The 111071-nt window shown below is 74.1% G+C and carries 108 protein-coding genes, 2 tRNA genes, 1 rRNA gene, 1 other RNA gene and 1 pseudogene (1 of these 113 running past the window's edge); 36 read left to right on the top strand and 77 right to left on the bottom strand.

Going from position 1 to position 111071, the window contains the following annotated elements:
* The 3 genes in view from ASF47_RS08990 to ASF47_RS08980 are tightly spaced (each overlapping or abutting the next) and all read left to right on the top strand, a layout consistent with a single transcriptional unit that may run on beyond the window.
* Positions 1 to 752, top strand: the 3' portion of a protein-coding gene (locus ASF47_RS08990) for a CbtA family protein (RefSeq protein WP_235558694.1). It extends 49 nt beyond the left edge of the window; the window shows 752 of its 801 coding nt (coding positions 50-801); its start codon lies beyond the left edge, outside the window; the stop codon is at positions 750 to 752.
* Positions 749 to 1822 (top strand): nicotinate-nucleotide--dimethylbenzimidazole phosphoribosyltransferase, encoded by a 1074-nt coding sequence (cobT, locus tag ASF47_RS08985; RefSeq protein ID WP_082500175.1) that lies wholly within the window; start codon positions 749 to 751, stop codon positions 1820 to 1822. The genes ASF47_RS08990 and cobT overlap by 4 nt, the downstream gene beginning before the upstream one ends.
* The gene (locus ASF47_RS08980; RefSeq protein ID WP_156697836.1) at positions 1815 to 2570 is read left to right on the top strand and encodes an adenosylcobinamide-GDP ribazoletransferase; all 756 of its coding nucleotides are present in this window, start codon (positions 1815 to 1817) and stop codon (positions 2568 to 2570) included. The genes cobT and ASF47_RS08980 overlap by 8 nt, the downstream gene beginning before the upstream one ends.
* Positions 2571 to 2575: 5 nt before the next feature.
* Here ASF47_RS08980 and ASF47_RS08975 read toward each other — a convergent pair whose 3' ends face one another.
* Positions 2576 to 3100: a bifunctional adenosylcobinamide kinase/adenosylcobinamide-phosphate guanylyltransferase gene (locus ASF47_RS08975; RefSeq protein WP_056864539.1), complete on the bottom strand. Its 525-nt coding sequence runs from the start codon at positions 3098 to 3100 to the stop codon at positions 2576 to 2578.
* Between the two features lie 14 nt (positions 3101 to 3114).
* Between ASF47_RS08975 and ASF47_RS08970 the strand changes: the two genes are divergently transcribed.
* Positions 3115 to 4050 (top strand): cobalamin biosynthesis protein, encoded by a 936-nt coding sequence (locus ASF47_RS08970; RefSeq protein WP_056863699.1) that lies wholly within the window; start codon positions 3115 to 3117, stop codon positions 4048 to 4050.
* On the opposite strand, the gene ASF47_RS08965 is transcribed toward ASF47_RS08970, so the two are convergent.
* The 7 genes from ASF47_RS08965 to ASF47_RS08935 all read right to left on the bottom strand — a co-directional run bounded on the left by ASF47_RS08965 (position 4001) and on the right by ASF47_RS08935 (position 14575).
* The gene (locus tag ASF47_RS08965; RefSeq protein WP_056863698.1) at positions 4001 to 4726 is read right to left on the bottom strand and encodes a cobalt-precorrin-6A reductase; all 726 of its coding nucleotides are present in this window, start codon (positions 4724 to 4726) and stop codon (positions 4001 to 4003) included. The genes ASF47_RS08970 and ASF47_RS08965 overlap by 50 nt on opposite strands.
* On the bottom strand, positions 4723 to 6189 hold the full coding sequence (locus ASF47_RS08960; RefSeq protein ID WP_056863697.1) for a cobyric acid synthase: 1467 nt from the start codon (positions 6187 to 6189) through the stop codon (positions 4723 to 4725). The genes ASF47_RS08965 and ASF47_RS08960 overlap by 4 nt, the downstream gene beginning before the upstream one ends.
* On the bottom strand, positions 6186 to 6998 hold the full coding sequence (gene cobF / locus ASF47_RS08955) for a precorrin-6A synthase (deacetylating) (RefSeq protein WP_056863696.1): 813 nt from the start codon (positions 6996 to 6998) through the stop codon (positions 6186 to 6188). Before cobF ends, ASF47_RS08960 begins: the two co-directional genes overlap by 4 nt.
* Positions 6995 to 10618, bottom strand: coding sequence for a cobaltochelatase subunit CobN (gene cobN / locus ASF47_RS08950; protein ID WP_056863695.1), 3624 nt, complete (start codon positions 10616 to 10618; stop codon positions 6995 to 6997). The genes cobF and cobN overlap by 4 nt, the downstream gene beginning before the upstream one ends.
* A gap of 174 nt (positions 10619 to 10792) precedes the next feature.
* On the bottom strand, positions 10793 to 11515 hold the full coding sequence (locus ASF47_RS08945; RefSeq protein WP_235558693.1) for a (2Fe-2S) ferredoxin domain-containing protein: 723 nt from the start codon (positions 11513 to 11515) through the stop codon (positions 10793 to 10795).
* 36 nt (positions 11516 to 11551) lie between these two features.
* The gene (locus tag ASF47_RS08940; protein WP_056863694.1) at positions 11552 to 12499 is read right to left on the bottom strand and encodes a pirin family protein; all 948 of its coding nucleotides are present in this window, start codon (positions 12497 to 12499) and stop codon (positions 11552 to 11554) included.
* Positions 12500 to 12565: 66 nt separating this feature from the next.
* Positions 12566 to 14575 (bottom strand): ATP-binding protein, encoded by a 2010-nt coding sequence (locus ASF47_RS08935; RefSeq protein ID WP_156697835.1) that lies wholly within the window; start codon positions 14573 to 14575, stop codon positions 12566 to 12568.
* Between the two features lie 165 nt (positions 14576 to 14740).
* On the opposite strand from ASF47_RS08935, the gene ASF47_RS08930 reads away from it, so the two are divergent.
* The 4 genes from ASF47_RS08930 (at position 14741) to ASF47_RS08900 (ending at position 20824) form a co-directional block, all read left to right on the top strand.
* Positions 14741 to 16345 carry a phytoene desaturase family protein gene (locus tag ASF47_RS08930; RefSeq protein ID WP_056863692.1) on the top strand — a complete coding sequence of 535 codons (1605 nt, stop codon included), beginning with the start codon at positions 14741 to 14743 and terminating at the stop codon, positions 16343 to 16345.
* 66 nt (positions 16346 to 16411) lie between these two features.
* Positions 16412 to 16487, top strand: a tRNA-Lys gene (locus tag ASF47_RS08925).
* Between the two features lie 2535 nt (positions 16488 to 19022).
* A complete protein-coding gene (locus ASF47_RS08905) occupies positions 19023 to 20129 on the top strand; it encodes a C4-dicarboxylate ABC transporter (protein WP_156697834.1) in 1107 nt (368 codons plus the stop codon).
* Between the two features lie 140 nt (positions 20130 to 20269).
* Positions 20270 to 20824, top strand: coding sequence for a type 1 glutamine amidotransferase domain-containing protein (locus ASF47_RS08900; protein WP_056863687.1), 555 nt, complete (start codon positions 20270 to 20272; stop codon positions 20822 to 20824).
* A gap of 104 nt (positions 20825 to 20928) precedes the next feature.
* Here ASF47_RS08900 and ASF47_RS08895 read toward each other — a convergent pair whose 3' ends face one another.
* On the bottom strand, positions 20929 to 24828 hold the full coding sequence (locus tag ASF47_RS08895) for an Ig-like domain-containing protein (RefSeq protein ID WP_200919016.1): 3900 nt from the start codon (positions 24826 to 24828) through the stop codon (positions 20929 to 20931).
* Between the two features lie 482 nt (positions 24829 to 25310).
* On the opposite strand from ASF47_RS08895, the gene ASF47_RS08890 reads away from it, so the two are divergent.
* Positions 25311 to 26294 carry a LacI family DNA-binding transcriptional regulator gene (locus tag ASF47_RS08890; RefSeq protein ID WP_056863686.1) on the top strand — a complete coding sequence of 328 codons (984 nt, stop codon included), beginning with the start codon at positions 25311 to 25313 and terminating at the stop codon, positions 26292 to 26294.
* Positions 26295 to 26297: 3 nt separating this feature from the next.
* Here ASF47_RS08890 and ASF47_RS08885 read toward each other — a convergent pair whose 3' ends face one another.
* The 4 genes from ASF47_RS08885 to ASF47_RS08870 all read right to left on the bottom strand — a co-directional run bounded on the left by ASF47_RS08885 (position 26298) and on the right by ASF47_RS08870 (position 31794).
* A complete protein-coding gene (locus ASF47_RS08885; RefSeq protein ID WP_056863685.1) occupies positions 26298 to 28346 on the bottom strand; it encodes a beta-galactosidase in 2049 nt (682 codons plus the stop codon).
* Positions 28347 to 28461: 115 nt separating this feature from the next.
* The gene (locus ASF47_RS08880) at positions 28462 to 29805 is read right to left on the bottom strand and encodes an ABC transporter substrate-binding protein (RefSeq protein ID WP_056863684.1); all 1344 of its coding nucleotides are present in this window, start codon (positions 29803 to 29805) and stop codon (positions 28462 to 28464) included.
* A gap of 107 nt (positions 29806 to 29912) precedes the next feature.
* On the bottom strand, positions 29913 to 30890 hold the full coding sequence (locus ASF47_RS08875) for a carbohydrate ABC transporter permease (RefSeq protein ID WP_056863683.1): 978 nt from the start codon (positions 30888 to 30890) through the stop codon (positions 29913 to 29915).
* Between the two features lies 1 nt (position 30891).
* A complete protein-coding gene (locus tag ASF47_RS08870; RefSeq protein ID WP_056863682.1) occupies positions 30892 to 31794 on the bottom strand; it encodes a carbohydrate ABC transporter permease in 903 nt (300 codons plus the stop codon).
* Between the two features lie 154 nt (positions 31795 to 31948).
* Between ASF47_RS08870 and ASF47_RS08865 the strand changes: the two genes are divergently transcribed.
* Positions 31949 to 32371, top strand: coding sequence for a hypothetical protein (locus tag ASF47_RS08865; RefSeq protein WP_056863681.1), 423 nt, complete (start codon positions 31949 to 31951; stop codon positions 32369 to 32371).
* On the opposite strand, the gene kdpC is transcribed toward ASF47_RS08865, so the two are convergent.
* From kdpC to ASF47_RS08845, 4 genes are all read right to left on the bottom strand, one after another.
* On the bottom strand, positions 32347 to 33006 hold the full coding sequence (kdpC, locus tag ASF47_RS08860; protein ID WP_056863680.1) for a potassium-transporting ATPase subunit KdpC: 660 nt from the start codon (positions 33004 to 33006) through the stop codon (positions 32347 to 32349). The two genes, ASF47_RS08865 and kdpC, sit on opposite strands and share 25 nt — an antisense overlap.
* An 11-nt stretch (positions 33007 to 33017) precedes the next feature.
* Entirely contained in the window at positions 33018 to 35021 is a 2004-nt protein-coding gene (gene kdpB, locus ASF47_RS08855) for a potassium-transporting ATPase subunit KdpB (protein ID WP_056863679.1), read from the bottom strand.
* A complete protein-coding gene (gene kdpA, locus ASF47_RS08850) occupies positions 35018 to 36682 on the bottom strand; it encodes a potassium-transporting ATPase subunit KdpA (RefSeq protein ID WP_056863678.1) in 1665 nt (554 codons plus the stop codon). The genes kdpB and kdpA overlap by 4 nt, the downstream gene beginning before the upstream one ends.
* Before the next feature lie 238 nt (positions 36683 to 36920).
* Positions 36921 to 37181 carry a GlsB/YeaQ/YmgE family stress response membrane protein gene (locus ASF47_RS08845; protein WP_056863677.1) on the bottom strand — a complete coding sequence of 87 codons (261 nt, stop codon included), beginning with the start codon at positions 37179 to 37181 and terminating at the stop codon, positions 36921 to 36923.
* Between the two features lie 194 nt (positions 37182 to 37375).
* On the opposite strand from ASF47_RS08845, the gene ASF47_RS08840 reads away from it, so the two are divergent.
* A complete protein-coding gene (locus ASF47_RS08840; RefSeq protein WP_056863676.1) occupies positions 37376 to 38824 on the top strand; it encodes an MFS transporter in 1449 nt (482 codons plus the stop codon).
* 28 nt (positions 38825 to 38852) lie between these two features.
* Here the strand turns inward: ASF47_RS08840 and ASF47_RS08835 are convergent, their stop codons facing one another.
* The 6 genes from ASF47_RS08835 to ASF47_RS08810 are packed head-to-tail and all read right to left on the bottom strand — an operon-like array spanning position 38853 to position 42002.
* A complete protein-coding gene (locus ASF47_RS08835; protein WP_425572641.1) occupies positions 38853 to 39176 on the bottom strand; it encodes a GroES family chaperonin in 324 nt (107 codons plus the stop codon).
* Positions 39177 to 39202: 26 nt separating this feature from the next.
* Entirely contained in the window at positions 39203 to 39460 is a 258-nt protein-coding gene (locus ASF47_RS08830; RefSeq protein ID WP_056863675.1) for a DUF3618 domain-containing protein, read from the bottom strand.
* A 9-nt stretch (positions 39461 to 39469) separates the two neighbouring features.
* Positions 39470 to 40228: an energy-coupling factor ABC transporter ATP-binding protein gene (locus ASF47_RS08825; RefSeq protein ID WP_056863674.1), complete on the bottom strand. Its 759-nt coding sequence runs from the start codon at positions 40226 to 40228 to the stop codon at positions 39470 to 39472.
* Between the two features lie 28 nt (positions 40229 to 40256).
* Positions 40257 to 40925 carry a cobalt ECF transporter T component CbiQ gene (cbiQ, locus tag ASF47_RS08820; RefSeq protein ID WP_056863673.1) on the bottom strand — a complete coding sequence of 223 codons (669 nt, stop codon included), beginning with the start codon at positions 40923 to 40925 and terminating at the stop codon, positions 40257 to 40259.
* Between the two features lies 1 nt (position 40926).
* Positions 40927 to 41307, bottom strand: coding sequence for a PDGLE domain-containing protein (locus tag ASF47_RS08815; protein WP_082500173.1), 381 nt, complete (start codon positions 41305 to 41307; stop codon positions 40927 to 40929).
* Entirely contained in the window at positions 41304 to 42002 is a 699-nt protein-coding gene (locus ASF47_RS08810) for an energy-coupling factor ABC transporter permease (RefSeq protein WP_056863672.1), read from the bottom strand. The genes ASF47_RS08815 and ASF47_RS08810 overlap by 4 nt, the downstream gene beginning before the upstream one ends.
* A 151-nt stretch (positions 42003 to 42153) precedes the next feature.
* On the opposite strand from ASF47_RS08810, the gene bcp reads away from it, so the two are divergent.
* Entirely contained in the window at positions 42154 to 42642 is a 489-nt protein-coding gene (gene bcp, locus ASF47_RS08805; protein ID WP_056863671.1) for a thioredoxin-dependent thiol peroxidase, read from the top strand.
* Positions 42643 to 42673: 31 nt separating this feature from the next.
* A tRNA-Leu gene (locus tag ASF47_RS08800) sits at positions 42674 to 42746 on the top strand.
* A 24-nt stretch (positions 42747 to 42770) separates the two neighbouring features.
* Here the strand turns inward: ASF47_RS08800 and ASF47_RS08795 are convergent.
* Genes ASF47_RS08795 through ASF47_RS08775 form a run of 5 tightly spaced genes read right to left on the bottom strand, consistent with a single transcriptional unit; the run spans position 42771 to position 46445 of the window.
* Positions 42771 to 43346: a 1-acyl-sn-glycerol-3-phosphate acyltransferase gene (locus ASF47_RS08795; RefSeq protein ID WP_056863670.1), complete on the bottom strand. Its 576-nt coding sequence runs from the start codon at positions 43344 to 43346 to the stop codon at positions 42771 to 42773.
* Entirely contained in the window at positions 43343 to 43981 is a 639-nt protein-coding gene (locus tag ASF47_RS08790) for a non-canonical purine NTP pyrophosphatase (RefSeq protein WP_056863669.1), read from the bottom strand. The genes ASF47_RS08795 and ASF47_RS08790 overlap by 4 nt, the downstream gene beginning before the upstream one ends.
* A complete protein-coding gene (gene rph, locus ASF47_RS08785) occupies positions 43978 to 44700 on the bottom strand; it encodes a ribonuclease PH (protein ID WP_056863668.1) in 723 nt (240 codons plus the stop codon). Before rph ends, ASF47_RS08790 begins: the two co-directional genes overlap by 4 nt.
* Positions 44701 to 44721: 21 nt before the next feature.
* On the bottom strand, positions 44722 to 45522 hold the full coding sequence (locus tag ASF47_RS08780) for an ABC transporter permease (RefSeq protein ID WP_056863667.1): 801 nt from the start codon (positions 45520 to 45522) through the stop codon (positions 44722 to 44724).
* Entirely contained in the window at positions 45519 to 46445 is a 927-nt protein-coding gene (locus ASF47_RS08775; protein WP_056863666.1) for an ABC transporter ATP-binding protein, read from the bottom strand. The genes ASF47_RS08780 and ASF47_RS08775 overlap by 4 nt, the downstream gene beginning before the upstream one ends.
* A gap of 127 nt (positions 46446 to 46572) precedes the next feature.
* Between ASF47_RS08775 and ASF47_RS08770 the strand changes: the two genes are divergently transcribed.
* Together ASF47_RS08770 and ASF47_RS08765 are read left to right on the top strand one after the other, a co-directional pair.
* Positions 46573 to 47745 (top strand): sensor histidine kinase, encoded by a 1173-nt coding sequence (locus ASF47_RS08770; RefSeq protein ID WP_056863665.1) that lies wholly within the window; start codon positions 46573 to 46575, stop codon positions 47743 to 47745.
* Complete coding sequence (locus ASF47_RS08765; RefSeq protein WP_056863664.1) at positions 47733 to 48410, top strand: response regulator; 678 nt, start codon at positions 47733 to 47735, stop codon at positions 48408 to 48410. Before ASF47_RS08770 ends, ASF47_RS08765 begins: the two co-directional genes overlap by 13 nt.
* 18 nt (positions 48411 to 48428) lie before the next feature.
* Here ASF47_RS08765 and ASF47_RS08760 read toward each other — a convergent pair whose 3' ends face one another.
* The 9 genes from ASF47_RS08760 to clpS are packed head-to-tail and all read right to left on the bottom strand — an operon-like array spanning position 48429 to position 54496.
* Complete coding sequence (locus ASF47_RS08760; protein ID WP_056864536.1) at positions 48429 to 49196, bottom strand: MBL fold metallo-hydrolase; 768 nt, start codon at positions 49194 to 49196, stop codon at positions 48429 to 48431.
* Between the two features lie 5 nt (positions 49197 to 49201).
* A complete protein-coding gene (murI, locus tag ASF47_RS08755; RefSeq protein ID WP_156697833.1) occupies positions 49202 to 50020 on the bottom strand; it encodes a glutamate racemase in 819 nt (272 codons plus the stop codon).
* 49 nt (positions 50021 to 50069) lie between these two features.
* Complete coding sequence (locus ASF47_RS08750; protein WP_056863662.1) at positions 50070 to 51017, bottom strand: PLP-dependent cysteine synthase family protein; 948 nt, start codon at positions 51015 to 51017, stop codon at positions 50070 to 50072.
* Positions 51018 to 51039: 22 nt separating this feature from the next.
* A complete protein-coding gene (locus tag ASF47_RS08745; protein ID WP_056863661.1) occupies positions 51040 to 51594 on the bottom strand; it encodes an NYN domain-containing protein in 555 nt (184 codons plus the stop codon).
* A gap of 19 nt (positions 51595 to 51613) precedes the next feature.
* Positions 51614 to 51886 carry a MoaD/ThiS family protein gene (locus tag ASF47_RS08740; RefSeq protein ID WP_056863660.1) on the bottom strand — a complete coding sequence of 91 codons (273 nt, stop codon included), beginning with the start codon at positions 51884 to 51886 and terminating at the stop codon, positions 51614 to 51616.
* Between the two features lie 44 nt (positions 51887 to 51930).
* The gene (locus ASF47_RS08735; RefSeq protein WP_056863659.1) at positions 51931 to 52380 is read right to left on the bottom strand and encodes a Mov34/MPN/PAD-1 family protein; all 450 of its coding nucleotides are present in this window, start codon (positions 52378 to 52380) and stop codon (positions 51931 to 51933) included.
* A gap of 22 nt (positions 52381 to 52402) precedes the next feature.
* Positions 52403 to 53662, bottom strand: coding sequence for a hypothetical protein (locus ASF47_RS08730; protein WP_056863658.1), 1260 nt, complete (start codon positions 53660 to 53662; stop codon positions 52403 to 52405).
* Between the two features lie 7 nt (positions 53663 to 53669).
* Positions 53670 to 54254: a DUF2017 domain-containing protein gene (locus ASF47_RS08725; protein WP_056863657.1), complete on the bottom strand. Its 585-nt coding sequence runs from the start codon at positions 54252 to 54254 to the stop codon at positions 53670 to 53672.
* Positions 54251 to 54496: an ATP-dependent Clp protease adapter ClpS gene (gene clpS, locus ASF47_RS08720; RefSeq protein WP_056864535.1), complete on the bottom strand. Its 246-nt coding sequence runs from the start codon at positions 54494 to 54496 to the stop codon at positions 54251 to 54253. The genes ASF47_RS08725 and clpS overlap by 4 nt, the downstream gene beginning before the upstream one ends.
* 85 nt (positions 54497 to 54581) lie before the next feature.
* Here clpS and ASF47_RS08715 point away from each other — a divergent pair, with 85 nt between their 5' ends.
* The 3 genes from ASF47_RS08715 to ASF47_RS08705 are packed head-to-tail and all read left to right on the top strand — an operon-like array spanning position 54582 to position 57231.
* Positions 54582 to 55886 carry a nicotinate phosphoribosyltransferase gene (locus tag ASF47_RS08715; protein ID WP_267477166.1) on the top strand — a complete coding sequence of 435 codons (1305 nt, stop codon included), beginning with the start codon at positions 54582 to 54584 and terminating at the stop codon, positions 55884 to 55886.
* A 9-nt stretch (positions 55887 to 55895) separates the two neighbouring features.
* On the top strand, positions 55896 to 56450 hold the full coding sequence (locus tag ASF47_RS08710) for an isochorismatase family protein (protein WP_056863656.1): 555 nt from the start codon (positions 55896 to 55898) through the stop codon (positions 56448 to 56450).
* Positions 56443 to 57231, top strand: coding sequence for an enoyl-CoA hydratase-related protein (locus ASF47_RS08705; RefSeq protein ID WP_235558692.1), 789 nt, complete (start codon positions 56443 to 56445; stop codon positions 57229 to 57231). The genes ASF47_RS08710 and ASF47_RS08705 overlap by 8 nt, the downstream gene beginning before the upstream one ends.
* A 39-nt stretch (positions 57232 to 57270) precedes the next feature.
* On the opposite strand, the gene ASF47_RS08700 is transcribed toward ASF47_RS08705, so the two are convergent.
* Positions 57271 to 59130 (bottom strand): bifunctional metallophosphatase/5'-nucleotidase, encoded by a 1860-nt coding sequence (locus ASF47_RS08700; RefSeq protein WP_056863654.1) that lies wholly within the window; start codon positions 59128 to 59130, stop codon positions 57271 to 57273.
* Positions 59131 to 59259: 129 nt separating this feature from the next.
* The gene (locus ASF47_RS08695; protein WP_442937561.1) at positions 59260 to 59793 is read right to left on the bottom strand and encodes a DUF1697 domain-containing protein; all 534 of its coding nucleotides are present in this window, start codon (positions 59791 to 59793) and stop codon (positions 59260 to 59262) included.
* Positions 59794 to 59865: 72 nt separating this feature from the next.
* Between ASF47_RS08695 and ASF47_RS08690 the strand changes: the two genes are divergently transcribed.
* From ASF47_RS08690 to ASF47_RS08670, 5 genes are all read left to right on the top strand, one after another.
* Positions 59866 to 60669, top strand: a complete 804-nt coding sequence (locus tag ASF47_RS08690; protein WP_056863652.1) for a basic amino acid ABC transporter substrate-binding protein — start codon at positions 59866 to 59868, stop codon at positions 60667 to 60669.
* Between the two features lie 41 nt (positions 60670 to 60710).
* Positions 60711 to 61505, top strand: a complete 795-nt coding sequence (locus ASF47_RS08685; protein WP_056863651.1) for an amino acid ABC transporter permease — start codon at positions 60711 to 60713, stop codon at positions 61503 to 61505.
* On the top strand, positions 61505 to 62257 hold the full coding sequence (locus ASF47_RS08680) for an amino acid ABC transporter ATP-binding protein (RefSeq protein ID WP_056863650.1): 753 nt from the start codon (positions 61505 to 61507) through the stop codon (positions 62255 to 62257). Before ASF47_RS08685 ends, ASF47_RS08680 begins: the two co-directional genes overlap by 1 nt.
* A 134-nt stretch (positions 62258 to 62391) precedes the next feature.
* Positions 62392 to 62865: a MarR family winged helix-turn-helix transcriptional regulator gene (locus tag ASF47_RS08675; protein WP_056864533.1), complete on the top strand. Its 474-nt coding sequence runs from the start codon at positions 62392 to 62394 to the stop codon at positions 62863 to 62865.
* 38 nt (positions 62866 to 62903) lie between these two features.
* Positions 62904 to 64112 carry an MFS transporter gene (locus tag ASF47_RS08670; protein WP_082500172.1) on the top strand — a complete coding sequence of 403 codons (1209 nt, stop codon included), beginning with the start codon at positions 62904 to 62906 and terminating at the stop codon, positions 64110 to 64112.
* A 106-nt stretch (positions 64113 to 64218) separates the two neighbouring features.
* On the opposite strand, the gene ASF47_RS08665 is transcribed toward ASF47_RS08670, so the two are convergent.
* Together ASF47_RS08665 and hppD are read right to left on the bottom strand one after the other, a co-directional pair.
* Entirely contained in the window at positions 64219 to 64887 is a 669-nt protein-coding gene (locus tag ASF47_RS08665; protein ID WP_056863648.1) for a hypothetical protein, read from the bottom strand.
* 129 nt (positions 64888 to 65016) lie between these two features.
* Complete coding sequence (hppD, locus tag ASF47_RS08660) at positions 65017 to 66246, bottom strand: 4-hydroxyphenylpyruvate dioxygenase (protein ID WP_056863647.1); 1230 nt, start codon at positions 66244 to 66246, stop codon at positions 65017 to 65019.
* Between the two features lie 82 nt (positions 66247 to 66328).
* Here hppD and ASF47_RS08655 point away from each other — a divergent pair, with 82 nt between their 5' ends.
* Positions 66329 to 66817 (top strand): Lrp/AsnC family transcriptional regulator, encoded by a 489-nt coding sequence (locus ASF47_RS08655; RefSeq protein WP_228941074.1) that lies wholly within the window; start codon positions 66329 to 66331, stop codon positions 66815 to 66817.
* Here the strand turns inward: ASF47_RS08655 and ASF47_RS08650 are convergent.
* The 5 genes from ASF47_RS08650 to ASF47_RS08630 form a co-directional block, all read right to left on the bottom strand.
* The gene (locus ASF47_RS08650; protein WP_056863645.1) at positions 66814 to 67476 is read right to left on the bottom strand and encodes an IclR family transcriptional regulator; all 663 of its coding nucleotides are present in this window, start codon (positions 67474 to 67476) and stop codon (positions 66814 to 66816) included. The genes ASF47_RS08655 and ASF47_RS08650 overlap by 4 nt on opposite strands.
* Positions 67477 to 67513: 37 nt before the next feature.
* On the bottom strand, positions 67514 to 69211 hold the full coding sequence (locus ASF47_RS08645; RefSeq protein WP_235558752.1) for a DEAD/DEAH box helicase: 1698 nt from the start codon (positions 69209 to 69211) through the stop codon (positions 67514 to 67516).
* A 110-nt stretch (positions 69212 to 69321) separates the two neighbouring features.
* On the bottom strand, positions 69322 to 69591 hold the full coding sequence (locus ASF47_RS08640) for a DUF3039 domain-containing protein (protein ID WP_056863643.1): 270 nt from the start codon (positions 69589 to 69591) through the stop codon (positions 69322 to 69324).
* Between the two features lie 25 nt (positions 69592 to 69616).
* On the bottom strand, positions 69617 to 70171 hold the full coding sequence (locus tag ASF47_RS08635) for a YqgE/AlgH family protein (protein ID WP_056863642.1): 555 nt from the start codon (positions 70169 to 70171) through the stop codon (positions 69617 to 69619).
* A 33-nt stretch (positions 70172 to 70204) separates the two neighbouring features.
* Positions 70205 to 70741, bottom strand: a complete 537-nt coding sequence (locus tag ASF47_RS08630; RefSeq protein WP_056863641.1) for a hypothetical protein — start codon at positions 70739 to 70741, stop codon at positions 70205 to 70207.
* Between the two features lie 166 nt (positions 70742 to 70907).
* On the opposite strand from ASF47_RS08630, the gene ASF47_RS08625 reads away from it, so the two are divergent.
* Complete coding sequence (locus ASF47_RS08625) at positions 70908 to 71612, top strand: TetR/AcrR family transcriptional regulator (RefSeq protein WP_056863640.1); 705 nt, start codon at positions 70908 to 70910, stop codon at positions 71610 to 71612.
* Positions 71613 to 71642: 30 nt separating this feature from the next.
* Here ASF47_RS08625 and ASF47_RS08620 read toward each other — a convergent pair whose 3' ends face one another.
* The 6 genes from ASF47_RS08620 to ASF47_RS08595 form a co-directional block, all read right to left on the bottom strand.
* Positions 71643 to 72692: a DUF3048 domain-containing protein gene (locus ASF47_RS08620; protein ID WP_056863639.1), complete on the bottom strand. Its 1050-nt coding sequence runs from the start codon at positions 72690 to 72692 to the stop codon at positions 71643 to 71645.
* 164 nt (positions 72693 to 72856) lie between these two features.
* Positions 72857 to 73618 (bottom strand): SDR family NAD(P)-dependent oxidoreductase, encoded by a 762-nt coding sequence (locus tag ASF47_RS08615; RefSeq protein ID WP_056863638.1) that lies wholly within the window; start codon positions 73616 to 73618, stop codon positions 72857 to 72859.
* 90 nt (positions 73619 to 73708) lie between these two features.
* Entirely contained in the window at positions 73709 to 74125 is a 417-nt protein-coding gene (locus ASF47_RS08610) for an HIT family protein (RefSeq protein WP_056863637.1), read from the bottom strand.
* Positions 74122 to 75525: a M15 family metallopeptidase gene (locus ASF47_RS08605; RefSeq protein WP_056863636.1), complete on the bottom strand. Its 1404-nt coding sequence runs from the start codon at positions 75523 to 75525 to the stop codon at positions 74122 to 74124. Before ASF47_RS08605 ends, ASF47_RS08610 begins: the two co-directional genes overlap by 4 nt.
* Positions 75526 to 75613: 88 nt before the next feature.
* On the bottom strand, positions 75614 to 76804 hold the full coding sequence (locus tag ASF47_RS08600; RefSeq protein WP_056863635.1) for a glycerophosphodiester phosphodiesterase: 1191 nt from the start codon (positions 76802 to 76804) through the stop codon (positions 75614 to 75616).
* Positions 76805 to 76889: 85 nt separating this feature from the next.
* Positions 76890 to 77423, bottom strand: coding sequence for a hypothetical protein (locus tag ASF47_RS08595; RefSeq protein WP_056863634.1), 534 nt, complete (start codon positions 77421 to 77423; stop codon positions 76890 to 76892).
* Between the two features lie 166 nt (positions 77424 to 77589).
* On the opposite strand from ASF47_RS08595, the gene ASF47_RS08590 reads away from it, so the two are divergent.
* From ASF47_RS08590 to ASF47_RS08580, 3 genes are read left to right on the top strand one after another with little or no spacing between them, the layout of a single operon-like run.
* Complete coding sequence (locus ASF47_RS08590; protein ID WP_082500170.1) at positions 77590 to 78012, top strand: YbaB/EbfC family nucleoid-associated protein; 423 nt, start codon at positions 77590 to 77592, stop codon at positions 78010 to 78012.
* The gene (locus tag ASF47_RS08585; protein WP_056863632.1) at positions 78009 to 78314 is read left to right on the top strand and encodes a type VII secretion target; all 306 of its coding nucleotides are present in this window, start codon (positions 78009 to 78011) and stop codon (positions 78312 to 78314) included. The genes ASF47_RS08590 and ASF47_RS08585 overlap by 4 nt, the downstream gene beginning before the upstream one ends.
* Complete coding sequence (locus ASF47_RS08580; RefSeq protein WP_056863631.1) at positions 78314 to 79219, top strand: WXG100 family type VII secretion target; 906 nt, start codon at positions 78314 to 78316, stop codon at positions 79217 to 79219. The genes ASF47_RS08585 and ASF47_RS08580 overlap by 1 nt, the downstream gene beginning before the upstream one ends.
* Here the strand turns inward: ASF47_RS08580 and ASF47_RS08575 are convergent.
* From ASF47_RS08575 to ASF47_RS08560, 4 genes are read right to left on the bottom strand one after another with little or no spacing between them, the layout of a single operon-like run.
* Positions 79206 to 80930 carry an ABC transporter permease subunit gene (locus ASF47_RS08575; RefSeq protein ID WP_056863630.1) on the bottom strand — a complete coding sequence of 575 codons (1725 nt, stop codon included), beginning with the start codon at positions 80928 to 80930 and terminating at the stop codon, positions 79206 to 79208. The genes ASF47_RS08580 and ASF47_RS08575 overlap by 14 nt on opposite strands.
* Complete coding sequence (locus tag ASF47_RS08570) at positions 80927 to 82447, bottom strand: ABC transporter substrate-binding protein (RefSeq protein ID WP_056863629.1); 1521 nt, start codon at positions 82445 to 82447, stop codon at positions 80927 to 80929. Before ASF47_RS08570 ends, ASF47_RS08575 begins: the two co-directional genes overlap by 4 nt.
* On the bottom strand, positions 82444 to 83250 hold the full coding sequence (locus ASF47_RS08565; RefSeq protein ID WP_082500169.1) for an ABC transporter ATP-binding protein: 807 nt from the start codon (positions 83248 to 83250) through the stop codon (positions 82444 to 82446). The genes ASF47_RS08570 and ASF47_RS08565 overlap by 4 nt, the downstream gene beginning before the upstream one ends.
* Positions 83247 to 83927, bottom strand: coding sequence for an ATP-binding cassette domain-containing protein (locus ASF47_RS08560; protein WP_056863628.1), 681 nt, complete (start codon positions 83925 to 83927; stop codon positions 83247 to 83249). The genes ASF47_RS08565 and ASF47_RS08560 overlap by 4 nt, the downstream gene beginning before the upstream one ends.
* A gap of 163 nt (positions 83928 to 84090) precedes the next feature.
* On the opposite strand from ASF47_RS08560, the gene ASF47_RS08555 reads away from it, so the two are divergent.
* Positions 84091 to 85338 carry an acyl-CoA dehydrogenase family protein gene (locus ASF47_RS08555; protein WP_056863627.1) on the top strand — a complete coding sequence of 416 codons (1248 nt, stop codon included), beginning with the start codon at positions 84091 to 84093 and terminating at the stop codon, positions 85336 to 85338.
* 39 nt (positions 85339 to 85377) lie between these two features.
* Here ASF47_RS08555 and ASF47_RS08550 read toward each other — a convergent pair whose 3' ends face one another.
* Positions 85378 to 87024, bottom strand: coding sequence for an AMP-binding protein (locus ASF47_RS08550; RefSeq protein ID WP_056863626.1), 1647 nt, complete (start codon positions 87022 to 87024; stop codon positions 85378 to 85380).
* A 16-nt stretch (positions 87025 to 87040) separates the two neighbouring features.
* Positions 87041 to 88000 (bottom strand): cyclase family protein, encoded by a 960-nt coding sequence (locus ASF47_RS08545; protein WP_056863625.1) that lies wholly within the window; start codon positions 87998 to 88000, stop codon positions 87041 to 87043.
* Positions 88001 to 88145: 145 nt separating this feature from the next.
* Between ASF47_RS08545 and ASF47_RS08540 the strand changes: the two genes are divergently transcribed.
* Positions 88146 to 89099 carry a TetR family transcriptional regulator gene (locus ASF47_RS08540; RefSeq protein ID WP_082500166.1) on the top strand — a complete coding sequence of 318 codons (954 nt, stop codon included), beginning with the start codon at positions 88146 to 88148 and terminating at the stop codon, positions 89097 to 89099.
* On the opposite strand, the gene ASF47_RS08535 is transcribed toward ASF47_RS08540, so the two are convergent.
* A complete protein-coding gene (locus tag ASF47_RS08535; RefSeq protein ID WP_056863624.1) occupies positions 89090 to 90190 on the bottom strand; it encodes a DNA glycosylase AlkZ-like family protein in 1101 nt (366 codons plus the stop codon). The two genes, ASF47_RS08540 and ASF47_RS08535, sit on opposite strands and share 10 nt — an antisense overlap.
* A 63-nt stretch (positions 90191 to 90253) precedes the next feature.
* Between ASF47_RS08535 and ASF47_RS08530 the strand changes: the two are divergent.
* Positions 90254 to 91162, top strand: a pseudogene (locus ASF47_RS08530) (AraC family transcriptional regulator); the annotation flags it as partial.
* A gap of 129 nt (positions 91163 to 91291) precedes the next feature.
* Here the strand turns inward: ASF47_RS08530 and ssrA are convergent.
* Both ssrA and ASF47_RS08525 read right to left on the bottom strand, forming a co-directional pair.
* Positions 91292 to 91662, bottom strand: a transfer-messenger RNA (tmRNA) gene (gene ssrA, locus ASF47_RS20630).
* Positions 91663 to 91739: 77 nt separating this feature from the next.
* Complete coding sequence (locus tag ASF47_RS08525; RefSeq protein WP_056863623.1) at positions 91740 to 92288, bottom strand: hypothetical protein; 549 nt, start codon at positions 92286 to 92288, stop codon at positions 91740 to 91742.
* Between the two features lie 269 nt (positions 92289 to 92557).
* Here ASF47_RS08525 and ASF47_RS21055 point away from each other — a divergent pair, with 269 nt between their 5' ends.
* Entirely contained in the window at positions 92558 to 93238 is a 681-nt protein-coding gene (locus tag ASF47_RS21055) for a hypothetical protein (protein WP_156697829.1), read from the top strand.
* Positions 93239 to 94576: 1338 nt separating this feature from the next.
* Here ASF47_RS21055 and ASF47_RS08500 read toward each other — a convergent pair.
* The 5 genes from ASF47_RS08500 to ftsE all read right to left on the bottom strand — a co-directional run bounded on the left by ASF47_RS08500 (position 94577) and on the right by ftsE (position 98951).
* The gene (locus ASF47_RS08500; RefSeq protein WP_056863618.1) at positions 94577 to 95446 is read right to left on the bottom strand and encodes an amidohydrolase family protein; all 870 of its coding nucleotides are present in this window, start codon (positions 95444 to 95446) and stop codon (positions 94577 to 94579) included.
* Complete coding sequence (gene smpB / locus ASF47_RS08495) at positions 95439 to 95918, bottom strand: SsrA-binding protein SmpB (protein WP_056863617.1); 480 nt, start codon at positions 95916 to 95918, stop codon at positions 95439 to 95441. Before smpB ends, ASF47_RS08500 begins: the two co-directional genes overlap by 8 nt.
* Before the next feature lie 37 nt (positions 95919 to 95955).
* On the bottom strand, positions 95956 to 97212 hold the full coding sequence (locus ASF47_RS08490; RefSeq protein ID WP_056863616.1) for a M23 family metallopeptidase: 1257 nt from the start codon (positions 97210 to 97212) through the stop codon (positions 95956 to 95958).
* Between the two features lie 65 nt (positions 97213 to 97277).
* Positions 97278 to 98192, bottom strand: coding sequence for a permease-like cell division protein FtsX (gene ftsX, locus ASF47_RS08485; protein WP_056863615.1), 915 nt, complete (start codon positions 98190 to 98192; stop codon positions 97278 to 97280).
* A 69-nt stretch (positions 98193 to 98261) separates the two neighbouring features.
* A complete protein-coding gene (gene ftsE / locus ASF47_RS08480) occupies positions 98262 to 98951 on the bottom strand; it encodes a cell division ATP-binding protein FtsE (protein WP_056864531.1) in 690 nt (229 codons plus the stop codon).
* Positions 98952 to 99029: 78 nt separating this feature from the next.
* On the opposite strand from ftsE, the gene ASF47_RS08475 reads away from it, so the two are divergent.
* Both ASF47_RS08475 and ASF47_RS08470 read left to right on the top strand, forming a co-directional pair.
* A complete protein-coding gene (locus tag ASF47_RS08475) occupies positions 99030 to 99701 on the top strand; it encodes a hypothetical protein (protein WP_056863614.1) in 672 nt (223 codons plus the stop codon).
* Positions 99702 to 99819: 118 nt separating this feature from the next.
* On the top strand, positions 99820 to 101655 hold the full coding sequence (locus ASF47_RS08470) for a hypothetical protein (protein ID WP_056863613.1): 1836 nt from the start codon (positions 99820 to 99822) through the stop codon (positions 101653 to 101655).
* A 12-nt stretch (positions 101656 to 101667) separates the two neighbouring features.
* Here ASF47_RS08470 and prfB read toward each other — a convergent pair whose 3' ends face one another.
* Positions 101668 to 102786 (bottom strand): peptide chain release factor 2, encoded by a 1119-nt coding sequence (gene prfB / locus ASF47_RS08465; RefSeq protein WP_056863612.1) that lies wholly within the window; start codon positions 102784 to 102786, stop codon positions 101668 to 101670.
* Between the two features lie 32 nt (positions 102787 to 102818).
* A complete protein-coding gene (locus tag ASF47_RS08460; RefSeq protein ID WP_056863611.1) occupies positions 102819 to 103304 on the bottom strand; it encodes a CAP domain-containing protein in 486 nt (161 codons plus the stop codon).
* A 98-nt stretch (positions 103305 to 103402) separates the two neighbouring features.
* Between ASF47_RS08460 and ASF47_RS08455 the strand changes: the two genes are divergently transcribed.
* Positions 103403 to 104320, top strand: coding sequence for an alpha/beta hydrolase family protein (locus tag ASF47_RS08455; RefSeq protein ID WP_056863610.1), 918 nt, complete (start codon positions 103403 to 103405; stop codon positions 104318 to 104320).
* Between the two features lie 18 nt (positions 104321 to 104338).
* Entirely contained in the window at positions 104339 to 105187 is an 849-nt protein-coding gene (locus tag ASF47_RS08450) for a calcium-binding protein (protein WP_056863609.1), read from the top strand.
* 18 nt (positions 105188 to 105205) lie between these two features.
* Here ASF47_RS08450 and ASF47_RS08445 read toward each other — a convergent pair whose 3' ends face one another.
* From ASF47_RS08445 to rrf, 9 genes are all read right to left on the bottom strand, one after another.
* A complete protein-coding gene (locus tag ASF47_RS08445; RefSeq protein WP_056863608.1) occupies positions 105206 to 105652 on the bottom strand; it encodes a pilus assembly protein TadG-related protein in 447 nt (148 codons plus the stop codon).
* Positions 105649 to 106098: a hypothetical protein gene (locus ASF47_RS08440; protein ID WP_056863607.1), complete on the bottom strand. Its 450-nt coding sequence runs from the start codon at positions 106096 to 106098 to the stop codon at positions 105649 to 105651. Before ASF47_RS08440 ends, ASF47_RS08445 begins: the two co-directional genes overlap by 4 nt.
* Positions 106095 to 106490: a TadE/TadG family type IV pilus assembly protein gene (locus ASF47_RS08435; protein WP_056863606.1), complete on the bottom strand. Its 396-nt coding sequence runs from the start codon at positions 106488 to 106490 to the stop codon at positions 106095 to 106097. The genes ASF47_RS08440 and ASF47_RS08435 overlap by 4 nt, the downstream gene beginning before the upstream one ends.
* The gene (locus ASF47_RS08430) at positions 106490 to 106699 is read right to left on the bottom strand and encodes a hypothetical protein (protein WP_200919137.1); all 210 of its coding nucleotides are present in this window, start codon (positions 106697 to 106699) and stop codon (positions 106490 to 106492) included. The genes ASF47_RS08435 and ASF47_RS08430 overlap by 1 nt, the downstream gene beginning before the upstream one ends.
* A gap of 33 nt (positions 106700 to 106732) precedes the next feature.
* Positions 106733 to 107680, bottom strand: coding sequence for a type II secretion system F family protein (locus ASF47_RS08425; RefSeq protein ID WP_056863605.1), 948 nt, complete (start codon positions 107678 to 107680; stop codon positions 106733 to 106735).
* Complete coding sequence (locus ASF47_RS08420; RefSeq protein ID WP_056863604.1) at positions 107677 to 108531, bottom strand: type II secretion system F family protein; 855 nt, start codon at positions 108529 to 108531, stop codon at positions 107677 to 107679. The genes ASF47_RS08425 and ASF47_RS08420 overlap by 4 nt, the downstream gene beginning before the upstream one ends.
* The gene (locus tag ASF47_RS08415; RefSeq protein WP_056863603.1) at positions 108531 to 109802 is read right to left on the bottom strand and encodes a CpaF family protein; all 1272 of its coding nucleotides are present in this window, start codon (positions 109800 to 109802) and stop codon (positions 108531 to 108533) included. The genes ASF47_RS08420 and ASF47_RS08415 overlap by 1 nt, the downstream gene beginning before the upstream one ends.
* Positions 109803 to 109957: 155 nt before the next feature.
* On the bottom strand, positions 109958 to 110581 hold the full coding sequence (locus ASF47_RS08410) for a hypothetical protein (RefSeq protein WP_228943298.1): 624 nt from the start codon (positions 110579 to 110581) through the stop codon (positions 109958 to 109960).
* Positions 110582 to 110973: 392 nt separating this feature from the next.
* Positions 110974 to 111071, bottom strand: a 5S ribosomal RNA gene (rrf, locus tag ASF47_RS08405); the annotation flags it as partial.

The following is a 111071-nucleotide window of genomic DNA, read 5'->3' as shown; positions in this document are numbered from 1 at the left end:
TCCTGGTCAGCGGCCTGCTCGTCGGCCTGCTCGCGGGCTGCGCCGCCTTCCTCGTCGCCACCTGGGCCGGTGAGCCCGCGGTGGAGGCCGCCATCGCCCGCGAGGGCGGCCACGACCACGCCGCCGGCACGCCGGAGCACACCCACGACCCGGCCGAGGAGGAGGTCGTCTCGCGCAGCACCCAGCGCACCTGGGGCCTGCTCACCGGCTCGGTCGCCGTCGGCGTGGCCCTCGGCGGGCTGCTCGCCCTGGGCGCGGCCGCCGCGGTGGGCCGCCTCGGCCCGTTGCGACCGGGGCCGACCGCGGCGCTCGTGGCCGGCGTCGGCTTCGTGTCGGTGGCCCTCGTGCCGTTCCTGAAGTACCCCGCGCTCCCGCCCGGCGTGGGCAGCGCGGAGACCATCGGCTCGCGCACCGCGCTCTACTTCACCTTCGTCGCCGTCTCGGTGGCCGCCGCCGTGGTCGCCGTGCTGGTGGCCCGTCGCCTGCTCGCGACCCAGGGCGGGTACGCCGCCGTGCTCGTCGGCACCGCCCTCTACCTGCTGGTCGTCGTGGGCGTGGCCGTCCTGCTTCCGGGCCCGGCCTCCGCGGGCGACGTGCCGGCCGACCTGCTGTGGAGCTTCCGCCGCGGGTCGCTGCTCACGCTGCTCGCCCTGTGGGGCGTGCTCGTCCTCGGCCTGGCCGCTGCCGTCGACCGGCTGGGCCGCCAGGAGGGCGCCCTGCGGGCCCGCCGCGAGCTGGCGGCCAGCCTGTGACCGGCCCGACCGACCCGACCGGCCCGACCGGCCCCGCCGCGCCCTCGGCCGCCGCGCACGCGGCCGCGGCCGAGCGGCTGGCCGGCCTGGCCACGCCGGCGGGTGCGCTCGGGCGCCTGGGCGAGCTCGGCGTGTGGCTGGCCGCGGCGCAGGACAGCGTGCCGCCGCGGCCGCTCGAGCGGGTGCGGCTGGTCGTGCTGGCCGGCGACCACGGGGTCGCCGGCCACGGGGTGTCGGCGTACCCGCCCGCGATCACCGGGGCCATGGTCCGCACCTTCCTCGCCGGGCGCGCGGGGGTCTCGGCGCTGGCCGCCGCCCACGGCGTGCACGTGCGGGTGCTCGACCTCGGTGTCGACGACGACCTCGACGGCCTCGCGCCCGAGGTGCACGCCGCGCTCACCGCCCACAAGGTGCGCCGCGGCAGCGGGGCGCTCCACCTCGAGGACGCGCTCACCCCCGAGCAGACCCGCGCCGCCCTCGAGGCCGGGCGCGCCGTGGCCCGCGAGGAGGTCGCGGCCGGGGCCGACCTGCTGCTCACCGGCGACATGGGCATCGGCAACACCACCCCCGCCGCCTGCCTGGTCGCCGCCGGCCTCGGGCTGGGCGCCGACGAGGTCACCGGCCGTGGCACCGGCGTCGACAACGCCGGCCTGGCCCGCAAGCGCGAGGTCGTGGCCCAGGCGCTCGCCCGCGCCGGCGACCGCGTCGCCGACCCCGTCGAGACCCTCACCGCGCTCGGCAGCGCCGACCTCGCCGCCACCGTCGGCCTGCTCACCGAGGCCGCCCGCAGCGGCGTGCCGGTGCTGCTCGACGGGCTGATGTCGGTGGCGTGCGCGCTCACCGCGGAGCGGCTCGCGCCGGGGTCCGCCGCGTGGTTCGTCGCCGGTCACCGCTCCCCCGAGCCGGCCCAGTCGCTGGCGCTGGCCCACCTGGGTCTCGAGCCGCTGCTCGACCTCGGGCTGCGCCTGGGCGAGGGCAGCGGCGCGGTGGCGGCGGTGCCGGTGCTGCGCAGCGCGGTGGCCCTGCTGCGCGACGTCGCACTGCTGTCCGACCTGATGCCCCGTGCGTGACGCCTGGCGCCTGGCCCTCGGCACGCTGACCGCGGTCCCCGTCGCCCCGCCCGGGCACGTCGACCGCGCCACCGCCGCTCGCGCGATGCTGCTGGCGCCCCTGGCCTCGGCGCCGCTCGGGCTGCTGGTGGCCCTCGTCGGCTGGGCCGGTGCCGAGGCCGGTGTCGACCGCCTCGCGGTGGCCGCGGTCGCCGTGGGACTCCTCGCCGCGGGCAGCCGCGCCCTGCACTGGGACGGCCTGTCCGACACCGTCGACGGCCTCACCGCCTCCTACGACCGCGAGCGGTCGCTCGCGGTGATGCGCACGGGCACGTCGGGCCCCGCCGGCGTCGTGGCCACCGTCGTCGTGCTCCTCGCCCAGGTCGCCGGTCTCGCCTCGCTGCTGCGCCTCGACGGCGGCTGGTGGCTGGCCGGCCTCGCCGTCGCGGTCTCGCGCTGCGCCCTGGTGCTGACCTGCCTGCGCGGGGTGCCCGGCGCGCGGGGCGAAGGGCTCGGGTCGGGCTTCACCGGCACCGTGGCGCCGCTCGCCGCGGCGGTGTCGTGGCTCCTCGGCACGGCCGCGCTCGTCGCCGTCGCCGCCGCGGTCGGCCTCGAGGCGTGGCGCGCCCCGGTCGCGGCGCTCGCCGCCGTGGCCGTCGTCGTCCTGCTCGTGCGGCGCACCACCCGGCGCCTCGGCGGGGTCACCGGCGACGTCTTCGGCGCCGCCGTCGAGCTGGCGCTCGCCGCGCTGCTGGTGGCCCTGTCGTGAGCCGCTCAGAGCACGAGCACGCGCCCGGCCACCACCAGGTGCACGGCCTCGCACTCCGCGGCCAGGCGCTGGTTGGCCAGGCCGAGCAGGTCGCGGAAGACCCGGCCCGAGCGGTGCGCGGGCACCACGCCGAGACCGACCTCGTTGGTCACCAGCACCACGTCGCCCGCCGCCCCGGCCAGCGCCGCGGCCGCCTCGTCGAGCCGCGCCCCGACCAGCGCGTGCAGCACCTCGCTCGACTCCTCCCAGGCCTCGGCGTCGTCGAGCAGCCGGGTCAGCCAGGTGCCGAGGCAGTCCACGAGCACCGCGCCGTGCCCGGAGCCGGCCAGCGCCCCGGCGAGGTCGCCGGTCTCCAGCGTGCGCCAGGCCTCCGGCCGTCGCGCCCGGTGGGCGGCCACGCGGGCGGCCCAGTCGGCGTCGTCGAGCACCGGACCGGGCGCGACGTAGGTGACGTCCTCGCGCCCCGCGAGCAGGCCCTCCGCGTGGCGCGACTTGCCCGAGCGCACGCCCCCGGTCACCAGCACCCTCACCACCGGAGCCTCCCATGACGTGCAGCCGGGCGGTGGGGCTGGCCGTCGGCTTCGCCGCCGACCGGGCCCTGGGCGACCCCGCCCGGTGGCACCCGGTGGCCGGCTTCGGCTGCCTCGCGGGCGCCCTGGAGCGGCGGGCGTGGGCCGACGCGCGCCCCCGCGGCGCGGCGTACGTCGTGGTGCTGGTCGGCGCCACGACCGGCGCCGGCGTCGCGGTGGAGCGCGCGACCCGGGAGCGGCCGGTGGCCCACGCGCTGGCCACGGCCGCGGCGACCTGGGTGGTGCTGGGCGGCACGTCGCTGGGTCGCGAGGCCGGGGCGGTCGACGACCTGCTGCGCGCGGGTCGCCTCGACGACGCCCGGCAGCGGCTGACCCACCTCGTGGGCCGCGACACTCGCGTGCTCGACGCCGACGGGGTGGCCCGCGCGGCGGTCGAGTCGGTGGCCGAGAACACCTCCGACGCCGTCGTGGCCCCCCTCCTGCTCGGCGCCCTGGCCGGGGTGCCGGGGCTGCTGGGCTACCGCGCCGCCAACACCCTCGACGCGATGGTCGGTCACCGCACCCCGCGCCACGAGCGCTTCGGCTGGGCGGCGGCGCGCCTCGACGACCTGCTCAACCTGCCCGGCGCGCGGCTGTGCGCGCTGCTGGCGGTGGTGCTCGGCGACGACCCGCGCGCGGCGGTGCGGGCGTGGCGCCGCGACGCGCGCGCCCACCCCAGCCCCAACGCCGGCCCGGTGGAGGCGGCCTTCGCCGGCGCCCTCGGGCTGCGCCTGGGCGGCGAGACCGTCTACCCCACCCGGGTCGAGCAGCGCCCGCTGCTCGGCGACGGCCGCGCGCCCGGCGTTCACGACCTGCCCCGCGCCCGCGCGCTCGCCGCGCGGGTGGGCCTCGGCGCGCTCCTCACGCTCGCACCGCTCGCAGCCAGGCGCACGCGGCCGCGACGTCGCTGACCGTCGCGACCCCGGCCGGCTCCGCCGGGCGGCGTACGACGACCACCGCCAGGCCGCCCGCGGCGGCGGCCTCCAGCTTGGGCCAGGTGTGGACCCCTCCGGAGTCCTTGGTCACCAGGACGTCGGCGCGGTGCTCCTCGACCAGCGCCCGCTCGCCGGCGAGGGTGTAGGGCCCGCGGCTGCGCAGCAGCGTCCACGCCTCGGGCAGGGCGACCTCGGGCTCGTCGACGACCCGGGCGAGCACCGCGTGGGCCTGCAGCGGGCCGGTGAACCGGCCGAGCTCCTGGCGGCCCACGGTGAGGAACGGGCGCCGGCCCAGCCGCGCGGTCAGTGCGGCGGCCTCGTCGTGGCCCTCTACCCAGTGCCAGGCCCCGGCCCCCGGGGCGTCGGACCAGCCGGGCCGGGCCAGCCGCAGCAGCGGCACGTCGACGCCGGCGGCGCTGTGGGAGATCCGCGCGGCGAAGGGGTGCGTGGCGTCGACGACGGCGTCGTAGCCGCGGGCGTGCTCGCGCAGGCCCTCCGGCCCGCCGAAGCCGCCGACGCGCACCTCCCCCACCGGCAGCGCTGGACGGGCGACCCGCCCGGCCAGCGAGGAGACCACCTCGACGCCCTCGGTGACCAGCGCCGCCGCCAGGGCGCGCGCCTCCGCCGTGCCGCCGAGCACCAGCACCCTCACGCGTGGGTCCCCGCCGGCTCCGGCGCCCCGGGCGCCAGCACGGGCAGCCCCGCCGGGGCGCCGCGCGTCGCGAGGTCGAGCAGGGCGTCGACGTCGAGGTGCTCCTCGACGAGGTCGCCGAGCAGGTCGAGGCGCCGCTCGCGGGCGGCCGGGAAGGAGGCGGTGGAGGTGACGCCGAGGGCCTCGCGCAGGTAGGCCGCGCGGTGGGCGTCGTCCTCGAGCCGGCCGTGCACCATCGTGCCGGTCACGGCGCCGGCGACCCGCTCGCCGGTGGTGCGGCCGTGGTGGATCTCGTAGCCCGCCGGCTCGTGGGTGCGCAGCACCTTGTCGGGGCCGAAGACGGTCTCGAGGTCGAGCAGGCCGAGCCCCTCGACCTCGGCGCCGGGGTCCCCCTCCACGCCGTGCGGGTCGGCGATGCGCCGACCGAGCACCTGGCAGCCGCCGCAGATCCCGAGCACCGGGCGCCCGGCCGCGGCGTGGTCGAGCACGGCGCGGTCGAGGCCGCGCTCGCGCAGCCAGGCCAGGTCGGCCAGGGTCGCGCGGGTGCCGGGCAGCACGACCAGGTCGGCGTCGGCCAGGCCCTGCGGGGTGGTCACGAAGCGCACGTCGAGGCCCGGCTCGAGGTCGAGCGCGTCGGCGTCGGTGACGTTGCTTATCCGCGGGAAGCGCACGACCGCGACCACCGCCCGGTCGCCCCCGGAGCGCTCGGAGCGCCCGGAGCCCTCGGAGCGCTCGCGGCGCGCCTCGAGGTCGAGGGCGTCCTCGCCGTCGAGCCACAGGTCGGGGCTCCAGGGCAGCACGCCGAAGGTGCGCCGCCCGGTCGCGGCGGCCAGCTGGTCGAGGCCCGGCGCGAGGAGCGAGACGTCGCCGCGGAACTTGTTGACCACGAAGCCGGCCACCAGGGCCTGGTCGCCCGGCGGGAGCAGGGCGACCGTGCCGAGGAAGGCCGCGAAGACCCCGCCGCGGTCGATGTCGCCCACCACCACCGTGGGCAGGCCGGCGTGGCGCGCGAGGCCCATGTTGACGTAGTCGCCGGCGCGCAGGTTGATCTCCGCGGGGCTGCCCGCGCCCTCGGCGACGACCACGTCGACGCGGCCGGCCAGGTCGTCGTAGGCCGCGTGCGCGGCGGCGGCCAGGTGGCGCCGGCCGTCGACGAAGTCGCGCGCCGAGACCTCGCCGGCCGGGCGGCCCATCACGACCACGTGGCTGCGCCGCTCGGAGCCGGGCTTGAGCAGCACCGGGTTCATGGCCACCTCGGGCTCGGTGCGCGCGGCCAGGGCCTGCACCCACTGCGCCCGCCCCATCTCCAGACCGTCGCGGGTGACCATGGAGTTGTTGGACATGTTCTGCGCCTTGTAGGGCGCCACGCGCAGCCCGCGGCGGGCCAGTGCCCGGCACAGCCCGGTGGTCACCACGCTCTTGCCCGCGTCGGAGGTCGTCCCGGCGACGAGCAGGCCGCTCACGCCGCCGACTCCGGGGCGCGCAGCAGGTAGATGTCCATCACCCAGCCGGCCGCCTCCTTGCAGCGCGCGCGGGCCGCCTCCACCTCGGCCACGACGTCGCGCACCCGACCGGCCACGAGCTCCTCGCTCGGCGTGCCGAGGTTACCGCCCCACCAGATCGACCAGTCGCCCAGGTCGAGCCCGGGCCCGGTGAGGTCGACGACGCGGTTGAGCATGACCACGACGTTGTCCTGGCCCTGCCCGTGCGGCGGGGGCAGCACGGCCTCGGCCAGCCGGCGCCGTGTCGTGACGTGGAGGGCCTGGCCCACCTCGTGCAGCACGAGGCGGTGGCGCGCGGCCAGCAGCTGCACCGAGGAGATCCCCGGCACGACGCTGACCTCCAGCGGCAGCCGGCGGCCCACCCGCTCGAGCACGCGGATCGTGGAGTCGTAGAAGGCGGGGTCGCCCCAGACCAGGAAGCCCGCGTCGCCGTCGTGGCCGCGCAGGGCGTCCTCGTAGGCGCGGGCCCGCGCGTCGTGCCAGGCCTCGACGGCCGCGTCGTACTCCTCCTGCGTGCCGGTGCGCTCCGGGCGCCGCTCGCGCGAGGGGTCCTCGATGCGCACGACGACGGGGGCGGCGTCGAGGTGGCGGTCGAGCAGCCGCTCGCGCGCCACGACCAGCGGGTCGGGCATGCCGCCGCGCTCGGAGGTCAGCGCGGCGGACTTGTCGGAGACCACGAAGTACGCCGACTCCCGCATCGCCCGCACCGCCTCCAGCGTGACCTGGTCGGGGTCGCCCGGCCCCACCCCGATCACCCGGACCCGCTTCACGCCCGGTCCTCGGCCCGGTCCTCGGCCCGGTCCTCGAGGTCGCCCTCCAGGTCGAGGTAGACCTCCTGCATCGCGGCCAGCACCTCGGGGTCGGGCTCGGCCCACAGGCCGCGGTCGCGCGCCTCGTGGAGCTTCTCCACGATGCCGCGCAGCGCCCAGGGGTTGGAGCGGCGCATGAACTCCTGGTTGGTCTCGTCGAGCACGTACTCCTGGGCCAGGGTGTCGTACATCCAGTCGTGCACGACGCCGGTCGTGGCGTCGAAGCCGAAGAGGTAGTCGACGGTGGCGGCCAGCTCGAAGGCGCCCTTGTAGCCGTGGCGCTGCATCGCGGAGATCCAGCGCGGGTTGACCACGCGGGCGCGGAAGACCCGGTTGGTCTCCTCCTGCAGCGTGCGGGTGCGCACGGCGTCGGGCGTGGTGGAGTCGCCGACGTAGGCCTGCGGCGCGGCGCCGGTCAGCGCACGCACGGTGGCGACCATGCCGCCGTGGTACTGGTAGTAGTCGTCGCTGTCGGCGATGTCGTGCTCGCGGGTGTCGATGTTCTTCGCCGCCACCTTGATCCGGCGGTAGTTGGCCCGCATGTCGTCGGCGGCCGCGGCGCCGTCGAGGTCGCGGCCGTAGGCGAAGCCGCCCCAGGCGGTGTAGACCTCGGCCAGGTCGGCGTCGTCGCGCCAGGTGCCCGACTCCACCAGCTGCAGGATGCCGGCGCCGTAGGAGCCCGGCTTGGAGCCGAAGATCCGGGTGGTGGCCCGGCGCTCGTCGCCGTGCTCGGCGAGGTCGGCCTGGGCGTGGGCGCGCACGTAGTTGCTGGCGTGCGGCTCCTCGAGGCCGGCGACGAGGCGCACGGCGTCGTCGAGCATGGCCACGACGTGGGGGAAGGCGTCGCGGAAGAAGCCGGAGATCCGCACCGTGACGTCGATGCGCGGGCGGCCCAGCTCCTCCAGCGGCACGACCGTCAGGTCGTTGACGCGCCGCGAGGCCTCGTCCCACGACGGACGCACGCCGAGCAGGGCCAGGACCTCCGCGACGTCGTCGCCGGAGGTGCGCATCGCGCTGGTGCCCCACACCGAGAGCCCCACCGAGGCGGGGTAGTCGCCGGTGTCGTCGAGGTAGCGCTGCACCAGCGACTCGGCCATGGCCAGCCCGGTCTGCCAGGCCAGCCGCGAGGGCACCGCGCGGGGGTCGACGGTGTAGAAGTTGCGCCCCGTCGGGAGCACGTTGACCAGCCCGCGCAGCGGCGAGCCCGAGGGGCCGGCCGGCACGAAGCCGCCGTCGAGGGCGTGGAGCACCGCGTCGAGCTCGTCGGTGGTGCGGGCCAGGCGCGGCACGACCTGGGTCGCGGCGAAGGCCAGCACCCGCTGCACCTCGGGGTCGTCGTGCAGCCCCGCCGCGGCGGCGGGGTCCCAGCCGGCGGCCTCCATGCCCTGCACGAGCGCGCGGGCCCGCTCCTCGACGCCGTCGATGACCGTGGTCGCCTCCGCGCCCTCCTTGAGGCCCAGCGCCGCGCGCAGCCCCGGCACCGACGCGGTCTCGCCGCCCCAGACCTGGGAGGCGCGCAGGATGGCCAGCACCAGGTTGACCCGGGCCTCGCCGTCGGGCGCCTGGCCCAGCACGTGCAGCCCGTCGCGGATCTGGGCGTCCTTGATCTCGCACAGCCAGCCGTCGACGTGGAGCAGGAAGTCGTCGAACTCCTCGTCGTCGGGGCGCTCGTCGAGCCCGAGGTCGCGGTGCATCTCCGCGGCGTGCATGAGCTGCCAGATCTCCCCGCGCACGGCGGGCAGCTTGGCGGGGTCCATCGCCGCGATGTTGGCGTGCTCGTCGAGCAGCTGCTCGAGGCGGGCGATGTCGCCGTAGGTCTCCGCACGCGCCATCGGCGGGATGAGGTGGTCCACGATCGTGGCGTGGGCACGGCGCTTGGCCTGGGCGCCCTCGCCGGGGTCGTTGACCAGGAAGGGGTAGATCAGCGGCAGGTCGGCGATGGCCTGGTCGGTGGCGCAGCTCGCCGAGAGGGCGGCGTTCTTGCCCGGCAGCCACTCCATCGAGCCGTGCTTGCCCAGGTGCACCACCGCGTGGGCGCCGAAGCCACCGGTCTCCACGTCGCCACCGACCCAGCGGTAGGCCGCGAGGTAGTGGTGCGAGGGCGCCATGTCGGGGTCGTGGTAGATCGCGACGGGGTTCTCCCCGAAGCCGCGCGGGGGCTGGATGAGCAGCACGACGTTGCCGGCCTGGATGGTGGCCAGCACGATCTCGCCGGCGTCGTTGACGAAGAGCTCGCCGGGCGACTCCCCCCAGGTCCCCACGACGTCGTCGCGCAGCGCGGCGGGCAGGTCGGCGGTCCAGCCGTCGTACTGCTGCTTCGTGATCCGCACGTGGGCGTCGGTGAGCTGGGCGTGGGTCAGCCACTCCTCGTCCTGCCCGCCGGCGTCGATGAGGGCGTGGATCAGCGCGTCGCCCGCCTCGGTGTCGTCGTCGAGGTCGAGCCCCGGGACCGCGCCGGCCGGGCCGAGGTCGTAGCCCTCCTCGCGCATGCGCCGCAGCAGCCGCACGGTCGAGACCGGGGTGTCGAGGCCCACGGCGTTGCCGACCCGGCTGTGCTTGGTGGGGTACGCCGAGAGCATCAGCGCCACCCGCCGCTCGGCGGGCGGCACGCGCCGCAGCCGGGCGTGGCCGACCGCGATGCCGGCCACCCGCGCGCAGCGCTCGGCGTCGGCGACGTAGCGGGGCAGCCCGTCGGCGTCGATCTCCTTGAAGGAGAACGGCGCGGTGATGATGCGCCCGTCGAACTCGGGGATCGCGATCTGGGTCGCGGAGTCCATCGGGGTCACCCCGTCGTCGGAGGCCTCCCACTCCGCGCGGCTGCTGGTCAGGCACAGGCCCTGCAGGATCGGGATGTCGAGCGCGGCCATGCGGGCGACGTCCCACGCCTCGTCGTCGCCGCCGGCGCTGGCCGTGGCCGGGGTCGACCCGCCCGCGGCCAGCACGGTCACCACGAGGGCGTCGAGGGTGCCCAGCGCGGCGTAGAGCTCGTCGGGGGCCGAGCGCAGGCTGGAGGAGAAGATCGGCACGCCGACCGCGCGGCCGGTGGCGTCGACGGCGTCGGCCAGGGCGTGCACGAAGGCGGTGTTGCCGCTGGCCTGGTGGGCCCGGTAGTAGAGGATCCCCACCCGCGGCAGGTCGGCGGGCAGGTCGGCGGGCCGCTCGGCCAGGCCCCACTCCGGCAGGGCCGCCGGCGCCTCGAAGCCCTCGCCGGTGAGCAGCACGGTGTCGGAGAGGAAGGCGTGCAGCTGGGCCAGGTTGTCCGGGCCGCCCTCGGCGAGGTAGCGGTGGGCCTGCGCGGCCACCCCGATCGGCACCGACGACTGCTCCATCAGCTCCGCGCTGGGCTGCTGCTCCCCGCCGAGCACGACCACGGGCATGCCGGTGGCGCGGATGCGGGCGAAGCCCGAGCAGAGGTCCTGCGGGGAGCCGAGCACCCGGCCCACGACGAGGTCGCAGCCCTCGATGGTCTCGGCCATCGACTGGTGGCCGGGGCGGGCGGGGTTGGCCCAGACCCAGTCGGCGCCGCTGGCGCGGGCCGAGAGCAGGTCGGTGTCTGAGGTGGAGAGCAGCGCGATGCGCACGAGGGCCTCCTCGGGGTTCTCGCCCCGGTGGTAGTGGCGGAGTCCCGTGGCCAGTATCTGGCTGGGCCGTCGGGGGCGCAGGGCCTCGCGACGGCGTCACAGTGGCGGAACCGCCCCGGACTGGGCATCGCTGCCGCACCGGGTTCCTGGGTCCACGAGACGTGTAGCGGCAGCCTAGGCCATCCCGCGCGGCGCGGGGCGGGCCAGCCGCTGGGCGGCGACCGGGCGCCCGTCGACCAGGTGCTCGGCGACGATCCGGTCGACGGAGCCGGCACCGACGCGGGCGTACCAGACGTCGTCGGGCTGCACCGCGACCACCGGGGCGTGGTTGCACGGCAGCAGGCAGCCGGTCTGGGTCAGCAGCACGTCGTCGTCACCGAGCCCGTGGGCCATCAGGGCCAGCACCACCGCCTCGGCGGTGTCGTCGGAGCCGCGCGCGGTGCACCGCGGCCCGCGGCACACCAGCACCTGGTGGCGGTGGGCGGTGACCTCCTCCCACGCCGACGAGGTCAGCCCCGCCTCGGCGCCGGTCACCGGCGTGGCCGCGGCGACCAGCCGCGCGACCCGCTCCCCCGCGCCGGCGGCCGGGTCGAGGTCGGCCAGCAGCGCGCCGGCGACGCGCACCTGCGGTGCGTCGTCGCCCCGCTCGCGCCACCAGTGGGCGACCACGCGCCGCAGCCACGACGCCCCGGGGGCCAGCGGCCCGGTCGCGACGCCGACCACGACGACGCGGCGTACGCCGCAGCCGGCGAGGCGGGTCAGCTCGCGGGCCGGCGAGGGGTCGCCCTGCTGGAGGTGGGCGACGCTCGCGCCGACCTCGGCGGCGAGCGCGGCCAGCTCCGAGCCGGCGCGCACCTCGCGCACCGACATCGTCACCAGCACGACCTGCTCGTCCACGCGGGGGAACCTAGCAGCGCCCCCGCCGTCGCCCGCTCAGCTCGTCGGGTGCCCGAAGCTGCCGCGCTGGAAGGCCTGGTAGGCCTCCATCACCTCGGCCTTGGTGTTCATCACGAAGGGTCCGGCCCAGGCCAGCGGCTCACGGATCGGGCGGCCGCCGAGCACGACCACGTCGAGGCGCGGGGAGCGGCTCTCCTGGCGGCCCGCGGCCGAGACCGTGAGGTAGTCGCCGGCGCCGAGCACGGCGGCCTGGCCGGTGCGCAGCGGGCGGCCCTCCTCCCCCACGGTGCCGTCGCCGTTGAGCACGTAGACGAGCGCGTTGAAGTCGACGTCCCAGGGCAGGTCGAGGCGGGCGCCGGGCTCGAGCGAGGCGTGCACCAGCGCCATCGGCGTGTACGTCGACCCCGGCCCGGCGTGGCCGTCGACGGTGCCGGCGATGACCCGCACGAGCGCGCCGGCGTCGGCGGAGGTCAGCAGCTGCACCTCCCCGGAGCGGATGTCCTGGTACCTCGGGGTGCTCATCTTGGCGTCGCGGGGCAGGTTCACCCACAGCTGGAGGCCGTGGAAGAGCCCGCCGGACTGCACGAGCCACTCCGGCGGGGCCTCGATGTGCAGCAGCCCGGAGCCGGCGGTCATCCACTGGGTGTCGCCGTTGGTGATCGTGCCGCCGCCACCGTGGGAGTCGTGGTGGTCGAAGGTGCCGTCGATGATGTAGGTGACGGTCTCGAAGCCGCGGTGGGGGTGCCAGGCGGTGCCTTTCGGCTCGCCCGGCGCGTACTCCACCTCGCCCATCTGGTCCATCATGATGAACGGGTCGAGGCGGGCCAGGTCGATGCCGGCGAAGGCGCGGCGCACGGGGAAGCCCTCGCCCTCGTAGCCCTGGGGCGCCGTGGTCACCTGGAGCACCGGCCGCGGCTGGTCGCCCAGCCCGGGGCCGCGCACCCGGTCGAGGGTGGTCAGGTCGTCGACGGTGATCGCAGGCATGGTCCGATCCTAGCCATGCCTAGTTGAACATTCAACAGATTGTCTCGGACAGGCGGGTCGAGCGGGTCAGGTGACGGCCGGGAGGTGCACGGTGAAGGTCGCGCCCTCGCCGAGCGCCGAGTCGACCTCCATCCGGCCGCCGTGGCGGGCGACGACGGCGTGGGCGATCGAGAGCCCGAGCCCGCTGCCGGGGATGGCCTGCTTCTGGGCGTTGGAGGAGCGGAAGAAGCGGGTGAAGAGGTGCTCGAGCTCGGCGGCGGGGATGCCGATCCCGGTGTCGCTGACGGTGAGCACGTGACAGGTCTCGCCCGGTCCGGTGCCCGCCACGAGGCGCACGCCCACCCGGCCGCCGTCGGGGGTGAACTTCACCGCGTTGCCGACGAGGTTGATCACGACGCGCTCGAGCAGGTCGCGGTCGCCGACCACCGGCAGCGGCTCCTCGGGCAGGTCGACCTCGAGCACGGTCGAGCCGCGCTCCAGCCCGGGCGACACCACGGCGCAGCCGGCGCGCACCACCTCGCCCAGGTCGAGGACCTTCTCGGCCATCCCGAGGCCGTCGTGCTGCACGGTGGAGAGCGTGAGCAGGTCGTCGACGAGCCCGAGCAGGCGGTCGCTGTTGCCGATGACCCGGCGCACCGCGCGGAGCTGGGCGTCCCCCAGGGCGCCGAAGTCGCCCTCCTCGAGCATCTCGAGGTAGCCCACGATGCTCGTGATGGGGGTGCGCAGCTCGTGGCTGACGCTGGAGATGAAGGCGTCCTTGACCGCGTCGACCTCGCGGAGCCGCTCCAGGGCGTCCTGCACCGCCCGCTCGGCCTCGAGCCGCTCGGTGACGTCCTCGGAGATGCTCAGGTAGCCGACCGGGCGACCACGGTCGTCGAGGATCCGGTCGAGGGTCATCGAGTGGGTGCGCTCCGCGCCGTCCTTGCGCACGAAGCCGATGTAGGCGCCGGCCTGACCGGGCTCGAGCATCCTGCCCGCCACGGTGTCGAAGTCGTCGGCCACCCCGAGCTCGGCCGCCTTGCGCTGCACCCCGTGAGGACTGTGGAGCATGGCGGAGTCGCGGCCCATGACCTCGGCCGCGGTGTAGCCCAGCAGCTGCTCGGCGCCGGGGTTGAAGAGCGTGATGCGACGCTCGAGGTCGGCTCCGATGATGGCGTCGGAGGCGCTGTGCACGACCCGCTCCAGGGTGTCGCGCTCGGCCGCAGCGGTGCGGGCGGCGCGGATGTGCTCGCCCACGCGCAGCAGCAGCGGCACGACGATCAGCGCGCAGGTCGCGATGAAGGCCGAGAGCAGCACGCCGCGCAGGTCGGGGTCGAGGTCGAAGCGGCCCGGGGCGTCGGTGAAGGGGCCACGACCGGAGGCACTCATGAGCACCGCGAAGGCCAGCACAGCCACCAGCTGGGCGAGGGCCTCGGGGGCGCGCAGCCGCAGGGCGCTCCAGGCCAGCACCGGCACGACGAGGAAGACGATCGAGGGCAGGTCGGTCGGCACGAACACCGCGGGGGCGACGGTCAGCACGGCCGCCCACTGCAGCACGCGCTCGCCGCGACCGGCGATGGCCGCGTGGTCGGGCAGCCGCGACCACATCGGGGTCAGCACGAGCTGGGACCCGAGGTGCGAGACGGCGAGCGCCAGGGCCACCAGGGCCGGGTCACCGAAGCCGGTGACCGCCGAGGTGAGCGCACCCGTCGAGGCACCGACGGCCGCCCCCGCGAGGCACGCCACGACGTAGCGGCGCAGGTCGGCGTCGTGGCGCAGCCGCCAGCGGCCCTCCTCACCCTGCGACAGGATCGCCCACACCACGACGGCCTCCAGCGCGACGCCCGCGCCGTACCCGACCGCGACGTCGCCGGGGCGCCCGCCGAGCCAGATGGTCAGCACCGCGAGGGCGAGCACGAGCGCCGCGAGCACCGGCACGGCGCGACGACGGGCGAGCAGCAGCAGGCCGCTGGCCAGGCCGACGGGCCAGATGCCGATGGCGTGGCCGGCGTCGGGCGCGGCCCTCACGGCGGCCAGGCCCATCGCGCCCGTCAGCAGCGCGAGAGCCGCGACGGCGAGCATGCGACGAGGCGGCACGACTCCCCCTCCCGGTGTCGGTCCCGGCCTGAGTGAAGCACGCCCGCGGCGTCGGCGGCGCCGGTTCGCCAGGACTCGGGCGCCACCGCACGCTGAGAGACGTCTCAGCCGTGCTCGGGCGAGGCGCGTCGCCCGGCCCGCCGCCGCGACCACTACCGTGGCCCGATGAGCTCTTCGGGTGCGCCCACGCGGTCCTCCTACGACGTCGTCGTGGTCGGCGGCGGCCACAACGGCCTGGTCTCGGCGGCCTACCTCGCGCGCGCAGGTCTCTCGGTCCTGGTGCTCGAGCGCCTCGACCACACCGGCGGCGCCGCCGTCTCGGCCCCCGCCTTCCGCGGTCACGACGTGCGCCTCTCGCGCTACTCCTACCTCGTCTCGCTCATGCCCGAGGCGCTGATGCGCGACCTCGACCTCGAGGTGCGTCTGGAGTCGCGCACCACCGCCTCCTACACCCCGACGTCGCGCGACGGGAAGCCCGGCGGGCTGCTCGTGGAGCGCCCCGAGGGCCCCGCCACGGCGCGGTCCTTCGCCGACCTCACCGGGGGCGAGGAGGAGTACGCCGCCTGGCGCGAGTTCTACGCCGACGTCGCCGACCTCGCCCACGCCGTCGCCCCGACCCTCCTCGAGCCGCTGCCCGGCGAGCGGGCGCTGCGCGACCGGGTCGACCCCGACATCTGGCGCGACCTGGTCGAGCGCCCGCTGGGCGAGGCCGTCGAGCGGCGCTTCCGCGACGACACGGTGCGCGGCGTGGTGGCCACCGACGCCCTCATCGGCACCTTCGCCTCGCTGCACGACCCGTCGCGGGTGCAGAACCGCTGCTTCCTCTACCACCTGATCGGCAACGGCACCGGCGAGTGGCGGGTGCCCGTCGGGGGCATGGGCGCCATGACCGACGCGCTCGCCGCGGCGGCCGGGCGCGCGGGCGCCGAGCTGCTGACCGGAGCGGGCGTCTCGGCGATCCGTCCCACCGGCGAGGGCGCCGACTCCGGCGCCGAGGTGACCTTCCACGCCGGTGGCCGTGACCACGTCGTGAGCGGGCGCCACGTCCTGGCCAACGTCGCGCCGTGGGTGCTGGAGATCCTCCTCGGCGGCGTGGAGGACGCGGCGACGAAGCCCGAGGGCTCGCAGCTCAAGATCAACCTGCTCCTCGACCGGCTGCCCGCCCTGCGCTCCGGTGTCGACCCTGCCGTGGCCTTCGCCGGCACCCTCCACCTCGCCGAGGACTACAGCCAGCTGGAGCGGGCCTACGCCGACGCCGCCGGCGGGTCCGTGCCCACCGCCCTCCCCGGCGAGGTCTACTGCCACACCCTCACCGACCCCTCGATCCTCGGGTCGGCCGCCGGCTCGGGCACCCACACGATGACCTACTTCGGCCTCCACACGCCCGCCTCGCTCTTCGCCGACCCCGCTCGCCGCGAGGCCGCCAAGGCCGAGGCGGTCGCCCGGGCCATCGCCTCCCTCGACGAGCACCTCGCCGAGCCCCTCGCGTCGTGCGTGGCCCGCGACGCCGACGGTCAGCCGTGCATCGAGGCCAAGATCCCCCAGGACGTCGAGGCCGACCTGGCCATGCCCGGGGGCCACATCTTCCACGGCGACCTCGAGTGGCCGTGGGCCCCGGCCCGCGCGCGCCTCGACACCCCGGCACAGCAGTGGGGCGTGCAGACCGCCCACGACGCCGTCCTGCTCTGCGGCTCCGGCGCCCGTCGCGGCGGCGCCGTCTCCGGGATCGCCGGCCACAACGCCGCCCAGGCCGTCCTCGCCTCCCGCTGACCGGTCCCCGCTCCGTCGATTTCGCCGCCCAGTGGCCCGCTGGTAGTGTTCTTCTCGCTTCACCGCGCGGCATTAGCTCAATTGGCAGAGCAGCTGACTCTTAATCAGCGGGTTCGGGGTTCGAGTCCCTGATGCCGTACCACTCACGAGAGGCCCTCCCGGTCCGCCGGGAGGGTCTCTCGCCATTTCCCGACCTGCCCCCTTCCCCGCCGGGGGCGAGCCCGCACAGCCCACAGCCGTCGGGCGGGAGGCCCCAGCACCCCGCTGGTCGAGCAGGGAGCGCCAGCGCTCCGGTGGTCGAGGAGGGAGCGCCCGCGCCCCGGTGGTCGAGGAGGGAGCGCCATCCCCGCGGTGGTTGAGGAGGGAGCGCCAGCGACCGTCTCGAAACCACCCTCGCGCGACAACAGAACCCCTTCCACAGATCGATCCATACACCTAGTCATCGAATGTGTGTTCGAATAAACTAGGTCCATGCTCCTCGACCTCGACACCACCGGCGCCGTGGTCGACGTCGACTCCCTCGACGCCGACGACGTCCTGGAGTACGCCGCCGACACCGCCCGCTCCGTACGCGCAGCCGAGCGCCGCACCCTGCGCGTCATGGCCCGCTGGGGCGCGCTGAACCCCGACCGGGCCTACGCCTGGTCGGTGCCCGGCATGATCCGCCACGGCCTCGACGAGTTCGCCGCCGAACCCCTCGCCCTGGCCCTGGAGATGTCGCCGGTCAACGCCGGCTGCAACCTCGCCGAGGTCATGGAGCTGGTCCACCGGCTGCCCCGCATCTGGGCGATGGTCGAGGACCTCACCCTCCCCGGCTGGCGGGCGCGGCGGATCGCCTCCCAGACCCAGGTGTTGAACGACACCGGTGCTGCGTTCGTGGACCGCAAGGTCGCCGCCCTCGGGGCGAAGGTCCAAGGACTCGGGGCGCGGCGGATCGAGCTGTTCGTGGCTGAGGCGGCCGCCAGGCACGACCCCCACGCCCAGGCCGCGCTGGAGGAGCGGGCCCGCGGTGGGTGGAACGTGAGGGTGACCCACGACGTCGACCGCGGGTCCGCCTCGGGCACCTCGTGGTTGGAGGCGACCGGTGACACCCAGGACCTCACCCGCTTCCACGACCTGATCTGCGCCACCGCCGCCGAGCTCGGCCGCCGTCAGACCTCGATCGGAGCAGTGGTCGAGTCGCTGGAGGTCCGCAAGGCCCGCGCCATCGGCGTCATCACCGACCGCGCCCAAGGCCTCACCGCCCTCGACTCCGTCGAACCCACCACTGCCAAGGAACGGGTCGNCGAGGTCCGCAAGGCCCGCGCCATCGGCGTCATCACCGACCGCGCCCAAGGCCTCACCGCCCTCGACTCCGTCGAACCCACCACTGCCAAGGAACGGGTCGTCTACCTCCACCTGCGCCCCGAAGACCTCGCACGCGCCGAGACCCTCGCCGCCCACGACACAGCCCGTGCCCTCGCTGAGGACCAGGCCGCAACCAAGCCCCCGACCTGCGAGGGACCCCCGCCGCCCAGCGAGGCCCCCGCCGAGGAACCACTCCCCGACCCCCGCGACCTGTCCGCCCCCGAGGACACGGCCGATCCCGTTCCCGAGCCTGCGACAGGACCGCCCACGGCAACCGCGGCGACCGCGGCGACCGCGGCGACCACGGCGGCCACGGCGGCTGAGGAGCGAGCGCAGCGAGCGTCTCGAAGCCCCGCCGCGACCACCGACAACGATCTAGGGACCACTCTCGCTGGACAGGCCGCGACCCCGGTGGCTGAGGAGCGAGCGCAGCGAGCGTCTCGAAGCCCCGCCGCGACCACCGACAACGATCTAGGGACCACTCTCGCTGGACAGGCCACGGCCCCGGTGGCTGAGGAGCGAGCGCAGCGAGCGTCTCGAAGCCAAGCCCCGGCCACCAACGAACAGCGCGCGGACGAGCACCCTGCGAACGAGCAGCCTGCGGGGGACGCGTACCGCACCACCGGCCCCGACCTACGCCCCACGCCGGTCCACCGCCACCACGAGACCAGCCACCTGTCCCAGATCGACCGCACCGGCCCACCACCCGGCACCGCGGTCGTCGAGGGCCTCGGCGTCGTCTCCACCACCACCCTGCGCCGCTGGCTCCTTGGCACCAAGGTCTACGTGCGCCCCGTCATCGACCTCGACCCCACCACCGCCGNTCGAGGGCCTCGGCGTCGTCTCCACCACCACCCTGCGCCGCTGGCTCCTTGGCACCAAGGTCTACGTGCGCCCCGTCATCGACCTCGACCCCACCACCGCCGGCGCCGTCGACCGGCACGACCCACCACCCTGGATGCGCGAACACGTCACCCTGCGCGACCCACGCTGCGTGTTCTCCGGCTGCAGCGTGCCCTCACGACGCTGCGACCTCGACCACATCACCCCCTACCGACCCCTCGACCACGGCGGACGCCCCGGCCAAACCCACCCCTCCAACCTCGCCCCGCTGTGCCGCCACCACCACCGCCTCAAGACCACCGGCTCCGAGGGCAGCCCACCCTGGAGCTACCACCGCGCCCCCGACGGCACCTACACCTGGACCAACCCCCACGGCTGGACCACGCTCGTCCGCCCCGGCTGAGCGCACCGACCCACAGGCCGCGCCTGTGTCGACACAGTGCCGCGCCGCCTACCGCCGACCTCGACGCCCGCCCACCCTGGGACGGTGACGACGACCGCGATGTCCCCCACCGAGACGACCCCGAGTCGATCCGACCACGCTGCGACCACGGCCGCGGGCTCGGTCGGACCCAACTGGTTCGCGTCGGTCATGGGCACCGGCATCCTCGCGGTCGCGCTGACCGTCGTGCCCGTGGCCGTCCCGGGGCGCGACCTGCTGGCCCTCGCGGCCTGGCTGGTGGCGGCGGTGCTGCTCGTCGTGCTCACGGCGGCGAGCGTCGCCCAGTCGCGACGCCACCCGGGCAGCGTGCGGGCCCACCTCGCCGACCCGGTCATGGCGCACTTCTTCGGCGCGCCCGCGATGGCCCTGATGACGGTCGGCGCGGGAGCGCTCCTGGTGGGTCACCGCGTCCTGGGCGTCACGCCGGCGCTGGCCCTGGGCGCGTCGCTGTGGGTGGCAGGGACCCTGCTGGGCCTCGCCACCACGGTCGTGGTGCCGACCGTGGCCCTCGTCTCCCACCGCGTCGGGCTCGACGACGCGACCCCCAGTTGGCTGATGCCGGTCGTGCCCCCCATGGTGAGCGCGGCGACCGGCGCGCTGCTGGTGCCGCACGTGCCCGCGGGCGACCTGCGAGCGGCGTTCCTGCTCTGCTGCTGGGGCCTGGCCGGCGTGGCGCTGGCCGCCACCCTCGTCGTCCTCCCCCTGGTGCTGCGCCGGCTCCGACGCCACGGCCTCGCAGCGACCGCCGCCCCGACGCTGCTCATCGTGCTCGGCCCGCTGGGCCAGTCGGTGACCGCGGTGCACCACCTCGGCGCCCTGTCCCCCGCCGTCCTGCCGCGCCCGTGGGGGGCGTGGGCGGCCGGCGCGGTGGTGCCGTACGGCGCGCTGGTGCTGGCCCTCGCCATGGCCTGGCTGGTCGTGGCGGGCGCCCTGGTCGTCCGCACGGCTCGGCGCGACGGCGGGCTGCCCTTCAGCCTGGCGTGGTGGGCCTTCACCTTCCCCGTCGGCACCGTGGTGACGGGCTCCGCCGCCCTGGCCGAGGCGACCGGGAGCACCGCGCTGCTCGACCTCGCCGTCGTCCTCCTCGCCACCCTCGCCACCCTCTGGCTCGTGGTCGCCGTGCGCACGACGACCTGGCTCCTCGCCCGCTGACACCGGGCGTCAGGGCACCGGTGCGTCCTCACCCCGTCAGGCGGTGGTGCGCCCGAGTCGGCGGGGCAGGCTGGGGACACGGGCCCCGACGGCCCCGGGGCGAGCGCACCGCCGCCCCGCACTCGACGAAAGGTCCCGACATGCCCCAGCTCGACGGCAAGCGCATCGCCTTCCTGGTCGCCAACTCCGGCGTGGAGCAGGTGGAGCTCACCGAGCCGCGCAAGACGATCGACGCGGCCGGCGCCACCACCACGCTCATCGCGCCCGAGAAGAGCACCATCCAGGCCTTCGAGAACGACGTGGACAAGGCCGACACCTTCGAGCCCGACCTCGCCGTGGCCGACGCCTCGGTCGACGACTTCGACGGCCTCGTGCTGCCCGGCGGCACGACCAACCCCGACGCCCTGCGCCTCGACGAGAAGGCCGTCGCCCTCGTCAAGGCCTTCGCCGACGCCGGCAAGCCGATCGCCGCGATCTGCCACGGCCCCTGGACCCTGGTCGAGGCCGGCGTGCTCGGTGGCAAGACCCTCACCAGCTGGCCCAGCCTCAAGACCGACATCTCCAACGCCGGCGGCAGCTGGGTCGACGAGCAGTCCTTCACCTGCCCGGCCAACGGCTGGCAGCTCGTCACCAGCCGCAACCCCGACGACCTCCCGGCCTTCGGCGAGGCCGCCGTGGCGGCCTTCGCGGGCTGACCCACCCGGGCTCACCAGCGAGCAGCACCACGCACGTCGACGGCGGCGGCAGGACCTCGGTCCTGCCGCCGCCGTCGTCTGCGGGTCGTGCGAGGGTCAGCCGCTCACTCCTGCGAGCCGGTCGCGGGCCCGACCACCAGGTCGTCGAGCACCGAGCCGGTGGCGCGCTGCGCCCAGATCCCCACGTGGCCACCGCGCCCGACGAACGCCGTGGCGGCGCGGCCCTCGAGCACGAAGGTCGCCACGACCTCGCCGTCGCGCAGCACCTCGACCCGGTCGCCGACGGTGCGGGCGCCGAGCACGTCGCCCTCGGCGAGGTCCACCCTCGGGCCGACCGAGCGGGTCCAGGCCGAGGCCACCGAGCGCTTCACCGCGAGACGCACGCGCTGGGTCTGGGGGTTCCAGGTGACGGCCAGGCCGCGTCGGAAGCCGTCCTGGCCCTGGGCCTCGAGGAGCAGGCCGAGCGAGCGGGCGCCGGGGGCGACGCGCTCGAGGGTGACGGCGGCCTCCTGGTCGGCGCCCTGGCGGGACCCCGTGTGCAGGATCGGGCCCCCGCGCCCCACCCGCAGACCGCGGGGCGTCACGCGGTAGTCGGCGCGTGAGGTGCTGCCGACCCAGGCGTCGTCGAGACGACCGGGCTCCTCGAAGCCGTCGACGAGGACGGGCTCCGGCTCCGGCTCCGGCTCGACGGGGGCCTCGACGGTCTCGGTGACCACGACGGTCCGCTCGACCTCGGGCGCCGGGGCGTAGGTCGCGTCACCGGCCTGCGAGGCGGTGACGGTGCACGCACCTACCCCGGTGGCCCGCAGCCGGTCGACCGTCACCGTGCACGGCCCGTCGGTGCGGAAGGAGACCCCGAGGCCGGAGGTCGCCGTCGCGAACAGCTGCTGGTCGGGATCGCCGACCTCCATGTCGGAGGGCTTCGCGAAGATGATCGTCTGCCCAGCGGGCTGCGGGTCGGGGTCGGTGCCCGGAGCCTGGAACGTCACCGCATAGGTGCGGGTCGCCGAGCCGTCCTCGCTGGTGACCACGACCCGGGCGGTGCGACCGTCGCCGGCCTGCTGGACCTCCACGGTGGCGAAGGGGTCGGCGGCGCGCGCCGCGACCTGCTGGACCTGCGTGGAGGTGACGGTGTAGGACTCGCGGGCCGGGTCGAAGCCGGGCAGCGGGGTGCCGGCCACACGCAGCTCGGCGAGGCCGGCGTCGGAGCCCTGGGCGGCGACCTGACCCAGCACCTGCAGCTCGCTCATGGTCAGGTGGGTGTTGTCGCGGGCGGTCATCACCAGACGGGCCCGGTCGACCTCGACCCCGGGGAAGGTGACGGTGACGACCGGCGAGGCCAGCCCGGCGGCCATCGACGTGGTCTCCCCGACCTGTCGCCACCCACCGTCGCCGGTGGGCACCTCGACGCGCACCGAGGCGGGGTAGCTGTCGCTCGCGCCGTCCTTGAAGAACACACCCCGCAGGCCGGTGAGCGTGCGGACGTCGGGGAACGTCATCGTGAGGGTGTCGGAGGTGTTCTTGGCCGACGACCTCCAGTTCGACCACGCCTTGTCGCCCAGGTCGCCGTCGAGCAGCCCGGCGGTGCCGTAGCCGGGCTCGGTGAAGGTCGCGGCCACGGTGGTGCCCTGCGGCGTGGGCACCACGCCGGGCACGGGCTCGGTCACCCGCACCGCGACGGTCGCGGGCAGGGTGCGCCCGGCCCCGGCGTCGGCGACGCCCTCCAGCTCGACCACGCCGGTCTGGTCGAAGGCATCCGCGGACGCGGTCTCCCAGGTGACCGGCCGCTCGACGGTGGCGCCCGACTCCCCCACCGCGGTGACGGTGGTGGGCAGGGTCGGGGCCTGACCGACGTACGTCGCCGCGCGCGCCGGGCGGGTGGACACCAGGGTGTCGACGGTGACCTCGGCGGTCGTGGTGAGGCTCTGCCCGTCGGAGGTGGTCACGATGCCGGGCACGACGACCGTGCCGGGCTGCTGCCACGCGGAGTCGGCCGGCAGGTCCCAGACGACGGGCAGGCCGTCGCGGTCGCCGCCGGCGTAGACCCCGGTGACGCTCGCGGGCAGGGAGGGGGCGACCCCGACGGGTGTGACGACGGCGGTGGGCCGGACACCCTGCACGGTCTCGTCGAGGATCCGCCAGCGCTGGTTGTCGCCCGAGGTCGGCGTGTAGAACGCCACCCGGGTGCCGTCGGCGGTGGCCCCGCCGGGCACGTCGAGGAGCTGACCGGTGCCGGCGTTGACGACGGTGTAGGTGCCGTCACCGGTGGTGGAGAGCATCCACTGCGCGCTCTCGGCCGGGGTCGACCCGGTGTCGGCGGCGACCAGCGTCGGGTCGTCGGCCCCGGCGGCGAGCAGCAGCGCGCCGTCACCGGTGCTGAGCGTGTAGCGCTGCCGGTTGCTCACCGAGTCGGCGAGCGGCCGCAGCCGCCAGACCTGGTCGGGGGCCGAGGCGCTGTCGGTGCGGATCACGACGCCCGACCCGGTCGCGGCCGGGGCGAGCGACTTCCCGCTCTGCACGCCGCGCAGGCGGTAGACGTGGTCCTCCTGCACCAGTGCGGCGTCCTCGGCGACGCCGGAGACGTCCGAGACCAGCAGCGTGGTCACCGAGCGGGCGGGCAGGCGCAGCGTGGCCTCGCCGTCGCGCACCACGGTCGGTGTGCCCGTGCGCAGCGCGCCGGCGGTGCTCGTGACCACCGGCGTGACGGTGGCGCCGTCGGCCACCGACGCGAACTTCGCGAGGTCGAGGGTGACGTCGCGGGCGGCGTCGGAGTCGTTGACGTGCACGACGGTGACGCCCTCGTCGGTGAGCGCCGCGGTGGAGTCGGTCGAGTCGGTGGCGACCAGGCGGTCGCCGGGCTCGATGTAGTGCGTGTAGTTGCGCACGGTGTCGAACTTGGTGTTGGTCTTGATCCGGCAGGTGCCCTCGGCGGGCGGGGCGGCGGGGTCGCGCACGAGCACGTCGCCGTCACCGCAGTCGAAGTCGAGCTGGATGCTGCCCCAGTTGGCCCCGGCGGCGCTCTCGCCGCCGGGCTCCATGTTCTTCAGGTCCTCGACCGGCTGCCAGAAGACCCAGGCGTCGGGCTCGAGCTCGCGCAGGTCGTCGGTGATCCGCTCGGCCATGCCCAGGCCGGGCGCCATGTCGGTGAAGCTCTGGCCCGCGCCCCACGAGCCCTCGACCTCGCTCATCCACAGCGGCTTGCCCTCGCCCTTGGCGAGGTCACGCGCCGACGTGCGCTGGCCGGTGCCGTAGGTGTGCACGTTGAGCTGCTCGACGAGGTCCTGCGTCGGCTGGTCGTAGGCGTACCAGTTGCGCACGAAGGTGCCGGGGTTGGTCTCGTCCATGGCCGAGATCGGGGTGTCGAGGTCGCTGGCCGCCAGCGCCTCCTCGAGGGCCGTGATGACCCGGGCCTGCATGGCAGGGCCGGCGTGAGCGCCCTCCTGGCGTCCGCCTGTCGGCTGGCCGTCGGCGCCGAGCTGCGTGCCCCAGTAGGGCGTGTTGGGCTCGTTGAGGGGGTCGACGGTGTCGAAGGTGATGCCGTGGGCCGCCTCGAGCCGCTCCATGGCGCCGACGAGGTAGGCGGCGAAGTCGTCGACGGTGTCGGCGCGGATCTGCTCGGCGCTGGGGTCGAAGCCGCCCGAGACGTAGCCCGAGACGGTCTGGAACCACGGCGGGGAGTTGTTGAAGGCCTCCCAGTGGGTGATGTCGGCCTTGATCGCGTCGATCCACCAGCGCTGGGTGGCGTCGGCGTCCTCGTTCCACAGCGCCGGGTCGGCGGGGTCCCACCAGTCCTTGTCCTGCGGCGTGAGCTGCGGGCCCGCGGGCGCCTTCCACCAGCCCTCGACCGCGCCACCGGGGCGCAGGTAGTCCTCGACCGACGGAGCGTTGCCGCCGCCGATGTTGTAGCGCGCGATGTTGAGGTTGAGGCCCTCGTCGCCGAAGACCAGGTCGCGCAGCTCCTGGCGGATCGCGTCGGGGTAGTCGCCGTGGCGTTGGCGAACCACACCAGGCTGGTGCCCCAGCCCTCGAAGGGTCCGCCCTGGTACGACGGGTCGGGCGTGACGGTCACGTCGGGCACCCCGTCGTCGGCGGCGGCCGACGGGGCGGCCGACGGGGTGGGTGCCGCGGTGGGTGCCGCGGCGGGCGCGGCCGCTGCGGCGGTGGGCTGGCAGGCGAGCCCGGCGACGACCGCCGAGACCGCGAGGGCTGCGAGCCCGCGTCGGGGGGTGGGTGCTCTCATGCTGCGCTGCTCTCTGGAGAGGACGGAAGGGCGCGACGAGGGGTGCGCTACCGCCCCGTCCATGACAGGATGTTTGCGCAAACATCGCCTGTGACGACCGTCTCACCGCACCCCGCGACCGTCAAGCCCCCGCCTTGCCGGGGAGGTCCCCGGCAGGCGAGGATCGTGGTGGCGCCACCACCACCGAGAGCAGGCCCGTTGACCACCACCGAACCCCCTCCCCCGGCCCCGCACCGGCGCGTGTCCATGGCCGACGTCGCCAAGCTCGCCGGCGTCTCGGCGCAGACGGTCTCGCGGGTCTCCAACGGGGCCGGCGACGTCGTCGACGCCACCCGCGAGCGGGTCCTGCGGGCGATGGACGAGCTCGGCTACCGGCCCAACGGTGCCGCGCGGGCCCTCAAGCGGGGCGAGTTCCGCACGATCGGCGTCGTGCTCTTCACGCTGTCGACCACCGGCAACATGCGCACGCTCGAGGGCATCGCCGACTCCGCCGCCGAGCAGGGCTACGCGATCACGCTCCTCCCCGTGGCCCCCACCCAGGCCAAGGTGGCCGGCGCCTTCGACCGGCTCAGCGAGCTCGCGGTCGACGGCGTCATCGCCATCATGGAGGTGCACCTGCTCGACACCGCCCAGGCCGTGCTCCCGCCCGGCATGACCATGGTCGTGGTCGACTCCGGCGGCACCGACCGCCACTCCGTCGTCGACACCGACCAGCACCTCGGTGCCCGGCAGGCCGTGCAGCACCTGCTCGACCTCGGCCACGAGACCGTGTGGCACGTCGCCGGCCCCGAGGCCTCCTACGCCGGGGAGAGCCGCTGCGAGGCGTGGCGCACGACCCTCGAGGCGGCCGGCCGCACGGCCCCGCCCCTGCTGCGCGGCGACTGGAGCGCGGAGTCGGGCTACGCGGCGGGCCAGCGGCTGGCCGGCGAGCCGGGCTGCACGGCGGTGTTCGCCGCCAACGACCAGATGGCCCTCGGTCTGCTCCGCGCCTTCCACGAGGCCGGCCGTCGCGTGCCGCAGGACGTCAGCGTCGTCGGCTTCGACGACGTGCCCGACGCGGCGAGCTACATCCCCCCGCTCACCACGGTGCGACAGGACTTCGCCGGCGTCGGGCGCCACTCGGTGGCCGGGGTGCTGGCCCAGCTGCGCGACCGGCGCACCCCGCCCACCACGGTGCTGGTGCCCACCGAGCTCGTCGTGCGCGCGAGCACCGCTCCCCCGCCCGGCTGAGGCTCAGTCGGCGCTGCGCACGACGACCACCTCGCGCGGGGCGATCACCAGCCGGTCGGAGGCGGGGGCGGCGCCGTCGATCACCTCGCCGGCCGGGGCCGGGAGCTCGACGTAGCCGTCGGTGCGGTTGACGAGGAAGCGGTACTGCTCGCCCTCGCGCTCACGACGGATCAGCTCCACCGCGCCGCGCGCCTCCTCGGGCAGCTCGGAGACCACGCCCGCGTCGCGGGCCAGGTCGGCCAGCACCGGCGCGACGCCGCTCGCGCCCAGCCGGGTCCCGACGTACGACGCGGAGCCCGCACCGACCGGGCGGCGGGTCACGGCGGGCGAGCCGGCGTGCACGCCGTCCTTGTAGCGCACGCGCACCTCGACGGCCGGGTCGACGAGGTCGACGCCGTCGGCCCACACCGAGCCCGCCGTGCCGTTGTCGAGGTCGACGCTCGTGCCGGGCTCCAGCGGGCCGAACTCCTCGATCCGCAGGCCGAGCAGGTCGCGCAGCGCGCCGGGGTAGCCACCGAGCCAGACGTGGTCGTGCTCGTCGACGACCCCGGAGAAGTAGGTGGTCACCAGGTGGCCGCCGCCGGCGACGTAGGCCTCGAGCCGCTCGGCCAGGGCCGCCGGCACGACGTGCAGCACCGGTGCCACGACCAGGGCGTAGCCCGACAGGTCGGCGGCCAGGGGCACGACGTCGGCGCGCAGCCCCAGGTCGAGGCAGGCGGAGTACCAGTCGAGCGCTTCTTGGCGGTAGCGCAGCTCCTGGGTGGGCGTGCCGCTGCCCTCGGCGGCCCACCAGGAGTCCCAGTCGAAGACGATGGCGATGTCGGCGGGGCGCCGGCTGCTTCCCACGACCGGCGACAGGGCGGCCAGGCGCACGCCGAGCTCCTGCACGGTGCGGTGCAGGGCGGTGCCGGTGCCGGCGTGGGGCAGCATCGCGGAGTGGTACTTCTCGGCGCCGCCCTGCGACTGGCGCCACTGGAAGTAGCAGACCGCGTCGGCGCCGTGGCCGACGTGGGTGAGCGAGTCGCGCACGAGGTGGCCGGGGCGCTTGGGGACGTTGACCGACTTCCAGTTGACCGCGCTGGTGGAGTGCTCCATGAGGAACCACGGGCGGCCGCCGGCGATGCCGCCGGTGAGGTTGGCCGAGAAGGACAGCTCGTCGAGCGGGCGCTCGCCGTCCTGCACGTAGTGGTCGTTGGAGACGAAGTCGACGTCGGCGGCCCAGGCGGCGTAGTCCATGCCGCGCGTCTCCCCCATCACCATGAAATTGGTGGTCACCGGCACGTCGGGGGTGATCGCGACCAGCACGTCGCGCTCCGCGCGCAGGTGCTCGGCGAGGGCGTCGGAGGAGAAGCGCTGGAAGTCCAGGCGCTGGGTGGGGTTGATGAAGGAGCCGTGGCCGGCGAAGCGCGGCGGCAGCACCTCCTCCCACGCGCCGTAGCGCTGCGACCAGAAGCTGGTGGCCCAGGCGTGGTTGAGGGCCTCGACGCTGCCGTAGCGCGCCTGGAGCCAGGTGCGGAAGGCGCGCGCGGCGTCGTCGGAGTAGTCGTGGACGTTGTGGCAGCCCAGCTCGTTGCTCACGTGCCAGGCGGCCAGGGCGGGGTGCTCGGCGTAGCGCTCGGCCACGGCGCGCACCAGGCGCAGCGCGTGCTCGCGGAAGACCGGCGAGGTCGGGCGCCAGTGCTGGCGGGCCCCGGGCCACACGGTGTGGCCCTCGAAGCTCACCGGCAGCACCTCGGGGTGCAGGGTGGTCAGCCACGGCGGCGGCGAGGCGGTGGCGGTGGCCAGGTCGACGGCGATGTCGTGGACGTGCATGAGGTCCATGACCTCATCGAGCCAGGCGAAGTCGAAGCGGTCGGGCGCCGGCTGGAGCCGGGCCCAGGAGAAGATCGCGACCGACACGACGTTGACCCCCGCGCCGCGCATCGCGGCGACGTCCTCGGCCCACACCTCCCGCGGCCACTGCTCGGGGTTGTAGTCGGCGCCGAAGGCCATGCGCGGCTCGTCGGGCCGGGTGGGCCAGCGCAGCCAGCGGTGGGAGGTCGGGGCGGTCATGGTGCGTGCTCCTCGGAGGAAGGGACCGTCGGTACGACGGGACCGGGCCGGGCCGGTCCCGTCGCACCGACGGGGGTGGGGCGGGGTGCTGCGGTGCAGCGAGGGGCGGGTCCGGTCAGGAGACGGAGAAGCCCTGCTGCTCGCCGTACTCGGTCATCTGCTCCTGCCAGGCGGCGAGGCCGTCGGCGAGGGGCTCGTCGGAGACGTAGGCCTGGCCGACGGTGTCGTTGAAGATGCTGTTGGCGTAGACCTGGAACGGCAGGTAGGACCAGCCCTCGGCGACCTGGCCGGCCGACTCGGAGAGCACCTCGTTGACCTTCTGGTCGCCGAAGTACGGGAACTCCTTGCCGACGAACTCGTCGGACTCGATCTCCGCGACGGTGGCGGGGAAGGCGCCGCCGTCGACGCGGGTCTGCACACCGTCCTCGACGTTGGCGTACTCCAGGAAGGCGTAGGCCAGCTCCTTCTCCTGGGCGTCGGTCGGGATGGTCAGCGAGGAGCCGCCGTTCTCGGCGGTGGTCTCGGCGCCGGCCTCCCACTGCGGCATCGGCGCGACGCGCCAGTCGCCCTTGCCGTCGGGGGCACCGGACTCGAGGTTGGCCGGCATCCAGGCGCCGGTGACCAGGGTGGCCACGGTGCCGTCGTTGAGGCCGGAGAACCACTCGTCGCTCCACGAGCTGATCGGGGCGAGGAGCTCCTCGTCGATCATGGTCTGCCAGGTGTCGGCGTAGGTCTGCGCGCCCTCGTCGGAGAACTCGATGGTGACGTCCTCGCCCTCGGAGGCGAACGGCTGGGCCCCGGCCTGCCACATGAGGCTGGTCGCGAAGCCGGCGTCGCCGGTGTCGTTGGTGATGTAGACGTCGGGGTCGGCGGCCTGGAGGTCGCGACCGGCCTGCATGAACTCCTCCCAGGTGGTCGGCACCTCGATGCCGTACTCCTCGAAGACCTCCTGGTTGTAGAACATCGCCATCGGGCCGGAGTCCATGGGCAGGCCGTAGATGCCGTCGTTCTGCTGCACCGAGGACCAGGGGCCGGGGGTGAAGGTGTCCTCGAGGTCGGCGGCGCCGAACCCACTCAGCTCGCTCACGCTGCCGGCCAGGGAGAACTGCGGCAGGGCGTAGTACTCGACCTGGGCGACGTCGGGCACGCCCTTGCCGGCCGAGACCGCGTTCTGCAGGGCGGTGTACTGGTCGTTGCCGGTGCCGGCGTTGACCAGCTCGACGTCGACGTTGGGGTACTCCGCCTCGAAGTCGCTGACGACCTTCTCCAGGGTGGGCTCCCACGCCCACACGGTGAGGGTGCCGCCCTCCTCGAGCGCGGCGTCGACGGCGTCGGCGGAGACCTGCTCCCCGCCGGAGGCGGAGTCGTCCCCCGAGCCGCAGGCGCTCAGGCTGAGCGCCCCGACGGCGGCGACGGCGACCGCTCCGAGCCAGCGGTTGCGTCGGTTCGTGTTCTTCATGGTGTGGGTGGTCCTCTCGGATCGTGCCTGCCCTGGACGGTGCGTCCCGGGGGGATCGGTGGGGTGGTGCGGGTGGTGGTGCGGGGTGGTGGGGCGCGGGTGCGCGCTCACTCCTTGACGGAGCCGGCGGCCAGGCCCGACTGCCAGTAGCGCTGGAGCAGCAGGAAGACGGCGACCAGCGGCAGGATGGTGACCACCGAGCCGGTGATGACGAGGTTGAAGACGGCCTCGCTGCCCGCGGTGGACGCCTGGGCGTTCCACGCGTTGAGCCCGAGGGTGAGGGGGTACCAGTCGGGGTCCTTGAGCATGATCAGCGGCAGGAAGTAGTTGTTCCAGGTCGCGACCATGGTGAAGAGCAGCACGGTGACGACGCCCGGCATGAGCAGCGGCAGGCAGATCTGCCAGAACACCCGGAACTCCGAGGCGCCGTCGACGCGCGCGGCCTCCATGAGCTCGGTGGGGATGGCGTCGGTGGCGAAGGTCCACATCAGGTAGAGGCCGAAGGGCGAGATGAGCGAGGGGATGATCACCGCCCACGGTGTGTTGGTGAGCCCCATCTGGCTGAACATCAGGAAGGTCGGCACCGCCAGCGCCGTGCCCGGCACCGCGACGGCCCCGATGACGACGGCGAAGACCGCCTTCTTGCCCGGGAAGTCGAAACGCGCCAGGGCGTAGCCGCCCAGCACCGCCAGCGCGGTGGCGCCGCCGGCGCCGAGCACGACGTAGAGCAGCGTGTTGAGCAGCCAGCGCAGGAAGATGCCGTCGTCGTAGGTGAAGGTCTCGGTGAGGTTGGACCACAGCGAGAAGTCGTCGGAGAACCACAGCCCGAAGGAGGTGAAGAGGTCGCCCTGGGTCTTGGTGGCGTTGATGACCAGCCACAGCAGGGGCACCAGGCTGTAGACGAGCACGATGCCGGTGAGGGCGGTCAGCAGCGGGCTGCGCCGGGCGCGGCGCTCGGCGGGGGCCCCGGTCACCGGGACGCCGCCGCGGCGGGCGCCGGAGCGGCTGGAGCGCAGGCGGGGGTCCGGGCGGACGGGGGCCGCGCCACGGTCGGGCGGGGTGGGGGCCAGGGGCGTGGTAGTCACGTCAGAGCTCCTTGCGCATGCCGCGCAGCTGCACGACGTAGGCGATGACCATGGTCACCAGGCCCATCACGATCGCGACGGTGGCGGAGTAGTTGTACTGCTGGCCCGAGAAGGACAGCGAGTAGGCGTAGAGGTTGGGCGTGAAGTCGGTGGTGATCGCGTTGGGCGCCAGGCTCTGCAGGATGCTCGGCTCGTTGAAGAGCTGGAAGCTGCCGATGATCGAGAAGATCGTCGCCACCACGAGCGCCCCGCGGATGGCGGGCAGCTTGATCGAGGTGATCACCCGCCACTCGCTGGCCCCGTCGATGGAGGCGGCCTCGTAGAGGCTGGTGGGGATGGTGCGCAGGGCGGCGAAGAAGATCAGCATGTTGTAGCCGACGAACTCCCAGGTCACGATGTTGCCGATGGAGGCCAGCACCCAGGTGGGGCTGAGCGGGTCGGGCAGCGAGGTGCCGAGGGCGTCGTTGACGTTGCCGACCAGGCCGAAGCGGTCGCCGTACATGAAGCCCCACATGAGCGAGGCGACGACGGCGGGCACGGCGTAGGGCAGGAAGATCGAGATCCGGAAGAACGACGCGCCGTAGAGACGCCCGCTGTCGATGGCCAGCGCCACCAGCAGCGCGAGCAGCAGCATCACCGGCACCTGCACGACCAGGAAGAGGCCGACGCGGGTGAGCGACTCCCAGAAGGCGTCGTCGCCGAGCACCTGGGTGTAGTTGTCGAGCCCGACGAACGACGTGCCGCCGATGAGCTGGTCGCGGAAGAGGCTGAGGTAGACCGAGTAGACGATCGGAGCCAGGAACACCAGCGCGAAGACCGCGACGAACGGCGCCAGGAAGCCCCAGCCCGTCCACCGGCGGCGGTTGCGCGGGGCACGGTCTGCGATCGGTTGCTGGACCGCCATCGGCCTGCCTCCTCGGGGTGTCGCGGATGTGATGTTTGCGTAAACATCGCGTTGTGAGGATGGTTACATCCCGCCCCGGCGTCCGTCAACGCCCCGACCGTCACTTCCTCGCCCGGGACTCGTTGGACAGGTCTCCGCCCCTGAGGAGCCACCTGTGTCCAGCACCCCGACCAGCCCGCTCGTCGACCCCGCCCTGCTGCAGCACTGCCGCCGCTCGGCCGAGGCCGGCTTCCCCTTCCGCGTGCGCACGCCCGCGGTCGCGGCGACCCTGCTCCTCCAAGGGCTGGCCACCCGCGACGCGAGCGACCCGCTGCTGCTCACCGGGCTCCCGCTCGCGCTCACCTGGGCCCCGCCGGCTCGCGACCCGCTGCCGCTGCGACCCACGGCTGCGTCCGCCGCCCCCGACCGCCCGCGGCGCTGCGCGAGCGGTCACCACCTCTCCCCCGTCGCCGCCGAGGTCACCGGGGTCCGTCAGCGGGGGGCCGCCGACGTCCTCGGCGGCGAGCGGGTCGAGCTGTGCGCCCGCTGCGCCTCGATGCTCGCCGACGCGGGCTACTTCACCGCCCGGCCAGCCTGAGGGCCCGGCACCGCCGGGATCTCCAGCCCCGCCGCGTCCACGACGGCGAGGTTGAGCCCGAGCACGTCGACGCGGGGCTCGCCGAGCACGCCGAGCGTGCGACCGGCGGTGTGCTCGGCCACCAGGTCGCGCACCCTCGCCTCCGGCAGGCCGCTGGCCGCGGCGACGCGCGGCACCTGCAGGGCGGCGTACCGCGGCGAGATGTCGGGGTCGAGCCCGGAGGCCGACGCGGTGACCGCGTCGGGCGGGACGTCGGCGACGTCGACGCCCTCGCGGGCGGCGACCTCGGCCTGCCGCTCGGCGATGAGGTCGAGCAGCTCGGGGCTCTCGGGGCCGAGGTTGGAGCCGTAGGTCGCGAGCATGTCGTAGCCCTCGCCGGCGGCCGAGGGCCGGGGCCGGAAGAGCCGGTCGTCGTCGACGAGCTGTCCGACGAGGGCGGAGCCCGCGGCCTCGTCGGGGTCGGTGGTGCGCTCCCCCTCGACGCTCACCAGCGAGCCGTCGGCCCGCCAGGGGAAGGCGACCTGGGCGACACCGGTGACCAGCAGGGGGTAGGCCACGCCGAGCAGCAGCGTGGCGGCGAGCAGCACGCGCAGGCCGGCGAGGCTCTGGCGGGAGAAGGCGAGCAGGGTCTTCACGCGGGGTCCTCTCAGAGACCGGGGACGAGGGAGACGAGGAGGTCGAGCAGCTTGATCCCGACGAAGGGGGCGACCAGGCCGCCGACGCCGTAGAGCAGCAGGTTGCGCCGCAGCAGGTCGGCGGCCGACGACGGCCGGTAGGCGACCCCGCGCAGCGCCAGCGGCACCAGCGCGACGATGACCAGGGCGTTGAACACGACGGCCGACACGATCGCCGACTCCGGGCTGCTCAGGCGCATCACGTTGAGCACCTCCAGCTGCGGGAAGGCGACCACGAACATCGCCGGCAGGATCGCGAAGTACTTCGCCACGTCGTTGGCGATCGAGAAGGTGGTCAGCGCCCCGCGGGTGATGAGCAGCTGCTTGCCGATCTCCACGACCTCGATCAGCTTGGTGGGGTCGGAGTCGAGGTCGACCATGTTGCCGGCCTCCTTGGCCGCGGTCGTGCCGGTGTTCATCGCCACCCCGACGTCGGCCTGGGCCAGCGCAGGTGCGTCGTTGGTGCCGTCGCCGCACATCGCGACCATCCGGCCGCCCTGCTGCTCGCGGCGGATGAGCGCGAGCTTCTCCTCGGGCGTGGCCTCGGCGAGCACGTCGTCGACGCCGGCCTCCCGGGCGATCGCGTGGGCGGTCACCGCGTTGTCGCCGGTCACCATCACCGTGCGGATGCCCATGGCGCGCAGCTCCGCGAAGCGCTCGCGCATGCCGTCCTTGACGACGTCCTTGAGGTGCACCACCCCGAGCAGGCGGGCCGGCCCGTCGCCGACGCGCTCGGCGACCACCAGCGGCGTGCCGCCGCTCGCGCTCACCTCCTGCACGGCGGCGTCGACCTCCGGGGAGGCCGCACCCCCGCCGTCGAGCACCCACCGCGACGTGGCCGAGGCGGCTCCCTTGCGCACGCTGCGACCGTCGAGGTCCAGCCCGCTCATCCGGGTCGTGGCGCTGAACTCCACCAGCGACGCTCCCGCCGGCACCCCGTCGTACGTCGAGCCCACGAGGTCGACGATGCTGCGCCCCTCGGGGGTCTCGTCGGCCAGGGAGGCGAGGAGCGCGGCCTCGGCCAGCTCCGCGTCCGAGACGCCGCCGGCCGGGAGCAGCGCGCTGGCGCGCCGGTTGCCGTGGGTGATGGTGCCGGTCTTGTCGAGCAGCAGCACGTCGACGTCCCCGGCCGCCTCCACGGCGCGCCCGCTCATGGCCAGCACGTTGCGTCGCACGAGCCGGTCCATGCCGGCGATGCCGATGGCGGAGAGCAGGGCCCCGATGGTCGTGGGGATCAGGCACACCAGCAGCGCCACGAGCACCACCACCGACTGGTCGGCGTCGCTGTGGTCGGCGATGAGGTAGAGGGTCGCGCACACCACGACGAAGACGATGGTCAGCGCCCCCAGCAGCACGCCGAGCGCGATCTCGTTGGGGGTGCGCTGGCGCTGCGAGCCCTCGACCAGGGCGATCATCCGGTCGACGAACGACTGCCCCGGCGCGGAGGTGATGCGCACCACGATGCGGTCGGAGAGCACCGTGGTGCCGCCGGTGACGGCGCACCGGTCGCCCCCGGACTCCCGGATCACCGGGGCCGACTCCCCGGTCACGGCCGACTCGTCGACCGAGGCGACACCCTCGACGACGTCCCCGTCACCGGGGATCCGCTCCCCCGCCTCCACCACGACGAGGTCGCCGACGCGCAGCGAGGTGCTCGACACCTGCTCCTCCTCGCCGCGGCGGTCCAGGCGACGTGCGGTGGTCTCCTGCTGCAGCGCCCGCAGGCTCGCGGCCTGGGCCTTGCCCCGGCCCTCGGCCACCGACTCGGCGAGGTTGCCGAAGAGCACGGTGAGCCACAGCCAGAGCGAGACGAGGACCGCCAGTGCGCTGGGGTCGAGGACGCTGAGCACGGTGGTCGTCACGGCCCCGACCTCCACGACGAGCATGACCGGGGTGGCGAGGAGGAGACGCGGGTCGAGCTTGCGCAGGGCGCCGGGCAGCGCCGCGCTGACGGTCGTCAGCAGGGAGGTGGTCACGAGAGGGACTCCACGATCGGGCCGAGCACGAGCACGGGCACGTAGGTCAGACCGACCAGGACCAGGGCGACGCCGGCGAGCAGGGTGACGAAGAGGGGACGGTGGGTCGGCAGCGTGCCGGCCCCGGGCGGTCGTGGGTGCTGCTCGGCGAAGCGACCGGCGAGCGCCAGCACCAGCACGATCGGGACGAAGCGGCCCAGCAGCATGCACAGGCCGAGCAGGGTGTTCCAGAACGGCGTGCCCGACGTCAGCCCACCGAAGGCGCTGCCGTTGTTGTTGCTCGCCGACGTCACGGCGTAGACCGCCTCCGTCAGCCCGTGGGGGCCGCCCTCCTGCAGCCCGGCCAGACCGGCCGGAGCGGTGAGGGCCACGGCGCTGCCGACGAGGACGAGCACGGGGGTGGTGAGCACGTAGCCCGCCACCAGCACGATCTCGCGCTGGCCGATGCGCTTGCCGACGTACTCCGGTGTGCGACCCACCATCAGACCGCTGAGGAAGACGGTCACGACGGCGAGCATCAGCATGCCGTAGAGCCCCGACCCGACACCGCCGGGCGAGATCTCGCCGAGCATCATGTTGAAGAGGGCGATGCCCCCGCCGGGGGCGGTGAGCGAGTCGTGCATGGCGTTGACCGCACCGGTCGAGGTGCCGGTCGTGACGGCCGCCCACAGGGCCGACCCGGCGGTGCCGAAGCGGACCTCCTTGCCCTCCAGCGCTCCGCCGGCGAGCTCGGGCGCGGAGCCGGGCCCGGCCATCTCGGCCCAGGTCAGCAGCGCCACCGAGGTCGTGAGCAGCAGGGCCATGACCGCCACCACGGCGCCGCCCTGACGGCGGTCGCGCACGAGGTGGCCGAAGGCCCAGGCCATCGCGAAGGGCACCAGCAGCATCAGGTACGTCTCGAGCAGGTTGCTGGCCGGCGACGGGTTCTCGAAGGGGTGGGCGGAGTTGACGTTGTAGAAGCCGCCGCCGTTGGTGCCGAGCTGCTTGATCGCCTCCTGGCTGGCCACCGGCCCGCCGGTGATCTCCTGGGTGGCGCCGCTCAGCGTGGTCACGGCGTGGGGCTCGGCGAGGTTCTGCACCGCCCCGAGCGCCACGAGCAGCAGCGCGGAGAGCAGCGCGATCGGCAGCAGCACCCGTACGACGCTGCGCACGAGGTCGGTCCAGAAGTTGCCGACCCGACCGTCGCGGCCGCTGCGGGCCAGGCCGCGCGCCAGGGCCGCCGCGACGGCCATGCCGACCCCGGCGGAGACGAAGTTCTGCACCGTCAGGCCGGCCATCTGCATCGTGTGGCCCAGGGCGGCCTCGCCGGAGTACCACTGCCAGTTGGTGTTGGTGACGAAGCTGACCGCGGTGTTCCAGGCACCGTCGGCGGGCAGCGCCGGGAAGCCGAGGGACAGCGGCAGGTGCTGCTGGAGGCGCCCGAGGGCGTAGAGCCCGAGCACCCCGACCATCGAGAAGCCGAGCACCGACAGGGCGTAGGTGCGCCAGTGCTGGTCGGCGTCGGGGTCCAGGCGCAGGCCGCGGTAGACCGCGGCCTCGACGCGCAGGTGGCGCGGGGAGAGGTACATCAGGGCCAGCCGGCGCCCCAGGACGGGCACGGTCAGCGCGAGCAGCGCGGCGAGGAGGAGGACCTGGCCGAGCGCGGGGCCGAGGGCGCTCACCGCAGTGCGCCGACGAGAAGCGTCAGCAGGAGGAAGGAGACCAGGGTCAGCAGGAGGAAGGCGAGATCGGGCACTCCCCCTGTCTAGGGCCGCCGCACCGTCCCGCCGGCGGGTCTTGACGCTTCCCTGACGCCCTGCGGACCGGCGTTGACGCTTCCCTGGCGCGAGGGGCCCGGGACGCAGATCGCCCCGCCGCGCGGGTGCGCGGCGGGGCGAGGGGTCGTGCGGTGGGTCTGCGTCAGACGCGGGTCTTGCTCTTGCCCGCGACGCCCTCGGCGACGCCGATGAGGAGCACGGCGGCGATGACGGCGAGCACGAAGCCGATGACGTTCAGCTCGAAGATGCCGCCGGTGCCGAAGAGCTGCGCGATGAGCCCTCCGATGAGGGAGCCGACGAGGCCGAGACCGAGGGTCGCGAGCAGCCCCAGGTTCTGCTTGCCGGGCTTGATGAGGCGCGCGAGCGCGCCGATGATGAGGCCTGCCACAAGGAATCCGATCATGGAGCAGACGCTACGCGCGTGGTCGGGTCCCACCCATCACCCGTGGAGGTGACAGCTGGGGGCACGGCCGTGCTCCGGGACCTCGGGCGACCGGCTGCGGGAATGCCGCTCGACGCCGTGTGGTTCAGTCACGGTTGACCCGCGCAACCAACCGCGCGGCCCGCCCCACGAGCCCCACCCAGGAGCCCCTCCCCGTGTCACCAGCGATCCGTGGCAACCAGAGCCTCACCTTCGCCGTCCTCACCGTCGCGGTCTCGTCCTTCGCGCTGCTGCAGTCGCTCATCGTGCCGGTGCTGGCGCAGATCCAGCTCGAGTACGACACCGACCAGACGACCGTGACGTGGGTGCTGACCGCCTACCTGCTCTCGGCCTCGATCGCGACCCCGCTGCTGGGCCGTGTCGGCGACGCGGTGGGCAAGAAGAAGATGCTCGTGGTCACCCTGAGCGCCCTGGCCGTGGGCTCGCTCATGGCCGCGCTGGCGCCGAGCATCGGCTGGCTGATCGTGGCCCGCGTCGTGCAGGGCCTCGGCGGCGGCGTGCTGCCGCTGTCGTTCGGCATCATCCGCGACGAGTTCACCGGTCGGGTCACCGGCGCCCTCAGCGTCATCGCCTCGCTCACCGCTGTCGGCTTCGGGGCGGGCATCGTGGTGGCCGGACCGATCGTCGACTCGCTGGGCTACCACTGGCTGTTCTGGCTGCCGATGATCGCCACCGCCGTCGCCGCCCTCGCCGCGCTCGTGCTGGTGCCCGAGTCGCCCGTGCGCACCCCCGGGCGCCTGCCCGCCGTGCCCGCCGTGCTGCTCGCCGGCTGGCTGGTCGCCCTGCTGCTGGCCGTGAGCCAGGGCAACAAGTGGGGCTGGGCCTCGGTCGAGGTGCTGGGCCTGCTCGCGGCCGCCGCCGTGCTCGCCGCCCTGTGGGTGCGCGTCGAGACGCGGGTGCCGGTGCCGCTCATCGACATGCAGATGATGCGCCTGCGCGGTGTCTGGACGACCAACGTCGTCGGGGCCTTCGTCGGCTTCGGCATGTTCGCCTCCTTCGGCTTCCTGCCGCAGTTCCTCCAGACCCCGTCGGCGGCCGGCTACGGCTTCGACGCCACCATCACCGAGTCGGGCCACCTGCTGCTGCCCAGCGCCGTGGCCAGCTTCGTGGTCGGCTTCCTCACCGCCCGCCTCATCGGCCGCTTCGGCGCCCGCCTGGTCATCGTCACCGGCACCCTGATCAGCGGTGCGGCCTTCGCCTCGATGGCGCTCTTCCACGACACCACCGCCCAGCTCTACGCCGCCACCACGGCCCAGGGCCTCGGCTCGGGCCTGGTCTTCTCCAGCCTGGCCGGCGTGGTCATCGCCAGCGTGCCGCGCGAGCAGACCGGCGTGGCCAGCGGCATGAACGCCAACATCCGCACCATCGGCGGCTCCATCGGCTCGGCCGTCATGGCCGGCATCGTGACCGCCCGGATGAACCCGGCCGGCTTCCCCGAGGAGAGCGGCTACACGATCGGCTTCGCGATCCTGGCCGTCGGCATGCTGGTGGCCGCGGCCGCCGCGATGCGGATCCCCGACATCCACGACCCCGCGACCGAGCAGACCGACGACGCGGTCGAGCTCGAGCCGGACGCCCCCTCGCCGCAGCCGGTCACGACGTAGGACGCGCGGCCGGCCGGCGGGGCCCGGGCTAGAGGTAGAGCCCGGTGGCCTCGTCGCCCAGCCGCTCGGCGGCCACGGCGTGCACGTCGCGCTCGCGCATGACGACGTAGAGCTCGCCGTGCACCTCGACCTCGGACTTGTCGTCGGCGTCGAAGAGCACGCGGTCGCCGGTCTCGACCGAGCGGGCGCTGGGCCCGGTGGCCACGACGCGGGCCCAGGAGAGCCGGCGCGCGCCCATCGCCGCGGTCGCCGGGATCACGATGCCTCCCGACGAGCGGCGCTCGCCGGCCTCGGCGTCGATCTCGACGAGCACGCGGTCGTGCAGCATCTTGATCGGCAGCTTGTCCGACACGGGCTCGGCCTGTCCGGGGGGCGGCGTCAGCGCACGACGCGGCGCACGACGACGAGCGTCACCACGACGCCGACGACCACACCGACGGTCTTGAGGATGTTGTCGGTGCGCGGCTCACCGGAATCGACGTCGACGTAGTGGGCCTTCAGCGAGTAGGCCTGGCGCCCGGCGATGGTCTTGGGGCTGGCCCGGTGCAGCAGCTGGTCGATGGTGCCGGCCAGACGCTCGCGGGTCTCCTCGATCTCACGCTCGAGGGCGCTGGGCTGCTTGGGCTCGTTGGTCACCCGCTCACGCTACCAACCCGCGCCGCGGCCGAGGCTGCGCGGGTCGAAGCCGAAGGGCAGCTCGAGGCGGTGGCGGCGCATCAGGTCGTCGTCGGTCAGCACGTCGTAGGTCGCGCCGTCGGCCACGACCGTGCCGTCGTGGAGCACCACCGACCGCGGGCAGAGCTCCAGGGCGTAGGGCAGGTCGTGGGTCACCATGAGCACGGTGACGTCGAGCGAGCGCAGGATGTCGGCGAGCTCGCGTCGCGAGGCGGGGTCGAGGTTGGAGGAGGGCTCGTCGAGCACGAGCACCTCCGGCTCCATGACCAGCACGGTCGCGACCGCGACGCGGCGACGCTGGCCGAAGGACAGGTGGTGTGGCGGCCGGTCGGCGTAGTCGGCCATGCCGACCTGCTCGAGCGCGGCCATGACGCGACGGTCGAGCTCGGCGCCCCTGACCCCGAGGTTGGCGGGCCCGAAGCCGACGTCGGCACGCACCGAGCCCATGAAGAGCTGGTCGTCGGGGTCCTGGAACACGATGCCCACGCGTCGCCTGACCTCGGCGAGGTTCTCCTTGGTCACCGGCAGCCCGCTGACGCTCACGCTGCCGGCCCCGGCGGTGTGGATGCCGTTGAGGTGGAGCACGAGGGTGGTCTTGCCGGCGCCGTTGGGGCCCAGCAGCGCGACGCGCTCGCCGCGGTGCACGTGCAGGTCGACGCCGTAGAGGGCCTGGTGGCCGTCGGGGTAGGCGTAGGCGAGGCCGCGGACGTCGAGCACGGGCGTGGTCATGGGCACATCATCGCGCCGGTGCCCGCGCTCATCGCGGCATGGTGCCGGTGTAGCCCCGCGAGAGCATCGCGAGGTGCACCCGCTCGCCGCGCTCGTAGGAGCGGATGAAGAGCGACCCCATGGAGCGCGCGAGCACCGGCCAGTGCCGCGGGTTGCGCGCGGAGAAGCCCCGCGACTCCCGGGCGACCTTCATCCGCTGCAGCTCGGTGGTGACGACCTCCAGGTAGCGGATCATGAAGCCCATGATCTGCACCAGCAGGCTGGGCAGGCGCAGGCGCTCCAGGCCGCGCAGCAGGGCCTGCGGCTCGGTGGTGGCGGCCAGCGTCAGGCTGGCCAGCACCCCGAGGGTGCCCTTGGCCAGCAGCGCCCAGGCGGCCAGCAGCCCCGGGCCGCTGACCGAGACCCCGAGCACCTCGATCCGCTCGCCGTGGGCCACGAAGGGCAGCAGCAGCGCGAAGAGCACGAAGGGCACCTCGACCACCATGCGCTTGAGCAGGTACGTCGGGGGCACCCGCGAGAGCGCGACGACCCCGAGCAGCACGACCAGGAAGCCGGCGTAGGCCGCGAACCACTCGCGCGGCGTGGCCACCACGACCACCATGAACGCCACGAGCGCGACGATCTTCAGGTGGGCCGGGGCCCGGTGGACCGCGGAGTGGCCGTGGAAGTGCAGCGTGTGGCCGTGACCGGCGCCCACGTCAGTGGTCCTGGTCGACGGGCTGGTCGGCGGGCTGGTCGACGGGCTGGTCGACGGGCTGGTCGGCGGGCTCGCCCCTGCGGCGCACCAGCAGGGTCAGCCCCCCGGCCAGCGCGAGCACGACGAGCACGCCCACGACGCCGGCCACTCCTCCGGAGAGCCGCTCGTCGGAGATGAAGCTGCTGCCGTAGCCGGCGAAGGGTCCGTCGCCGGCCGCGTGGTCGGTCTCGGTGTCGGCGAAGCCCTGGTCCTGGGAGACCTTGGTCAGCCCGTCGGGGGCGCTGGCGGCGTAGAAGCTCACGACGCCCGCGAGCAGCAGCGAGACGACGAGCACCCCGAGGAGCACCATGCGGGTGCCGGGGCGGGTGCCGGGGCGCCTCATGCCGCGCTCGCCGTCGGGGAGGTGCGGACCTCGAGGGTGCGCTGGGCCAGGACCCGGCGTGCGCCGTGGACGAGGTCGGGGCGCACGGCGATGATCGAGCCGACCGCGAGGAAGGTGATGACCCCCTCGCCGACGCCGATGAGCAGGTGCACCCCCAGCATCGCGGTGGTGAGGTTGTCGAGCGGGAGCGGCGCGACGCCGCCCACGGCGTAGAGGCCGACGAAGACCAGCGCCGCGACCGGCACCGACACGAAGGCCCCGATCCCGGCGGCCAGCGGCACCATGGACACCCGCTTGGGCAGCACCGTCTGGAGCAGCCGGAAGACGCCCCAGCCGACGGCGCAGGTCACGACGCCCATCAGCACGATGTTGGTGCCCAGGGCCGTGATGCCGCCGTCGGCGAAGAGCAGGGCCTGCACGACGAAGACCACGCTGGTGCAGAGCACCCCGGTCCACGGCCCCACGAGCACCGCGGCGATCGCACCGCCCATGAGGTGGCCGGTCGTGCCCGCCGCGACGGGGAAGTTGAGCATCTGGGTGGCGAAGACGAACGCCGCGACGAGGCCGGCCAGCGGCGCCGTGCGGTCGTCGAGCTCGCGGCGCGCACCGCGCAGGGCCAGGCCGACGGCGGCGGCGGCCACCACGCCGGTGCCGACCGACGTCGGTGCGTCGAGGAATCCGTCGGGCACGTGCATGCGGGTCTCCTGCGGTCGGGCGTGGCGAGGGGTGGCCGGGCGTGGTCGGTTACGGTTCGACACCGACGAGTGCCACGGATGGGTCGTTGCCCTCGTGACGTTATTGCACACCGTGTGCGACAACACTACCCGACCGGACAGGACCAGCCCGATGAGCGAGACCGCAGCCCCCACCCGCCTCTCCCCCGGCGACCCGGCCCCCGACCTGACCCTGGGCGACGACACCGGCGCCACGGTCTCGCTGGCCGACCTGCGCGGGCGCAAGGTCATCGTGTACTTCTACCCCGCGGCGATGACCCCGGGCTGCACCAAGCAGGCCTGCGACTTCACCGACTCGCTGGAGTCGCTGCGCGCCTCCGGCTACGAGGTGCTCGGCGTCTCCCCCGACAAGCCGGCCAAGCTGGCCAGCTTCCGCGAGCGCGACGGCCTGGGCATCACCCTGCTCTCCGACCCCGACAAGAGCGCCATGGCGGCGTGGGGCACCTTCGGGGAGAAGAAGATGTACGGCAAGGTCGTCCAGGGCGTCATCCGCTCCACGTTCGTCGTCGACGAGCAGGGCACGATCGAGCTCGCGCAGTACAACGTCAAGGCCACCGGCCACGTCGCCAAGCTGCGCCGCGACCTGGGCCTCGACGCCTGAGCCCGGGTCGGGCACGGGATACTGGGGCCCGGCGCCCGTAGCCCAACGGCAGAGGCAACAGGTTTAGGTCCTGTCCAGTGAGAGTTCGAATCTCTCCGGGCGCACTCCCGGTCCGGGGACCGGGCGGCTCAGCCCTCCTCGCGCAGCCGGGGCGGGGTGAACTGGTCGGGGTGGAATCCGCGCTTGTCGGCGTAGAACTCCCGCACCCGGTCCATGTCGGCCACCACGTCGCCGGTCGTGGGGAAGGTCGGACCCCAGCCGACGGTGCGGCTCGGGGCGTCGAGGAAGGCCAGGGTGATCGGCAGCCCGGTCTGCTGGGAGATCCGGTAGAAGCCCGACTTCCACAGCTCGCCGCGGCTGCGCGTGCCCTCGGCGGCGATCCCCAGCAGGAAGGTCTCGTCGACGGCGGCGTCGGCGACCAGGGCCCGGATGGTGCCGCCGGGGTCGCGCCGGTCGAGGGCCACCGCGCCGGTCGCCCGCAGCAGCGGGGCCAGCGGGCCCTTGAAGAACTCCTTCTTCACCAGCAGCCGGATCTGCACGTCGCTGTCCCACGCCAGCAGCATGGTCAGCACCCAGTCCCAGTTGGAGGTGTGGGGGGCGCCGACCAGCACCCCCTTGGTCGGCACGGTGCCGACGGTGCGCCAGCGCGCGAGGCGCAGGAGCAGTCGGGCGAGGTTCCTGCGGACGAAGAAGTGCCGGCTCATCGCACGACCGTAGCGGCGAGGACCGGTCCGAGCGCGCGCAGCGCGTGGCCGCGGTGGGAGATGGCGTCCTTCTCCTCGCGGCTCAGCTCGGCGGTGCTGCGGCCGGGCTGATCGTCGGCCTCGAAGAGGCCGTCGTAGCCGAAGCCGCCCTCGCCCCTGACCTCGCGCAGCACACGGCCGGTCATCTCGCCGTGCACGACCTCCTCTCCGCCGGGGTGGCACAGCGCCACGGCGCAGGCGAAGCGGGCCGCGCGACGCTCGTCGGGCACGTCGCAGAGCTGGGCGAGCAGCAGCGCGTTGTTGCGCGCGTCGACCTCCTCGCGGGCGACGCCGTCGCGCGGGCCCGACCACCGGGCGCTGAGGACACCCGGCATGCCGTTGAGCGCGTCAACGCAGAGCCCGGAGTCGTCGGCGACCGACGGCAGGCCCGTGGCGGCCAGGCCGGCGCGCGCCTTGAGCAGGGCGTTGCCCTGGAAGGTGGGCTGGTCCTCGACCGGCTCGTCGTAGTCGACCCCGAGGGCGGGCAGGTCGTCGAGCCCGACCACCTCCACGCCGGGCACGTGCTCGCGCAGGATGCGCTCCATCTCCTCGATCTTCTTGCGGTTGCGCGAGGCGAGGAAGATCCGGGTGCTCACGAGCCGAGCGCCTCCTGCTGCAGGCGGGTCAGGTCGGCGCAGCCCTTCTCGGCCAGGCCCAGCAGCGCGTCGAGCTCACGGCGGTCGAAGGGCGCACCCTCCGCGGTGCCCTGCACCTCCACGAAGCTGCCGGTGCCGGTCATCACGACGTTCATGTCGGTCTCGGCGCGCACGTCCTCGACGTAGGGCAGGTCGAGGCGGGGCACGCCGTCGATGATGCCCACGCTGACCGCCGCGACCGAGCCGGTGAGCGGGGCGCCCTTGAGCGCCCCGGTCTGGCGCAGGTGGGCGACCGCGTCGACCAGGGCGACGTAGGCACCCGTGATGGCGGCCGTGCGGGTGCCGCCGTCGGCCTGCAGCACGTCGCAGTCGAGCTGGATGGTGTTCTCGCCGAGTGCGTCGTAGTCGATGACGGCGCGCAGCGAGCGGCCGATGAGCCGGCTGATCTCGTGGGTGCGCCCGCCGATGCGGCCCTTGACCGACTCGCGGTCGGAGCGGGTGTTGGTGGCCGCGGGGAGCATGGCGTACTCCGCGGTGACCCAGCCCTTGCCCGAGCCCTTGCGCCAGCGCGGCACCCCCTCGGAGGCCGACGCGGCGCAGAGCACCTTCGTGCGGCCGAACTCCACCAGCACCGACCCGGCGGCGTGGTCGAGCCAGTGGCGGGTGATCGTGATCGGGCGGAGCTCGTCGTCGGCGCGGCCGTCCTCGCGTGCAGTCATGACCGCGACCCTAACGGCGCCTCACTTCATCTCGGCGCGCAGCAGGCGCAGGATGCCGAAGGTCAGCGGCACGACCAGCCAGATGATGCTGGCCGTGGCCAGCTGCGCCCACTCCTCGCCCGAGGGCCGGAAGTCGCCGGTGAAGAGCGGGGTCTGGGCGGTATTGAGCTCGATCCAGGGCGTGAGGTCCTGGAACCAGCCGACGAAGGCGCCGATGATGCCCACGACCGTGGGGATGATGAGGGAGTAGACGAAGTAGCCGACGATCGCCGCCGGGGTGTTCATCAGCAGCATCGCCAGCGCGAAGCCGATCAGCACGCCGATGAGGTTGGCGAGCACGAAGTTCTGCACCTGGCTGTACTCCAGCGACCAGGACACCTCGAAGCCGCGCAGCGAGGCCAGCACCGCCCCGACCGCGGCGATCACGGCGGCGAGCACCAGCACGCCCAGGGAGATGATCAGGCCGGCGCTCAGCTTGGCCGCGACGATCCGGGGCCGGCGGGGCTCGAGGGTGAAGGTCACCAGGCCGGTGCGTTGGCCGAACTCACCGGTGACCAGCAGGATCGGGATGATCGGCAGGAAGAACCCCAGCGTGCCGCCCATGGCGAGCAGGAAGTCGCTGAAGTCCTGGAAGCCCTCGTCGAAGAGCAGGGCGATGACCAGCATGACCACGACGCACAGCCCGACGACGCTGAGGCTGTAGGCGCGACCGGCGCGGGTGTCGAAGCTCTTGCGCAGCTCCACCGAGACCAGGCGCCCGAAGGGCACCGCGGGGGTCTGCGAGACGTCGAGGGTGGGCAGCGGGGCGGAGGTGGCGCTCATGCCAGGTGTCCTTCCGTGGCGGGGGCGGGCGCGACGGCGTCACGCTGGGTGTCGGAGGTGAGCTGGAGGAAGAGGTCCTCCAGGCCGGCGGAGCCGGTGCGCAGGTCGGTGAGCACGACGCCGGCCTCGAGGGCGGCGCGGCCGACCTCGACGGCCTCACACTCCGCGCGCAGGCCGTCGCCGGCGGGCGTGACCTCGACCCGGCGGGCGACGAGGGCGTCGGCCAGGGCCCGGTTGTCGAGCGAGGTGACGAGGGTGGAGGCGTGCTCGCCGGCCAGCAGGGTCTTCTTGTCGCCCTGGGCCACGATCCTGCCGCGCCCGATGAGGATCATCTCGTCGGCGATGATCTCGACCTCGTGCAGCAGGTGGCTGGAGAGCAGCACGGTGCCGCCGCGCTCGGCGTAGCCCTTGAGCAGGCCGCGCATCCAGCGGATGCCGGCGGGGTCGAGGCCGTTGGCGGGCTCGTCGAGGATCAGCACCGACGGGTCGCCGAGCAGCGCGTGGGCGATGCCGAGGCGCTGCTTCATGCCGAGGGAGTAGTTGCGCAGCCGGCGACCGGCCTCCTTCTCGTCGAGGGAGACCAGGGCGAGCATCTCGTCGACGCGCGAGGCGGGCAGGCCCATGGTGCGCGCGCCGAGGGTGAGGATCTCGCGCCCGGTGCGACCCGCGTGCTGGGCCGAGGCGTCGAGCAGCACCCCGACGTGGCGGCCGGGGTTGGGGATGTCGCGGTAGAGGTGGCCGCCGATGGTGACGCGCCCGTGGGTGGGCGGGGTGAGGCCGACCATGACCCGCATGGTGGTGGTCTTGCCCGCGCCGTTGGGCCCGAGGAAGCCGGTGACCCGGCCGGGCTGGCAGGTGAAGCTGACGTCGTCGACGGCGGTGAACGCGCCGTACGTCCTGGTGAGTCCTTCGACTGAGATCATGCGACCACCCTGCCCGCTCCCCCGCGGGCGCACACCGGACCCCGGGCTGCGGCGGGGTGACCAAAGTAGGGGGTCGGCCCGACCCGGGGCGCTGCCCGGCGGGGCCGGGACGCCCTAGCCTGGGGTCGTGCAGCGACCGACCCCGGAGGACTACCAGCCGCCGTTGTCGTGGTGGCGCCACGGGTGGCGGCTGCTGCTGTGCGCGGTCATCAGCGCGGTCGTGTGGCCCCAGTTCGCCCCCGAGCAGCTCGACGTGATGCCGGTGCTGTTCTGGCTCGACCTGGGCGTCGGCCTGGCGTCCTACGTCGTGGTCCTGGGGCGCCGGCGGTGGCCGGTGACGGTCGCGGTGGCGACCAACGCGATGACGCTGGTCTCCGGCGTGGCCGCCGGACCGGCCACCCTCGCCGCGGTCTCGATGGCCACCCGTCGGCGGCTGCTGCCGATCGTCGCGACCTCGCTGGTCGCCGTGGTGGCCTCGATGCTCTACACCGAGCTCGAGCCCTCGGTGGTCGACGACCCGTTCTGGATCTCGCTGACCGCCACGGTCATCGCCGTCGCGGCCAGCATGGGCTGGGGCATGTACATCGGCTCGCGCCGCGAGCTGCTGTGGACCCTGCGCCACCGCGCCGAGCGCGCCGAGGCCGAGCAGGAGCTGCGCGTGGGCCAGGCCCGCGGCCAGGAGCGCTCGCGCATCGCCCGCGAGATGCACGACGTGCTGGCCCACCGGATCTCGCAGATCTCGCTGCACGCCGGCGCCCTGACCTACCGCGACGACCTCACCGCCGCCGACATGCGCGCCAGCGCCGAGGTCATCCAGACCACGGCCCACCAGGCCCTCACCGACCTGCGGACCGTGCTGGGCGTGCTGCGCGACGACGAGGGCAACGCCCTCGACGCCCCCCAGCCCACCTACGCCGACCTGCGCGCCCTGGTGGCCGACGCCGAGGCGGCCGGCCTGCGCGTGGAGTACGCCGACGACGTGCGCGCCGCCGACGGGGCCGGCGGGGTGCCCGACGCGCTCGGCCGGGCGCTCTACCGCATCGTGCAGGAGGGCATCACCAACGCCCGTAAGCACGCCCCCGGCGCGACGCTGCTGATCAGCCTCAGCGGCTCGCCCGACGACGGGATCGCCGTGGAGCTGCGCAACCGCCTCGGCTTCGCCGCCGCGGCCGCGCCGCCCGGGGCAGGCCTGGGCCTGGTCGGGCTCTCGGAGCGGGCCGCGCTGCGCGGTGGGCGCCTGGAGCACCGCCGCGACGCCGACGCCTTCGTGCTGCGGGGGTGGCTGCCGTGGGCGGCCTGACCCGCGACGCCGCCGTGGTGCGGGTGCTGGTGGTCGACGACGACCCCCTGGTGCGCTCGGCGCTGGTGCTGATGCTGGGCGGCCAGGACGACCTCGAGGTCGTCGGCGAGGCCGTCGACGGCCGCGAGGCGCTGGCCCGCGTGGCCGACCTCTCCCCCGATGTCGTGCTCATGGACATCCGCATGCCGCGCCTCAACGGCCTCGACGCCACCCGCGAGCTGCACCGCGCCCCCCACCCGCCGCGGGTCATCGTGCTCACCACCTTCGACGCCGACGAGCACGTCGTGGGGGCGCTGGGCGCCGGCGCCGACGGCTTCCTGCTCAAGGACACCCCGCCGGCGCAGATCGTCGCCGCCGTGCGCCGCGTCGCGGCCGGCGACCCGATGCTCTCCCCGTCGGTGACCCGCACGCTCATCGACCGGCTGCGCGAGCAGGCGCCCGACGACCGGGCGGCCGCGGCCTCGCGCCGCCTGGGCGCCCTCACCGAGCGCGAGCTCGAGGTGGCGCTGTGCGTGGGCCGGGGTCACAGCAACGCCGAGATCGCGGCGGCCCTCCACCTGTCGGTGCCGACGGTCAAGGCCCACGTCTCGCGGCTCTTCGACAAGATCGGCGCCACCAACCGGGTGCAGATCGCCATCTGCGTGCACGACGCCGGCCTGCTCTAGGACCGGCGCGGTCCCGCCTCAGATCTCGTACGTCGTGCCCGCGGCCGCCAGCTCCACGGGCCCCTCGTAGACCGCGACGGCCTCGGCGAGCATGTCGGCGGGGTCGAACCACGGCGGCACGTGGGTGAGCACGAGGCGGCGGGCGCGGCTGCGCGTGGCCACCTCGCCGCAGTCGGTGCCGGTGAGGTGCAGCGAGGCGGGGTTGTCGTCGCAGGAGCGGAAGGACGCCTCGGCCAGCAGCAGGTCGGCGTCGACGCTGATCTCGTCGAGCCCCGCGCAGGGGCCGGTGTCGCCGCTGTAGGCCAGGGTGGCGCCGGGCACGCTGACCCGCAGGCCGAAGGCCTCGACCGGGTGGTCCACCGGCACCGCGCGCACCGTGAAGGGGCCCACCTGCACGACCGGCTCCCAGGTGCGGAAGTCGAACTCCTCGTGCATGCCGGGGTCGACGGGCAGGTCGTAGGCCCGGGCCATCCGGTCGGCGGTGTCGGAGGGACCCCACACGGGGATCCGCGGCTGGGGGCCGGTGGGGTGGTACTTGCGCATCACGTAGTAGCCCGACAGGTCCAGGCAGTGGTCGGCGTGGAGGTGGCTGAGCAGCACCGCGTCGACGGCGAGCGGGTCGGCGTAGCGGTGCAGGGCCCCGAGCGCACCGCTGCCGAGGTCGAGCAGCACGCGCCAGGTGCGCGCGCCGGTGCCGTCGTCGTGCTCGGCCTCGAGCAGGTAGCAGCTGGCCGGCGAGTCGGGGCCGGGGTAGGAGCCCGAGCACCCCACGACGGTGAGCCGCATCGCGCTCACGCCAGCCCTCCGGCGAACTGGCTGGCGGCGTGCATCTCCGGGCCCAGGAAGCGCCGCCCGATCGTCTCGAACTCCGTGGGCGAGCCGGTGGTGAGGAATCGGTGGGAGGGCTCCCCGCCGGCGCGGGCCAGGCCGGTGCGCAGCAGCATCTTGTAGACGTCCTTGCCGCACTCCTCGGCGCTGCTGACGAGGGTGACCTGGTCGCCCATGACGTAGGAGATGACGCCGGTGAGCAGGGGGTAGTGGGTGCAGCCGAGGATGAGGGTGTCGACGCCGGCGGAGGTGAGCGGGTCGAGGTACTCGTGGGCCACCGCCAGCAGCTCCTCGCCCCCGGTGACCCCGGCCTCGACGAAGTCGACGAAGCGCGGGCAGGCCCGGGTGGTGAGCTCGACGTGGGGCGCGGCGGCGAAGGCGTCGTCGTAGGCCTGGGACTCCGCGGTCGCGCGGGTGCAGATCACCCCGATGCGGCCGGTGCGGCTGGCGGCGACGGCGCGGCGGGTGGCGGGCAGGATGACCTCGACCACCGGCACGTCGTAGCGCTCGCGCGCGTCGCGCAGCATCGCGGCGCTGGCGGAGTTGCAGGCGATGACGAGGGCCTTGACGCCCTGGGCCACGAGGTGGTCGAGGCACTCCAGGGCGTACTCGCGCACCTCGCCGATGGGCTTGGGGCCGTAGGGCTGGCGTGCGGTGTCGCCGACGTAGAGCACCGACTCGTGGGGCAGCTGGTCGATGACCGAGCGGGCCACGGTCAGCCCGCCGAACCCGGAGTCGAAGATCCCGACGGGGGCGTCCGGGTCGGGGGCGAGGGGCGGCACGTCGTGAAGGTTATGTCCTGCGCGCACGCATCGCACGACCCGGCTCGCCCTAGGCCCAGAGCTGGCCCTCGAGCTTGTCCTCGGCCTCGTCGATCGTGCCCTCGTAGGCGCCGGTGGAGAGGTACTTCCAGCCGCCGTCGCAGACGATGAAGGCGATGTCGGCGCTCTCGCCGGCCTTGACCGCCTTGGCGGCCTGACCCAGCGCGGCGTGGAGGATCGCGCCGGTGGAGATGCCGGCGAAGATGCCCTCGAGCTCGAGCAGCTCGCGCACCCGGCGCACGGCGTCGCGCGGGCCCACCGAGAAGCGGGAGTCGATGAGGTCGGCGTCGTAGAGCTCGGGCACGAAGCCCTCGTCGAGGTTGCGCAGGCCGTAGACCAGCTCGCCGTAGCGGGGCTCCGCGGCGACGATGCGCACGTCGGGCTTGGCGCGGCGGAAGAAGCGGCTCGTGCCCATGAGCGTGCCGGTGGTGCCCAGCCCGGCCACGAAGTGGGTGATCGAGGGCAGGTCGGCCAGCAGCTCGGGGCCGGTGCCCTCCTCGTGGGCGAGGGCGTTGGCGGCGTTGCCGTACTGGTAGAGCATGACCCAGTCGGGGTGCTCCTCGGCGACGCGCTTGGCCACCCGCACGGCCTCGTTGGAGCCGCCGGCGGCCGGGGAGGAGATGATCTCCGCGCCCCACATGCGCAGCAGCTGGCGGCGCTCCTCGGAGGTGTTCTCCGGCATCACGCACACGATGCGGTAGCCCTTGAGCTTGGCCGCCATGGCCAACGAGATGCCGGTGTTGCCCGAGGTCGGCTCGAGGATGGTGCAGCCGGGGCGCAGCGTGCCGTCCTTCTCCGCCTCCTCGATCATCTTCAGCGCCGGGCGGTCCTTGACCGAGCCGGTGGGGTTGCGGTCCTCGAGCTTGGCCCACAGCCGGACGTCGGCGCTCGGCGAGAGCCGCGGCAGCCCGACGAGCGGGGTGCCGCCGACGGAGGCGAGCAGGTTGTCGTAGCGCATGGTGGCTCCAGGCCCGCGGCGGCTACCGCAGGAAGGTCTCGGGGTCGAAGGCGTCCAGGTCGATGATGCGGACCCGGGGCAGGGGGACGTTGAAGGCGGCCACGTCGTCCTCGAGGTCGTAGAGCTCGACGTCGAGGGCGCTGAGGTGGGTGGAGGTGTACTCCCGCAGCGCCATGAGCCCGACGCGGCGGTGGCCGGTGAGCAGCCGCTGGACGTGGGGCGCGAAGTCGCTGTCGTGGCTGACCAGCATCACGTCGGCGTCGCGCGAGAGCAGCGCGTCCAGCGTGCGCTGGATGCCGATGTCGACGACCTTCTCGTCGGCGCGGCCGGCCAGCGGCACCGGGCGGTAGTCGAGGGCCAGCAGGGCCTGCACGAAGCTGGCCGGCAGGTGGCCGTTGCTGGCGTTGAGGAAGAACAGGCCGGTGACCGGCTGGCCCCACTGCTCCTCGGCGAAGGCGGTCACGCGCTCCCAGCGCGGCCGCTCCTCGGGCGTGGGCCGACGCCCCAGGAGGGAGTTGCCGAGCGTGGCGTCGATGTTCTCGCCGTCGACGAGGACGTAGGTGCGACGCTCGGTCATCGGCTCCACGCTCCGCGCGTCAGCCGCCGGCGACGGCCGGCAGCACGACGACTTGGTCGCCGTCGCTGAGGGGCGCCTCGAGACCGCCGATGAAGCGGACGTCCTCGTCGTTGATGTAGACGTTGACGAAGCGGCGCAGGTCGCCGTCGTCGATGAGGCGGTCCTTGATGCCGGGGTGGTGGGCCTCGAGGTCGTCGATCAGCGCGGTCAGGCTGGCTCCCTCACCGTGGACGGCCTTCTCGCCGCCGGTGTAGGTGCGCAGGATGGTCGGGATGCGGACCTCGATGGCCATGGGTGGTGACTCCTCGGTGGTGGGGTGCGGTGCAGCGGGTCGGGCTAGGTGGTGCTGGGCAGGGCGTCGACGACCGCGACCTCTTCCTCGGTCACCTCGCCGTCGACGATCCTGTAGGACCTGAACTCCACGGGACCGTCGTTATTCCCGTCGTCGGTGAAGCAGTCCCGGGTGCTGACCAGCACGTAGTGGGCGTTCGGCTCGCTGGCCAGGCCCACGTCGGTGCGGCTGGGGTAGGCCTCGGTCGCGGTGTGGGAGTGGTAGACGACCACCGGCTCCTCGTCGCGCGCGTCCATCTCCTTGTAGAGCTGGAAGAGGTCGGTGGAGTCGAACTCGTAGAACGTCGGGCTCCCCGCGGCGTTGACCATCTCGACCAGCCGCTCGGGGCGGTCGCTGCCCTCGGGGCCGGCGACGACGCCGCAGGCCTCGTCGGGGTGGTCGCGCTTGGCGTGGGCCACGATGGCGTCGTAGGTCGCCCGGTCGATGGTCAGCACGCGCCCAGCCTAGGGCCCCGGGTCAGGGCCCGGCCTCCAGGCCCAGCACCTCGTACGCCGGGGCACCGTCGACGGTGCCGGTCACCAGCACCAGCCCGTCGGCCAGGACCCGGTCGAGGCGGCCCGGCACCTGCTCGCCGGCGATGCGTCCGGCCCGGTCGAGCAGCCAGACGCCGTCGGCGCCCTGCACGGCCACGTGGCCGCGGGTGGTGCCCAGCACCCGCGGCGAGGCGTCGGTCAGCACCGTCGCGGGCAGGGGCGCGGTCACCGGCCGGTCCTCGCCGGAGGCCAGCGTGGCCAGCTCGACCGCCCCGCTCTCGTGGTCGGCCTCCACCCAGGCCAGCAGCGCGTCGCCGCCGACCCCGGAGCCCGCGGCGACGCCGGTCTGGAGCTGCTCCACGCGCTCGGTCGCGGCGTCGACGAGCACGGCGCCGGCCCGGCCGGGCACGGTGAGGGCGTAGACGTCGTCGGTGCCGCCGGCGAAGTAGCCCGGCTGCGGGGAGCGCCAGGTCTCCTCACCCGTCGCGTCGTCGAGCAGCACGACCGTCTGGGCGCCGGACGCGGTCGAGGGCACCGAGGCCACGACCACGCCGCCGGTGGCCGCGGCGCCGGCCACGCCGTCGACCCGCCAGCGCACCTCGCCGGTGCCCAGGTCGAGGCCGAGGGTGCGCACGTCGTCGGGGCGGCCGGTCGGGTCGTCGACGCGCCCGGGCGGCGCCACCCGCACCACGACGACGTCCGACCCGACGCCGGCGGTGCGCGCCGCCAGCCCGGCCGGCGGCGACCAGCGCCACCGGTAGGACCCGTCGCCCTGCGACAGCGCCACGAGACCGCGTCGGCGCCCCTCGGCGTACGGCACGATCACGGGGAGGCCGGCGTCGCGGCCCAGGCGGGCGTCGGAGAGGTCGAGGTCGAGGGTGACGCGCTCGGCCCCGTCACCCACCACCAGCGGCTGCGCGCCGGTGCGCTCCCAGCGGGTCTCCCCGGTGGCCCGGTCCACGACCTGCAGCGCGGGGCCCGACCCGTCGGCGGCGTCGCCGCGCACCAGGATCGAGCGCTCCCCCACCCCGGCCGGCACGGCCGCCCCCAGGCTGGAGTCGAGGGTGGTCCACTGCGGCTCGCTGACGACCACGGTGGGCGCGGCGACGGCCTCGGCGACGGCGGGCGACGTGGGCTGCGCGGTCGACGCGACCTCCTCGCCCCCGGAGCACCCGGTGGCCAGCACGGCCAGCACGATCAGCCCGGCGGCGACGCCCGACCCGGGCCGCGTGCGGGACCTCACCGTCGGGTCACCGCGACAGCGCCCCGACGAGGGTCTCCTGCAGGTAGCCGACCCAGTCGTAGATGTCGTGGGCCTGCGAGCGCGGGTCGTCGTCGGGCAGCGAGGCCCAGTAGTCCTCGTCGTCGTCCTCGATCCCCAGCCGGGTGGCCAGGGCCAGGCGCAGGTCGGTGAAGGAGCGCATCCAGGTCTCGGCGGTCGGCTCGTCGAGCTCGACGTCGATCATCAGGCCGTCCTCGCTGAGCTCGGGCGGCAGCCCGGCCTCCTCGAGACCGTCGATGATGGCGACCGCGGCGGCCGCCTTGCCGTCGCGCAGGCCGCCTTCGGTGAACCGGCGGAACTCCGCGGCCGCCTCGGGGTCCTCGCGGTAGGCGGTGGGGAAGAGCCGCGCCAGCACCGGGTCCTCGGGCTCGGTCTCCGGGCCGGAGAAGTCCATCATCGCCTCGAAGGGGTCCTGGTCCTCGCGGGGCACCGCGGCCTCGTTGCGCAGCAGCTCCACGAGCTGGGAGGCCAGGGAGCGCAGCAGGTCGGCCTCGAAGCCGGTGAAGGTGGCGATGACGCGGCGGCTGCGGCGGTGGCGGGCGAAGCCGCTCATTCCAGCTTCTCCATCGTGGCCCACAGGCCGTACTCGTGCATGGCCTGCACGTCGCGCTCCATCTCCTCGCGGCTGCCCGAGGAGACCGCCGACTTGCCGTCCTCGTGCACCTCCATCATCAGCTTCTCGGCCTTCTTCCTCGAGTAGCCGAAGTGCTTCTGGAACACGTAGGAGACGTAGGACATGAGGTTGACCGGGTCGTTCCACACGATCGTCACCCACGGGGTCGCGGGGAGGACCATCTCGTCGGGGGTGAGGGTCGGCTCGACCTCGATAGGGCTGGGCGCGGACACGTCTCCATGCTCGCACACGCCTACGCTGGCCCCCGTGACCCGCTCCTCGACGGCGCTGATGACCGACCACTACGAGCTGACCATGCTCCAGGCGGCCCTCGCCTCGGGCACGGCGCACCGGCGGGCGGTCTTCGAGCTCTTCCCACGACGCCTCCCCGAGGGCCGGCGCTACGGCGTCGTCGCCGGCGTCGGGCGGGCCCTCGACGCGCTCGAGGACTTCCGCTTCGACGACGACGTGCTGGGCGCCCTCGACGGCGTCGTCGACGAGCCGACGCGGGCCTGGCTGGCCGGCTACCGCTTCACCGGCGACGCCTGGGGCTACGCCGAGGGCGAGGTCTACCTCCCCCACTCCCCCCTGATGGTGGTGGAGGCCTCCTTCGCCGAGGCGGTGCTGCTCGAGACGCTGCTGCTGTCGATCTACAACCACGACTCCGCGATCGCCTCCGCCGCCTCGCGGATGACGCTGGCCGCCCGGGGCCGGCCCTGCATCGAGATGGGCTCGCGCCGCACCCACGAGGAGGCAGCGGTCGCCGCGGCCCGAGCCGCCCACGTCGCCGGCTTCGCCGCCACCTCCAACCTCGCCGCCCGCCAGCGCTACGGCGTGCCCTCCACCGGCACCAGCGCCCACAGCTTCACGCTGCTGCACGACTCCGAGCGCGACGCCTTCCGCGCCCAGGTCGACTCCCTCGGCGTCGGCACCACCCTGCTCGTCGACACCTACGACGTGGCCGAGGCCGTGCGCCTCGGGGTCGAGGTCGCCGGCCCGGGGCTCGGCGCGGTGCGCCTCGACTCCGGCGACCTGGGCGTGCTGGCCCACCGGGTGCGCGCACAGCTCGACGACCTCGGCGCCCACGACACCCGCATCGTGGTGACCTCCGACCTCGACGAGTACGCCATCGCCTCGCTGGCCTCCGCCCCCGTCGACGGCTACGGCGTCGGCACGCAGCTGGTCACCGGCAGCGGTCACCCCACCTGCGGCTTCGTCTACAAGCTGGTGGCGCGCGAGGGCGCGTCGGGCGAGCTGGAGCCGGTGGCCAAGCGCTCCCCCGACAAGGCCTCGGTGGGCGGTCGCAAGTGGGCGCTGCGTCGTCGTACGCCGGGCGGCGTGGCCGAGGCCGAGGTCGTCGGCATCGGCGCGCCGCCCACCGACGACGGCGACGACCGCGCGCTGCTCGTGCCGCTGGTGCGCGACGGCGAGGTGGTGGGCCGCGAGCCGCTCGAGGCCGCCCGCCAGCGGCACGAGCGCTCGCGGGCCGAGCTGCCGGAGGCCGCGCAGTCGATGACCCGCGGCGAGGCCGTGATCCCGACCCTGGTCCAGGACACCGCCGCCAGCGCCTAGGCTCGCACCATGACGCGTGCACTGATCGTCGTCGACGTCCAGAACGACTTCTGCGAGGGCGGCTCGCTGGCCGTGGCCGGCGGCGCGCGGGTCGCGGCCGACGTGACCGCGCTGCTGCGCGGCGACCACGGCTACGACCACGTCGTGGCCACGCAGGACCACCACGTCGACCCCGGCGCCCACTGGTCCAGCGACCCCGACTACGTCGACTCCTGGCCGGTGCACTGCGAGGTCGGCACGGCCGGTGTCGAGCTCCACCCCGACCTCGACCCGGCCCCGCTCGAGGAGCTCTTCCGCAAGGGCGAGCACGTCGCGGCCTACTCCGGCTTCGAGGGCCGCTCCGCGACCGGCGCCTCGCTGGCCGACTGGCTGCGCGAGCGCGGGGTGGACCACGTCGACCTGTGCGGGATCGCCACCGACCACTGCGTGCGCGCCACCGCCCTCGACGCGGTGGCCGAGGGCTTCGCCACCCGCGTGCTCACCGACCTGGTCGTCGGGGTCGCCCCCGCCACCACCGAGGCCGCGCTCGCGGCCCTGCGCGAGGCCGGTGTCGAGGTTGCCTGAGCAGACCTCCGAGCAGGACCTGCTCGTCGACCTCGCCGACGGGGTGCTGCGGCTGACCATGAACCGGCCCCGCGTCTACAACGCCCTCTCCCCCGCCCTGGTCGAGGCGCTCACCGCCGAGATCGAGGGGGCCACGGCCCGCGACGACGTGCGCGTCGTGGTCGTCACGGGCGCGGGGGCGGCGTTCTCCACCGGCGCCGAGCTCGCCGGCGAGGACCCGATCGCGGGCTTCGACATCACCTCCATGGATCGCGCCAACCGTCTCGTGCGCGCCGTCGTCGGCCTCGACAAGCCGGTGCTCGCCGCGGTCAACGGCGTGGCCGCCGGCGTCGGCTGCTCCCTCGCCCTGGCCGCCGACCTGGTCGTCGCCTCCTCGCAGGCCTCCTTCCTGCTGGCCTTCGCCCGCATCGGCTTCATGCCCGACGGCGGCACCTCGGCCTCCGTCGCCGCCTCCGTCGGACGGGCCCGGGCCATGCGGATGGCCCTGCTCGCCGACCCCCTCAGCGCCCAGGAGGCCTCCGACGCCGGGCTGGTCAGCCACCTCGCCCCGGCTGAGGAGTTCCCCGCCCTCGTCGACACCCTCGCCGCGCGCCTGGCCGCCGGCCCGCCGCTGGCGATGGCCGCGACCAAGAAGGCGGTCAACGCCGCCACCCTCACCGAGCTCGACGCCGCCCTCGAGCGCGAGCGCCTGGGCCAGTCGACCCTGATGCGCACCGCCGACGCCGCCGAGGGCATGCGCGCCTTCACCGAGAAGCGTCGCCCCGCCTTCCGCGGCGAGTGACGCGGGAGGCGGGGCGCGCGAGCTGCGGGGTGACCCGGCTCAGTCGGTGATGGTCACCGGCTGGTCGCCGGAGACCAAGCGCCAGTCGACGGAGGCGAAGAGGGCGGGGTCGATCGTCTCGTTGGCGATCACCCAGTCGATGAGCAGCTGGCGGATCTCCTGCTGGCCGTTGACGACGACGGGCGCGGTGGAGACGGCGGGGAAGCCGCCGCCCCCGGACTGGCGGTAGTTGTTGACCGCGAGCACGAACTCCTGGGCGTCGGCGACGGGGACCCCGCCGTAGGCGAGGTCGCGGATGCGCGAGCCCGGCGCCGCGGCGACGTCGATGTCGTAGGTCAGCGGCTCGTCGAGACCGAACACGGAGTCGACGTTGTAGTCGGGGGTGCCGCCCGGCGCCGTCGCGGTGACGGCGTTGGTCAGTTCGGCGATGCTCGCGGTGGTGTCGCCGGGTGTCAGCTGCTTGAAGTAGCGGGCGGAGAACTCGAGGTACTCGCGCAGCTGGGCCCCGGTGATCCGCACCCCGAGCAGCGTGTTGTCGAAGACGTAGAGCCCGGCGACGTCGCGCACGGTGATCTCGCCGGCCGGGAAGACCGCCGAGCGGCTGAAGGGCGCGGCGATCGAGAGCACCGGCAGCGCCGCGTCGGCGCCGGTGAGCCCCCGCTTGACCGCGTCGGCCTGGACGTACTGGACGAAGTCGATGATCGGCACGTCCTCGACGACGCCGCGCGCCGCGGGCAGCCGCTCCACCGAGGTGCCGATGACGGAGTTGACGTAGTCGCGCACGGTCTGGTGGGCCTCGGCCACGGCCGCCACGACTTCCGCGTCGGCGTCGACGGTGTTGGAATTCAGTGTCTGCGAGCGGGCGCCGAGCAGCTTCCACCGCTTGGCGCGACCGTCGCGGTCACGCACCAGCCGCAGCTCGAGGTCCATCACCGCGACCCGCATGCCCCAGTAGAGCGGCTCGCACAGCAGCACCTGCTGGCCGGTGCGCTCGTTCTCGACGTAGCGCTGGGCGATCTCCTTGTGGGCGTGGCCGACGAGGATCGCGTCGATGCCGGGCACCTGCTGGGCCAGCAGCGAGGAGGCGTTCTCCGGGTAGGGCAGCGCGTCGCCGTAGGAGGAGGACGTGTCGGCGCCGGAGTGGGCCGAGACGATCACGACGTCGCAGCCCTTGCGCCGCATCTCGGGCACGAACTTCCTGGCCTGCTCGACCAGGCCGGGGAACTCCATGCGCCCCTCCACGTTGGCCTTGTCCCAGATCGCGACGCCGGGGTTGGTGAGGCCGAGGATGCCGACACGGAGGCGGCGACCGGTGCCGGTGGCGACGGTCTTGATGACGTAGGGCGCGAAGACCGGGCGCTGGGTGGCCGGGTCGACGACGTTGGCCCCCAGCAGCGGGAAGTCGAGCTGGCTCTCGAAGGTGCGCAGCGTGTCGATGCCGTAGTTGAACTCGTGGTTGCCCAGGGCGGCGGCGTCGTAGCCGACGAGGTTCATCGCCGCGGCCATCGGGTGGACCACGTCGCTCGAGATCTTCTCGATGCGCGCGAAGTAGTAGGCCAGCGGCGTGCCCTGCAGGGTGTCGCCGGCGTCGAGGGTGATCACGGGACCCTGGCCGCGCCGCTTCTCGCGCACCGCCTCGATGAGGGTGCGGGCCTTGGCCAGCCCGATGTCGTCGCCCGCGGCGTTGGTGAACTCCGCGTCCTTGAAGTAGTCCCAGTTGAGGACGTTGCCGTGCAGGTCGGTCGTGCCGAGCACGGTGAGACGGACGTGGTCGTCGCCGCGCGGCTTGGCGGCGAGGCCGGGGGCGGCGTCGGCCGGGGTGGCGACGTAGCCGGCGGCGGCGAGGGCGGCGGCACCGGTCAGGACGGTGCGGCGCGAGGCGGGCAGGGCGTGCGACATCGAGGGGGTCCTCCCGAGACGTGGGCGCGCGGCGGGATGACCGCGCGGGACGGTTCTACCCGAGCGCACCGACACCGGTCGAGCCCTGCGACCGAGTCGTCACCCGACCGACACCCGGCCGTCCCCGCCTCAGCCGCACCACCGCTCGCGCACCGTGCGCAGCACGCGCACGTTGCGGTTGGTGGCGACGCCGAGGTGGCGCTCGACGACGTCGTTGCCCAGCCGTGCGGTGTGCACGTCCACCGGCAGCAGCAGGTGCACCGCCCGGCCCGTCACGTGGGCGGACTCCCCCGAGCGCCCCGACGCCTCCACGCGGCGCACGGCCTCGGGGTCGGGATCGGCCTTGAGCAGCGACACCGTGTGGACCCCCGCGTGCCCGGCGCCGATCCGGTCGGCGTCGGCGACCACGGCGCGCAGCTCCTCGACCGAGAGGACGACCGTGGGCACCTCGAAGCCCCGGTCGGCCAGGAAGGCCTCCTCGAGCGCCGTCTCGACCTCGTGGCGCGAGGCGACCTCGAGGCTCAGCCGCACGTTGCCGGTGCCGAGGTGGCTGACCACGTCGCGCCCGCCGGCGGCGGCCACGGCGGCGAGCACGTCGTCCTTCGGGAACCTGCGCCGGGCGCCGAGGTTGATGGCGCGCAGGAAGGCGATCCAGGTGGTCACGGGTCCCATCCTGGCCCTCTCGCCGTGGTCCCGTTGCCTCCCTGTGACCTTGGATCGTTAACGTGTCGGCCCATGACCCCGCGATCCAGCAAGCGCGTCCTGTCCACCCTGGCCCTCGCCGGCGCCCTCGGCCTCACCGCCACGGCCTGCGCGACCGAGACCACCACCACCGAGAGCGGCGCCAACGTCGTCTCCGAGGGCGAGCTGACGGTCTGCACGTCGCTGCCCTACGAGCCCTTCGAGTTCAAGCAGGGCGGCGAGGTCGTCGGCTTCGACATGGACATGATGACGAAGGTCGCCGAGGCCAACGACCTGGAGATGAGCGTCGAGGTCACCGGCTTCGAGGGCATCCAGTCGGGCCAGGCCCTCAACTCCGGCACGTGCGACGTCGCCGCCGCCGGCATGACGATCACCCCGGAGCGCGAGGAGGCCATCGACTTCTCCGACCCCTACTTCGACGCCACCCAGGCCCTCCTCACCACCGACGAGTCGATCGACTCCCTCGAGGCCCTCGACGGCATGACCCTGGCGGTCATGAGCGGCACGACCGGCGAGCTCTACGCCGAGGACAACGCCCCCGAGGGCGTCGAGATCAAGTCCTTCGAGGACCTCGGCCTGCAGACCACGGCGCTCAAGACCGGCCAGGTCGACGCCGTGATCCAGGACAACGGCCCGCTGCTCGACTACGCCAAGAACAACGAGGGCTCCTTCGTCACCGCCGAGTTCGACACCGGCGAGGCCTATGGCTTCGCGGTCCAGAAGGGCGGCAACGACGAGCTGCTGGAGACCATCAACACCGTCATCGCCGACTCCCGCGAGGACGGCTCCTACGACGAGATCTACGAGAAGTGGTTCGGTCAGGCTCCGCAGAGCTGATGTGGCCCGCACCCGCACCACCGACCCCAGGAGCCTGACCGATGGCGATGTCCCCCCGTAAGCGAGCGCAGGTCAGCCGGATTGTGCAGTACGCCATCCTCGTCGTGGCGCTCGTCGCCCTGGCGCTGGTGGCCGACTGGGGCGAGCTCCAGGACTCCTTCTTCCGCACCGAGCTGGTCAGGCAGCAGTTCCCCGACGTCCTCACGATCGCGCTGAAGAACACGATCCTCTACACCATCGGCGCGTTCGTCTTCGGTCTCGCACTGGGCCTGGTGCTGGCGCTCATGCGGCTGTCGTCGGTCGCGCCCTACCGGTGGATCGCCACCATCGTGGTGGAGTTCTTCCGCGGGGTGCCGGCCCTGATCGTCTTCATCGCGTTCTACTACGGCCTGCCGCTGGCCTTCCCCGGGCGCACGGTGCCCGGCGGCACCTTCGGCACGGTGACCGTCGCGCTGGGCCTGGTGGGCGCGGCCTACATGGCCGAGACCATCCGCGCCGGCATCCAGGCGGTGCCCAAGGGACAGATGGAGGCCGCGCGGTCGCTGGGCATGTCGCACTCGCGCGCCATGGTCACGATCATCGTGCCGCAGGCCTTCCGCATCATCCTGCCGCCGCTGACCAACGAGCTGATCCTGCTCACCAAGGACTCCTCGCTGGTCTACGTGCTCGGGCTCAGCGTGTCGGGCTACGAGCTCACCAAGTTCGGTCGGGAGGGCCTCAACGACGAGTCCAACCTGACGCCGCTCTTCCTGGCGGCCCTGTGCTACCTGATCATCACCGTCCCGCTGTCCATCGTCGTGCGACGCATGGAAGCCCGATCCGAGAGGGCCCGCTGATGACCGAGCGCACCCGTGAGTCCGGGGCGGCGATCGACGTCCTGCAGCTGCACAAGTACTTCGGCGACAACGAGGTGCTCCAGGGCATCGACTTCCACGTCGGCAACGGCCAGGTCGTCTGCGTCATTGGGCCCTCGGGCTCGGGCAAGTCGACGCTCCTGCGCTGCGTCAACCTGCTGGAGACGCCCACCTCGGGCAGGATCTTCATCGAGGACACCGAGATCACCGACCCCGACGTCGACGTCGACGCGGTGCGCAGCCGCATCGGCATGGTCTTCCAGCAGTTCATCCTCTTCCCGCACATGACCGTGCTGAAGAACCTCACCGTCGCCCAGCAGAAGGTGAAGGGACGCGGCAAGGACGAGGCGGTCGAGTGCGCCCGTCGCAACCTGGCCAAGGTGGGGCTGGCCGAGCGCGAGGACGCCTACCCCGCGCACCTCTCCGGCGGTCAGCAGCAGCGCATCGCCATCGCGCGAGCACTCTCGATGGACCCCGACATGATGCTCTTCGACGAGCCGACCTCCGCGCTCGACCCCGAGCTGGTCGGCGACGTCCTGGGCGTCATGAAGGACCTCGCCTCCGAGGGCATGACCATGATGGTCGTGACCCACGAGATGGGCTTCGCCCGCGAGGTCGGCGACAAGCTGGTCTTCATGGACGGCGGCGTGATCGTCGAGGAGGGCGACCCCGTCGCCGTGCTCGGCGACCCCCAGCACGAGCGCACGCAGTCGTTCCTCTCCAAGGTGCTCTGAGCCCGGCAGCCACCGCACCGCACCACGTACGCCGGACGGCGCCGGTCCCCCGCGGGGGGTCGGCGCCGTTCGGCGTACGTGAGCCGGCACACGTCTGATGAATTGCATAGCCTTCCTATGCAACAGTGGAGGACGTGGACGACGAGACCGCTGCACCAGCCCCCGGCACCGGGACACGCGAGCGGGAGAACGACGAGCTGCGCGCGCTGAGCAACGACCTCGTCGTCCACGCCGCCCGCCTGGTGCGCGCCGTGCGCCGCCAGCACCCCTTCCCCGCGGGGATCCGGGTGCTCTCGCTGCTCGACGAGCACGGCGCCACGGGCGTCAGCGCCCTCGCCGCCCTCGACCGCTGCTCGCAGCCCACGATGTCCAACGCCGTGAGCCAGCTCGTCGAGCGCGGCTGGGTCGGCAAGCAGCCCTCCCCCGACGACGGCCGGTCCACCCTGGTGGCCCTGTCCGAGGCGGGGCGCCAGGAGCTGCGCCGCACCCGCGACCTCAACGCCTCCGTCGTGGCCGAGCGCGTCGCCGCCGGCCCGCACACCACCGAGGACCTCGCCACGGCCGTCGCCGTCCTGCGCGACCTCCTCGACACCGAGAAGGGAATCTGAACGTGACCACCTCGCACGCACCAGCGCAGGGGACCTCCATGCTGCGTCAGCCCCGGGCCGTCTGGGCCGTGGCCTTCGCCTGCGTCATCGCCTTCATGGGCATCGGCCTGGTCGACCCGATCCTCAAGGACATCGCCGCCCAGCTGCAGGCGACGCCGAGCCAGGTCTCGCTGATGTTCACCAGCTACATGGCGATCATGGGCGTGGCGATGCTGGTCACCGGCGTGGTCAGCAGCCGCATCGGCCCCAAGCGCACGCTGCTCGCGGGCCTCGCCCTCATCATCGTCTTCGCCGGCCTCGCCGGAGCCTCCGACACCGTGGGCCAGATCGTCGGCTTCCGCGCGGGCTGGGGCCTGGGCAACGCCCTCTTCGTGGCCACCGCGCTCTCCACGATCGTCTCGGCCGCGGCCGGCTCGACCGCGCAGGCGATCATCCTCTTCGAGGCCGCCCTGGGCATCGGGATCGCCTCCGGCCCGCTCGTGGGCGGGCTGCTCGGCGAGCAGTCGTGGCGCGCGCCGTTCTTCGGCGTCTCGGTGCTCATGCTCCTCGCCCTGGTCGCGACGGCCGTGCTGCTGCCGGCCACGCCCCCGACCGGACGCCGCACCTCGCTGGCCGACCCCTTCCGCGCGCTGCGCCACCGCCCCCTGCTGCTGCTCGGCGTCACCGCGATCTTCTACAACATCGGCTTCTTCACCATCCTGGCCGCGGGCCCCTTCGCCCTGCCGGAGGCCGGCATCCTCGAGATCGGCTGGATCTTCTTCGCCTGGGGCCTGCTGCTGGCCTTCACCTCGGTCTTCGTGGCCCCGCTCGTGCAGCGTGCGATCGGCACCGTGCCCGCGATCATCGCCATGCTGGCGCTCTTCGCGCTCGACCTGGCCATGATGGCCGTCTTCACCACCCACGTGCCGGTGGTCGTCGCGGGCATCGTCGCCTCGGGCGCCTTCATCGGCATCAACAACACCCTCATCACCGAGGCGGTCATGGGCGCGGCCCCGGTGGAGCGGCCCGTCGCGTCGGCGGCGTACTCGTTCCTGCGCTTCTGCGGCGGCGCCGTGGGCCCGTTCGTGGCGCTCAAGCTCGGCGAGAGCGTCGACGAGCACGCGCCCTTCGTCTTCGGCGCCGCCGCGGTGCTGGTCGGTGTGGTCGTGCTGGCGGCCGGGCGCCACGTGGCCGCGGGGCGCACGCCGCACGCCGAGGTGGGCAGCCGCGCGGAGGCCGAGGCCGTCCTGGTGGGCGACGTCGACTGACCCGGGGTCCTGACCCCACGACGTCTGGACGAAGCAGCGCCCGGAGCCCGAGGGCTCCGGGCGCCTGCTCCCCCACGGAAGGCCGTCCAGCGGGTCCGGCGGTGGCTCAGCCCTGGGGCAGGGCCACCGTGATCGTGGCGACGCCGACCAGGAAGTCGCCGGGGATGGCCTTCTTCCCGCTCAGGCCGTAGGTGGAGTTGAGCAGCTTGGCCGCCACCGGCGAGACGAGCACCTTCGTGCCCTGCAGCGTCGCGGTGGAGTCGGTGGTCTTGAGCGGGTTGAGGGTGCGTCCGTCGAGCTGGAAGAGGAAGGCGCTGCTCACCGCGGTCCGCCCGTTGACCGCGACGTCGCCGTAGACGCGCGAGACGCCCGGGTCGACGTTGAGGTTCGACAGCCGCACCGTGGTGCCACCGGCGCTGAGGGTCAGCCCGGAGCCCTCGTGCTGGACCTGGCCGATCACGTAGGGCGAGACCTCGCCGGGCTCGAAGACCGTCACGTTGCCGCCGGTGATGGGGAAGACCAGCGAGCCCTTGACCAGCTTGGCCGTGCCGACCACGCCGGGCGTCACGCCGAGGGAGGACAGCGCGTCGGTGAAGCCCTTGTCGAGCTTGACCGCGGTCGTCTTGCCCCGCAGCGCGTCGATCGAGGCGACCGCCGCGGGGGCGCTGCCGGCGCCGCCACCGTCGTCGTCGCCGCAGGCGGCCAGGGGCAGGGTGAGCAGGGCGAGGCCTGCGAGCGCGGCGACGCGGCGGCGCGAGGGGGCGAGGAGCGGCATGGAGCGTCCTAGGGAGGCGCGGAGGGAGGAGCTGACGTCAGGCGGTTCGGTGACCTGGCTCACCCGGATTGGTTCCGCCCGCCGCGGTCTGGTCCACCACGGGCCCCGCGCCGTCGTCGTCGGGCGCGCTCAGAGGTTGCCGCGGCGGTCCTGCTCGCGCTCGATGGCCTCGAAGAGCGCCTTGAAGTTGCCCTTGCCGAAGCCCAGCGACCCGTGGCGCTCGATGAGCTCGAAGAACACCGTGGGGCGGTCGCCGACGGGCTGGGTGAAGATCTGGAGCAGGTAGCCGTCCTCGTCGCGGTCGACGAGGATGCCGCGCGCCTTCAGCTCCTCGATCGGCACCCGCACCTCGCCGATGCGCGCGCGCAGCTCGGGGTCGTCGTAGTAGGAGTCGGGGGTGGCGAGGAACTGCACACCGCGGGCGCGCATGACGTCGACGCTGCGCAGGATGTCGCCGGTGGCCAGCGCGAGGTGCTGGCAGCCGGGGCCGGCGTAGAAGTCCAGGTACTCGTCGATCTGCGAGCGCTTCTTGGCCACGGCCGGCTCGTTGAGCGGGAACTTCACGCGGTGGTTGCCGCTCGCCACGACCTTGCTCATCAGCGCGGAGTAGTCGGTGGCGATGTCGTCGCCGACGAACTCCGCCATGTCGGTGAAGCCCATGACCCGGTGGTAGAAGTCGACCCACTCGTCCATCCGGCCGAGCTCGACGTTGCCCACGCAGTGGTCGACGGCCTGGAAGAGGCGGGCCGGGTCGCCGGCGCGCCGCTCCACCGTGCCCGTGCGGGCCACGTAGCCAGGCAGGTAGGGGCCGTCGTAGCGGCTGCGGTCGACGAGGGTGTGGCGCGTCTCGCCGTACGTCGCGATCGCTGCGGTCCGCACGGTGCCGTGCTCGTCGCTCTCGTCGTGGGGCTCCACCAGCACCGTGGCCCCGCAGGAGCGGGCGTGCGCGACGCAGCGGTCCACGTCGGGCACCTCCAGGGCCAGGTCGACCACGCCGTCGCCGTGGCGGCGGTGGTGGTCGGCCAGCGGGCTGGCGGGGTCGACGGCACCGGTGAGCACGAAGCGCGCGCTGCCCGAGCGCAGCACGAAGGAGACCGCCTCGCGGTGGCCGGTCTCGGGGCCGCGGTAGGCGACCAGCTCCATGCCCATCGCCAGCTGGTACCACCCGGCGGCCATGGTGGCGTTGCCGACCACGAACCCCACGGCGTCGAGGGCGTTGACCGGGAAGGGGTCGCGGCTCGGGTCGTGCTCGACCAGGCCCACCAGCTGCTGGAGCTGCTCGAGGGTGAGGTCGGCACGCAGCTCCTCGGGGGTGAGGGCACGGTGCGCAGCGGTCGTGGTCTCGGGGGTGGCGGTCATGGCCTCAGGATGGTGAGTGGCGGTCAGGATGTGCAACAGTTCTCTGGATCACTGGACAACCTGCACGGTCGGGGAGGCGCACGTGGACGATCTCGACCGCAGGGTGCTCGAGCTGTTCGCCGAGCAGCCCCGCCTCGGCGTGCTGGAGGCCTCCCGACGCCTCGGGGTGGCCCGCGGCACCGTGCAGGCCAGGCTCGACCGCCTCGCCGCCCGCGGTGTCGTCACCGGGTGGGGCCCCGACCTGTCGCCCGAGGCGCTCGGCTGGCCGGTCACGGCGTTCCTGACCCTGGAGATCCGTCAGGACTTCTCCCCCGACGGCGGCGCCCACGACGTGGTGGGCGAGCACCTCGCCGGCATCCCCCAGGTGCTCGAGGTGCACACCACCACCGGCTCCGGCGACCTGCTCGCGCGGGTCGTGGCCCGCTCCAACGCCGACCTGCAGCACGTCATCGACCGGGCGCTGGCCCACCCCGCGATCCTGCGGTCCTCGACCACGATCGCCCTGGCCACGCCGGTGCCCCACCGGGTGCTGCCCCTCGCCCGCCTGGCGGCGGGCCGGCCCTCGGGCTAGACCTCGTCGGGCGGCGGGGGCGCGGGGGCGAGGGCGGCCGTGACCTCCCGGGCGGCGCGCATGACGTGCTCGGCGACCGTGCGCTCGTCGACGTCGCCCATGCTGACGATGCCGACGCTGCCCTCGAGGCCGTCGACGTCGATGGGGGCGGCCAGGCCCTGGGCGCCGGTCTGGAGCTCACCGAGCGTCACGACGTAGGGCGGGCGCGGCCCCTGGGCCCGGCCGGCGAGGATCGCCTTGCCCGCCGCGCCCTGGAGGAGGGGGTGGCGCGTGCCGACCCGGTAGGAGACGTGGAAGTCGGTCCACGAGGGCTCCACCACCGCGACGGCGAGCGCCTCGTTGCCCTCGGCCACGGTCAGGTGGGCGGTGTGGCCCACGGCCTCGGCCAGGGTGCGCAGCACCGGCCCGGCGACGTCGCGCAGCACGGGGTGGACGGCCGAGGCGATGTGGAGCACGCCGAGCCCGACGTGGAGCCGGCCCCGTGCGTCGCGCCGGACCATCGAGTGCTGCTCCAGGGTGCTGACCAGCCGGTAGACGACCGTGCGGTTGACCTCGAGGGCCGCCGCGAGCTCGGTGACCGTGAGCCCGCCCGCCGAGGCGGCCAGCACGTCGAGGACGCGCAGGCCCCGGTCCAGGGTCTGGGACGTCTCGGCCGACATGGGGCGAGTCTAGGGCGGTCCCCGCCCGGGGTCGGTCTCAGCCCGACTTGCGCGCCGCCCAGTCGCGGATGCGGTCGATGCGGGCCCGCAGCTGCTCGGCGTTGGCGATGGCCGCCGCCGGGCCGCCGCACTCCTTGCGCAGCGCGGCGTGGGTGATCCCGTGGGCCTGGCCGGTGCGGTGGTGCCACGCGGCCACGAGCCCGTTGAGCTCGCGCCGCAGCACCGCCAGCTGCTCGTGGGTGCTGACCTGGGTCACCGAGTCGGCCGGACGCGCCTGCGCCGCGCTCGGGGGCGCCGCCGCCTTCTGCTTGCGCGCCCGGTCGCTCTGGCGCTGCTGGAGCAGCTCGCGCATCTGGGAGGGCTCGAGCAGGCCGGGGATGCCGAGGAAGTCCATCTCCTCCTCCGAGCCGACGTGCACCTCGCCCTCGTGGCCGAACTCGCCGCCGTCGTAGAGCACCCGGTCGAAGCGCGCCTCGGAGCCGAGCGCCTCGAAGGGCAGCTTGTCCTCCTCCGCGGAGGCCGACTCCCCCTGCTGCGCCTCGGCGAGCAGGTCGTTCTCGGCGGCGAAGATGTCGTCCTCGTCGCTGACCGTGCGCCCGAGCACGTGGTCGCGCTCGACCTCCATCTCCGAGGCGAAGCCGAGCAGGCGCGGCACCGACGGCACGAAGACCGACGCCACCTCGCCTCGGGCGCGCGCACGCACGAAGCGGCCCACGGCCTGGGCGAAGAACAGCGGCGTGGAGGTGGTCGTGGCGTAGACCCCGACGGCCAGGCGCGGCACGTCGACGCCCTCGGAGACCATGCGCACCGCGACCATCCACCGCGAGTCGTCCTCGGCGAAGGCGGTGATCTTCTTCGAGGCCGCCTTCTCGTCGGAGAGCACCACGGTGGCCGACTGCCCGGTGATCTGGCGCAGGGTCTTGGCGTAGGAGCGCGCGGAGTCCTGGTCGGTGGCGATGACCAGGCCGCCGGCGTCGGGCACGTGCCGGCGCACCTCGGTCAGCCGGCTGTCGGCGGCGGCCAGCACCGAGGGGATCCAGGAGCCGCTGGGGTCCAGCGCGGTGCGCAGGGCCTGGTTGGTGAGGTCCTTGGTCAGTGGCTCGCCGAGGCGGGCGGCCACCTCGTCGCCGGCGCGGGTGCGCCAGGTCATCTCCCCGGAGTAGGCCAGGAAGAGCACCGGGCGCACGACGTGGTCGGCCAGGGCGTGGGCGTAGCCGTAGGTGTAGTCGGCCACCGACCGCGGGATGCCGTCGCCGCCCGGCGCGTAGGTGACGAACGGGATCGGGTTGACGTCGGAGCGGAAGGGCGTGCCGGTGAGGGCCAGCCTGCGCGCGGCGGGCTCGAAGGCCTCGCGCACGCCCTCGCCCCACGACAACGCGTCACCGGCGTGGTGCACCTCGTCGAGGATCACCAGCGTCTTGAAGCGCTCGGTGCGGATCCGCATGGCCAGCGGGTTGACCGCGACGCCGGCGTAGGTGACCGCGATGCCGACGTAGTCCTCCGACGTGCGGCCCTTGCCGGCCGAGTAGGCCGGGTCGAGCGGGATGCCGGCCCGCGCGGCCGCCTCGGCCCACTGGAGCTTGAGGTGCTCGGTGGGGGCGACCACGGTGATGCGGTCGATCATCCGGCGCCCCAGCAGCTCGGCGGCCACCGACAGCGCGAAGGTCGTCTTGCCCGCGCCGGGCGTCGCCACGGCGAGGAAGTCGCGGGAGGGCCCGTCGAAGTACTTCTCCATCGCCGCCTGCTGCCAGGCGCGCAGCGACGGGGCCGTGCCCCAGGCGGCGCGCTGCGGGAAGGCCGGGCTGAGCGCGGGGACGAGGTGGGGTGCGGGCTCGGAGCCGCCCGTCACGCGTCGTCGCCCGCGTCGTCCTTCATGTTCTCCCAGGCGTCCTTGCACTCGGGGCACACGGGGTACTTCTCCGGCGCGCGGCTCGGCACCCAGACCTTGCCGCACAGGGCGACGACCGGGGTGCCCATGACCATCGCCTCGGTCAGCTTGTCCTTCTCGACGTAGTGGGAGAAGCGCTCGTGGTCACCGTCGTCGGTCGGGACGGTGCGCTGGTCCTCGCGGACCTTCTCGTCGACCGCGGTGCCGGTTCCGAATCCGAAGCTCACCCGCCCAGTGTAGGCGAGGCGGACCTCAGTTGAGCTCGGGGTCGGCGGGCCGGGTGGCGTGCCAGGCCAGCTCCCCCGGCTGGCGCCGCACGACGTCGCGGCGCAGGTCGGTGACGTCGTCGCGGAAGACGTCGTCGGCGGTGCCGGGCACCACCAGCCAGTCGCCCCCGGCGATCTCGCCCTCGAGCTGTCCGGCGCCCCATCCGGCGTACCCCGCGAAGACCCGTACGCCGAGCAGCGCGTCGGCCACCTGCTCCACGGGCGTGCCGAGGTCGACCAGCCCGAGCCGGTCCACGACCGGGCGGAAGCCCGCGGGCGGCTCCCCCGGCCCCAGCAGCGCGAGCGCGATCGCCCCGTCGGCGGAGACCGGACCGCCCTGGAAGAGCACGTCCGGCTCGACGACCAGGCGGTCCCAGCCCTCGAGCACCTGCTCGACGCCCACCGGGGTGGGCCGGTTGAGCACGACGCCGACCGCGCCCTCGGCGTCGGCGTCGAGCAGCAGCACGACGGTGTCGGCGAAGTGGGGGTCGAGCAGGCCCGGCCCCGCCACCAGCAGCATGCCCGCACCGACCTCGCTCATGGAGCCATCATGGCACCGGGGCGGTGGGTGCGATCAGGCCGCGAGGGCGGCGCGCAGGCGCCCGAGCAGGCTGGCGGACCGGTGGGCCACCGGGGGCTCGAGGCTCGCGCCCGGCTGCCAGCCGGCGCGCGCACGCGCCTCGATGCGGGCCCCGGCGCGGGCCGCGGCGGCGGTGGCGTGGGTGCCGGCCTGCCCGGCCATCACGGCCAGCAGGTGGTGCTCCTTGGCCGACGCCTTGCGCAGCGCGGCGGCCATCACGTCGTCGCGGGGCTCGGCGCGGTAGTGGTCGAGCACGGCGCGCACCCCGGGCATCTCGTCGGCCGTGCCGCGCCAGGCGGCGACGACGGCGTCCTCGAGCGCCATCGGCTGGTGCACCAGCTCGCGCTCGATGCGGCCCGACAGGCGGGTGTGCCAGCGCAGCTGGAGGGCGCCGAGCAGGTCGAGCTCGTCGTGGAAGGCGCTCGTGGCGCCCTCGACGTCGAGCGGGAGCAGGCCGTCGACACGGGCGTCGGCGGCGGCGATCACGGCGCGGAGGATCTCCCCGCGGTTGCGGTGGCTGTTCCAGGTCATGGTCACTCCTCGGTCGTTCACGGTTCACGTACCGTGAGTACGTACCGATGGTAGGGCGGCATACCGGCGGTATCCAAGCACCACAGGGGTGACCTGACCCCGATCCGGCGTGATCCCGCCCACCCGGCGCGGCCGGCCCGTGGCGGCGGCCACATAGGGTGGGCCCATGGCGAAGTCCTCGGTCTCCAAGCTGGTCCCCAAGGTGCCCGCGGTGCCGGGCGTCAGCCGTCGCCAGCAGTACTCCGCGTCAACCAAGCGGGCCCTCGTCGACGTGGCCGAGCAGATGTTCACCGAGCACGGCTACGCCTCCACCTCGCTGGACTCGATCGTGGCCGGGGCCGACGTCACCAAGGGCGCCCTCTACCACCACTTCAGCGGCAAGCAGGCCCTCTTCGAGGCCGTCTTCGAGCGGGTGGAGTCCGACGCGGCGCGTGCGATCCAGAAGGTGCTGCGGGGCAAGAAGGACCCCTGGGAGAAGGCGCGTGCCGGGCTGCGCACGTTCCTCGAGGTGGTCCAGGAGCCGGGCTACCGCCGCATCGTCGTGCAGGAGGGCCCGGCCGTGCTGGGCTACGAGCGCTACCGCGAGCAGGAGGAGCGCTCCACCTACGCCAACGTCCTGGAGATCATGCGCTCGGTCCTGGGCGCCGGGCCGTGGGAGCTCGAGGACGAGATGCTGCAGACCTTCTCCCGCATCTTCTTCGGCGCCATGGCCTCGGCCGGGGAGTCCGTGGCCGGCTCCGACGACCCGATCGCGGCCGCCGCCCGGGTCGAGGCCGCGATCGGCTTCATGATCGCCGGCTTCCAGGCCCTCGCCGACGCCGGCGTGATGCTGCCGACCGGCCCGCTGGGGCCGATCGCCACCACCGACTGACCCCGACCGGGCCGGCGGTCCCGGGCCGGGCTACTTGGCGAAGGTGACCGAGCCGCCGTCGGTGGGCACCAGCTCGATCCAGGTGCGTCCGGCCGGCACGCTCAGCGCGCCCGCCCTCGTCGACAGCTCGAGGGGCTGGTCGAGTCCCGGCTTCGCCCAGGTGCCCCGCACCAGCGTGCCGCCGTGGAAGAGCATCGCCTCGCCCTTGCCCTCGAGGGTCGTCTCGGGCACGGGGTTGCCTGCCGGGTCGAGGTAGCCCGCGTCGCCGACCGGCACGCGCAGCACGAGCACGGTGTCGGCGGGGAACTCGTCGCCCTGCGCGGCGAAGGTGTCGGTGTTGGTGTAGCCGCCGTCGGCGTAGGTCCAGCTCGTGGTGTGGCTGCCGGAGAAGCTCGCGGCCAGCGACCGCGCCGGCTGGCCCGCGGGCAGGTCGGACTCCTCGCCCCAGGGCAGGTAGTCGCTGGGCCGCTCCGCGGCGCCGTCGGTCAGCGTCGTGGTCGCCGCGAGGTCGGTGAAGAGGTTGTAGGGCGCGCTGCGCGAGGAGTCGCGGAAGAACCCCTTGGAGCCCTCGGCGAAGAAGGTGATCCCGGCCTGCTTGATCCGCCCGATGGTGACCGCGGCGGCACCGCTGGTCACCACGGCGGCGTCGGCGGGGGCCACGATCCCGATGTCGCTGGCCCGCATCGAGCGCACCGGACCCACCGTGCCGGGGATCTCGGAGTAGAAGAAGGCAGCCAGGCGGGTCATCCCGCCCTCCACCAGCTCCTCGACCACCAGGTCGGCCTCGCCCAGGCCCAGCTGCGGGGCCGCGGAGGAGGTGTTGTCCATCTTCAGCACCATGACGGGGTGGCGCTGGGCCGCCGACTCCCCCTTGCCCACCGGCAGGCCGGTCAGCGGCCAGGTCGCCTCGAGCCGCTCCCCCGCGGCGACGTCCTGGGCCTCGGCGCCGCCCCCGCCGCCCCCGGAGCCGTCGGAGGACTCCTCGCCCCCGCCGCACCCGGCGAGCACCAGGGTGGCGGCGGCGAGCAGGGCGGTGGCGCGCGCGGCGCGGCGGCGGGTCGGGACGGGACGGATGAGCACGTCGGGCTCCGATCGGTGGGAGGTCGGGAGGACGGAAGGAACGGAAAGGCTACTGAGTCGATCGACAAAACCAGCGACCGCCCCCAGTGTGCGACCCGGACGCGCTCCGTGGACGGAGGCGCGCGGGCCGCAGCACCGACGGCGGTCGGCTGAGCGGTGCGGGGTCAGCCGCGGGAGATGGTGGCCCCACCGTCGACGTAGAGGGTCTGGCCGGTGATGTAGGAGGCCTCGTCGCTGGCCAGGAAGGTCACCGCGGCGGCGATGTCCTCGGGGTGGCCGACGCGCTTCACGGGGTTGGCCTCGCCGCTGAGGCGGCGGAACTCCTCGACGTCCATCTTCAGCCGCGCCGCGGTCTGGTCGGTCATGTCGGTGGCGATGAAGCCCGGCGCGACCGCGTTGACGTTGACGCCGAAGGCGCCCAGCTCGAGGGCGAGGGTCTTGGTGAAGCCCTGCAGGCCCATCTTGGCCGCGGAGTAGTTGGCCTGGCCGCGGTTGCCCAGCGCCGAGGTGCTGGAGGTGTTGACGATCTTGCCGTAGCGCTGCTCCACGAAGTGCTTCTGCGCGGCCTGGCTCATCAGGAAGGCACCCTTGAGGTGCACGCCCATGACGAGGTCCCAGTCGAGCTCGGTCATCTTGAACAGCAGGTTGTCGCGGGTCACGCCGGCGTTGTTGACCAGGATGTGCAGGCCGCCGAGCTCCTCGACCACGCGGGCCACGGCCGCCTCGACCGAGGCCTTGTCGCTGACGTCGCAGCCGATGCCGACCGCCTGGGTGCCCAGGGTGGCCGCCGACTCCGCGGCGGCGGACTCGTCGAGGTCCACGATCGCGACCGCGGCCCCCTCCTGAGCGAAGCGCTGGGCGGTGCCGAGCCCGATGCCGCGAGCGGCTCCGGTGATCACGGCCACGCGTCCGTCGAAACGACCCATGCTGCTGTCCTCCTCAGTGGCCGCGGGCGCGGCCGGTGGTGTACGTCGAGACGCCGGTCACCCTAGGTCACCGGCCCGGGGGCGGTGACGTCAGTCCAGCGCCGACCGCAGCCGCGCGGCGTACGACGCACGCTCGCCGTCGTCGTAGCGCTGCCGCGGCCAGAAGAAGCCCCGCAGGCCGTCGCCCTTGGTGCGCGGCACGACGTGCAGGTGCAGGTGGGGCACCGACTGGCTGACGGTGTTGTTGACCGAGACCCAGCTGCCCTGCGCGCCCAGCGCCTCGACCACCGCGGTGCAGAGCCGCTGGGCCGCGGCCAGGAACGGGTCGCGCAGCTCGCCGGGCAGGTCGGGCAGGGTCACGACGTGGGTGCGCGGCACCAGCAGCACGTGGCCGCGGAAGACCGGTCGCTGGTCGAGGAAGGCGACGAGGTCGTCGGTCTCCAGCACGAGGTCGGCCGGGGTCTCCCCCGCCACGATCGCGCAGAAGACGCAGCCGGCCCCGCTCACTCGCACACGACCCCGGCGCAGCGCGGGTCGAGCACGACACGGCCGGCGCCCGCGCTGGCGTCGAAGTGGTGGGCGTCCTGCACGCCGTAGGTCCAGCGCAGGCCGTGGGCCCGCATGGCGCTGACCACGGCGTGGGCCGAGGAGCGCCACGCCACCCTCGGGTGCGAGCGGGAGGGCCACCAGGTGTTGGGCACCGTGCCCTGCTGGGAGCGGTAGGGGTTCTCCCACGGGTTGACGTCGAGGGAGCGGCCGTAGGAGTGCGGGGAGCGCACGCCCGGGCGCCCGACGACGTCGCGGCAGTTGAAGGCCGAGGTGTTGTCGGCGGCCATCGAGGCGTAGTCGTCGGCGCCACCGAGGCGCTTCGACCAGCCGAAGCGGTCCACGCGGTACATCGCGCGGATCGGCAGCTGCTCGCGGTACATCTGGCCCAGCGCGCCCGCCATCTGGCCGACGGCGCCGGTGGCGGCCACCAGCTCACCGCGGTACCGGTAGCCGTCGAAGCCCCAGTAGTTGATGCGCAGCAGCCGCAGGCCGGAGCGGCCCACGGGGCAGCCGGCGTGCCAGCTGCGGCCGGTCATCTGCTTCCAGACCCCGTCGGGGACGGCGGTGACGACCGGGCGGGCGCCCTCGCCGGTGGCGCGGGGCTGGCGGGGCAGGGAGATGCGGGGCCGCGGGGCGCCGGCGGGCAGCGCGACCGGGGTGCCCGGCGGGCGGTTGTCGACCAGGTGCGTGCCGCTGACCGAGCGCTCGAGCCAGGCCTTGGCGGGGGCGAGGGCGCGGTAGACGGTGTCGACGCGGGGGCGCACCGTCAGCGAGGCGCGGCCCTGGTCGTCGGTGCGCACCCGGACCGGGTCGCTCCACGCCTTCGCGCCTCGCGGCTTGCTCTGCACCGTGACGCGCCCCGCCACCGGCGTGCCGCTGCCGGTCGTCCACCGCACCGCGAGGTCCACCGACCGCTCGTCGACGACCCTCCCGGGTCCACCCAGGCGCAGGTCGGAGCCGCGCTTGCGCAGCGGCAGCACCGTGGTGGCCTCGGCCGCCGGGTGGGTCGCGTCGCCGGCGAAGACCGCGCGGACGACGTTGTCCTTCGGCGCGCGGGCGAGCACGACGTCGACGACCACCGCGCCGGCCTCGTTGCTCAGGGCGCGGGCGACCTCGGCCCACTTCCCTCCCCGGCGCCGCTCGACGACGACCTCCGCCCCGGCGACCGGGGCGCCGGCGTCGTCGCGCAGCGTCGCCGTGAGCGGCGTGGCGGTGTCGGCGTAGCGCGCGGGCGCCTCGAGGGTCAGCCCCGGCGCCCGGGCCGCGGTGGCCGGCACGGCCGCCAGGGCCGCGCCCGCGAGGGCGGCGCAGACGAGCAGGACGAGCAGGCGCAGGGGGGTCTGCAGGGGGGACGGCATGGCGCTCAGTGTGCCGATCCCCCGCGCCGATGGGCAGCCCCCACGCGGGCGAGGCACGCGCGGGGCCCGCCCCGGTCCCGGCCGCCGGCTACCGCCCGGCGACCCAGGTGTCGCGCGCGTAGACCGCGGAGTCGGGGTGGTCGGCGAAGACGCCGTCGACCCCGGCGTCGAGGAAGGCCTGCACCTCGGCGAAGACGTCGCCCTTGGCGTCCGGGTCGGTGCCGGTGCGGAAGTCGGTGGCCATGAACTGGTTCTCGTCGCGCACGGTGAACACCACGACCCGCAGGCCCGCCGCGTGGGCGTCGTCGACGACGTCGCTGGGCCCGGTCAGCGCCCCGGAGGCGTCGCGCGGCAGCACGACGTCCTTGTTGGGGCCCAGCCAGTCGGCGTAGCGCGCCACCTTCGCGAGCCCCGCCGGCGTCACGAGGTCGGCGTACGTCGTGTCCTTGCCGGCCGCGACGAGGTCGTAGGGCGCGCCGGTGGCGTCGACCAGCTGCTCGACGGGCGCCTCGGTGAGGCGGTCGATCTGCTTGAGGTTGGTGGTCTCGAAGGACTGGATGAGCACCTTGCTGCGCTTCTCGTCCAGGCCGAAGCGCTTCAGCTCACGCAGCATCGGCTCCTCCAGGGACAGCCCGATGGAGTCGAAGTAGGTGGGGTGCTTGGTCTCCGGCGCGACGCCGATCCTGCGGCCGGTCTCCCGGGAGGCCGTGCGAGCCAGGCGCAGCACCTCGGTGAAGGTCGGCACCCGGAAGCGGCCGTCGTAGCGGGTGTTGTCGGGGCGCACCTGCGGCAGCCGCTCCACGGCACGCAGCGTGCGCAGCTCGCGCAGCGTGAAGTCCTCGGTGAACCACCCGCTGACCTCGCGGCCGTCGATGGTCTTGGTGGTGCGGCGGTCCGCGAACTCGGGGTGCTCGGCGACGTCGGTGGTGCCGCTGATCTCGTTCTCGTGGCGGGCCACGAGCACGCCGTCCTTGGTCGGGACCAGGTCGGGCTCGATGTAGTCGGCGCCGAGCTGGATGGCCAGGCGGTAGGAGGCCAGCGTGTGCTCGGGGCGGTAGCCCGAGGCGCCGCGGTGGCCGACGACGACCGGGGTGCGCAGCTGGGTGACGGGCCGCTCGGCGGCAGCGGACCGGGCGGCGCGCTCCTGCTCGAGCGCGCCGGCGCCGCCGGCGGGGCGGGCCTCGGCGGGGGCGAGGAGGCCGGGCCCGACCAGGAGGGCCAGGGCGGTGAGTCCGGCGACGGGCAGCAGGGTGCGGGGGGAGGTCTTCCGAGAGGTCATGGGCGCACCGTAGGACGACGCCGGTGGCCGGTCGGGGAGGCGGCCGTGAACGGCGGGCGACGCGCAGCGGTCCAGCGCGGGACCATCAGCGCACACCGGGGGCGTAGATCACCTCGGGTCGCTCGATGCACAGGCGGGTCTCGTCGTCGGCGGCGAGCTCCGGGTGCGCGGCCAGGGCGGGCTGCAGCTGGGCGGCCAGCACGTCCATGCGGGGCACGAACGGGGTGGAGACGCCGATGTCGGCCTGGCCCGGCCGCCGTACGTCGAGGAACCAGCGCCCGGTGTTGCCCGGCGCCGACGACGACACGAAGCGGTGGATCCGCACCGTCGTCGGCGGAGCGAGCGGGGCCTCGCGCCGCTGCCACAGCGCCCGTTGGTGGAAGGTCCCGGTGGCCTGGTCGATCCAGACCCGCGAGGTCCACACGATCCCGATGCCCAGCAGGAGCGCGAGCGAGAGGAGTCCGAGCAGGGGCACGACCACCACGGTCAGCGCGGTCCAGTCCATGGTGCCCCGCACCACGCGCAGCAGGTTCCACCCGAAGCCCGCGACGACGAGCGCGGCGACGGCGGTCATCAGCAGCCGCCACAGGATCGAGGGCCGCATCGTCTGGTCGCTCATGGTGCCTCCGAGGGGGTGACCGCCCGCGACGGCGGGGAGGGGCGGCAGGGTCGGGTCGTGACTGCTCCCCGACCCTAGCCGCTGCTCGGCAGCGGTGTTTCGCGGTGCGCGCCCGGGGGCACGGTGGCGTCGACGCCACCCCCACGCCGGACGAGAGGAACCCGCCATGCTGACCGGAGAATCCGAGGCGAGAGCCCGCATCGAGCGCGCCGCCGCCCAGGCAGAGGACAACTTGCGACGGGCCCAGCGGATGAACGGCGAGCTGGCCGAGGTGAGGTCGGTGGGCCACTCCCGCGACGGCGGGGCCGAGGTCACCGTCAGCGCCTCGGGCGTGCTGGTCGACCTGCACGTCACCGCGAAGCTCGCGCAGCGCCCCGCCGAGGAGATCCGCACCGCCATCCTGCAGGCCAACGCCGAGGCCTGCTCGCAGGCCCAGCAGCAGGTGCGCGAGGTCTCCGGTCGTTGGCTGGGTGAGCGCAGCGAGTCGGCCGCGGAGATGGACCGGCACTTCGGCTCGATGCTCGACCAGGCCGCGACCCCGCCGGAGGACGGGCCGCGGGGCTCGGCGGGCAGTGGGGTGCTGCGATGAGCATCGACGTCACCCTGGGTGAGATGCGGGCCCACGCCTCGCACCTCGACGTCATCGCGGAGACCGCCACCGAGGGGGTCGACGCCGGCCGCGCCGTCTCCATCCACGGCGACGCGTTCGGCCTGCTCTGCGCCTTCATCGGCGAGGCGCTGGAGCCGGTGCAGTCGGTGGGCGTCGACTCGGCCAAGGCGGCGGTCGCCGGCGTGTCCGGCACCGCCGACGCCGTCCGCGGCCTGGCCGACATCTTCGGCTGGACCGACGACGTCGTGAACGACCTCTTCAACGTCTTCAAGGGGCAGTGATGACCGATCCGCTCGTGGCCCCCGAGGTCGACTCGACGGCGTGGTACACCGGCGCCGGGCCGGTGGAGAGCCTGGCGGCCAGCGGGGTGGCGCTCTCGGAGGGCGACTGGGTCGAGGGCGCGGTCAACGGCGTCTTCGGCGGCCTCGAGACGCTCGCCGACATGACCGACCCCTTCGGCGCCGTCGTCGGCATGATCGGCGGCTTCATCATGGAGCACGTCGCCCCCTTCCCCGAGTGGCTGGACCAGCTCGCCGGCAACCCCGACGAGATCCGCTCCTTCGCCACCACGTGGATGAACGTCGCCGACCACCTCGACAGCAACGCCGACGACTTCCTCGCCACCGTCCGTCGCGACGCCGGTCGGTGGGAGGGCCTCGCCGTCGACGCCTACACCACCGCCGCGGACGCGCTCGAGGACATCCTCAAGGCCTTCGCCACCGCGATCCGCGGGGTGGGCGGCGCCACCGAGCTCGCCGGCGGCATCGTCGCCGGCGTGCGCGCCCTCGTGCGCGACGCCATCGTCGAGGTGGTCAGCTGGATCCTCGGGGCGATCTGGAAGTTCACCACCCCGTACCTCCCCAAGGGCCTGCAGGAGCTGGCCTCCACGGTCGTGGAGTGGGTCGCGAAGGTCCGGCGCTTCCTCGACGACCTGGTGTCGACCGTCAGCCAGCTCGGCACCCGCATGAACGACCTCATCGCCTCGATGGGCGACGGCGGCGCCAAGGTGTCGGAGGTGCTGGGGCGGTGGGGTCAGCTGTCGGTCGTCGAGCCCGGGTTCGACATGGACCGACTGGTGAGCTCGGTGTCACCCGGGGGCGGCGGCCTCAGCAGCGGGATCCCGACCCTCGCGAAGGTCACCTACGACGGTCTGACGGAGTCCACCAAGTACGTCAGCGACGAGTGAGGCCCCGGCTCGCGGAGGCCACGGACACCGCGAGCACGGCGACGAGCACGAGGGCCAGGGTGGGCGCGGCGACGACCCACCAGGCCCGTTCGGCGTAGCCGGCGCCCTCGGCGAGCAGCAGGCCCCACTCCGGCGAGGGCTGGCCCGGGCCGAGGCCGAGGAAGCCGAGCGAGGCCAGCGCCAGGGTCACCCCCGGCACGCGCAGCGCGGCGTGCCGCACGACGGGGCCGACGGCCCCCGGCAGCAGGTGGCACCAGGTGCGTCGCAGGGGCCCGACGCCCAGCACGGGGAGCACGGCGACGTGCGGTCGGCCGCGGGCCTCGGCCACGAGGGCCGAGGTGTGCGCGGCCAGGGGCGCCCAGCCCACGGCCGCCACCGCGACCGCCGCGCCGAGCGTCGACGGCCCGGCGAGGGCGGCCACGAGCAGCCCGGCCACGACGGGCGGGGCGGCGTTGGCGACCTCGACCGGGCCGGCCGAGAGTCGGGGCGCCAGCCCGACGACGAGGCCCACCACGAGGCACACCGCCACCACGGCGAGGGCGGTGCCGACCGTGGTGAGCGCCCCGTGGGCCAGGCGGGCGAGCAGGTCGCGTCCGCTGGCGTCGGCGCCGAGCCACAGCCCCGGCCGCGGCGCCTCGAGACGCTCGTGGGACGAGGCGTAGGGATCGCCCGGCAGCCCGGCGAGCACCATCGCCAGCAGCAGCCCCCCGGCCAGGAGCGGTACGCCGAGGGCGCGCCGGCCGGCCCGCGGGGCGGGCGCGGCGCTCGGCACGCTGGCCAGCCGCAGGGCCGGTCCGAGCAGCGCGCGCCGCAGCAGCGCCACGACGAGGCCGACCGCGACGGCCACGACCACCAGCAGCAGCACGCCGGCCTGGAGCGCCGGCACGTCCTGCGCGCTGGCCGCGCCCAGCACCGCCCGGCCCAGCCCCGGCACGGCGAAGACCTCCTCCACCGCGACCGCGCCGCCGAGCAGCCCGACCACGACGAGGCCGGCCTGGCCCACGACCGACGGCAGGGCACGGCGCAGCACGGCGAGGGCCAGCCGGGCCCGGGAGCGCCCGACCAGCAGCCAGGTGTGCACCCACGGCTCCCCCACCACCGCGCCCACCGCGTCGGCCAGCAGGCGGCCGACCAGTCCCCCGCCGGGCAGCCCCAGCGCGAGCGCCGGCAGCACGAGGTGCTCGGGGCCCTGCCAGCCGTAGGGCGGCAGCCAGCCCAGCCACACCGCGCCCACCAGCAGCAGCACGGCGCTGAGCACGAACTCCGGGAGCGCGGTGAGCGCCACTGCGCCGACGCCGGGGCCCGCCCCGCGGTCGCCGCGCAGCCCGCCGACCAGCGCGGGCACCGCCACGACGGCCGCGACGACCAGCGCCACCACGAGCGCGGCGAGCATGAGCGTCAGCGAGACGCCGGCCGCCGACAGCAGCCCGGGGCCGACCGGGCGCCCGGAGATCCACGACGTGCCGAGGTCGCCGCGCGCCAGGCCCGCCACCCAGTCGCCCAGCACCGCGAGCGGTCCACGGTCGAGGCCGAGCTCGGCGCGCACCGCGGCCAGCGCCGCGGGCGTCGCCTCGAGCTCGGCGTACCGGGCGCGCAGGACGGTGTACTCCGCCGAGCGCCCCGAGAGCCACGGCAGCAGCCCGACGAGCACGAGCACGCCCAGCCCGGCGCCCAGGCGCGAGGCGGTGACCAGGGCCGCCGCACGCGTCATCCGACGGAGGTCGAGGCGTCCACCAGGGCGCGCTCGCGGGGGTCGCGCAGGGCGTCCTCGACGCGCTCCGACTCGCCCTGGACCACCCGCTCGTGCAGCAGCGGCACGACGGCGTCGGCACTGAGCACCAGGGCCTCGACGGCCATCGTGGCGGCCTGCCGCGCGGGGCCGACCGGCAGCGCCGCGGCCTCCTCGAGGGCGGCGTCGACGTCCTCGTCGCAGAGCTGGGCGATGTTGAAGGAGCCCTCGCAGGCGAAGTCGCTGTAGAGGTAGGCCACCGGGTCGCCCGAGTCGAGCACGGTGGCGCGGGAGAGGATGAAGGCGTCGAAGGCGCCGTCGAGGGCGTCGGCCTCGATGAACTGGTACTCCCGCACGTCCTGCTCGACCTCGAAGCCCGCCGCCTCCAGCTCCTGCTCGAGCAGCACGGCCACCTCGGGCAGCTCGGCGCGGTCGGTGAAGGTGCCGAGGCTGATCTCCACCCCGTCGACCGGCGCCGGCTCGGGCCGCTCGCCCAGCAGCGCGGCGTAGGCGTCGTCGCGCAGGTCGGCGGCCCACGGGATCGCGGGGCCGAGCAGGCCCTCGGCCTCGTCGGCGCGGCCCTCGTAGACGTCGGCGACGAGCCGGGCCCGGTCGATCGCCGCGCGCGCCGCGGCCCGCACGGCCGGGTCGGCGAAGGGGCCCTCGGAGGTGTTGAGGTAGAGCGTGTTGGTGCGCGGCATCGGCACCTCGTGGATGAGCGCGGGGTCGATCTGCGGCAGCTGGCCCACCGGCACGGCCTCCACCACGTCGGCCTCCCCGGTGCGCAGCGCCGCGGCGCGCGCGGTGCCGTCGGGCACGTAGGAGACGTCGAGGCCCGCGGCCTGCGCCGGCTCGCCCCAGTAGTCCTCGAAGCGCTCCAGCGTCGCGCCCGCCGTGCCGGCCACCTCGGTCAGCTCGTAGGGCCCGGTGCCGGTGCCCACGGGCGACACCGTCCCGTCCGGGGCGTACGCCGAGGCCGCCAGCACCGCCAGCTGCGGGCTCGACAGCCGCTGCGGCACCAGCGGGTCGGGCTCGCCGGTGGTCACCACCAGGGTGTCGCCGTCGGCCTCGGCGGTGAGGGTGACCCCGTCGAGGATCCGCGGCGGCGGGCTGGCCTCGGCCGCGGCGGTGAGCGAGGCGGCCGCCTGCTCGGCGGTCAGCTCCGTGCCGTCGTGGAAGGTGACGCCGTCGCGCACCGCGAAGCGCCAGGTGAGGTCGTCGGCCTGCTCCCAGGAGGTGGCCAGGCCCGGGAGGGCGCCGCCCTCGTCGTCGAGGGTCACCAGCGTCTCGGCGGTGCTCCAGCGCGAGAGCTTGAAGGCGTCGTCGGACAGCGGGCTCAGCCCCGAGCGCGGCGGCTGCAGCATGGCCAGGCGGATCCGGTCGTCGGCGCCCCCGCCGCCCCCGGCGTCCTGGGCGCCCGGGGCTCCGCCGCAGGCGGTGACGGAGGCCAGCAGCACCGCTGCGGCGGCCAGGTGGGAAGGACGGGGCGTGCGGATCATGCGGTGCTCTCTTCTCGGGTGGCTTCTCGGGTGGCTTCTCGGGTGGTGGGTGAGGACAGGTCACGGGCGCCGACGAGGGCGCGGGTGGCGGGGTGGGTGGGGTGGGCGAGGAGGCGCGTGGTGGGGCCCTCCTCGACGACGCGGCCGGCGTCGAGCACGACGACGCGCTCGCAGGTCCGCTCGACGGCCTCGAGGTCGTGGCAGACCAGCAGCAGCCCGATCCCGTCGAGCCCGGCGACCACGTCGAGCACGTGATCGCGCAGGTCGTGGTCGAGGCCGCTGACCGGCTCGTCGGCCAGCAGCAGGCGTGCCCCGCAGGCCAGGGCGCGGGCCACGGCGACCCGCTGGGCCTGGCCGCCACTGAGCTCACCGGGGCGTCGGCGCCAGAGGTCCTCGTCGAGGCCGACGCGGGCCAGGGCGGCCCGGGCGGTGCCCACCGGGTCGCCGGGCACGCCCAGGCGGCGCGCCGGCTCGGCGACCAGGCGCTCCACGCGGTGGCGGGGGTCGAGGGAGGCGGCCGGGTGCTGGGGCACGTACTGCACCGCGCGGCGGTACCACCGCAGCGAGCGCACCGACCCCGGTCGCACGGCGCGCCCGTCGAGGGAGACCTCGCCGCGCCCGGGGGCCAGCAGCGCCAGCGCGACCTGGAGCAGCGTGGTCTTGCCCGCCCCCGAGCGGCCGACCAGGCCCACCCGCTCCCCCGGAGCGAGCCGGAGGGTGACGTCGTCGAGCGCCGGCGCGCTCGCACGGCGGTGGTGGCCCGGGTGGTGGTGGGTGACCCCGCGCAGCTCCAGGCCGCTCACGCCACGCGCCCCTCGGCCAGGGCCACCGTGCGCGAGCAGAGCCGCGCGGCGACCTCGCGGTCGTGGGTGACCAGCAGCAGGGCGGCGCCGCTGCCCTCGCAGTGGCGCTCGAGCAGGTCGACGACGCAGGCCCGGGCCACCGCGTCGAGGGCGGTGGTGGGCTCGTCGGCCACCAGCAGCCGGGGGGCGCAGACCAGCGCGAGCACGGTGCAGACCCGCTGGAGCTGCCCGCCGGAGAGCGCGGCGGGGTGGCGCCCGAGCAGCGCCGCGGGGTCGGCCAGGTCGGCCTGGCCCAGCAGGTCGAGCACGAGGTCGCGGGCGGCGGCGCGGGTCAGGCCACGGCGGGCCCGGGCGGCCTCGACGAGCTGCGCCCCGACGCGCACCAACGGGTTCAGCGCGGTCGCCGAGGCCTGGTGCACCGCGGCCAGGCCGGCGCGCTCGCGGCGGGTGCGGCCGAGGCGGCGGCGCAGGTCGACCGGGCGGCCCTCGAGCAGCAGCCGCCCCGAGGCGGCGTACGCGGGTCCGAGCGTGCCGAGCACCGCGGCGGCGGTGAGGCTCTTGCCCGAGCCCGACGGGCCGACCAGCGCGACGCGCTCGCCGGCCGCCACGGCGAGGTCGACGCCCGACACCAGCGTGCGCGTCCCGACGCGCACGTCGAGTCCCTCCAGCTCCAGCACGGCGCCCCCCGGCCCCTCGGCGCCACGAGGCGCAATGATTATCGTTCTCATCAAGCCTGACAGACGGCGCCCCCGCCCGTCACATCGGGCCTTGCGCCGCCCCGGGGCGGGTGGCATGGTGAAGCAGCCCCGAGCGATCGCTCGGCCCACGTTCAGGAGCCTCGTGTCCGATCACCCCGACCTCGTCCTGCCCGCCCCCTCGGCCCGCGCCGTCGAGCTGCACGACCGGATGGTCGCGTTCATGCACGACCACGTGCTGCCCGCCGAGACCACCTACGCCGAGCAGGCCTTCGCCGGCGGCCCCGACGACCACCGCGTGCCGGCGGTCATCGAGGACCTCAAGCGCACCGCCCGCGAGCAGGGGCTGTGGAACCTCTTCCTCCCCCACGAGTCCGGGCTCACCCAGCTGGAGTACGCCCCCATCGCGGAGCTGTCCGGCTGGAGCAACGACCTCGGCCCCGAGGCCATCAACTGCCAGGCGCCCGACACCGGCAACATGGAGCTGCTGCACCTGCTCGGCACCGAGGCCCAGAAGGAGCGCTGGCTGCGCCCGCTGCTCGACGGCGAGATCCGCTCGGCCTTCGCGATGACCGAGCCCGACGTCGCCAGCAGCGACGCCATCAACATCGCCACCCGCATCGAGCGCGACGGCGACGAGTACGTCGTCAACGGCCGCAAGTGGTGGACCTCGGGGGCCATGGACCCCCGCTGCGCGCTCTTCGTGGTCATGGGCAAGACCGACCCCGAGGCCGTCCGGCACCGCCAGCAGACCATGGTGGTCGTGCCGCGCGAGACCGCCGGCGTCACCGTGGTGCGCGACCTGCCCGTCTTCGGCCACCACGACCAGCACGGCCACGCCGTCGTCACCTTCGAGGACGTCCGGGTGCCGGTCGCCAATGTCGTGGGAGAGGAAGGAGGCGGCTTCGCCGCCGCCCAGGCCCGGCTCGGCCCCGGCCGGATCCACCACTGCATGCGCGCCCTCGGGGCCGCCGAGCGCGCCCTGGCGCTGCTCGTCGCCCGCGCCCAGCAGCGCGTGGCCTTCGGCTCACCGCTGGCCGACCAGGGGGTCGTGCGTCAGCAGATCGCCGAGTCGCGCCTGGAGATCGACCAGGCCCGCCTGCTGTGCCACCGCGCCTGCCACGTCATCGACACCGAGGGCAACAAGGCGGCCGCGTCCCTGGTCGCGATGGCCAAGGTCGCGGTGCCCCGCGCCGCCACCGCCGTCATCGACCGGGCCATCCAGGTGCACGGCGGGGCCGGCGTCACCGACGTCACGCCGCTGGCCGCGATGTACGGCTGGCACCGCGCCATGCGTCTCTTCGACGGTCCCGACGAGGTCCACCTGCGCTCGATCGCCAAGGCCGAGCTGGGCCGCGAGCCCGTCCTGCCGCCGGGCTCCACCCGGGTCTGAGCCGGCTGCGGGGCCGGCGGCGGGGCCGGCCGACGCCGGCTAGCCCCGCAGCTCGCGGCGCAGGATCTTGCCGGTGACGGTCTTGGGCAGCTCGTCGATGACGACGACCTGGCGGGGGTACTTGTAGGCCGCCATGCGCTCCTTGCAGTGCGCGATGAGCTCCTCGGGGGTGGCGCTCGCGCCGGCCTTGAGGCTGACGAAGGCCTTGACGGTCTCGCCCCGCACCTCGTCGGGCACCCCGACGACGGCGGCCTCGCGCACGGCGTCGTGCTCGGCGAGGACGTCCTCGACCTCGCGCGGCCAGACCTTGTAGCCGGAGGCGTTGATCATGTCCTTCTTGCGGTCGACGATGAAGATCCAGCCCTCGGGGTCCATGAACCCCACGTCGCCGGATCTCAGCGCCCCGCCGGGCAGGTTGGCTGCCGTCTCCTCGGGCTTGCCCCAGTAGCCGGCCACGACCTGGGGGCCGTCGGCCACGATCTCGCCGACCTCGCCCAGCGGGAGGTCCGCGCCGTCCTCCCCCACGATCCGCACGACCGTGCTCGGCACGGGCACGCCGACCGAGAGCGCCCCGGAGGTCGGGTCGACCGGCGAGGGGGCGCCGAAGGGCGTGAGCGTCATCGGGCTGGTGGTCTCGGTGAGGCCGTAGGCGTTGTGCACCTGCAGCCCGGTGCGGGCCTTGAAGGCCCGCTCCGCGGTCGGCGAGATGGCCGCGCCGCCGGAGTAGACCGAGGTGAAGGAGGCGAAGTGGTCCTCGGTGAAGTCCGGGGAGTTGAAGAGCGCGTTGAAGGCCGTGATCGCCCCGATCGTGTACGTCGGCCGGTGCTCCAGCAGCGCGTCGAGCACGACCTGCGGCTCGAAGCGGTAGGCCAGCACCAGCGGCAGGGGCGCGGCGAAGCTGATCGCGATGTGGCCGATCAGCCCGGTGATGTGGAAGAGCGGGGCGATGCCGAAGACCGAGCCGCCGCGGGCGAAGCGCGCCCGGTCGCGGTAGACGCGCGCGGTGAAGACGACGTTGCGGTGGGTGTTCATCGCCCCCTTCGGCACCCCGGTCGTGCCCGAGGTGTAGGTCAGGAAGGCCACGTCGTCGGGCGCCAGCTCCACCGGCGGGGGCCGCTGGCCCCGGCGGGCCTCGAGGAACTCCACGAGGTCGTCGGTGCCGGCGTGGCGCTGCCGGGTGACACCGGCGAAGAGCCGCGGGTCGTGACGGGTCTGGTAGTCGAGCTCGCTGGTGGTGAGCACCAGCTCGACCGAGGATCCCGGCACGACGTCGCGCGCCACCTCGTCGTAGAGCGTCTCGAGCGCGACGAGCACCCGCGCCCCGGAGTCCTGGAGCAGGTAGGTCAGCTCCCGGGCCCGGCTCATCGGGTTGATCGACACCATGACCCCGCCGGCCTTCCAGGTCGCCAGCAGGCACACCACGAACTGCGGCACGTTCTGCAGGTAGACCGCGAGCCGGTCGCCGCGCTCGAAGCCGCTGTCGAGCAGCGCCACGGCGAGCGCGTCGCTCTGGGCGTCGAGCTCCTCGCGGGTCAGCACGCCGTCGAAGTACCGCACGGCGTCACCGGTCGGGTCGGCGGCGAGACCGGCGCGGAACATGGCCAGGCCGTCGGTGTGCTCGGGCTCGAGGTCGGCGGGCTCGCCGGCGTAGAGCCCGAGCCACGGGCGCTCGTCGTAGACGCTCATCGGGTCCGCGCGCCCCTCACTTGACGACGATCGGGTTGACCGGGGCACCGCTGCCCCGGGCGACCTTGAGCGGGGCGGCGGCGTAGAAGAACTCGTAGCGGCCGTCCTCGGCGCAGTCGGCCGCGAGCGCCTCGAGGTCGGCGATCTCGGTGAGCGTGACGCCGAGGTTGCGCATCAGGGCGTTGTGCAGCACGAGGGCGACGCCGTTGTTGGGGTCGAAGGTGACCTCGTTGGCGATGGTGTCGGTGACGAGGTTGGGGATCTCCATGTCGGCGAACCACTGCACGAGCTCGGGGCTGTAGACCAGGCCCGGCTCGCAGAAGCCCTCGTAGAACTTGTCGCCGAGCTCGAAGAAGAGCTGGAGGTAGTTGGTGCGGATGATGAGGATGTCGCGCTTGCGCAGCTCGACGCCCTGCGCCTCGGCGCAGGCGAGGAGGTCCTCGTGGGTGTAGGTCTCGGCCGCGGCCAGCGTCTCCTTGCCGCGGAAGCGGGCCATGTCGAGCAGCACCGCGCGACCGACCACGCCCCGCTCGGCGATGGGCTGGATGCTGGCCTTGTCGAGGCCGCCGATGGTGGTGCGTGCGTCGTAGCCGTTCCAGAGCTGCCCGCCGTACCAGACGTGGCCCAGGGCGTCGTACTGCGTGGAGCCCTGGAGGAAGGCGTTGATCTTGTCGTCGGCGTAGTGCAGACCGCCGGGGAAGGCGGGCCCGTCGTCGCCGTCCCAGTTCGACTCGTCGAGGATCTGGGTGCGCTCGGCCGGGGTGCGGCCGGGCCACACCGGGTCGCCCTTCGGGTCGCCGATGAGGCGCTGGAGGGTGAAGACCTTGCCCGAGCTGATCAGCCCGGCGGCCGCGACGACCTGCTCGGGGCCGAGGTAGTTCAGCCCGCCGACCTCGTCGTCGGGACCCCACTTGCCCCAGTTGGTGGGCGAGTCCTTGAGGAGCTCGTCGAGCGGGGGCACGGTGGAGTCGGTCATCTGTCCTCCTGGACGCACGGGTCGAGCGAGCGAACGCACACTCGGGTTTCACTATGACGCGCCTCACAGTGCAAGACCGCTGGACCGCTGTCAAGGGTCGAGCAGGCCCTGGCGACGCACTTCGGTGCGGCGGAGGAATTCAGGGATGCTGAAACGTGCGACCTGTGTCAGGATCGTCGCCGCGCCCGACCGCCACGCGGTCCGGACCCGAGAGGAGCCAGCGATCACCGACCCCACCCCCGACCACCGCTCCGCCCTCGGCCTGGCCGTGCGGGCGCTGCGGCACCGCCGCGGCCTGACGCTGCGTCAGCTCGCCGACGTGCTCGGTGTCAGCTCGGCCACGCTGAGCGCGATCGAGAACGGCAAGACCGGGGTCTCCAGCGAGCGTGTCGCCCACCTGGCCGAGGCCCTCGAGGTGCCGGTCGACCACCTCTTCGGCGCTGGCGACGGCCCGGCGGGCGCCGCGCCCCCGCGATCGGTGCCCTCGGTCGAGGACTGGCGCCACCTGCCGCCGCTCGAGCTCGACGCCGCGCTGGCGGGGGCGCTGTCGTCCTTCCTGGAGTTCGGCTACCACGGCGCGACCATGCGCACGATCGCCGAGCGGGCCGGGCTCTCGGTGCCCGGCCTCTACCACTACTACGCCAGCAAGCAGGAGATGCTGGTCGCGCTCCTCGACCTCACCATGCACGACCTCCAGGCCCGCACCGCCGCCGCCCTGGCCGAGGGGCACGACCCCGTCAGCCGCTTCACCCACCTCGTGGAGTGCCTCGCGCTGTACCACACCCACCGCCGCGAGCTGGCCTTCGTCGGGGCCTCGGAGATGCGCAGCCTGGAGCCCGGCGCGCGCGAGCGGGTGGCCGCCCTGCGCCGCGCCGAGCAGGCGCTGGTCGACGTCGAGGTCGAGGCCGGGGTGCGCGCCGGCGTCTTCGCCACGACCCGCCCCCACGAGGCCGCCCGCGCGGTCGTCACGATGTGCACGGCCCTGGCGCAGTGGTTCCGCCGCGACGGCGCCGCCACCGCCGAGCAGGTCGCCGAGCAGTACGTCGACTTCGCCCTCGGACTCGTCCGCCACGACCCCTCGCGCGCGGCTCAGCGCTGAGCCGGCGCCAGCCCCAGCCACGCCGCGAGCCGCTCGACCTCCGTCTCGACCCGCCCTCGCAGGTCGGCGTCGAAGGGCACGTCCTCGTGCACGGCGTCGACGTGCAGGACTCCCCCACGACGGTCGGCGGTGGCGTCGACCTTGCCCACGAGGCGCTCCCCGTCGAGCACCGGCAGCGCCCAGTAGCCCCAGCGCCGCGAGGCGGCCGGCTTGTACATCTCCAGCACGTAGTCGAAGGCGAAGAGGTCGGCGAGGCGACGGCGGTCCTTGACCACCGCGTCCAGCGGTGAGAGCAGCACCGTGCGCCCGGCCAGGGGCTCGTCGGCACGCGCCAGGGCGGCGGGGTCGACCCGCCAGCGACCGCGCAGGCCCTCGACCACGGCCGGCTCCCCCGGCGGGGCGCCGAGGGCGGCGGCCCCCGAGCGCTGCCGGTCGAGGCCCAGCGAGACGAGGGTGCGGCGCGCGCGCTCGGACCAGGCCTCCTCCAGCGGCACCGGCGCCTGGTCGAGGTAGACGCGCTCGGCGAGGTCCCACAGCGCCTCCCTGCCCTCGCGACCGGCCGCGGCGACCTCGCCGCGCTGCACCAGGAGGTCGAGCAGGCGGCGCAGCGAGCGGTCGTCGTTCCACCCGCTCGAGGTCCACCGCACCGCGAACCGCGTGGTCAGCGCGCTCGTCGGCAGCGGGCCGTCGGTGCGCAGCCGGTCGAGCACCTCACGGCGGCTCTCGTCGTTGGCCTCGACCCACCCGGCGAGCCGCTCCTGCCAGGGCCGCAGCTCCCCCGGCCCGGGCCAGGCCGCCATCTCGGCGCGCCACAGGGCGACGTCCTCGGCCGGCACGGCGAAGCCACGCAGGTCGACCACCCGCTGCTGGGCCAGCAGGTCCTCGAGCTCGCGGGGGTCGTAGTCGTCGCCGATCCGGCTCCAGAGCACGAGGTCGGCGCTCGGCGCGACCACCGCCGTGGGATCGAGCTGCAGGCGGGTCAGGTGGCGCAGCGTGGCGAGCACGTCGTCGGGCCGCGGGCGCCCGAGCAGCTGGGCCCGCAGCGTGATCCGCCGGGCCTGCTCCTGCGAGAGCCGGTGCACCTGCGCCATGCGGCGACCCTAGGCCCCCACCGGCGGCCGGGGCCACGGCCGGGCCGACCGGATCGGTCCGCGATGATCGGGCGCGAGGGGTGCCGGGCCAGCGAGGCTGGTGAGCGGAAGGAGGGACCCGTGATCGCCGTACTCAACCTCACCGTCGACGCCGTCGAGGCCCAGCTCGCCGACGACCCGTCGCTGGCCGTCGACGTCGCCGCGCTCGCCGCCCGCGGCGGCACCAGCGAGCACCACCTGCGCCGGATGTTCGCGTCGCTGGCGGGCATGCCCCTGTCGGACTACGTGCGGCGCCGACGCATGTCGCTGGCCGCGGCCGACCTGGTCGGCACCGACGACGACCTGCTCACCATCGCGGTCCGCCACGGCTACGGCTCGACCGAGGCCTTCGGGCGGGCGTTCCGCGCGGTGCACGGCGCCGGTCCGGGCGACGTACGACGCCACGGGGGTCCCACACGCACACAACCACGGCTCAGGTTCCACCTGAGCGTCGAAGGGAGCGTCCCCATGGACACCCGCATCGTCACCCTGCCCGCCCTGCACCTGGTGGGCCACGCCGCGCGCGTGCCGTTGGTCCACGAGGGGGTCAACCAGGCCATCGCCGACCACGTCGCCTCCCTCCCCGCAGGGTCCTTGGAGGGCCTGAGGCGCCTCAACGACGTCGAGCCGCGGGGCGTGCTGTCGGTCAGCGACGACCTCGACCCCGACCGCGCCGAGGGCACCGGGCTCACCTACCTCCAGGGCGTCGCCACCACGTCGGCTCCCCCGGTGGGCCTCGACGTCCTCGAGGTGGCGGCCGGCACCTGGGCCGTCTTCCGTACCGAGGGCCCGCACCCCGCCGTGCTGCAGGACACGTGGGCCGCCACCGCCACCTCGTGGTTCCCCTCGCAGCCGTGGCGCCTGCGCCCCGGCCCCGAGATCGTGGCGGTGCAGGCCTACGACGCCGCGGCCGGCACCGCGACGTGCGACCTGTGGCTGCCGGTCGAGCCCGCCTGGGGGCTGGTCGGTCTCCGGTGGCAGACGCAGCAGAGCCCCCTCGGCGGTGCCGAGGGGGCTCTGCGTCAAGAGGGCTGGACCGCAGCGAGGCTGCGGACCGGTGTGTGGTGGAGCTGGCGGGAATCGAACCCGCGTCCTCGAGCGTCGAACCAGGTCTTCTCCGGGTGCAGTCTGCGATGTCGCTTTTCTCGGCCCCGGCGCTCGCGCAGACGCGTCGCCGACAGGCCCAGTCAGGATTGAGTCCCGATCAACCCCCCTGACAGGAGTTGAGCAGCAAGTCTCCTAGATGACGCCAGGGTCCGGGACGGAGACGGATGCCCGGTCTGACGCTTCGATCACCGCTCAGGCGGCGAGAGCGAAGGAACTGCGCTTAGCGTTGGCAGTTATTGGTTTCCAGCGATCGTTTACGAGATGACGCTGGCTCCTCGACCCGCTTCCCCTGGGACTAACGTCCCAAGTCGAAACCGATCAGCCCCTCTTGAGTTGTGGTGCTCGTCAATACTAGCGCGCCCGCGCCGCCGGTTGTTCCCGGCGACGTCGGGCGCGGGGCCGCTCAGCCGCCCGTGCCCTCGAGCAGGTAGTCGCGCACCGGGGTCGCGAGGTCCTCGTCGCCCTCGAGCTCGGTCTCGTTGCCCCCGCTGGAGACGACCGCGGCCTGCTCCTCGCCGTCGTCGCAGGAGCCCTCGAGCAGGCCGACCCGGGCGTCGTTGACCGAGAACACCAGCGCGATCGCCGGGTCGGTGTCCTGGATGCAGACCTCCTGGTCGGTCTTCTCGAAGCGGCCGACCGACACGCCCTCGGGGAAGTCGGCCTGGGCGTTGAAGTCCTCCGCGGAGTCGTAGCCGCCCTCGGGGGCCTGCTGCTCGAAGAGCACGGTGATGAGGTCGACGTAGTCCTGGCCGGTCGCCTCGGCGCCAGAGTCGTCGCCGGAGTCCTCCGCGGGCTCCGAGGCGTCCTCGGAGGAGGACTCCGAGGTGGAGGCGCTGGCGTCGCCCTCCGGCTCGGCGGAGTCGTCGGACCCGCCGCAGGCGGTCAGCGACAGCGCCATGACGGCGGCGGGGACGAGGGCGAGCGTGCGGCGCACGGCGGAGCGGGAGGTCATGGTGTCCTTCGGATCGGGTCAGGACGCAGTACGACGCCCCACGCCCACTGTCCCACCCGCTGTCCCCGGTGGTGGAGGAGGGAGCCCCAGCGTCCCCGGTGGTTGAGGAGGGAGCCCCAGCGACCGTCTCGAAACCAGGGCCCCGCACGGTGGTTGAGGAGGGAGCGCCAGCGACCGTCTCGAAACCACCCTCGCGCGACAGCAGAACCCCCTCCACAGATCGATCCATAGACCTAGTCATCGAATGCGTGTTCGAATAAACTAGGCGCATGCTCCTCGACCTCGACACCACCGGCACCGTGGTCGACATCGAGTCCCTCGAGGCCGACGACGTCCTGGAGTACGCCGCCGACACCGCCCGCTCGGTGCGTGCAGCCGAGCGTCGCACCCTGCGGGTCATGGCCCGCTGGGGTGCGCTGAACCCCGACCGGGCCTACGCCTGGTCGGTGCCGGGGATGATCCGCCACGGGCTGGACGAGTTCGCGGCTGAGCCGTTGGCCCTGGCGTTGGAGATGTCGCCAGTGAATGCGGGCTGCAACCTGGCCGAGGTCATGGAGCTGGTCCACCGGCTGCCCCGCATCTGGGCGATGGTCGAGGACCTCACCCTCCCCGGCTGGCGCGCGCGGCGGATCGCCTCCCAGACCCAGGTGCTCAACGACACCGGTGCTGCGTTCGTGGACCGCAAGGTCGCCGCCCTCGGCCCCCGCGTGCAGAGCCTACGACACCGGTGCTGCGTTCGTGGACCGCAAGGTCGCCGCCCTCGGCCCCCGCGTGCAGAGCCTCGGCGCGCGGCGCATCGAGCTGTTCGTGGCCGAGGCAGCCGCCAGGCACGACCCCCACGCCCAGGCCGCCCTCGAAGAACGAGCCCGCGGTGGGTGGAACGTGAGGGTGACCCACGACGTCGACCGCGGCTCCGCCTCCGGCACCTCCTGGCTCGAGGCCACCGGTGACACCCAGGACCTCACCCGCTTCCACGACCTCATCTGCGCCACCGCCGCCGAGCTCGGCCGCCACCAGACCTCGACCGGAGCCGTGGTCGAGTCCCTCGAGGTCCGCAAGGCCCGCGCCATCGGCGTCATCACCGACCGCGCCCAAGGCCTCACCGCCCTCGACTCCGTCGAACCCACCACTGCCAAGGAACGGGTCCGGCGTCATCACCGACCGCGCCCAAGGCCTCACCGCCCTCGACTCCGTCGAACCCACCACTGCCAAGGAACGGGTCGTCTACCTCCACCTGCGCCCCGAGGACCTCGAGCGTGCCGAGACCCTCGCCGCCCTCGACACAGCCCGCACGAGTAGGGAAGAACCAGCGCCGGAGGAGCCCCCGCCACCCGCCGAGGCCCCGGCCATGGAGCCCCCACCGGACCCCCGGGACCTCCCGACCCCCGCCGACCACGAGACCGTCCCCGCGGAGCAGGCCATGGCCCCGGTGGCTGAGGAGCGAGCGCAGCGAGCGTCTCGAAGCCCCGCCGCGACCACCGACAACGACCCCGAGACCACACCCGCCGAACAGACCACGACCCCGGTGGCTGAGGAGCGAGCGCAGCGAGCGTCTCGACGCCCCGCCGCGGGCAACGACCCCGAGACCACCNGCCCCGCCGCGACCACCGACAACGACCCCGAGACCACACCCGCCGAACAGACCACGACCCCGGTGGCTGAGGAGCGAGCGCAGCGAGCGTCTCGAAGCCACCACACCACCGAGACGCAGCCCACCGAGGAGCAGCCCGCACCCGAGCACCCCGCGGGCGACCCGTACCGCACCACCGGACCCGACCTACGCCCCACCCCGGTCCACCGCCACCACGAGACCAGCCACCTGTCCCAGATCGACCGCACCGGCCCACCACCCGGCACCGCCACCATCGAGGGCCTCGGCGTTGTCTCCACCACCACCCTGCGCCGCTGGCTCCTTGGCACCAAGGTCTACGTGAGACCTGTCCTCGACCTCGACCCCACCACCGCCGGCGCCGTGGACCGCCACGACCCACCACCCTGGATGCGCGAACACGTCACCCTGCGCGACCCCCGATGCGTCTTCCCCGGCTGCACCGTGCCCTCACGACGCTGCGACCTCGACCACATCACCCCCTACCGACCCCTCGACCACGGCGGACGCCCCGGCCAGACCCACCCCTCCAATCTCGCGCCCCTGTGCCGCCACCACCACCGCCTCAAGACCACCGGCTCCGAGGGCAGCCCACCCTGGAGCTACCACCGCGCCCCAGACGGCACCTACACCTGGACCAACCCCCACGGATGGACCACCCTCGTCCGCGCCGGGTGACTCAGGCGGGACCGAGCAGCCGCATCCCGTTGTGCCAGCACACGTCGCGCAGCCAGTCCTCGCCCAGGTCGAGGCGGGCCAGCGACTCCAGCTGGTGGGCGTAGGGGTAGGGGATGGTCGGGAAGTCGGTGCCGAGCAGCACCCGGGGCTGCAGGTCGCGCAGCCGCTCGGTGAGCCCGTCGGGGTAGTCGGTGTCCCAGAAGTCGGTGAAGACCATGGTGGTGTCGAGGTGGACCCGCTCGTAGCGCGCGGCCAGGTCGGCGAAGTCGAGGTAGTCCGGCGCCCCGAGGTGTGCGGCGACCACGGTGAGCCGGGGGTGGGCCGCCAGCAGCCGCGCCATCGGCGCGGGTCCGGTGAAGTCGTTGCCGACCGGTGCGTGGCCGGCGTGCACCACCACGGGCGTGCCGGCGTCCTCGAGCGCGCCCCACGCCGGGGTCAGCAGCGGGTCGTCGAGGTCGAACTCCCCCACCTGCACGTGCACCTTGAACACCTCGACGCCCGCCTCGATCGACGCGGCGACGTAGTCGCCGACCTCGGGCTCGGGGTAGAAGGTGGCCGACCACAGCGACTCCGGCACGTCGCGCTTGAAGCCCGCGGCCCACTCGTTGAGGAAGCCCGCGATGCCGGGGCGGTGGGCGTAGGGCAGCGTCGAGAAGCGCCGCACCCCCATCGCGCGCAGCAGCGCGACGCGCTCCTCGACGGGCAGGCGGTAGCGGATGGGCCAGGGCCGGCCGATCTTCGGGCCGGCAGCGTCGAAGACGGCGTGGACCTTGCGCTCCACCGGGGGCGCGAGGAAGTGGGTGTGCACGTCGTACAGCCCGGGCAGGCCGAGGCCCTCCCAGAACGCGCGCACCGGCGCGACGTCAGTCACGCATGCCCTTCATCCGGCGACCCACGGCCTGCTCGGTCTCCCGCACGGCCTGGCGCTCGGCGAGCGCGTGGCGCTTGTCCCAGGTCTTCTTGCCCTTGGCAGTGGCGATCTCGACCTTGGCCCGGCCGTCGAGGAAGTACAGCGACAGCGGCACGATCGTCAGGCCCTTCTCCGAGACCCGCCGCTCGATCTTGTCGATCTCGACCCGGTTGAGCAGCAGCTTGCGCTTGCGGCGCGCGGAGTGGTTGGTCCAGGTGCCCTGGGAGTACTCCGGGATGTGCACGCCGTGCAGCCACGCCTCGTCGCGGTCGATGTCGACGAAGCCGTCCACGAGCGACGCGCGCCCCTGGCGCAGCGACTTCACCTCGGTGCCGACGAGCACCAGGCCCGCCTCGTAGACGTCCTCGATGAGGTAGTCGTGACGCGCCTTCTTGTTCTGCGCGATGAGCTTGCGCCCCTGCTCCCTGGCCATCCGTCCATTGTCCCAGGTCGGGTCAATCGGGTTGCGGTCACATCCAGGTCATGGGGTCCACGGCGTTGCCGTTGACCAGCACCGTGTAGTGCAGGTGGCAGCCGGTGGACCACCCGGTGTCGCCGACGTAGCCCACGATCTCCCCGGTCGAGACCCGGTCGCCGACGTCCACGCGGTAGCCGGAGGCGTGGTTGTAGACGACGGTGAGGTTCTTGCCGTTGACCTGGCCGAGGTTGACGTAGAGCCGGTTGCCGTAGACCGAGGAGTAGTACTTCGAGATCACGGTGCCGTCGCCGGAGGCGCGCATGCCCTCGCCGCAGGCGACGCCGAAGTCGGTGCCGTCGTGCAGGCTGTAGTAGCCGTAGATGGGGTGGGTGCGCATCCCGAAGGGCGAGGTGACCGGGCCGGTCACCGGCGGCAGCAGGAAGCCGTCGGCCGACGCCGAGACGCTCGTCCCGCGCGAGGCCCGGGCCGCCTCCATGATCTGCTGCTTGATCCGGGCCTCCTGGTTGCGCAGCCGCGACAGCAGCGCGCGGTCCTTGGCCAGCGCCGCCGACGCCTCGCGCCGCGCGTCGAGGCGTACGGCGACCTTGTCGCGCACCTTCTCGCGCCCGGCCACGGCCTGGGCGGTGAGGGCGCGCATCGTCGCGAGGTTGGCCGCGGCCGCCTCGCGCTGCTGCGCCACGTCGTCGCGGGCCTCGGAGAGCTGGTCCTCGCGCACCTGGAGCAGGACCTCGGCGGCGTCGAGCTCGTCGTAGACCTCGGTCTGGTTGCTTGAGATGACGCGGTCGGTCTGCTGCTGGCGGGTGAGGTCGCCCAGGGAGCCGGAGTTCATCAGGGCGGTGAGCGACATCAGCTGCGGGTCGCCCTGCTGGTAGAGCTCGTTGACCGAGTCGGTCACCTCGGTGCGCTGGTCGGCGAGGGCCTGCTGGCCCTCGGCGAGGTCGCTCTCGGCGGTGGTCAGCCGGTCCTCGGCCTTGGCCAGGGCCTCGGCCATCTCGGCGTCGCGCTCGCGCGCCGCGTCGAGCCGCTCGCGCACGGCGGCGAGCTCGGCGACCGCGGCGTCCAGCTCGGCCTGGGCGGCGTCGAGGGCGCCCTGGGCCCGGCGCATCGCGGCGCTGGTCTCGTCGAGCTCGTCGTGGGCGCGCTCGATCTGCTTCTCGACCTGCTTCTGCTGGTCCTGGAGGTCGTCGTCTGCCTGGGCGAATGGGACGGCCACGGCGCCGGTCGCCAGCGCTGAGGTCGCGAGGACCAACGCCAGGCGACGGCGGGCGGCGCTGGGGAAGGAGCGCACGTCATGCCTTCGACTGATCGGGGACTGCTCGGGGAAGAGAGCGGGTCGACGGTAACCCGCCGGGCTCAGACCTTGAGGTATTTGCGCGTCAGCAGGAGTGTCGGCAGCAGGGTGAGCACCGGCCCGAGGACGGCCACGACGGCCACGGTCAGCAGGTAGTCGTCGACGCCCACCCACGGGATGAAGCCCAGGTAGTCGGTGAACCGCTGCTCCACGCCGAAGTACATGAACGCCCCCAGCGAGACCACCGAGAGCCCCACCGCGACCAACGCGGTCACCACCGCCTCGAGCAGGAACGGCAGCGCGATGTAGACCGTCGAGGCGCCCACCAGGCGCATGATCCCGATCTCCTTGCGTCGGGCGAAGGCGGCCAGCCGGATGGTGTTGGCCACCAGCAGCAGCGCGGCCACGACCAGGAACACGGCGACCCCGAGCGAGCCGACCTGCATCGCGGTCATGATCTTGAGCAGCGGCGCGATCACCTCCCGCTGGTCGCGCACGTTGGCGACGCCGTCGAGCCCGACGATCTCGCTGGTGATGCCCTGGTACTCGTCGCGGTCCTTGAGCGTGATCCACAGCGACTCGGCCAGGTCGTCCTCGGTGAGGATCGCGTTGGGCCCCTCGAAGCGGTCGGCCTCGTCGGGCCCCAACAGCTCCTTGGCCTTGGCGAAAGCCGTGGCCTGCGACTCGAAGTAGTAGGACTCGACCTCGGGGTTGGCCTCGACGACCCGCTCGATCTCCTCCTTCTGCTGGTCGGTCACGGCGCTCTGGCAGTTCGGGTCGGGGTCGTCGGAGCGGCAGAGGAAGGCGGTGATCTGCAGCTCGCTGCCCCACTGGTCGACGGCCTTCTCGGCCTGGGCGCGCACCAGCAGTCCCAGGCCGACGAGGGTGAGGGACACGAACAGGGTGAGGATCACCGCCAGGTGCATGGAGAGGTTGCGTCGCAGGCCCTGGCCGAGGTTCGAGAAGACGTAGCGCATGAGGGGAGGGAGATCTCCTGAGGTGGTCCGGGCCGCGGCCCGGGGGTGTGTCGGTCCCGGAGGGACAGGTCAGTGCTGGAAGCCGTAGACGCCCTGGGCGTGGTCGCGGATGACCCGGCCGTCCTCGAGCTCGATGACGCGCTTGCGCATCTGGTCGACGATGCCGTGGTCGTGGGTGGCCATGACCACCGTGGTGCCGGTGCGGTTGATCCGGTCGAGCAGCTTCATGATCCCGACCGACGTGGTCGGGTCGAGGTTGCCGGTCGGCTCGTCGGCGATGAGGATCATCGGCCGGTTGACGAAGGCGCGGGCGATCGCGACGCGCTGCTGCTCACCGCCGGAGAGCTCGTCGGGCATGCGGTCGGCCTTGCCCTCGAGACCCACGAGCTCCAGCGTCTCCGGCACCGTCGAGCGGACCTCGGAGCGGGACTTGCCGATCACCTCGAGGGCGAAGGCGACGTTCTCGGCCACCGACTTGTTCTGCAGCAGCCGGAAGTCCTGGAAGACGGTGCCGATCTGGCGCCGCAGCCGCGGCACCTTCCAGCCCGCCAGACGGTTGATCTCCTTGCCGGCGACGTAGACGCGACCGTCGGTGGGCCGCATCTCGCGAAGCACCAGGCGCAGGGCCGTGGACTTGCCCGAGCCCGAGGCGCCGACGAGGAAGACGAACTCGCCCTTCTCGACGTCGACGCTGACCTGGTCGAGGGCGGGCGCGCCCGTGCCGGGGTAGGTCTTGGTCACCTTCTCGAAGCGAATCACCCGCAGGAGCGTACGCCAGGCGACCACCCGCGTGGGGACCTCGACGCCCGCCCCGGCGACGCTCGTATCGTGGCTCACATGACCGTCTCCGGCCGCCCCCTCGCGGGTCGCACCACGACCGCCGCCCGGCCGGCCGTGGTGGCGCTCGCCCTCGTCGTGGCCCTGACCGCGTGCACCGGCGGCGACGACGCGCCCGCACCGAGCGAGCCCACCCCGTCGGCGTCGCCGGCCCCGCCGGCGGGCCTGGCCGACCTCGACACCACGACACTGGCCGTGACCCGGGGCGACCTGTGCCCGACCGTCGATCCCGCAGCGGTCGAGGACGCGCTGGGCGGGGCGCCGGCCGACGCCGAGTCCTACGCCAACGGCGAGCGTGTCGAGCTGACCGGGGGCGTGCGCGACGTCGCCCACGAGTGGAGCTGCACCTGGAGCGGCGAGGACCGCGAGGCGGCGCGGGCCTGGGTCTTCGCTCCCCCGGTGCCGAAGGACCGGGCCCGTGAGCTGGTCCGCACGCTGGCCACCGCCGACGGCTGCACCCGCACGCGGCAGGCCGAGCAGTACGGCGCCCCCTCGCTCGGCCTGGTCTGCGAGGCCGGGCCCGTCACCCGCGTCCAGTACGCCGGCCTCTTCGGCGACGCCTGGCTCTCCTGCTCGCTCACCCTCCCGCGCTCCACCGAGCGGGCCGACCTCCTCGAGCGCGGCAGCCGCTGGTGCGCCGCCGTGGCGCTGGCCGGCTCCGCCACCTCCTGAGCCCCCGACGCTGACCTCCCGACGCTGACCTCCCGCCCGCGGGCGGGCACGGATCCGGGCGAAGCCGCCCGCAGGAGGGTCCCGCGCGACTAGCCTCCCGGCGGGAGGGAGACCCGTCATGTCGCTGCGCCACCACGCCGGGCCCGGTCCACGCCGCACGATCGTCGCGACGCTGGCCGTGCTCGCCTGCCTCGGCGGCACGCTCGCCGGCGCCGGCGCTGCGCCGGCCCCCGCGATCGCCACCGCCCCCGACCCGGCGTCCCCCGCGCCCGGCACCTCCCGACTCCTCCCCGCCCCGGCTGGCGGCGAGCGCGCCGTGCGCCTGCTGGGCGGGCGTCTCGACGAGGCCGCGGCACGCAACGACCTCACCGCCACCGCGCTGGTCGACCTGCTGACCGGCGACCCCACGGTCCGCGTCGACGAGCACGGCAGGGTCCTCTTCCGCGACGTCGACCCGCACCGGCCCGAGCCCGCCGAGGCCCCCGACGCCGCCCGCGAGGCGCAGGCCCTCGCGGCCCCCTTCCCCGACGACCAGACCTTCGAGCTGCACAGCCTCCCCGGCTCGCGGCGCACGATCTACCTCGACGTCGACGGCGGCACCGTGGCCGGCACGGCGTGGAACGACGCGTCCTTCCCCGACGGCGCCGTCACCGGCTACGACCTCGACGGCGACCCGTCCACCTTCTCCGCCGCCGAGCGCGCCGTGGTGCAGGTCGTGTGGCAGCGCGTCGCCGAGGACTTCGCGCCCTTCGACGTCGACGTCACCACCGAGGCGCCCCCACCCGGTCGCATCGACCGCTCCGGGGAGGCCGACCAGGAGTACGGCACGGTCGCCATGATCACCGGCGACACCCGCGCCCACGCCGCGATCTGCGGCGACCCCGGCTGCACCGGTGTGGCCTACCTCGACGTCTTCGACGCCACCCGCAGCCACGCCCGCTACCAGCCCGCCTGGGCCTTCACCGCCTACTACGACGACGTCGCCAGCATCTCCGAGACCGTCTCCCACGAGGTCGGCCACAACCTCTCGCTGAGCCACGACGGCTACGGCACCCGGGACTACTACGGCGGCCACGGCCTCTGGGGCCCCATCATGGGCTCGACCGGTCGCCCGGTCGTGCAGTGGAGCCAGGGCTCCTACGCCGGGGCCACCAGCACCGAGGACGACCTGGCCCTCATCGCCACCCACGGCCTGCCGCTGCGGGCCGACGAGGCCGGGGCCGACATCGCCACCGCGGCCGCCGCGCCGCCCGCGGGGCCGGCGTACGTCACGACGCGGGAGGACGTGGACGTGTTCGCGCTCGGCCCGTGCACCGGGCCGGTCTCCGTCACCGGTGCGACCGCGCTGGCCAGCCCCGACCTCGACCTCGAGCTGAGCCTCCTCGACGCCTCCGGCGCCACGCTGGCCACGGCCGACCCGCTGGTGCAGTCGGTGCAGGGCCGGCTGACCGGGATGGGGGCCACCGTGTCGCTGCCGGTCTCCGACGAGCCGCTGTGGGTGGCCGTCGACGGCGTCGGCGCGGGCGGCTGGAGCACGGGCTACGACGACTACGGCAGCCTGGGCTCCTACGTGCTCTCGGTGGTCGGCGCCTGCGCCGACAGCAGCGAGCAGCCCGACCCGGTCCCCGACCCGGTCGAGGTCACGGCGCCGGGTGCGCCGGTGCTCGACGGGGTGCGGCCCGGCCGGTCCGGGCGGCCGCTGACCCTCGCGGTGCGCTGGACGCCGTCGGTCGACGACGGCGGCTCAGCCGTGACCGGGTGGCGGGTCACCGCCCAGCGTCTCGACCGCGACGGTGCCGTGGTGCGCACCAGCACCGGCCCGCTGCTCTCCCCCGAGCGCCGGCGCGCGAGCCTGCGGCTCGGCGCGGGGCGCTACCGCCTCGCGGTGACGGCGCTCAACGCGCAGGGCGCGAGCCCGCTCAGCGCGTGGTCCCGGGTGGTGCGGCCGCGCTGAGCGGTCGGGCGGTCAGTTCTCGTCGGCCTTCTCGCTGCCGCGGCGCCAACGGATGCCGGCCTCGAGGAAGCCGTCGAGGTCGCCGTCGAAGACCGCGGAGGGGTTGCCCGACTCGTAGGTCGTGCGCAGGTCCTTGACCACCTGGTAGGGGTTGAGGACGTAGTTGCGCATCTGGTCGCCCCACGAGGCCTGCACGTCGCCGCGCAGCCCGTCGAGGTGGGCCTTCTCCTCGGCCTTCTTCAGCGCCAGCAGCTTGGCCTTGAGCACCACCATGGCGCTGGCCTTGTTCTGCAGCTGGCTCTTCTCGTTCTGGCACGACACGACGGTGCCGGTGGGGATGTGGGTCAGCCGCACCGCGGAGTCGGTGGTGTTGACCGACTGCCCGCCCGGGCCGCCGGAGCGGTAGACGTCGACGCGGATCTCCTCGTCGGGCACGTCGATCTCGTCGGTCTGCTCGAGCACGGGCACGACCTCGACCGCCGCGAAGGAGGTCTGGCGGCGGCCCTGGTTGTCGAAGGGGCTGATCCGCACGAGGCGGTGGGTGCCGGCCTCGACGCTCAGCGTGCCGTAGGTGTAGGCCCCGTGGACCGCGAAGGTGGCCGACTTCAGCCCGGCCTCCTCGGCGTAGGAGGTGTCGAAGACCTCGACGGGGTAGCTGTGCTGCTCGGCCCAGCGGGTGTACATGCGCAGCAGCATCTCGGCGAAGTCGGCGGCGTCGACGCCGCCGGCGCCGGCGCGGATGGTCACGAGCGCCTCGCGCGCGTCGTACTCGCCGTTGAGCAGGGTGCGGACCTCGAGGCCCTCGACGGCGGCCTTGATCTTGCCCAGCTCGCGCTCGGCCTCGGCCAGCGAGTCGGCGTCGCCCTCCTCCTGGCCCAGCTCCGCGAGGATGCCGAGGTCCTCGATGCGGCTCTCCAGGGCGGCGAAGCGGTCGACCTGGCCCTGGAGGTCGGAGAGGCGACCGGTCACGCGGGTCGCGTTGGACTGGTCGTCCCAGAGGTCGGGCGCCGCCACCTGCTCGGCGAGGTCGGCGATCTCCTTGTGCATGGCGCCGATGTCGAGCACCTGCTCGATGGTACGCATCGTCGCCTGGAGCTGCTTGATCTCGGTGTCGTAATCGGGTCCTGCCACGGGCCCAGGGTACGTCCCCGGGCGAGCGGGGCCTACTTGCGACCGAAGACCTGGGCGACGTACCAGGTGCCGTCGTCGTCGGTGCGCGCCGCGAGGCCGACCAGGCGGTAGGACGGCTCGAGGATGTTGGCGCGGTGCCCGGGTGAGTCCATCCACGCCGCGACGACCGCCTTGCCGCCGGCGTAGCCGTAGGCGACGTTCTCCCCCACGCTGCGCAGGCCGCAGTCGGAGAGGATCGGCTGCAGGTCCTGGTGGGCCATGGTCTCGTTGGCCGCCATCCAGCGGGCCTGCTTCACGGCGTACTTCTGCACGCACTTCTGGCGCTTCAGGGCGACCAGGTCGCGCTCGGTGCGCTCACCGTTGGTGTGGCGCACCGCGGCGCCCTGGTAGCGCTGCTGGGCGTCGGTGCCGGCGGCCACGGCCGGTCCGGGCGCCGCCACCAGGGCGGCGAGCACGGCGGGCGCGGCGACGAGGGCGGCCAGGCGGGAGGCGGTCGGGGCGGGGGTCCGAGAGTTCACGCACCCCACCGTACGACGAACCGGGCGGGTCGTCCCGGGGTCGGGATACGCCATCGTGGCGATGCGGGCGGGTCGCCGCGTGGTGCAGGCTCGGGCTGGTGCGCCTCTTCCCACAGACCTCGACGGCCCGCGGGCCGCTGCTCCCTGTCCTGCTCACCCTCGCGGCCCTGACCGCGACGCTCCTCCCGCTCGCCGCGCTCGCGCCGCAGCCGGCCCCCGCCGCGGCGGCCGAGCCCCGCCGCTCCGGCTGCGTCGAGGCCAGGGGCCCCTTCCACGTCGGCACCACCACGGTGACCGTGCGCTCGCGCGGCCGCGACCTCCCGGCCACCGTCGCCTACCCCGCGACCTCCGACGGCGTGGGCGCGACGCCGGTGTGCCGGGTCTCCCCGCTGGTCCTGGCCGGCCACGGCTCGGGGGGCGACGGCGCCTCCGCCGCCGCGCTCCACGGCTACCTCGTCGAGGCCGGCTACGTCGTGGCCGCCCCGACCTTCCCCGGCGGGTTCGACATCGCCGGCTACGCCAAGGACGTGCGACGCACCCTCACCACGGTCCGCGCGGTCTCCGACCGCTCCGGTGGTCTGCTCTCCGGCCGCGTCCGCCAGGGCGGCCCGGTGGGCTACATCGGCACGTCGATGGGCGCCATCGTCGGTCTGGCGCTGGTCGACAGCGAGCAGCGCGACGGCCGCATCCGTGCGGTCGTGGCCAAGGCCGGCACGTCCTTCGACCCCACCTTCCGTCCCGTCGGCGGGCCGCCGCTGCTCATGCTCAACGGCGACGCCGACAGCGTCATCCCCTACGCCGGCGCCCGCGAGACCTACCAGCAGGCCCGCCGCACCAAGGGCCTGATCACCCTCAGCGGGGTCGGCCACGACCTCGACACCGGCGGCGACCCGGTGCTGCGCACGACCAGCACGGCGTTCCTCGACCGCTTCCTGCGCGACCGCGACCACGCCCTGGGCCGCCTGCAGCGCATCGTGTCCGACTCCGAGGTCGCCAGCCTGCGCAAGCGGTGGTGAGCGCCTTAAAGTAAAGGCGTGATCTCCCACCTCGCCCGCCGGGCACGCCTCGTGACCCTGACCGTCGGCGCCTCCTGCCTCGTCGCCCCTGCCGGGGCGCAGGCTCCGAGCGGGGCTTGCGACGAGCCCACGCTCCTCGGCACGGCCGGCGACGACCACCTCGTGGGCACCGAGGGACCCGACGTCATCGACGCCGGCGACGGCCAGGACGTCGTCGACGGCCTCGGCGGCGACGACGTCCTCTGCGGCGGCGCGGGCGGCGACCGGCTCGACGGCGGCGCCGGCGACGACGTGCTGCTCGGCGGTCTCGACGGGTACGTCGACGCCCCCGAGCCCTACGGCCCCTACCGCATCGGCGACGTGGTCACCTTCGAGGGCTCCGCCGCCGCCGTGACCGTGGACCTCGGGGCCGGCACGGCCCGCGGGGAGGGCGAGGACCGGCTGGTCGGCCCGTGGGGGCGCGTGCTCCTCTCCCACCACGCCGACGTGCTGCGCGGGTCCGACGGCGTCGACGACGTGCAGGGCGACGGCGGCGGCGACCGTCTCGCCGGTGGCCCGGGCGACGACCGTCTCAGCCTCCAGGGCGAGGTGGGCCCGGCCGACCCCGCCACGCGCGCCGGCACCGTGCGCGGCGGGGGCGGCGACGACCTCCTCGTCGGCGCCGCCGGGGCCGACCTGCTCCTCGCCGGGCCGGGCGACGACCTGGTCGTGGCGTGGGCCGGCGCCGACGACGTCGACGGCGGTCGGGGCCGGGACCTGCTGCGTGGCCTCGCCGGCGACGACCTGCTGGACGGCGGTCCCGGCCGCGACACCGCCTCGGGCGGGCCGGGTCGCGACCGACTCGTGTCGGTCGAGGTGCGCCGTTGATGGTGGCGAGCCCCGGGCTCAGCCGATGCTCGCCACCGCCGACCCGGTCGCGCCGACCACGGCGCCGCCCGGCGATCCCGGGATGCTCAGCGGGAGGTCGAGCGGGGCGCGCAGCTCGACGGTGACCTCGTCGCTGCCGGGAGCCACGCTCACCGCGACGGCGAGCCCGGGGTACTCGGCGTAGGCGCCCACCTGCTGCAGGTAGGCCTGCACCGCGCCGCGGGCCGTGGCCTCGGTGAGCCGCAGCCGCTCCCCGCCGAGGCCGTCGGTGTAGACCTGCTCGCCGTCGCCGGCGCGGTCGGCCGCGGTCAGCGCGGCCCCGTCGGCGAGGGTGTTGAGGCCGGAGCGGTGCAGGTAGGCCGCGGTCGCGTCGACCACCGCCGCCACGCCCATCAGCAGGACGAAGGCGAAGCCGATGACCAGCAGGCTGATCTGCCCCGACTCGTCCTGGCCCCGCGCCCTCACGACCCCGCCTCCTGGGAGCGACCGATCGGCACCGTGTGGCTGGCGTCGAGGGCGAAGCTGGGCGCTCCCCCGCCCAGGGCGTCGGGCAGCAGCGGCAGCCGCACGCCGGAGTCGACGCGCACGGTCACGACCGAGCCCGGGCTGTGGCAGTCGGGGCTCGGCACGCAGCTGACGGCGACGTCAACCCCGACGTCCTCGAGCCCCTGGTCGGCGAGGGCCTGCCGGGCGGCGGCCTCGGCCCGCGCCCTGCCGGTGGCGTCGTCGGGGGCCAGCGCGAAGGCCCGGCCCGCGGCGCGGGCGGCCTCGCTCACGCCGAGCGCTCCGCGCTGCACCTCGAAGACGCTGAGCACGATCCACACGATCGGCACCAGCAGCAGGATGCCGAGCCACACCAGCTCGACGAGCGCACTGCCCGCGTCCTCACCCCTCCCGCGGCGCCGGCTCACGGGGTCGTCCCCTCCACGGTGGGCTCCTCGACGGCGTGGCCCGCGACGTCGAGCTCCACGGCCGGGCCGCCGATGCCGAGCGCCGGCACCCGTGCCGTCACCGTCACCCGGTACGCCGGCGCCCCGTCGAGCAGCACCCGCTCGACCCGCACGTCCTCGGCGTACCGCGCCGCGACCACGCCGGCCACCTGCTCGCGCGCCGCCGCCGCCCCGTCACCGCCGTCGGCGTCGGCGGTCGCGGCGATCCGGGCACCGTCGGCCGCGGCGGCCGCCAGGGTGTTGCGCACGAAGAGGGTCAGCGAGACCTGGAGGACCCCCAGCACCACCGGCACGAGCACGACCAGCACCAGGACGAAGTCGACGACCGCCGAGCCGTCCTCCCGCCGACCCACTACTTCACCGAGTTCAGCGCGTCCCGCAGCAGGGCCGTGAGCTGGTCGCGCGCGACCGCCGACAGCGCCACCACCAGGCCCGCGGTCATGACGGTCACCAGCACCCAGCCCGGCACGTCACCGCGGCCGTCGCGCCGGCGCCCCGGAGGGGCCAGCCGCAGCCGCAGGAGGAGGTGCAGGCGGAGGAGGAGCAGGGTCGCAGTGGTCACAGGAGGTTCCTTTCCGAGAGGTCGAGCGCCGGGTCAGGGGGCGACCAGGCTGAGGCCCACGACACCGGGCCAGAAGGCGAAGAGCACGGTCACGGGGAGCACGAGGAAGACGACCGGCACCATCATCAGCACCTCGCGGCGCGCCGCCGACTCGATCAGCTCGCGACGCCCCGCCTCCCTCACGTCGGCCGCCTGGGCGTGCAGCACGTCGGCGAGCGGGGTGCCGCGCTCGACGGCGACGGCGATGCCCTGGGCGAAGCGTGAGACCAGCGGCAGCCCGGTGGTCGCGGCGAGCCGGTCGAAGGCGGCGCCCACCGGCTCGCCGGTGCGGATCTGGGCGAGCACGGCGGCGAGGTCGGCGCTCAGCGCTCCCCCGCTGCGCCGCACCACCCGGTCCAGCGCCCCCACCGGGCTCTCCCCCGCGGCCACGGCGAGCGCGAGCAGCTCGGCGAGGGTCGGGAACTCCTCCAGCACCTGCCGCTCCCGCGCGGCGACCTGCGCGGAGAGGCGGTTGTCGCGAGCCAGCACGCCGAGGGCGAAGGCGATCACGCACAGCAGCGCCGACCGCGGAGCGCCCGTGGGATCCGACAGCGCCTGGAGCAGGCCCCACGCCGCGGCGACGGCGAAGCCGCATAGACCCCACAGCACCTGCTCCACCCGGAACTCCTGCACGGAGGAGTCGAGGGCGGCGCGCTCCAGGCGCCGGCGCACCGAGGTGGCTCCGCCAAGCACCCGCTCGACGGTGGCGGCGAGGCTGCTCACCAGCGGCCCGAAGACCTGTCCCACCACGGTGCTCGACCGGCCGGCGGCCCCACCCGGACGAGCGGCGGCGGTGCCGGCGACCTGCGGGAGGTCGCGCACGTAGGGCAGCACGCGCGGCTCCAGCTGTGGGCGTCGCACCGCACGCACCCTCGCGAGCGTCAGGAGCAGACCCGCCCCCGCCACCGCGCCCAGCACCGCGCCCCACCAGGCCGGCGTCACGAGAGGATCCTCCGCTCCGTGGGGAGCCGCCCGATGCGCATCATGACGCGGTAGGCGACCACGCAGGTCACGGCGCCGATGCTCAGCACGACCACGCCGGCCGGTGAGGCGTAGCGTCGGATCACCTCGGACTGGAACGACATCAGGAGCAGCACCAGCCACGGTGCCGCCACGGCGAGCCGGGCGCCGTTCACCGTCCAGGCCTGACGCGACTGCAGCTCCGAGCGGGTGCGCGCGTCCTCGCGCAGGTAGCCGGACAGGTTGCGCAGCAGGCGCCCGAGCTGGCCGCCGCCGACCTCCCTGGCGACCCGCAGGCCCTCGACGACCCGGTCGCCGACGGGGTCGGCCAGCCGGGCCTTGAGCCGGTCGAGACAGTCGCCGAACCTCCCGGTTACCTGATAGTCGAGCGCGAACTGTGCGAAGGCGTCACGCAGGGGCTCCGGGCCCCTCGTGGCCAGGTTGGCCAGGGCGTCGGGCAGCGAGAGCCCGGCGCGCACCGCGCTGGCGAGGTTGTCCACCGCCTCGGGCCAGACCTCGGCGAGCTCCGCCTGCCGGGTCCGTGCCCGCCCCGCGACGACGGCCACGGGCAGGTAGGCACCGAGCACGCCGAAGGCCAGCGAGACCGGCAGGGTGCGAGACGCCACCTGCACGACCAGGGCCGCGACCGACCCGAGCACGAGGCACAGGACGACGAACGCCGTGACCGACACGTCGCCGAGACCCGCCCTGGCCAGCAGGGTCTCGACACTGCCCGCGCGCGGCGGGCCCGGGGCGGCGGCGCGCGGCGAGGCGAAGGCCGACCAGACGAGCAGGAGTCCGACGCCGACGCCGAGCCCGACGAGCGCCCCCATCAGGACCGCCGCCCGTAGCCGGCGCTCTCGTCCCCCGCCAGCAGCGCTCGCACATCGATGCCGGCCCGCTCGAAGAGCTCCGGTCGCGGAGCCGACCCGTGGGCGCGGCGCAGCTCCCCGCCGGAGCGCAGGAACACGGGCTCGGTCTCGATCACGTCCTGCTCCACCCTCCCGGGCACCCCGACGATCTCGTTCACCCGCCGCACCCCGGCGCCGTCGACCCCGAGATGGACCACCAGGTCCACCGACGACGCCACGGTCGGCACGACGAAGCGGGCCGAGATGTTCTCCCCCGCCAGGAGTGGGAGGGTGCACATCTTCACCAGCGCCTCGCGGGCGCTGTTCGCATGCAGGGTGCACATGCCGGGCAGCCCGGCGTTGAGGGCGAGGAGCAGGTCAAGGCACTCCTCCGCACGCACCTCTCCCACGATGATGCGGCTCGGTCGCATGCGCAGGCTCTCCTTGACCAGGTCGCGCAGCCGGATCTCACCGGTGCCCTCGAGGCCCGCCTGACGGGTCTGCAACGGCACCCAGTCGGGGTGGGGGAAGCGCAGCTCGTAAACCTCCTCGGCGGAAATCACCCGATCCCCGCCCGGAATGGCCGCGGCCAGGCAGTTGAGCATGGTCGTCTTGCCGGCCTGGGTCCCGCCGGCGACCAGGATGTTCAGCCCGGCGCGCACCGCCGCCTCGAGGAACGTCGCGGCAGGGGCAGTGAGGCTTCCGAGCTCCACGAGGTCACCGAGCCGGGCGGCACGCAGCACGAACTTGCGGATGTTGACCGCCGAGAAGCCGCGCGAGATCCCCTCGAGCACCACGTGCAGGCGGTGGCCCTCGGGCAGCATGGCGTCCACGAAAGGGCTGCTGACGTCGATCCGGCGGCCGCTGGACTTCAGCATCCGCTCCACCAGCTCGGTGACCTGCCCGGGCGACAGCATCAGGTTGGTCAGCTCGTGGCGCCCGTTACGAGCGACGAACACGCGGCTGGGGTCGTTGATCCAGACCTCCTCGACGCTCGGGTCGTCGAGGAGGGGCTGCAGCGGGCCGAAGCCGGACACGCGCGCGACCAGCTCCCCGACCAGGGCCTCGACGTCGGCCACGGGGGCCACGGCGCCAGTGAGGCTGCGCTCGTCGTGGTCGCGCACCACACCCTCGGCGATGCGCCGGACGACGGCGGAGTCACGCTGGGGATCGACCCCCTCGCGACGCACGAGCGAGCGCACGTCGACGTCGAGACGCTCCACCAGCTCGTCGTGCGCGGTGCTCTGCGCCATGCGTGTCGCTCCCGTCCCGAGGAGGAGTGAGGTAGGCACCCGGTGCGCCTACCACCACGGTAGGTACGACGGAGTGTTACCGCGACGGGGTGTCCTCAAACTGTGGAGAACCCCGGACGGGACGGGTGGGACGTCAGTGACGCACGAGTCGAGCGTCAGTCGCCGAGCTTGCGCTCCAGCGTCGCAGCGCGCTCCGCGGCGTCGGTGAGCTCGTCGGCGTCGATGGCGTGCGTGCGGTGGAACCACTCGAGCGCGTCCTTCTCGCGACCGGCCGCGACGAGGGTGTCGGCGTAGGCGTAGCGCAACCGCACGACCCACGCGGCGCGCGACTTGTTGTTGAGGGGCGCGAGCTCGAGGGTCCGCAGCGCGGCGTCGAACTGCTTCATGTCACGTCGGGCGCCGGCCTCGACAATCGTCATCTCGGCCTTCGCCTCGGGAGCGAAGTTCACCACCGACGGGCTCTTGGCCAGCTTGAGGGCCTGCTCGGGCTGCTTCAGCGCCCGGTGGCAGTCGGCCATGATCGGCAGGTACGCCGTGGCCCCATTCATCCGCTTCGCCGCGCGCAGCTCTGCCAAGGCCTCGGAGTAGTGGCCGGCGGCGTAGGCCGCCTCTCCGGCCGCCTCACGCACCACGGCGAGCCGCGGTGCGCGGGCGCGTGCGGCCAGAGCGTGCCGGTACGCCGTCTCCGGGTCGTCCTCGATCATCAGACCGGCTGCGGCCAGGTGGCGGGCGATCCTCGAGGCCAGCTTGTCCGGCAGCCCCTTGAGCTGGTTGGCCACCGAGCGGTCGAGCTCGGCCCCGGTGATCTCGTCCGGGAGCTCCGGGCCGTCGTACTCCGCCTGCGAGGCGGTACGGGGCTCCTGCTGGCGATCAGCCGGGCGCTTCCAGTCGCTCTTGCGACCAGGGCGGTCGCCCTGCGCACGCTGGGGCCCGCCGCTGCGACCGCCGGCCGCCGAGCGACCGCGGCCCCCGGCGGATCCACCCTGACCCGATCCACCCTGACCCGGTCCACCTTGGGCAGAGCGCCCCTGGCCCGATCCTCGCTGGTCACTGCTGCGACCACCGCTGCGTGCGGGGCGCTGGTTACCGCGTCGCTCGTCGGCCACGGGGGTCACTCTCCTCGGTGTAAATGTCGTAGAGGCCACCCGAAGGTGGCCTCTACGAAGTGTATGTCCGGCGGCGTCCTACTCTCCCACAACCTCTCGGTTGCAGTACCATCGGCGCTGAAAGGCTTAACTTCCGGGTTCGGGATGGGACCGGGTGTTTCCC

The sequence above is a fragment of the Nocardioides sp. Leaf285 genome, assembly GCF_001422955.1.
GTDB lineage: Bacteria > Actinomycetota > Actinomycetes > Propionibacteriales > Nocardioidaceae > Nocardioides > Nocardioides kribbensis.
This window is presented reverse-complemented; position numbering and strand designations above follow the sequence as displayed.

Excerpts from the sequence above, each read along its gene's own strand:
- ASF47_RS08590 (WP_082500170.1), top strand. The coding sequence starts at position 77,590 with ATGCTGACCGGAGAATCCGAGGCGAGAGCCCGCATCGAGCGCGCCGCC.
- ASF47_RS08665 (WP_056863648.1), bottom strand. The coding sequence starts at position 64,887 with ATGCCGCTCCTCGCCCCCTCGCGCCGCCGCGTCGCCGCGCTCGCAGGC.
- ASF47_RS08815 (WP_082500173.1), bottom strand. The coding sequence starts at position 41,307 with ATGAGGCGCCCCGGCACCCGCCCCGGCACCCGCATGGTGCTCCTCGGG.
- ASF47_RS08630 (WP_056863641.1), bottom strand. The coding sequence starts at position 70,741 with ATGACCTGGAACAGCCACCGCAACCGCGGGGAGATCCTCCGCGCCGTG.
- ASF47_RS08585 (WP_056863632.1), top strand. The coding sequence starts at position 78,009 with ATGAGCATCGACGTCACCCTGGGTGAGATGCGGGCCCACGCCTCGCAC.
- ASF47_RS08580 (WP_056863631.1), top strand. The coding sequence starts at position 78,314 with ATGACCGATCCGCTCGTGGCCCCCGAGGTCGACTCGACGGCGTGGTAC.
- hppD (WP_056863647.1), bottom strand. The coding sequence starts at position 66,246 with ATGACCGCCACCCCCGAGACCACGACCGCTGCGCACCGTGCCCTCACC.
- ASF47_RS08930 (WP_056863692.1), top strand. The coding sequence starts at position 14,741 with ATGAGCTCTTCGGGTGCGCCCACGCGGTCCTCCTACGACGTCGTCGTG.
- ASF47_RS08570 (WP_056863629.1), bottom strand. The coding sequence starts at position 82,447 with ATGATCCGCACGCCCCGTCCTTCCCACCTGGCCGCCGCAGCGGTGCTG.
- ASF47_RS08420 (WP_056863604.1), bottom strand. The coding sequence starts at position 108,531 with ATGGGGGCGCTCGTCGGGCTCGGCGTCGGCGTCGGACTCCTGCTCGTC.
- ASF47_RS08880 (WP_056863684.1), bottom strand. The coding sequence starts at position 29,805 with ATGAAGAACACGAACCGACGCAACCGCTGGCTCGGAGCGGTCGCCGTC.
- ASF47_RS08700 (WP_056863654.1), bottom strand. The coding sequence starts at position 59,130 with ATGTCGCACGCCCTGCCCGCCTCGCGCCGCACCGTCCTGACCGGTGCC.
- ASF47_RS08595 (WP_056863634.1), bottom strand. The coding sequence starts at position 77,423 with ATGAGCGACCAGACGATGCGGCCCTCGATCCTGTGGCGGCTGCTGATG.
- ASF47_RS08615 (WP_056863638.1), bottom strand. The coding sequence starts at position 73,618 with ATGGGTCGTTTCGACGGACGCGTGGCCGTGATCACCGGAGCCGCTCGC.
- ASF47_RS08680 (WP_056863650.1), top strand. The coding sequence starts at position 61,505 with ATGACCGAGCGCACCCGTGAGTCCGGGGCGGCGATCGACGTCCTGCAG.
- ASF47_RS08475 (WP_056863614.1), top strand. The coding sequence starts at position 99,030 with ATGACCGTCTCCGGCCGCCCCCTCGCGGGTCGCACCACGACCGCCGCC.
- ASF47_RS08605 (WP_056863636.1), bottom strand. The coding sequence starts at position 75,525 with ATGCCGTCCCCCCTGCAGACCCCCCTGCGCCTGCTCGTCCTGCTCGTC.
- ASF47_RS08940 (WP_056863694.1), bottom strand. The coding sequence starts at position 12,499 with ATGCCTGCGATCACCGTCGACGACCTGACCACCCTCGACCGGGTGCGC.
- ASF47_RS08900 (WP_056863687.1), top strand. The coding sequence starts at position 20,270 with ATGCCCCAGCTCGACGGCAAGCGCATCGCCTTCCTGGTCGCCAACTCC.
- ASF47_RS08550 (WP_056863626.1), bottom strand. The coding sequence starts at position 87,024 with ATGAGCGTCTACGACGAGCGCCCGTGGCTCGGGCTCTACGCCGGCGAG.
- smpB (WP_056863617.1), bottom strand. The coding sequence starts at position 95,918 with ATGGCCAGGGAGCAGGGGCGCAAGCTCATCGCGCAGAACAAGAAGGCG.
- ASF47_RS08685 (WP_056863651.1), top strand. The coding sequence starts at position 60,711 with ATGGCGATGTCCCCCCGTAAGCGAGCGCAGGTCAGCCGGATTGTGCAG.
- ASF47_RS08650 (WP_056863645.1), bottom strand. The coding sequence starts at position 67,476 with ATGTCGGCCGAGACGTCCCAGACCCTGGACCGGGGCCTGCGCGTCCTC.
- ASF47_RS08970 (WP_056863699.1), top strand. The coding sequence starts at position 3,115 with ATGACGTGCAGCCGGGCGGTGGGGCTGGCCGTCGGCTTCGCCGCCGAC.
- ASF47_RS08760 (WP_056864536.1), bottom strand. The coding sequence starts at position 49,196 with ATGCGGCTCACCGTCGTGGGGTGCTCGGGCTCCTACCCCGGCCCCGAC.
- bcp (WP_056863671.1), top strand. The coding sequence starts at position 42,154 with ATGAGCGAGACCGCAGCCCCCACCCGCCTCTCCCCCGGCGACCCGGCC.
- ASF47_RS08740 (WP_056863660.1), bottom strand. The coding sequence starts at position 51,886 with ATGGCCATCGAGGTCCGCATCCCGACCATCCTGCGCACCTACACCGGC.
- ASF47_RS21055 (WP_156697829.1), top strand. The coding sequence starts at position 92,558 with ATGCTCCTCGACCTCGACACCACCGGCACCGTGGTCGACATCGAGTCC.
- ASF47_RS08540 (WP_082500166.1), top strand. The coding sequence starts at position 88,146 with ATGCTGAAACGTGCGACCTGTGTCAGGATCGTCGCCGCGCCCGACCGC.
- ASF47_RS08545 (WP_056863625.1), bottom strand. The coding sequence starts at position 88,000 with ATGACCGACTCCACCGTGCCCCCGCTCGACGAGCTCCTCAAGGACTCG.
- ASF47_RS08525 (WP_056863623.1), bottom strand. The coding sequence starts at position 92,288 with ATGACCTCCCGCTCCGCCGTGCGCCGCACGCTCGCCCTCGTCCCCGCC.
- ASF47_RS08645 (WP_235558752.1), bottom strand. The coding sequence starts at position 69,211 with ATGGAGAAGTACTTCGACGGGCCCTCCCGCGACTTCCTCGCCGTGGCG.
- clpS (WP_056864535.1), bottom strand. The coding sequence starts at position 54,496 with ATGGTCCTCCCCGCGACCCCGTGGGTGACGATCGTGTGGAACGACCCG.
- ASF47_RS08810 (WP_056863672.1), bottom strand. The coding sequence starts at position 42,002 with ATGCACGTGCCCGACGGATTCCTCGACGCACCGACGTCGGTCGGCACC.
- ASF47_RS08845 (WP_056863677.1), bottom strand. The coding sequence starts at position 37,181 with ATGATCGGATTCCTTGTGGCAGGCCTCATCATCGGCGCGCTCGCGCGC.
- ASF47_RS08470 (WP_056863613.1), top strand. The coding sequence starts at position 99,820 with ATGTCGCTGCGCCACCACGCCGGGCCCGGTCCACGCCGCACGATCGTC.
- ASF47_RS08890 (WP_056863686.1), top strand. The coding sequence starts at position 25,311 with ATGGCCGACGTCGCCAAGCTCGCCGGCGTCTCGGCGCAGACGGTCTCG.
- ASF47_RS08625 (WP_056863640.1), top strand. The coding sequence starts at position 70,908 with ATGGCGAAGTCCTCGGTCTCCAAGCTGGTCCCCAAGGTGCCCGCGGTG.
- ASF47_RS08795 (WP_056863670.1), bottom strand. The coding sequence starts at position 43,346 with ATGAGCCGGCACTTCTTCGTCCGCAGGAACCTCGCCCGACTGCTCCTG.
- ftsX (WP_056863615.1), bottom strand. The coding sequence starts at position 98,192 with ATGCGCTACGTCTTCTCGAACCTCGGCCAGGGCCTGCGACGCAACCTC.
- ASF47_RS08635 (WP_056863642.1), bottom strand. The coding sequence starts at position 70,171 with ATGAGCGAGGTCGGTGCGGGCATGCTGCTGGTGGCGGGGCCGGGCCTG.
- ASF47_RS08825 (WP_056863674.1), bottom strand. The coding sequence starts at position 40,228 with ATGACCACGCCCGTGCTCGACGTCCGCGGCCTCGCCTACGCCTACCCC.
- ASF47_RS08750 (WP_056863662.1), bottom strand. The coding sequence starts at position 51,017 with ATGCGCTACGACAACCTGCTCGCCTCCGTCGGCGGCACCCCGCTCGTC.
- ASF47_RS08870 (WP_056863682.1), bottom strand. The coding sequence starts at position 31,794 with ATGGCGGTCCAGCAACCGATCGCAGACCGTGCCCCGCGCAACCGCCGC.
- ASF47_RS08600 (WP_056863635.1), bottom strand. The coding sequence starts at position 76,804 with ATGACCTCTCGGAAGACCTCCCCCCGCACCCTGCTGCCCGTCGCCGGA.
- ASF47_RS08575 (WP_056863630.1), bottom strand. The coding sequence starts at position 80,930 with ATGACGCGTGCGGCGGCCCTGGTCACCGCCTCGCGCCTGGGCGCCGGG.
- ASF47_RS08670 (WP_082500172.1), top strand. The coding sequence starts at position 62,904 with ATGCTGCGTCAGCCCCGGGCCGTCTGGGCCGTGGCCTTCGCCTGCGTC.
- rph (WP_056863668.1), bottom strand. The coding sequence starts at position 44,700 with ATGACTGCACGCGAGGACGGCCGCGCCGACGACGAGCTCCGCCCGATC.
- ASF47_RS08775 (WP_056863666.1), bottom strand. The coding sequence starts at position 46,445 with ATGATCTCAGTCGAAGGACTCACCAGGACGTACGGCGCGTTCACCGCC.
- ASF47_RS08710 (WP_056863656.1), top strand. The coding sequence starts at position 55,896 with ATGACGCGTGCACTGATCGTCGTCGACGTCCAGAACGACTTCTGCGAG.
- ASF47_RS08780 (WP_056863667.1), bottom strand. The coding sequence starts at position 45,522 with ATGAGCGCCACCTCCGCCCCGCTGCCCACCCTCGACGTCTCGCAGACC.
- ASF47_RS08690 (WP_056863652.1), top strand. The coding sequence starts at position 59,866 with ATGACCCCGCGATCCAGCAAGCGCGTCCTGTCCACCCTGGCCCTCGCC.
- ASF47_RS08745 (WP_056863661.1), bottom strand. The coding sequence starts at position 51,594 with ATGACCGAGCGTCGCACCTACGTCCTCGTCGACGGCGAGAACATCGAC.
- ASF47_RS08415 (WP_056863603.1), bottom strand. The coding sequence starts at position 109,802 with ATGGCGCAGAGCACCGCGCACGACGAGCTGGTGGAGCGTCTCGACGTC.
- ASF47_RS08885 (WP_056863685.1), bottom strand. The coding sequence starts at position 28,346 with ATGACCGCCCCGACCTCCCACCGCTGGCTGCGCTGGCCCACCCGGCCC.
- ASF47_RS08535 (WP_056863624.1), bottom strand. The coding sequence starts at position 90,190 with ATGGCGCAGGTGCACCGGCTCTCGCAGGAGCAGGCCCGGCGGATCACG.
- ASF47_RS08725 (WP_056863657.1), bottom strand. The coding sequence starts at position 54,254 with ATGAGCGGCTTCGCCCGCCACCGCCGCAGCCGCCGCGTCATCGCCACC.